Origin of the sequence: Xanthomonas sp. NCPPB 3569 (assembly GCF_041475645.2) — a bacterium.
GTDB lineage: Bacteria > Pseudomonadota > Gammaproteobacteria > Xanthomonadales > Xanthomonadaceae > Xanthomonas > Xanthomonas phaseoli.
In genome coordinates, this window is record NZ_CM192969.1 from 3,318,457 (window position 1) to 3,433,799 (window position 115,343).

A 115,343-nucleotide genomic window follows, 5' to 3' on the forward strand; every position below is an offset into this window, starting at 1 on the left:
GATGCCGGTTTGCCACCTCGTTTCGGGCCGTGGTCGATCAGGCCAGAACCGGCCCTGGCGAATGGGTCCTGGTACATGGCTGCGGCGGCGTCGGGCTTTCGGCAGTGATGATCGCAGCGGCACTGGGGGCGCAGGTGATTGCAGTGGACATCTTCGACGACAAGCTGGCGTTCGCCGTTGAATGCGGCGCGGTCGCAACGGTCAACGCGTCGAAAGCGGCCGACACGGTGGAGGCGATTCGCGAGATCACCAAGGGCGGCGCGCATGTTTCCATCGATGCGCTCGGCAGCCCCGCGACCTGTTTCAACTCCATCAGCAACCTGCGGCGGCGCGGCCGTCATGTCCAGGTGGGACTGATGCTGGGCGAACACGCCACGCCCAGGATCCCGATGGCGCAGGTGATCGGCCACGAACTGGAGATCTACGGCAGCCACGGGATGCAGGCGTGGCGGTACGATGCGATGTTGGAGATGATCCAGGCCGGGAAGATCGCACCACAACGGCTCATCGGCAAACGGGTGGACCTGGACGAGGCCATTGCGGTGCTGACCGGCATGGACGCCATGCGCGACCTCGGCATCAGCGTCATTGATCGCTTCTAGCGCAGATCGCCGCCGGCATCCTGCGCATATGGGCGCACGTTGATGGGCCGGGAGCGTAACGACCGCCTGCAAAACGAAAAACGCGGCGCAAGCGCCGCGTTCTGGTGTCGCGAAGCTGGCTGGGATCAGCCGGCCTTGGCGACAGTCTTCTTGGCGACGGCCTTCTTGGCCGGGGCCTTGACCACGCCCTTCTTGGCAACCGGGGCAGCTGCACCCACGACAACCTTGCTCACCGCGTGCGAACGCGAATTGCCGTAGCTGGCGTTGTAGCGCTTGCCCTTGGCGGTCTTACGGTCACCCTTACCCATTTCGTCGACTCCTGAATGTGAATACAAATTCCCGTGCTGGCACAGGTCTGGCGAGGTTTCACCGGCGGCGCCCTCGCGCAAGGCCGACAAGCCTATCACGGCGGCCCCCGGCGCGCGTAGCTGGGCAGCGCCTGGCCGCCCTGCCGAGCTGGCTGCCTGCGGCGCACCGCGTGCGTTGTGCGCGCCGCGCTGTGATCAGGCGAACGCCGTAGAGCGGCCCGAATGGACGAACGGCAGGTCTCGATTCTGCGTGCAGCCCTCGGCCCAAGGGCCATCGCTGCAGCGGTAGCGGTGCTTAGTGCGCGCAGCTGGCGTCGTGCACATGCCCATGCCCGTGATTCAGGCGCAGATTGACCAGATGGGCGATACCGACCAGGGCGCCGCCCAGGGTCATCACCACCGCATGCGGCACCACCGAATGATGGAGCGGGTCGTACAGCAGGCCCAGCCACAGCAACCCCAGACCGGGCAGCAGCAACGCCAGCGCATGCAGCGCTTTATGCCGGCGATACCCCAGCACCAGGCTGAACAGGCCCAGCAGCGTCACGAACACCACGATGGCCCGTTCCACCCCGTCGCCCAGCCAGACCGACAGGCCCAGCGACGGTGCCAGCACCAGCACCAGTGGCAATACCGCACAGTGCACGGCGCACAGCAGCGAGCCGGTTGCGCCGAAGCGGTCAAGAAGATGGCGAAGGGATGGTAGAGGCATGACGTCCAGCAGGGTACTCGCGGCGACGTGGAATAATATAACATCTTACTGTTCCAGCCCCGCATCAGTGCATCGCGCAGCCATGCGGGCTCGCCGCCGGCGCAGCAGGCAAGCTGCGCCTTACCACTGATACACAGTAACAATTACAGAGTCCGGCCCACCATGCCCCCATTTGCACCCTCGTTCCACCGTTCCGCGCTCTCGCTGGCCCTGGCCAGCCTGCTGACCCCTGCCCTGGCCATGGCCGAGGACGCTCCGGTCGCTGCCGATGGGCAGACCCCGCCCAATTCGGACACCCGCCACGATGCCAGCCCCTCCAGTGGGCGCCATATCAAGGATCTGGACAAGGTGGTGGTCACCGCCAGCCCGTTGCGCGATGCGGCCGGTGAATTGAGCCGCCCGGTGGAAGTGCTGGCCGGCGAGCGCCTGGACGAGGTGCGCAGTTCCAGCCTGGGCGAAACCGTGGCCAGCCTGCCGGGCGTGCAGAGCTCCAACTTCGGGCCCGGCGTGGGCCGTCCGATCATCCGCGGCCTGGACGGCCCGCGCGTTGCAGTGCTGCGCGACGGCCTGTCCACCCAGGACGTGTCCACCGTCAGCCAGGACCATTCCCCGGCGATCGAGCCGTTCCTGGCCAACCAAATCGAAGTGCTGAAGGGTCCGTCCACCCTGTTGTACGGCTCCGGCGCCATCGGCGGCGTGGTCAACGTGGTCGATGGGCGCATCGCCGAGACTCCCGTGGACGGCTTCAGCGGGCGCGCCGAAGCGCGCTTCGACGGCGGCGACAAGGACGGCAACACCGACATGTTCCGCGTCGATGCCGGTAATGGCAGCGGCCTGTCGATCCATGCCGATGGTGTGTATCGCAACCAGAACGACTACGACACGCCGAAGGGCCGCCAGCTCAACAGCTGGATCGATTCCAAGGTGGGCTCGATCGGTGCATCGCTGTCCGGCGACTGGGGTTTTGTCGGCCTGTCGGCATCGCGTTTCCGCGACAACTACGGCAACCCGGGCGAACCGGGCGACCCGTCCATCGGCGAGCGCGGCGTGTCGCTGAAACTGCAGCAGGACCGCTACGACCTCAAGGGCGGGCTGACCGATCCGTGGGGCGACGGCAGCGCACTGCGCTACAGCTTCGGCCATACCGATTACGCGCATACCGAATTCGAAGGCGCCGAAGTCGGCACCGTGTTCACCAAGCGGGCCAACGAAGGCCGCGTGGAAGCCTCGTTCACGTTTGGCAGCGGCTGGCAGACCGCATTCGGCCTGCAGGGCAGCGACAGCACCTTCCAGGCGATCGGCGAAGAATCCTTCGTGCCCAAGACCGATACCCGCTCGCTCGGCGCCTTCGCCGTCGCACGCAACAGTTGGGAGCGCGTCACCGCCGAAGTCGGCGCGCGCGTGGACAAGGTCAAGTACCAGACCGATATCGGCGTGGACCGCGATTTCACGCCGACCAGCTTCTCGGCCAGCGGCGGTTTCCGCTTCAACGAGCAGTGGCGCCTGACCGCCAACCTGGACCACGCCGAACGCGCGCCGGCCGAGGAAGAACTGTTCGCCAACGGCCCGCACATCGCCACCCTCGCCTTCGAGATCGGCGGCGCCGATCTGAAGACCGAGAAGGCCAACCAGGCCGAGCTGGGATTGAATTTCCAGAACGCATGGGTGGATGCCAAGGTGGCGGCGTACTACAACCGCTACAACGACTTCATCTACATCGTCGACACCGGCGGCCAGTGGTTCAACGAAGAAGACAACGACTTCCTGCCGATTCGCCAGTGGACGCAGGCCGACGCGATCTTCCACGGTTTCGAAGGCGAGGCCACCTTCCACCTGGTCAACAACCAGAACGGTGCGTGGGACCTGCGCGTGTTCGGCGATACCGTGCGTGCGCGCCTGAACGATGGCGGCAACCTGCCGCGGATTGCGCCGGGCCGCTTCGGTGCGCAGCTGCGCTGGGATGCGCAGCAGTGGCGCGCATCGGTCGGTGCCACACGCACCATGAAGCAGGACAAGGTGGCAGTGAACGAAACGCCGACCGACGGCTACACCTTCGTCGATGCACATCTGGCGTATCACGTGGACCACGGCAGCACGGCGTGGGAAGTGTTCCTGGACGGCAATAACCTCACCAACCAGGACGCACGCGTGCACACCTCCTTCCTCAAGGACGATGTGATGCTTCCTGGCCGCAGCGCCTCGTTCGGCGTGCGCCTGTTCTTCTGACAGCAGACTCTCTCCCCTGCTGACTGGAAGGAAGGCCGCCTTCGGGCGGCCTTTTTTATGGGCGTTGCCGACTGGTCGGCGTGTACGGCAGCGCGCTGCACCGGGGCTGCAGTCGCGTTCGCCATCGTGCGGAGCTGCATGGCGCACAGGACAGGGGCACCGTCCGCGCTGCAAGCAAGTACCGCCGTGTTCCCAACAGAAAACGCTGCCGCATGCTGCTGCGTCGCACAACAGGCTGCGGCGCATCTGGGGTTAAACTTCATTAGCACTGCGCTGACAGGGGGCGCACGCGACGCGATAGCGCGGGCGCGCGCGTGCACTGGCTGCCGATGCCTGCACACCGCCGCATGGCTCGGCAGCGTTCTCGCACCTACACAAGGAGCCTTGCGCATGCGTTTTTCATCGCCCCGCTACACCCTCTCGCTCGCCGTCGCTGCCGCGCTGTTGGCACCCGATGGCCGCACGCAAACCGCCACGCCCGCAGCAGCCAATCAAGAGGCCACGACGCTGGATGCGGTCATCGTCAGCGGCACCGCGCGCTTCAAGGGCCTGGCCAAGCGCGATGCCAGCTTTTCGATCACCACGGCCAGCCCGGAACAGATTCAGCAGGCGGTGCCGCAAAGCACCGCCGACCTGCTCAAGATCGTGCCCGGCGTGTGGGCAGAGCCCAGCGGTGGCGGCACCGGTGCCAACATCTTCGTGCGCGGCATGCCATCGGAAGGCGATGCGCCGTTCGTGACCATGCAACTGGATGGCTCACCGCTGTTTCCACCGCCGACCTTGTCGTTCCTGGAGAATTCCACGCTGTTCCGTGTCGATGACACTGTCGAACGCATGGAAGTGCTGCGCGGCGGCTCCAGTCCGATCTTCTCCAACGGCCAGCCCGGCCTGACCGTCAATTTCATCCAGAAAAAAGGCCAGGACGAACCCGAAGGCAGCGTGCGCCTGACCGGCGGCAACAACGCCTTGCGCCGCATCGATGTGTTCAACAGCGGGCCGATGGGCAATGGTTGGTACTACAGCGTGGGCGGCTTTTTTCGCGAAACCGACGGCGTGCGCGACCCGCAGTTCTCCGCCGACAAGGGCGGCCAGTTCAGCGCCACGTTGAGCAAGCGCTGGGACAGCGGCGAGCTGTCGTTCTACGCACGCCACACCGACGATAACAACGCGTTCTACACCGCGATTCCGTTGCTCTCGCGCAACAACGGCAACGATCTTTCCAGTTTCCCCGGCTTGAACGCGCAGACCGGCACCCTGCTCGGCCGCGACTTCCGCAATGTGGAGCTGTTGGTCGGGCCCGATGGCCAGACGTTGCGGCGCGATCTGGCCGACGGGCGCGGCGTCAACATCGACGTGTTCGGCGGCGAATGGAACTGGGAAAGCGGCGGCTGGACCGTTGCCGACCGCTTCAACGTGATCAGCGGCAGCGCGCCGACCTACGCGCTCTTTACCGGCGATGCGCCACAGCGCCTGGGCGATTTCATTGCCGGTTACGGCAGCGGCGGCAGCGCCAGCTACACCAATGGCGGGGGTACGGTGGATCCGAACCAGCAGGTGCTCGAAGCCGGTTGGTGGTCGGTGGACAAGCGCCTGAATTCCTTTACCAACGACCTGCGTCTGAGCCGCGAGCTGTTTGCCGGCAATACGCTCACCGTGGGCGCGTACTACACCAAGTATTCGTCTGCCGATACCTGGTACCTGGGCAACACCATGCTGCTCACCGCGCAAAACAACGCACGCCGCATCGATGTAACGTTGGACGATGGCCGCCAGGCCACGCGCCAGGGGTTCACCAGTACCGCGTTCTTGAACCTGCGCGCCAAGTACGACGGCGAAAACATCGCCGCCTTCGTGGCCGACGAATGGGAGCTGAGCGAACGCCTGCGCCTGGACCTGGGCGCACGCTACGAGCGCCAGAGCGTCACCGGCGATGTGCACGACACCACGACCGTGGATCTGGATGGCAACCCGGCCACGTTGTACGACAACGCCACCTCGCTGGCATTGGCGACCACCCGGCGCATCGATCAGGACGATGAAGCGTTCTCGTGGACAGCTGGCCTGAACTTCACGCTGGACCAGAACAACAGCCTGTTTGCGCGGGTCAACTCCGGGGTGAAGTTTCCCGGCTTCGACAACCTGCGCGATGGGCAGAACCGCGTGCAGGATGTGGATCAATACGAGCTGGGTTTGAAGTCCGGCACAAGCGTCTACGACCTGTATCTCACCGCGTTCTACAACACCTTCAAGAACTCGCCGTTCCAGGCATTCCTGGCCAATGGCGAGAACTTCACCGCTGTGGGCGATTCGCGCGCACGTGGCCTGGAAGTGGAGGGTGCGATCCGGCCGTTCGGCGGGTTCGAGCTGGCTGGCACCGGGGTATGGCTGGATGCGAAATATCGCAACTATCGCGAGTTCACCGGCAACCGGGTGATGCGCCAACCCAAGCGCCAGTTCCGCATCACGCCCAGCTATTACTGGATGCTGCCGTTCGGCGACCTCAAGGTGTTTGCCACCTATTCGTACATCGGCGAGCGCTTTGCAGACCTGGCCAACAGCCAGCGCCTGCCCGCGTACGACATGCTGGACATCGGCGCCCACCTGCATGTGGGCGAACATTGGGAAGTGACGGCCAGCGGCAGCAACTTCACCGACACGCTGGGCCTGACCGAAGGCAACGTGCGCGTGCCTGGCGCAGCCACCGGTGGTGTCTTCATGGGCCGCCCCATCGCCGGGCGGCAGTACCAACTCTCGGTGGCGTACCGCTGGTAGTCCGCCGCCACACCTGAGCCGCGCAGCAGCGGAGACTGCTGCGCGGGACCTCGCTAGCGCATGCCTCGATGCGCAGTCTCGCGACGCTGGCATGCCCGGACCAAAACCGGCGTTGCCAGGCGTTGCGGCACCCATGCGTTTTCCCACGCGCGACGGCCGCTGCAACCCGGTGATGACGGGGCGGAGGCGAACAGCTCGCATGCGAAGCACAACGACGCATCGTGATCGCTTATTTCGATCGAAATGACCGCCCCCGCCAAGTTTTTCTGCAAATTTCGTCGGCAGAACTTCGCATGCAACGCATCACCCGACACGCCCGTCGTAAATTGCGCGATGTGTCACGAAGATCTCGCCGTGTGCATGCCTTGCAGGCAATGCTGTCCCCCTTTGTAATCCAGGCGTTGTTGGTGCAGACGCATCGACAACATCGGCTGCGTCGACACGCACAGGGGAGCCGACGCAGGACCTGACAGCAGCTTTGCATCGGCGCAAATGCGCTTTTGTGACTCAACTGGGATAAACGCACATGGCGCTTGTCGCTGCTTCTTTGCATCGATGTCGCACCCCGGGCATCGACACGTGGCATCTGACTGCCTGCGGTGCAACTCCGCTTGCAGGTTACGTTGGCTGAGGGGCTTTCCGGACCCGGCTGGCATCTGCCGGTTCCTTCACTCGCATTCCTCCTTCCGGCTCCACCAACACCGGCTTCACAGGCGCGAGCTTTCGTGGAGTGGAGCAGTTGCAAGGGCCGATCGCGCGGTTGGCCTGACGGAGGACTGTGTCACTTCGACGGCGCCCACCCTTTGACTGGAATCAGACGGAATGAACTCTTTTCGCAGGCGACCTCTCACGCTGTTGATCGTTGCCCTCCTCGCCGGCAGCACACCACTGTCGGTACTTGCTGCCGCGCAGGCAGCGGCTGCCACCACCCCGGCCACTACCAGCGCCACGGCCAAGGCCAATGGCAACGACCCGTTGCTGCGGTACCAGTGGCATCTCTCCAATCAGGGGCAGGCCGTGATCGGCGACAGCCGTCCGGTCGCCGGCGTGGACATGGATGTCGACATCCTGCATGCCCTGGGCATTCGCGGACGCGGCGTGCGGGTCGGCGTAATAGACAATGGGCTCGAATTGGGCCATGAAGATCTGGCAGACAACATCCTGCCGAACGGGTCGCACAATTTCGGCGACGGCTCGCACGACACCACGCCGATCGACCCGCGCAACGGTCACGGCACGTCCGTCGCCGGCATCATCGGTGCGGTGGGTTGGAATGGCCGCGGCGGACGCGGCGTGGCGCCAGAAGTGCAACTGGCAGGATTCGACTTTCTTGCACGCGATTCTTCGAATACTGATGCCAGCATCCGGTATGCATGGGGCGATGGTCCGGAGGCGCGCAATATCGATGTCTTCAACAACAGCTGGGGGGCGACTGCCCCGTTCTATTTGGATTTTCCTCTGGAAGACCAGCGCACCTGGCAAGCATTGATGGGGTCGACACGTGGAGGCCTTGGCGGCATTTATGTCAAATCTGCAGGCAATAGCTTCCAGCGGTTCCTTGCGCCCGACGAGAACGGAAACCGCGTCAATATCTGCAGCGCACAATCGCGTGAATTGAAAGTCGGCTGCTCGCTGGCCAACATCGACCCGTTGGCAAATCTGCCCGGGACCATCGTCGTGGCCAGTCTGAATGCAAAGGGCACCCATGCCTCGTATTCGTCCACAGGCTCTGCGTTGTGGGTCTCCGGCCTTGGTGGCGAGTTCGGCTTTCAACGCAAGTTCTATCCCAACGCAGCGTCGACCTTTGCCCCGGATTCGGCGCCTTATGCCTACGACCCGGCGATCGTCACCACCGATCTCAGCGGCTGCGCAGCGGGCGAGAACGTCGAAGCTCCCGACGTGGTCTACAACGCATTGGATGGCAGCAACTCGAAGATCGATGCGTCGTGCAACTACAACGCGATCATGAATGGCACCTCGGCTGCAGCGCCCACCGTGTCTGGCGTGGCTGCGTTGATCCTCAGTGCCAATACGAGCCTGAGCGCACGCGACGTCAAATATATTCTTGCGACCACCGCGCGCCAGATCGATCCGTACCAGCCGCGGGTGGTCTACCAGGGCAGCGTGATCGATCCGGGTTGGATCACCAACGCAGCCGGGCACCGTTTCAGCAACTGGTACGGTTTCGGCCTGGCCGATGCCGCGGCCGCGGTCTACAAGGCGCGCTATTTCACGCCGCTGCCGCCCATGCGCGACACCCAGTGGGTCAGCTCCACCGACGTGGCCAGCCAGATCGGTGGCCCGGCGCGACCGGGCAAGCTGCGCATCCGGGTGCAGCAGGCCATGAAGGTGGAAGCGGTGCAGCTGTCGCTGCAGTCGGCGCACAAGACGCCGTCCAACCTGCGTGTGGTGCTGGTGTCGCCGAGCGGGACGCGCAGCGTGGTCGCCACGCCGTTTTCCGTCCTGGATCCGGCTGCTTATGCGCAGACGGGGTTCTACATCGACCTGACCTCCAGCAATGCGTTCCTGGACGAAAAATCGCGCGGCATCTGGACTCTGGAAGTCACCGACATGAGCGACCCCAGGAGCACTGTCGCACTCAACGCTTTCAAACTTCGCATCGTGGGGCACTGATATGAAACCGATCATTCTTGCTTGCGTGTTGACGCTGTCCATGGCCGCAACCGGTGCTGCCCAGGCAGTGCAATACATGGACGCCAATGCCCTGCGTGCGGCAGCGACCGGCGTGCGTTTCACCTCCGGAGCGGACACGTTCCGCATGCTGCCGGGCACAGTGGTGAGCGAGCACATGCCGCCACGGAACGCAGCATCAGCGCAGCGATCGGCAGCCAAAGCCGGCAGTACAGGTGCAGTGGCCCCCAACGACAAGGTCGCCGCGCGTATCGGGCCGTATGCGGTGGTACTGGATGCGCCTGCAGGTGCTGCGCGCAGTCTCGCCACCAACACCGAACGCCCCATCGCCGCTGCGGTCAATGAGCGCAACGGTCGTGTCGTGCTGGTCAACCCGCAGGTGAAACTCACCGGCACGACGCCGGCCACGGCGACATCGCTGGCGGCCAGCACCGGCGGGACCATTGCGTACACCTCGACGGTAGACGGCAGCGCAGTGATCACCTATGCATCGGTGGAAAGCGCCCAGCGTGCACTACCCGGCCTGCAGCGCAGCAGCGTTGTCGCGCATGCGGCGCTGGTGGTCATGCAGGCGGTCATGCAACCGATGTAAATACACCGGCCGCAGGCTGACCCCTGCGGCCGTTCCACGGCGGGCAGCAGGCCGGCCGGTCTGGCCGACACCTGCATCTGCGTACACCACCATGACCGATACCATGCCATGACAACCTATCTCCCGCGGCGATTGCCGCTGTCTTGCGCCTGCCTGCTGGCGCTGGGCCCCTTCTCGCTGACAGCCGCTGCTGCAGCAAACGGGGTCGATGCGCCGACCAGGACAACGCAGAACACAAACCAAACCAGCGACCCGTTGTTCCGCTACCAATGGCATCTGCTCAATCAAGGCCAGCCGGTGTTCGGCGACCAACGTCCACGGCCAGGAGTCGATCTGGATGTGGACATCCTGCATACGCTCGGCATCCGTGGCGCTGGAGTCAAGATGGCGGTCATCGATGGCGGGCTTGAGATTGCGCACGAGGATCTGGTCGACAACATCGTTGCCGGCGGCTCGCACAACTTCTTGAATGGTTCCAACGATCCGACGCCGCCTGCGGATGAAATCGACAATGACCACGGCACCGCGGTCGCCGGCATCATCGCCGCACGTGGATGGAATGGCCTGGGTGGACGTGGCGTCGCGCCGGAGGCGAATGTGGCTGGCTTCAACGCAATTTCCGAGAATGACGGCAGCAAGCAATACGTCGACATCCGCTACTCCTGGGGCGATGGCCCGGAAGCCCGTGCGATGGACGTGTTCAACAACAGCTTCGGCATCTCGACAGCGGTCTATCCATTCAGCGATCTCGACGAGCAGCGCTCCCTGGAAAAAATGATGCGTGCCCAGCGTGGCGGCAAGGGCGGCATCTACGTCAAGGCAGCTGGCAACGATTTCAATACGCTGCTCGATGTGGATGCACAGGGCACGCTGATCGATCGCTGCAGCGACCAGACCCGGCAGCTCGGTGTCGCCTGCAGCAGCGCCAATATCGACAACCTCAACAGCCTGACCACCATGATTGTGGTCGGTGCAGTCAATGCCAACGGCGTACGCGCGAGCTACTCATCGCCCGGATCGACATTGTGGGTGTCCGGGCTGTCCGGCGAATTTGGCTTCCAGCGTCGCTTCGATCCGCACCCTGAGACGTTCAGCCCGCTCTATACACTGCTCGCTGCGCAGGGTCCGCAGCCATTCTTCTCACCGGCGATCGTCACCACCGATCTGAGCGGTTGCGCGGCAGGCAATAATCGCGACCGCACGCGCGCGCCGCAGAACGCGCTGGATACCAGCCACTCGAAAATCGATGCCTCGTGCAACTACAGCGCACGCATGAATGGCACCTCTGCCTCCGCGCCGACAGTTGCAGGCGTCGCGGCGCTGATGCTGAGCGCCAACCCGCAGCTGACACTGCGCGATGTCAAATACATCCTGGCAACGACGGCGGTACAGGTCGATCCTCATCAAGCCAAGGCGTTCTACAAGGACGCCGTGATCGAGCCCGCCTGGATCACCAACGCGGCCGGCCACCATTTCAGCAATTGGTATGGCTTCGGCTTGGTGGATGCAGCCGCGGCGGTGGAGCGTGCGGTGCATTTCACTCCGCTGCCTGCAATGCAAGACACCGAGTGGACCGTCTATGACGGAAAAAGCAGCACCATCGGCGGTATCAGCTCGCCAGCGCGATTGGCGATCGACATCAAGCAGTCCTTCAAGGTGGAAGGCGTCCAGCTGTACTTCGCAGGGACGCACAAGAATCCTCGTCAGTTGCGCGCCGTGCTGGTCTCGCCCAGCGGCACCCGCAGCACCGTGATGACGCCGTTTTCCACGCTCGATCCGGGCGATGGCTTCGTGGTCTTCCTGACCTCCAGCAATGCGTTCCTGGACGAAGCGTCAGCCGGTCGCTGGACATTGGAGGTGGACGACATGCTCGCCGACAACGGCAAGGAACAACTGCAGGAATTCGAAATGCGCGTGGTGGGCCACTGACATGAAAACTTCTCTGATCGCACTGTTGTGCGTCGTTGCCGCCAGCATGTCTGCACCTGCCTCGGCACAGGTGTTCGATCGCGCCCGCCTGCGTGCTGCCGCAACCGGACAAACCGTTGTGGTGGACCGCGCCAGTTTCCGGCTGATGCCAGCAGCGGTGGTACAGCTGGCCGAGGCCACGCGCGGCACTGCGTCCACGCAATCGCCAAGAAGCACGCAAACCAGCACGAAGGCACCGGTTGCCCGCGTCGATCGCTACGCGATCTACCTCGACACCAGCGGCGCCGCGGACGCGGTTGCGCGCACCACGCGCAGCGCAGCATCGGCGAGCGTCGTTGCCGCGCTGGAAACGCGTAGCGGCCAGCCGGCATTGCTCGGTGCTTCGATCAAATTGTTCGATACCACGCCAGCCATCGCCCGCGCACTGGCTGCGCGTACGGGCGGCAGACTGATCTATGCCTCCGCTACCGACGGCAGCGCGATGATCGGCTACACCTCGGCGATGACGGCATTGGACAATTGCCGCCAGCTGCAAGGCAGCAACGGCGTGGGAGCGATCAAGCCGGAAGTGATCGTTCCGGCGGCACGGCCATTGTGATGCAACTTCACTAGCACTGCGGCAATCATGCGCGCCACCCTGCATTGGCTTGCCGCGTGGCGCGTTTGGCGCAGCCCGCCCTACAGCGGCAGCGGGCTGCGCTCTGCGAACTGCCCGCGCCAATAGGGGTAGTACAGGTACGGCGGCTCCACTGCGCTGGCCTGATCCAGGCGGGCACGCTGGTCGTGAGTCAACGACCAACCCACCGCACCGAGGTTTTCGCGCAGTTGCGCTTCGTTGCGTGCGCCGATCAGCACCGTGCTTACGGTCGGCCGCTGCAGCAGCCAGTTGATGGCGATCTGCGGCACGCTGCGGCCGGTCTCTGCGGCAACGGCATCGAGCGCATCGACGATGTCGAACAAGCGCGCATCGTCGATCGCCGGGCCGGCCGCGGCGGTGGCATGCAGACGGCTGTGTTGCGGCAATGGCTGGCCACGCCGCAGCTTGCCGGTCAGCCGCCCCCAACCGAGCGGGCTCCACACCACCGCCCCGATGCCTTGGTCGATACCCAGCGGCATCAGCTCCCACTCGTAGTCGCGCCCGGCCAGCGAGTAATACGTCTGGTTGGCGACGAAGCGGCTCCAGCCGTGCGCATCGGCGACCGCCTGCGACTTCATCAACTGCCACCCGGAATAATTGGACGCGCCCAGATAGCGCACCTTGCCCGCGCGCACCAGGCCATCCAGCGTGGACAGGGTCTCTTCCATCGGCGTCATGGCATCGAACGCATGCAGCTGCAGCAGATCGATGTAGTCGGTGCGCAAACGTCGCAACGATGCCTCCACCGCACGCAGCAAACGGAAGCGCGACGCGCCGGCATCGTTGGGGCCATCGCCCAGGCGCAGGCCGGTCTTGGTCGAAACAATCACCTGATCGCGGCGGCCTTGCAGCGCCTGGCCAAGGATGTCTTCGGACGCGCCATCGGAATACACATCGGCGGTATCGAACAGGTTGAGCCCTGCTTCCAAACACACCTCGACCATGCGCCGCGCCTGCGCCACATCGGTGTCGCCCCATGCAGAAAACAGCGGCCCCTTGCCGCCGAACGTGCCGGCACCCAGGCCAAGCACGGGCACCTTGAAACCTGAACGGCCGAGTAGACGGGTTTCCATTGAGAATTCCTTGTTCACGTTGAATGAGAGATGCGCTGGGTGACCGCTGGCCGTTTGCGCTTGTGGAGTGTTGGGCGCCAAACCAGTGTTTATGCGCCTCGAACGCCGCCTGGCGCGCAGTGCGCCAACGTGGCCAATGACCAGCGGGCAACCAGCTCAACCCATCTGCGTACAGGCCAGTGGCGCAGTCGCGCGGCGGCGTTGCAACTGCACGCTCCATCGCGCCAGGCCCAGCCCGATGGCACTCAACAGCGCGGCCACCCAGGGCGTTGCGACCAGGCCGGCCTGCGTGGCGATCACCACACCACCCAGCCACGCGCCCAGCGCATTGCCCAGGTTGAAGGCGGCGATGTTGAGGCTGGACGCCAGGTTCTGGCCGGCGCCGCGCGCATGTTCCAGCACCCGCAACTGCAGCGGCGCCACGGTAGCGAAGGCGGCCACGCCCAGCAGCCCCACAACAGCCACCATCGCGGCCTTGCTGTGCAGGGCAAACCCCAGTGCGCCCAGCACCACCACCAATGCCGCCAGACTGCCCAGCAACGCCGCAGTGGGGCGACGGTCCGCCAACCGCCCGCCCAACAGATTGCCGACGATCATGCCGACACCGAACACCAGCAGCACAGGCGACACTGCCGCTTGCGCAAAGCCGGTGACCTGCAGCAGCAGCGGCTGGATGTAGGTGAACACTGCGAACACGCCGGCATAGCCCACCACCGTGATCGCCAGCGCCAGCAGCACCTGCCCCCGCTGCAACACCGCCACTTCCTGCCGCCACGACGCCGGCGTGGCAGCACCCGCCGCGGCCGGCACCCACACCGCGACCGAGGCAGTGGCCAGCACACCGATCGCCGCCACCGCCCAGAAGGTCGCGCGCCAGCCCAGTTGCAGGCCCAGCCAGGCACCGGCCGGCACCCCGAGCAAGGTGGCCACGGTCAGCCCGGCAAACATCAGCGAGATGGCCGACGCGCGGCGTTCGGCCGGCACCAGCGATGTCGCCACCACCGCGCCGACGCCGAAAAACGTGCCGTGGGCCAGCGATGTCAGCACCCGCGCAACCATCAGGCTGGTGTAGTCCGGCGCCAGCGCGCAGGCCACGTTGCCGACGGTGAAGATCAGCATCAGCCCGACCAGCACCGCCTTGCGCGGCAGGCGTGCGCTGGCCAGGGTCAGCACCGGCGCACCGACGAACACGCCCAGCGCATAACCGCTGATCAACAGGCCCGCCGCGCTGAGCGAAACGCCCAGATCTGCGGCCACCTGCTGCAGCAGCCCCATGATCACGAACTCGGTCGTGCCAATGCCGAAGGCACCGATGGTCAGGGCCAGCAACGCCGGCGGAAAGCGCGGCGAACGCGCAAAGGTAATGTTGGACATGGGCATGGGCCAAGGGAGACTCCGCACAGCCTGCGCGCTGCGTTTACTTGCAAAAACCCCTGCTATCCTGATTCACTTTCAATCAATCGTTGACAATTGCATGGACCGTCTTGGCGACATTGCCCTGTTCCTGCGCGTGCTCGACCTGGGCTCGATCACCGCAGGCGCGCGCAGCCTGGATCTGTCGGTGGCGGTCGCCAGCCAGCGTCTCAAGCGCCTGGAACGCGAGCTGGGCGTGCGCCTGCTGCACCGGACCACGCGCCGCCTGCATCCCACTGCCGAAGGCCAGCGGCTGGCCGAACGCGGCCGCGTGCTGGTGGAAGACCTGGACGCACTGGCCGAGGACCTGCGCGAAAGCGCGCACGATGTGGGTGGCGTGCTGCGCATGACCCTGTCCGCCTCATTCGGGCGGCAATACAAGTCGCCGCTGCTGCCCGAATTCCAGGCCCGCCATCCGCGCCTGCGCATCAGCGCCCACCTGAGCGACGACCTGGTGGACCTGGTCAAACAGGGTTTCGATCTGGCGATCCGGATCGGACCACTGGAGGACTCCGGGCTGGTGGCCCGGCGGATTGCCGACAACCGCCGAACCCTGGCGGCCTCGCCCGCCTACCTGCAGCGTCACGGCACGCCACGCACGCCGGACGAACTTGCACAGCACGCCGGCGTGTTGCTGATGGGCCGTGACGGCCGCCAGGACGTGTGGACACTGCAAACGCCAGACGGTGGACCGGTGCGCGTGCGCATGCAGAGCCGCTTCGAAAGCAACTTCGGCGAGCTGATACGCGACGCCGTGGTCGCCGGCCAGGGCATCGCGGTTCATTCGTATTGGCACATCGCCGACGAATTGCGCAGCGGCCGCCTGGTCGAAGTGATGCGCGACTACCCCCCGCCCACCTCGCAGATCAGCGCAGTGATGCCGGCGCGCCAGCTGCAACCGCCGCGCGTGCGTGCGTTGGTGGAGTTCCTGCTGGAGCGGCTGGGCGAGCAGCCGCCTTGGGAGCTGTCGACATAGCGCCGCCGCGCGCATGGGGCCGGCCGGCATCGGCGCTTGCCGTGCGGATGGCGCCGTAGCGACACGCGAGCGCCGCGACCGCGAGCCGGCGGATGGCGCCGTCTGCGGCATGCCAGTCACCGTCGGAAACGACAGCATCGGTGAGCTCTACGCTGCGTCCCACGCGCGCCGACCGCATGAGTGACTGGCTGCCCGAACGCGCGGCGATCGGCCGCATGACGGGACTGGCAAGCTACCGCCCCTGCGGTCAGCATGACCGTGCACGACCGCACGCCTAGGCCGGCGGCGTGCGCAACCGCTGCGGCAATCGCTCCGGCAGATCAACGCCCGCCGCGCAGCAGGCGCTTGTGCAGGCGACGCCGCTGCGCATCGCTCAACAGATGTCCGTGCGTTCGCAACAGCCCCAGGATCTGCAGATGCGCCTGTGCGGTACGCCGCGCCAATTCGGCGGCGGCAGCGGCTTGGAGCCGCTTCCACTCGGCAGGGCTGGTCGGCGTTGGAAAGCTGGAACGTTTTGCGGGCATGGCAGCAGGTGGATGCAAGAGACCTCGCCATGATACGGCCGGCCCGTGATCGCCCTATCAGGGCCAACGCGCAGTTAAAGCGAAGGCGGCCACGACTGCGGCAGCGCTTGGCGGCGGGCGCACGCCCACAACCCGCGCAATGGACCTTGCCGCCCACACCACCTGCACTCTTGTACGATCGGTGCCCTCGCGGCTGGGCCGCATTGCATCGTCGACGGGTTTTCGCATGTCTTCGCTGACCGAGTTGAGCACGATATTGCTGCGTCATGCGCCTGGCGACGGCATGCATTCCACGCCGATCGCCGGGTTGCAGATCATGCGCAGCGCATCGCCGACAGTGGCCATGCCCACTGTGTATACACCCATGCTGTGTCTGGTGGCGCAAGGCCGCAAGCAGGCAATGCTGGGCGCGCAGGCGTACGTCTATCACCCGCAGATGTACCTGGTGGCGTCGGTGGATCTGCCCATCGTCGGCTCGGTCATCGAAGCCAGCAGCGCGCAACCGTATCTGTGTTTCTGCCTGGACCTGGACACCGCGGTGCTCAGCGAGCTTGCGATCAATCATCCGGAACTGGTGGACACCCAGCGCGACGCGGCATCGGCCGGGTTGCTGCTCAATCGCAGCACGCCGCAGTTGCAGGACGCTGCGCTACGGCTGGCGCGCCTGCTCGATCAACCGCATGAAATTGCCGCGCTCGCTCCACTGATCGTGCGCGAACTGTTGTACCGCCTGATGGCCGACCCGGCCAATGCGGCGGTGCGCCAGATGGCCATCGCCGACAGCCGGCTCAACCAGATTTCCAGGGCCATCGTGTGGTTGCGCGAGCACTATGCGCAGCGCTTCAGCATCGAGCAGATCGCCGATCTCTCGGCAATGAGCCGCTCCACCTTCCATGCGCATTTCAAGGCGGTGACCACGCTGACGCCGCTGGAATACCGCTCGCAGCTGCGCGTGCACGAAGCACGCCGCCTGATGGTGGCCGAGGCGCTGACCGCCGCCGATGCCGGCTTCCGGGTTGGCTATGAGAGCGCATCGCAGTTCAGTCGCGACTACGCACGCATTCTCGGCATCTCGCCTGCGCGCGATGCGCAACGGCTGCGTGCCAACGCGCAGGACGCCACCGAAGCGGCGTAAGCGCTGCTGTACGCGGCGCAGGCCGCACCGCGGCCCCGGCCATCCGCCGCAGCGTTCGCTTACGCCAAGGCGGCACCATCACCGCGCCAGTATCGGCATCCACATCCGTCTACTCCTGCGCGTATTGCGCCTCGCTCACCTGCTCCAGCCAGGTGACAGGAGTGCCGTCCTGCGATTCGGCAATGGCGATATGCGTCATCGCCACGTTGGCATTGGCGCCGTGCCAATGCTTGACGCCAGGCGGAATCCACACGATATCGCCCGGGCGAATTTGCTGCGCCGGCTTGCCCCACTCCTGCACGCGCCCCGCGCCAGCGGTCACGATCAGCGTCTGGCCCAGCGGATGGGTATGCCATGCAGTGCGCGCGCCCGGCTCGAAGGTGACGGTGGCGCCGCCGACGCGTGCCGGTGCGTCGGCCTGGAACGGTGCGTCGATGCGCACCTTGCCGGTGAAATACGCGGCCGACCCCACTGCCGACGGCGCCCCGCCCGCCTTGCTCACCTTGATCGGCTGCGCGGCCTCATCCGGTGTCACGGCGGCCAGCATGGAGACGGACATCGCGGTCGCGAACAGTTGCATTACAGTGCTCCTTCATTTGAGTCTGCGCACTGTAGCGCGCTCGTCCACTGGCATGACCTGGGCACGCACGCATGCTTCATCGCACCCCGGGCGGCCTAAAATCCGCGGGGCACCTCGCGCTTGCCGTCAGCCTCCGGCACCACCGCGCCCGGTCGATACGCCCGCAGGAACAACGCCACCGCACCGCTGACATACGCATCCGCATCCAGCTGTACCGATTGCGCGTCTGTCGCATCGTCGCGCGCGGCAGCGGTGGCCGGCCGCCCGGTCATCAATCCGAAGAAGTGCACCGATGCATCGGGCACGTTGTCGATCACCAAGGCGCCGCGTTGCACCTCGCGCGCCAACAGCGTGCGCATCATGGTGTCGTAGCGCCCGAAGCACAGCGTCCACATTTCCTCGCGCATCTGGCCAGGCAGCAGTGGCGGGCGCACCAGGCCATAGGCGGCATCATCGCGCATGCTGCTGGCAGACACGCGCAGCACTGCATCGGCCACCGCAGCCAGGCGCCGCTCCAACGGGCCCTGCAGCTCCAGCAAGGCCGTCCAGCGATTGGGCGAGGCCTGCGCCAGCGCTTCCAAAGTAGTGCGGAACAGCACCTCCTTGGACGCAAAATGCGCATACACCGTGGCCTTGGACACCATCGCGCGTTCGGCGATGGTGTCCATGCTGGTCCGGTCGAAACCGTGCTGCTGAAACAGCACGCCTGCCGCCGCCAGGATGGCGCCACGCTTTTCGTGTGGCGCACGCCTGGGCGCAACGGGTGGCGCATCGTCATCCACGCGACGGCTCCGCTGGCGGGGTCGCGGCGGCAGTGGGCGCAGCGGTTTGCAGCCAGCCTCCGCCCATGGCCTTGTAGAACGTCACCAGGTTGGTGAAGCGCGACAGCTGGGTGTTGATCAAGGTCTGCTGCGCGCTGTACAGCGAGCGCTGCGCATCCAGCGCCTGCAGATAGCTGTCGATGCCGCGTTCGAAACGCGCTTGCGACAGCTTGTAGCTATCGGCTGTGGCATCCACCAGCGCTTGCTGGGCCTGCAATTGCCTGCCCAGCGTGTCGCGCTGCGCCAACGCGTCGGAAACCTCGCGGAACGCGCTCTGGATCGATTTTTCGTAGCGCGCCACTTCGATATCGCGATTGGCCTTGGCCATGTCCAGATTGGCGCGATTGCGCCCGGCATTGAAGATCGGCAAGGTCAGCGTGGGCACGAAACTCCAGGCACGCGTGCCGGCATCGAACAGCCTGGACAGGCTGCTGCTGGACGAACCGGTAGATGCGGTCAGGCTGATGCTGGGGAAGAACGCTGCCCGCGCCGCACCGATATTGGCGTTGGCCGCACGCAAGTTGCGCTCGGCTTCCAGGATGTCCGGGCGACGTTGCAGCAACTGCGATGGCAGGCCGGCCGGCACGCTGGCCAACACATTGCCTTCCACGCTCGCGTTGTCGGGCAGTGCATGTGGCAGCAATTCCACCGGCACCGACCTGCCGACCAGCAGCACCAGGGCATTGCGATCCTGCGCCACCTGCGCGGTGTAGCGCTCCACATCCACACGTGCGGTTTCCACCGTGGTCTGCGCCTGACGCAAGGTCAGTTGCGAAGCCGCGCCCAGTTCGAAGCTGCGCTGCTGCAGACGATAACTGTCGCTCTGGCTGCTCAGGGTGGATTGCGCCAGCTGCAGCAACTGCTGGTCGGCCGCCAAGGTCAGGTAGGCGGTGGCCACTTCTGCCACCAGGCTGATATGCGTACTGCGGCGTGCCTCGGCGGTGGACAGGAATTGCTGCAACGCCTGTTCCTTCAGGCTGCGCACGCGCCCGAACAGGTCCAGCTCGTAGGCACTGATGCCGATGTTGGCGCTGTAGGTGCGGAACACCTGCGGCTGGCCGGGAATGGCTAGCTCCGAGGGCGTGCGCGCATTGTTGGCGGTGCCGGTGCCCTCGATGGCGGGCAGCAGCGCGGCGCGATCCACCCGGTATTGCGCGCGGGCGACCTCGATATTGAGCGCGGCCACGCGCAGGTCGCGATTATTGTCCAGTGCCAGCGCAATCACCTGCTGCAGCGCCGGATCGGTGAAGACCTCACGCCAGCCGATGTCGGCGATGTACGCCGTGTCGGTGGTGCTGCCGGTATCGGCAGCGGCAGCCGGAGGGGCTGCCGACACATCCGTGCCGGCAAATTGCGCGGGCACCGGTGCGTCGGGCCGCGTGTAGCGCGGCATCAGCGTGCAACCGGAAAGCACGCTGGCCACGCCAAGCGCGCAAAGAGTCATGCGAATCGCGGTCATGTCAGTGTCCTGTGGGTTGCGGTGCGGGCGAGGCAGGTTGTGCACGGCGCTGGAACAGGCCGCACACCAGCACGAAGAACAGCGGCACGAAGAAGATCGCCAGCACCGTGCCGGAGACCATGCCGCCGATCACGGCCGTGCCCAGCGCGTGCTGCGCGCCGGCGCCGGCACCGCTGGTCAATACCAGCGGCACCACGCCGAGGATGAAGGCCAACGAGGTCATCAGGATCGGCCGCAAGCGCATGCGCGCCGCTTCCAGTGCTGCGGCCACCAGGCTCTTGCCGCTCTCGTGCAATTCCCTTGCGAACTCCACGATCAAGATCGCGTTCTTCGATGCCAGGCCAATGGTGGTGAGCAAGCCCACCTGGAAGTACACATCGTTCATTTTCCAGGTCAGCATGGCCGCCAGCAGCGTGCCGAACACGCCCAGCGGCACCACCAGAATCACCGAGAATGGAATCGCCCAGCTTTCGTACAACGCGGCCAGGCACAGGAACACGATCAGGATCGAGACGCTGTACAACAGGCCGGTCTGACCGGACGAGGCTTTTTCCTGACGCGACAACCCGGTCCACTCGAAACCGATGCCCGGTGGCAGCTTGGCGGCTGCGGCTTCGACGATCTGCATTGCCTCGCCGCTGGAGGCCGCACCCGGCAACGCCATGCCCAGGATCTCCATCGACGGCACGCTGTTGTAACGCTCCAGCCGCGGCGACCCGGATTGCCAGCTTGCCGTGGCGAAGGCGTTGAACGGCACCATGGTGCCGGCGCTGTTGCGCACGAACCAGTGGTCGATGTCCTGCGGGTTCATGCGATATGGCGCATCGGCCTGCAGCATCACCTTCTTGACCCGGCCCTTGTCGATGAAGTCGTTGACGTAGGTGCTACCCCACGCGCTGGAGAAGGTGTCGTTGATGTCGGAGATCGACACGCCCATCGCCTGCGCTTTATGCGGGTCGATTTCCAGCTTGAACTCGGGCGTGTCTTCCTGGCCATTGGGGCGCACCGCCACCAGGCGCTTGTCTTGCGACAGTTCTGCCAGCAATTGATTACGCGCCTGCATCAACGCCGCGTGACCCAGATTGGCGCGGTCCTGCAGCATCAGATCGAAGCCGGTGGCATTACCCAACTCCGACACCGCAGGCGGTGCGAACGCAAACACCTTGGCATCGCGGATACCGGCAAAAAATGCCCCGGCCTTGGCCGCCACGTCGGTGACGCTCTGGCCCTTGCCGGTGCGCTCGTCCCACGGCCGCAACTTGACGAAGGCAAAGCCCACGTTCTGGCCGCTACCGGCAAAACTGAAACCGGTCACGGCGAAGACACCGGCAACCGAATCCTTCTGGTCGACCAGGAAATGATGCTCCACCTGCTTGAGCACATCGCTGGTGCGCGCATTGGTGGCACCGGGCGGCAACTGCACCAGCACGAACAAGGTGCCCTGGTCTTCGTCCGGCAGGAATCCCACCGGCAACTTCATGAATCCGAACACCACCAAGGCCAGCAACGCCGCGTAGGCGAGCATGTAGCGCCAGCCCTTGCCGAGCATGTGCCGCACCACGCCCTGGTAGCTGGTGTTGCCGCGATCGAACAGGCGGTTGAACCAACCGAAGAACCCGGTGGTGGCCAGGCCATGACCCTTGTGCACGGGCTTGAGCAAGGTGGCGCACAAGGCCGGGGTCAGGATCATCGCCACCAGTACCGACAAGGTCATCGCCGAGACGATCGTGATCGAGAACTGCCGGTAGATCACGCCGGTGGATCCGCTGAAAAACGCCATCGGCACGAACACCGCCGCCAGCACCAGCGCCACGCCGATCAATGCCCCGGAAATCTGGTCCATCGATTTACGCGTGGCGTCCTTGGGCGACAACTGCTCCTCGCTCATCACGCGCTCGACGTTTTCCACCACCACGATCGCATCGTCCACCAGCAAACCGATCGCCAGCACCATCGCGAACATGGTCAAGGTATTGATGGTGAAACCGAACGCCGCAAGCACACCGAAAGTGCCCAGCAGCACCACCGGCACCGCAATGGTCGGAATCAACGTGGCACGGAAGTTCTGCAGGAACAGGTACATCACCAGGAACACCAGCACCACCGCTTCCACCAGCGTGTGCACCACCTGCTCGATGGAGATGCGCACGAACGGGGTGGTGTCGTACGGCTTTTGCACCTTCATGCCGGGCGGGAAGAACTTTTCCTGCTCTTCCAGGCTTTTATCGATCGCGCGCACCGTATCCAGCGCATTGGCACCGGTGGCCAGTTTGATCGCCAGACCGGCAGCCGGCTTGCCGTTGTAACGGCCCACCGTGTTGTAGCTTTCGCTGCCCAGCTCGATGCGGGCCACATCGCGCAAGCGCACCTGCGCGCCATCGGATTGGGTGCGCAGCAGGATGCTTTCGAATTGCTCAGCGGTCTTCAGCCGGGTCTGCGCAGTGATGGTGGCATTGAGCTGCTGGTTGGCCACCGCCGGCAACGCGCCCAACTGGCCGGCGGAAATCTGCGCGTTCTGCGCCTGGATCGCGTTGCGCACATCCACGGGCGTGAGGTTGAAATTGCTCAGCTTGTTGGGGTCCATCCACACCCGCATCGCGTACTGCGAACCGAACAAGGTGGTGTCACCCACGCCTTCGACGCGGCTGATGGTTTCCTGCACATTGGCGGCCACGTAATCGGACAGGTCCGAATCGCTCATGCTGCCGTCTTCGGACGTAAACGCCAGCACGTTGAGGAAGTTGGTGGCCGACTTGGTCACCGTCACGCCCTGCTGCTGCACTTCCTGCGGCAACAACGGCGTGGCCAGCGACAACTTGTTCTGCACCTGCACCTGCGCGGTGTCCGGATCGGTGCCGTTTTCGAAGGTCAGGGTGATGGTCACCGCACCGCTGGATTCGCTGGTGGACGCCATGTAGCTGAGATGATCCAGCCCCTTCATCTTCTGCTCGATGACCTGGGTGACGGTGTCTTCCAGCGTCTGCGCCGAGGCGCCCGGGTAGTTGGCGGTGATGGCGACAGCCGGCGGTGCGATGCTGGGGTATTGCGCAATCGGCAAGGTGGCGATGGAGAGGATGCCGGCCAGCATCACGATGATGGCCAACACCCAGGCGAAGATCGGACGATCGATAAAGAAACGTGCCATGACGTGTGATCCCGCCTTCAGTTGGCCGCACGCGGTGCGGTCGGGGCAGCAGGACCGGCAGCATTGCCGGCGGCGGGCGTGGCCTTGGGCTGCCACGGCACGGTCTTGACCTCGATGCCATCGCGCGCGCGCGACGCGCCTTCGACGACCACTTGCTCGCCGGGCTTCAGGCCGCTGCGCACCAGCCACTGGTCGCCCACCGCGCGATCGGTTTCCAGCACGCGCAACTGCAGCTTGTGGTCGGCGCCGACGACGAAGGCGGTGGGTTTACCGGCGCCGTTGCGCGAGACCGCCTGTTGCGGCACCAGCATGCCCTGCTCCTTGACGCCTTCCTGCAGCACCGCGCGCACGTACATGCCCGGCAACAGCTCGGCGTTCGGGTTGGGGAACACTGCGCGCAGGGTGATCGAGCCGGTGTTCTGGTCGACGGTCACGTCGGAGAACGCCAGGTGCCCCTGCAGCGGGTAGGTGCTGCCGTCTTCCAGCAGCAGCGACACCTTGGCCGCGCCGTCGCCGGCCTGTTCCAGATCGCCGCGTGCCATCGCCTGCCGGAGACGCAACACCGCACTGCTGGGCTGGGTGACGTCGATGTAGATCGGGTCCAACTGCTGGATGGTGGTCAGCGCAGTGGCCTGGTTGGCGGTCACCAGCGCACCCGGGGTCACGCTAGAGCGGCCGATGCGTCCGGAGATCGGTGCATCGAGCCGGGCAAACGCCAGGTTGATACGCGCGGTCTCCACGCTGGCCTTGCCGGCTGCCACGTCGGCCTTGGCCTGACCTAGCGCGGCATCGGTGTCGTCACCTTCCTGCTGGCTGATCGCCTTGATCTGCGCCAGTTCCTTGTAGCGCTCGGCCTTGAGCTGCGCGGTGCGAAGGGTCGCCTCGGCCTTGGCCAGCGACGCCTGCGCGCTGGCATAGCTGGCGCGGTACTGGGCCGGGTCGATCTGGTACAGGGTCTGGCCAGCCTTGACGTCGCCGCCCTCGGTGAACTGGCGCGATTGGATGATGCCCCCCACTTGCGGGCGAATTTCGGAGATCAGGTACGGAACGGTGCGCCCCGGCAATTCGGTGGTCAGGGTCACCGGTTGCTGCTTGACGGTCAGCACACCCATTTCCGGGGTGCCTTCCTGCGGCGGCGGGCCTCCCGGCGGGCTGCCGCAGGCGCTCAGCAGGGCGGTGACGACGACGGCAACAGCAAGCAACGACGGGCGAAACGAGGCATGGGCACGCACGGGCAGGTCTCCGACGGAGGTGTAATGATTAAATCTAAACGGTACGGTTCGGTATCCTAATAAGCGCATCCGTAGCCGTCAAGCATTCCTGCCCAGTCGGTATACTTATGAATTATTGGGAGAACCCGATGCGGGTCAGAACCGAAGAAAAACGCGAGGCCATCGTCCAGGCGGCCAGCGAGGTCTTCCTCGAGCTGGGCTTCGAAGGCGCGTCGATGTCGCAGATCGCCGCCCGCGTGGGCGGCTCCAAGCGCACGCTGTACGGCTACTTTCCGTCAAAGGAAGAGCTGTTCGTGGCCGTTGCCAAGGACATGTCGGACCGCTATTTCGATCCGTTGCTGCATGCGCTTTCGCAAAGCAGCGGCCCGGTCGATGAGGCACTGCAGCGCTTCGGCGAGGATGTGCTGCGGTTCCTGTGCGCCCCGCCCAATATCACCAGTTGGCAGACCATCATCGGGGTATCCGGCAGATCGGCGGTCGGCGCGCTGTATTTCAGCGCCGGGCAGGAGGAAGGCATCCAGCGCTTTGCCGAATACCTGCAGGCACAGGTGGATTGCGGCCTGCTCCATTGCGAAGACACCCTGCTTGCCGCCCACCAGTACGCTGCCTTGCTGGAATCGGAAACCTTGATGCCCTGCCTGTTTGGCGCACTCAAAGACCCCGCGCCCGAGTTCCTGCACGACGCGACGCGACGTGCGGTGCAGACGTTTCTGGCCGCGTATGGCGGCAAGGCCGGCAAAGCGGCGTGACGCCCCTTGCGAGGTCACTGCATTGCACTGCGCGAGGACGCGCAGTGCACGTACAGACGCCAAGCCTGCAGCCACTTAGACGTCTAAACCACGCCGCCGCCCCGCTGGCTAGAAGGCAGCGTCGTCATCACCGCATGATTCGACCAGGCAGCGATGCTACATTGTTGGCGCAAGCATGCCGCTGCGGCGATTGAGCGGGGTTGCGATTGACGGTATTGCGATTGCGCTTCAACACGCTGCCATCGCAAGCAGGCTGCCACCCGGGCATCGCGCCACCAGCGCCTTGGAACAGGCCGCGTGTACGCGCGACCTAGGCGCTGATCACTCGGCCACTGCGCATTTCGCGCACAGGCCGTGCACTTCCAGCGTCTGTGCCTGCGGCTGGAACCCGAGCGCCTTGGCGCGGGCTTCCAGTTGCGACACCACGTCGCGATCTTCCAGCTCCACCGCGCTGTGGCAGCGGTCGCAGATCAGGAACGGCACCGAGTGTTGGGCGCTGTTGGGGTGGTGGCAGGCGACGAACGCATTGACCGATTCGAGCTTGTGCACGAAGCCGTTGGCCATCAGGAAATCGAGCGCGCGGTACACCGTGGGCGGGGCGTCGGCGCCCACGCCCTTGCCTTCGCGCACCCAGTCCAGCAGTTCGTAGGCCTTGACCGGCTTGCCGGCGTCGGCGATCAGCCGCAGCACGTTGGCGCGGATCGGCGTCAGCCGCAGGCCGCGTTCGCTGCAGGCACGCTCCACCGCGCGCACGAAACCGTTGGCGTCGTCGACGTGGTGATGCGGTGCGGTACAGGCGAGGTCTTGGGCGTGGGTATGCTTGGTCATACAGGCTCCGGCGTCAGGCCGCTCCAATCTTGATGAGTGCCGCATCGATGCGTTTCAAGGCACCCTCGCGTCCGGCCAAGTACACCGTTTGCGAAATGTCCGGGCTGACCTGGGTGCCGGTGATGGCCACGCGCAGCGGCTGGGCGATCTTGCCCATGCCCAGTTCCAACGCGGCAGCAGCGTCGTGCAGCGCCGCCGAGACGCTCTCCACGCTCCACGTCTCCACCGCAGCCAGCAACTCGCGCGCCTTGCCCAGCGGCACCTCGGCGCCCAGCTTGAGGTGTTTCATCACCGCCGCTTCGTCATAGGTTTCCAGCGGCCGGTACCAGACCACGGCTTTTTCGGCCATTTCCTTCAAGGTCTGCACGCGCTCGCGCAACGCCACCACCACATCGGCGGCGGCCGGGCCGGCAGCGATGTCCACCCCGAGCTTGGCAAGCTGGTACTCCAACTGCGGGGCGATGCTGGCCGGGTCGTCGGTCTTCAGATAATGCTGATTGACCCAGCCGAGCTTGGCCATGTCCAGGCGCGCGGCCTTGGAATTGACGTCCTTGACGTCGAACAGGTCCAGCAATTCCTGCTGGGTGAACAGCTCCTGGTCGCCATGCGACCAGCCCAGGCGCGCCAGATAATTGATCAATGCATGCGGCAGATAGCCGGCGTCCTTGTACTGCATGACGTCGGCCGCGCCGGTGCGCTTGGACAGCTTGGCGCCCTGCTCGTCCAGGATCATCGGCATGTGCGCGAACTTGGGTACCGGTGCGCCCAGTGCCTCATAGATATTGATCTGGCGCGGAGTGTTGTTGATATGGTCGTCGCCGCGGATGACCTCGGTGATGCCCATGTCCCAGTCGTCCACCACCACTGCAAAGTTGTAGGTGGGAAACCCGTCCGGGCGGAAGATCACCATGTCGTCGAGCTCGCTGTTGGCGATCTCGATGCGCCCCTTGATCAGGTCGTCGAACACCACCGTGCCGCCGACGGGATTCTTGAAACGGATGACGCGATTGGGGTCGTCGCGATACGGCAGGTTCTGCTCGCGGGCGGCGCCGTTGTAGCGCGGCTTTTCCTGCCTGGCCATGGCGGCCTCGCGCATGGCGTCGAGTTCTTCGCGGGTTTCGTAGGCGTAATACGCCTTGCCCTGCGCGAGCAACTGCTCGGCAACCTCTTGATAGCGGGCAATGCGCTGGGTCTGGTAGATCGGACCTTTGTCGTAACCCAGGCCCAGCCACTCCATCGCTTCCAGGATGGCGTCGATGGCCGCCTGGGTGCTGCGCTCGCGGTCGGTGTCTTCGATGCGCAGCACGAACTGCCCGCCGCGGTGGCGTGCCTCCAGCCAGCAATACAGGGCGGTGCGGGCGCCGCCGATGTGCAGGTAACCGGTGGGGCTGGGAGCGAAACGGGTGCGGCAGGTCATGGAGCGCTCGGCAAAACGGGAGTCGCCCGATTTTACCTTGCGCAGCGTGGCCCTGCCCGGCCCCTGGCTCAGCGGTTGCGCAGCAGGTCGCCGTACACCACGCACTCGCCGTCGCTGCGGGCCGTGCCCGGCGCGTCGTACAGCACCAGCCAGGTGGGAATCTTGCCCGCCAGTTGCCTGGGCAGGTTGCAGATGGCCTCGGCGCGGTCGCAGTCCTTGCCATGCGGCAGCACTGCCGATTCCAGCAGGTCGTGCTGGAAGCGCACCGGTGCGCGGTTGGCGGCCAGCACGGTGCGCGCATCCGGCCATTTGAACAGGCGGATTTCGCCGTTCAAGACCATCGTCGGCCCGGCCAGCAGGTACAGATCGTCGCCGGAATAATGCAGGTCGCGGATGCCCAGCCCACCCAACTGCAGGAAATGCTTGCGCAGCAGGGTGCCGTCTTCGTCCAGCGGGGCCAGGCGCAAGTGGTCGCCGTGGGCTTCCACCTGGATCTCCAGCAATGCCGTCCAGCCACGCAGCACCGGCCCGCGCAGGCCCAGCAGCAAACGCTGGCCATCGACCACGATGCCTTCGATATCGAAGCCGTTGTCCTTGCCGGGAATCTTCAGGAACGGACCAAAATGCGGGTCGTCGGCAAGCAGGTCGGTGAGCTGGTTGTGCTTGGCATCGCCCTTGAGCCGCAGCGCCCGGCGGCCGTCGGCCGCTTCGCGCACCAGCTGCGGGGTGCCGTCTTGCGCATATTCGATCGGCAGGCAGGCCAGCAGGCGGCGATTGGCATCGAGCTTCAACTTGGTCAGGCGTTTGGCGTTTTCGGCGTCGTCGCGGCCGCGCTTGGCGTTCTTGCGTTTGCTGCCGTGCGAGCCGACGACCCACAAGAATCCATCCGACAGCCCCATGCCTTCCAGGTCGGCCTCCTCGCCGTCTTCGCCCGGCAGATCCAGCAGGTCCGCCAGCGGGAAGCTCTGCCCTTCGCCGAAGCGCAGCGTCTGCCGCTGTGCGGGGTCGAGCTTGCGCAGCCGGTCCACCGCGCAGGCTTCGTCGCCGGCCACCCACAGCCAATCGTCGGTGAAGGCGGCGCCGGACAGATTGCTGTGCACCAGCGCACCGGGCGCGAACTCGAGCCGGACGCTATGCGGAATCAGGGTTTTCTTGGCCATGGGCACCTGCGGCAAGGGATCAACCGAACGCAGCCAGCTTGGCACGCGTCACATCGGGCGCCAACTGCCCCGGCCAATCGCGGTCGTTGGCCACCTGCGCCTGCGTGCGGCTGGCCTCGAACGCGGCGAAGTCCAACTCGGCCAGTGCCCACACGGCCTGGCCCTGGGTCTGCGCCAGCACGCCATCGGCGGGGAAGCCGACATCCATCGGCGCAAACACCGCCGCCTCGCCGGTATTGATGTCCAACGCCGGGCTCCACGGCGCTTGGCCTGCGGTCACCGACTGCGCCACGAACACGCGATTTTCCAGCGCGCGCGCCAGGCATCCGATGCGCACGCGCATGGCGCCGGCAGCGGTGTCGGTGCAGCTGGGCACGATCAACAAGCGCGCACCGGCCTCGTATTGCGCACGTACCGGCAGCGGGAACTCGCTGTCGTAGCAGATCGCAATCGCGGCGCGCATGCCGTCCAGCTCGAACACCTTCAGTTCGTCGCCCGGCTCGATCAGCCCGGTGGCCTTTTCGAAGCCGGTGAGCTGCAGCTTGTCCTGCCAGCCGTGCAGGCCCTCCGGCGTAAACCAGTCGCTGCGATTGCGGTAGCGGCCGTGGCCCAGATCCAGCAGGAAACTGCCGGCAATCAGATGCAGCCGATGTTCCCGCGCCAACCGCGCAAACAGTTCCAGCCATGGCCCACGCAGCGCCTGGATCGCCACCAGCGATTCGGGCAGGCCGGCAGAAATCTGCGTGTCGAACGTTGCGCCCAGCTCCAGCGACAGATATTCGGGCAGCACCACCACCCGCGCACCGGCGTTGGCGGCTTCGGCGATCAGGGTCGATTGGCGCGCCGCAAATGCAGCGAAATCGACAGGCTTGCCGATGGGGTATTTGGCAACGGCAATTTTCATCTGGTGGCCTTTGGGTTGTTGGATCGACGCGGCGAAGCAATCAGAGCGCCTGGCGAGGCAGCGTGCAGCGAGCTTGTACACCGCCGGCGACGCTTGTCAGTCGCTGTAGGGCGGTAGCCGCTCACTGCGGCAACGCACGTGTCCACACAGACAAGCTGTGGTCGATCTCGCCATGTTGCAACTCCGCCCAGTGCAGGTGCACCCGCATGCCCGGCTGCGGGGCGTAACCGCGCTTGCGCCAGAACGCATCGTTAGGGCGGTAATCGGCTGGTTGGCGCGGGTCGTCGGGCGCCCGTTCCACCGAGCAGAACGCGGTCAATCCAAAGCGGCCCAGCGCGCGTGCATGCGCTTCGCGCCGGTCGAAAAATGCATGGCCGATCCCCTGCCCTCGATACGCCGGCAGCAGCACCGATTCGCCGAAATAGAACACGCCGGCCGGATCGATGCCTGCCGCACGGAACGGTGCGTGGAACGCGTCGCTGTCGTCGAGCAGCGGCAGGCCAGTGGAGGCGCCGACCACCGCATCACCATCGCGGACGAGCACGAACACGCTGTCCGGCGAGGCCGCGTAGGCGGCCAGATAACCGTGCTCGTAATCCGCATCGCCTTCGTACAGATACGGCCATGCACGGAAGACGGCGACGCGCAGCCGCGCCAACGCATCCAGATGCGCCAACACCGCCTCGCCACGCACCGTGTCGACGGTGAGGGACATGTCAGTCATGCATGGCATGATAAGCCAGCCTGACGGCGATGGCTCGACGTGGCCATGCGCTCCGCGCGGCGGTTGCCCGACTGCTGGCAGGCAAGCGCCCTCTGCGGTTGTGCGAACACCGAAAGCGGCAAGACGCGCTCGCAATTTGCAACGCACGGCCCCTGCACGATTCCGTTATGCATGCATTTCTTCGCATCGCGGCGCCTTTGTCGGCGCCAACACATCGACTATCTGTACGTGGCGTCGGCAGCCGCTCCATGCAAACACGATGCAGCCGCAACGCTGGCCACCGGGTTCAACGGGCCGAGGACCACGGCGAGCACCACTTCAGACCCCTTTACCGCGGCTCCGCGCGGGGACTCGGCGCACTCCGATGCCGAGTGCATGCCCCGCGCCTCACTTTGGAATCACTACATGATCCTGCAGCGCACGCTTACCCTCAGCATCATCGGGCTCCTGGGATTGTCCGCTACGGCGCATGCACAGCCGACGCCCCATGGAATGGGCCTGATTCCATCGCCCCAGATCCAACCCGCCCTGCCGATGATGGTGGAGCAGGGAATGACCGAGGAGGCGACGATCGCAGCGCTTCCCGCCAGAGTCGATCTGACCCGCTGGGCGATCGAACCCGGCGATCAGAAAGAAGTCAACTCCTGCGTCGGATGGGCGGTCGGCTATACGTTGGCGGGTTGGTACGCCAACGCCTACCAGCAGAAGACGACCAAGTTCGCCCCCATGTACGTCTACTCCCAAATCAATCTCGGTGGCTCCCAGTACGACGGCGGAGCGGCATCGGCGAGCGACGCGCTACGGCTGGCCATCGCGCAAGGCATCGACACACAGCCCCACTATTTCCAGGGAGCCTACGACTGGAAGGACAAGCCCACCAAGGACGAATACGTCAACGCCGGCAAATACAAACCGCCTTATAAGTCGTATACCGCGCTGTTCGCCGATTTTCAGGCAATGGCGGACGCAAGTTGATCAATGCGATCAAGCAATCGCTTTCCAATAGCACCCCGGTGGCGATCGGCCTCTGGGTCCGCAGCGGCTTCTTTTATCTCGACCAAACCAATAATGTTGACTACGATACCAAAACCCCCATCGAAGGCGGCCACGAAGTGATTGCGCTGGGCTACGACCAAGAAGGCTTGCTGATCGAAAACAGCTGGGGCAAAGGCTGGGGCAACAAAGGATTCGCCAAGCTATCCTGGTCGGTGGTGGCCAAGGACGTGATCGAGGCGCATATCGCCAACTGAGGGCCGCATCGGCCCTGTCGATCCCGGCGGGTGGCGCATGCCGCCGCCGGGATCGACACGACAGGCAATGCCGGCCTCAACGCAGGCTGTTGCCAAGCTCGTACCAATCGAGCTTGCGGGTGACCCACATGATGCTGGCCAGGATGCCGAACAGCAGCAACGACCCCATCAGCAGCGCGTTGTCCTCGGAGATCAACAGGCTGTAGAGCACCGCATACAAGGCGGTGAGCATCACCGAGAAGCCAGCCGCGCGGACCCAACTGCGCAACACGCCGGACAGGTAGAAGAACTGCAGGCCGATGCATGCCGCCGCCGACACCAGGTAGGCCTGCCAGAACGCGATGTGTTCGGAAAGGCTGAGCAGCAGCAGGAAGAAGATCGCCAGCGCCAGGCCCACCAGCAGGTATTGCAACGGATGGATGGGCAAACGCTTGATCAGCTCGAACAGCACGAAGGCCACGAAGGTCAGCACCACGAACAGGATGCCGTACTTGCTGGCGCGGTCGGCCTGGGTATACACGTCCACCGGATCGACCAGGCGCACTTCCAGCATATCCAGCGCCGCATGGCTGGACTGCAACTGCGTCTGCGCACCGGTGGCCAGCGACGACAGCGACCAGCTCGCATCGAAGCCCTTCGGCCCGATGCTCGGCGCATTCGGCAGGAAGCGGCCACCGAAGGACGGGTGCTGCCAGTCCGAGCGCAGGGCGATGTCGTTGTTGTCGGCGATCGGCGCGATGGCCAGCCGGCGCGTGCCGTCCAGCACGAACTGCATGTCCACCACGTTGCCGTCCTGCAGCCGGCCGGCGAGCGGGTCGGCCAGCGGACCCAGTTGGGCATGGATGCCCGCCGAACGGTCGGCCAGTGCGCCTGCGCCGCTCTCCAGCGCCAGCGTGCGGCCATCGACCTGCAGGCGTGGCGTGCCGACCAACCCACGCACGTCGGAAATCCCGATTGCCAGATACGGCTGGCCATACACACGGGTCGGCGCAGCCGCATAGTCGAAGGGGTCGTATTCGGCATGCAAGGTGGCCTTCCAGGAATACACCTGCACGCGGTATAAGCCCACCTCGCGCACCGAGGGCAGCATTTCGCCGCCGAGTTTCAGGCGACGCGGCGTTTGCAGCAGCGTACCTTCGCGCTTGCGCCAGACCTTGCGCTGGTTGCCCTGCTCGTCCGGCTCGGTGACCTGCACGTCTTCGGTATACGGCAGCACCCGCACCGGCGCGATGAACTGCTGCTCGCCGGCCTTGCTTTGCGCCACCCGCTCCACCGCCTCGTCGCGGTAACGCGCGCGGTCCTGCACCGCGCCACGGATCAGCAGCAGCGGAACCAACAACAGCAGGATCAGCCCGCCGATGGTGGCGAACCGCAACAACAGTTTCAGGGATTTCATCAGCCGTCCTCAGCTTGGGAGGCGGCCAGGGTGCGCGACGCCGGTGTTGGCGGTTTGAGGCGAATTTGAAGCGAATGTGAAGTGGGCGCCCCGGACAGTTGGCGACCGGCACTGTGACGCATTGACGAAATACGGTTTTCACCGCGGCAAAGTGCCACCCGTACCCAGCACAGGCTTCTGTTTGATCGGCAGCACTTCGCCTTGCCGCCGCACGCCTCGCCTTCACGCGTAACGATGCACGGGCAGGTGCGCAGCCTCCGATCCCTCGTTCTTGTTTGGTCGCGGCTTCCAGTTCGCTGTTGTTCGATGCGGTCCTGAGCCGCATGCGCTGCATCAGCGCTGCCATGGCCGCACGCCCACTCGGCAGTGATTCGGCAACTGCGCACGACTGCATTCATCTCTCAACCTGGAGCCGTCTTCCATGAACTCGCACCGTTCGCTCGCCCTTTGCCTGCTCGCCGCCCTGAGCCTGACCGCCGCCGCCGCGCAGGCGGCAGTGCATGGCATGGGCCTGAAGCCTTCGTCGTTGATGCAGCCTGTCACTCCGCTGTTCGGTACCGAGAGCGTGAGCACACCGCTGCCTGCCAGTGTCGACCTGACTGCATGGGCGATCACGCCGGGCGACCAAGGGCAGGTCGATGCCTGCGCGTCATGGGCGACCGCTCATACACTGACCGGTTGGTATGCCAATGCCAACAAACAGGCCCAGACGCGCTTTGCCCCGATGTACCTGTACAGCCAGGTCAACGGCGGCGTGGATGAAGGCTCCACCCTGGAAGCGCCGCTGCAGATCGCGCTTGCGCAGGGCATCGACACCGAGCAGCACTATTCGTGGGGCAACTACGACTGGAAACACCAACCCACTGCCGCCGACAAGGCCAACGCTGCAAAGAACCCGACGCCGTATCGCCACTACACCGTGCTGTATTCGGGCAGGGGGAATGGGGGAAGCGCCCTGATCCAACAGATCAAGCTCGCCCTTGCCTCTTCCACGCCGGTGGCGATCGGCTTCTACGTGCGCCAGGGCTTTGAAGACCTGACAGCCAAGAATCAGGTCGATTACGACATCACAACGCCGATCCTGGGCGGGCATGCGGTCATCGCGCTGGGCTACGACAGCGAAGGACTGATCGTGGAAAACAGCTGGGGCACCGCATGGGGCAACAAGGGCTTCGGCAAACTGTCCTGGTCGGTGGTCGCCAAGGATGTGATCGTCGCGGACGTGGCGTACTAGCACAGCACGAACATCATCACCCCTTCCAGTGCAGCTTCATAGAGCTGCGAGGGATGGCGGGCGAACTGGTTCAGCACGGCCACGCGCCGCACGCTGATCGACGCAGGCGCGGCATGTGCTCTGGCGCATGCCGTCGCCTTGAACGCGCAGCTGCCACCGGCGCCGGCCCACCGTGACAACTGCCTGCAGCGACTCAACCGATCGGCAGGCGCAACACCGCACGCGCACCGCCACCGTGGCGATTGCCCAGCATCACGTCCCCGCCATGCAGGCGCGCAACCTCGCGCACGAACGGCAAGCCAAGCCCGGAGCTGCGCTGGCCGGTCTGCGGACGTGCCAACGAATAGAACCGCTCGAAGACGCGCTCGAGCGCGTAATCGGGCACGCCGCTGCCACGGTCTTCGACCACCAACTCCCAGCGCCCATCGCGCAGCCGCGCATGCAGGCGCACATGGCTGTCTTGCTTCGAAAACGCGATGGCGTTTTCGAGCAGATTGATCAGTGCCTGTCTCAGCAGAAAACCATCGCCCAGTACGTCGTGATCGCCTGACGCCCCGGCCCCTGCATCCACTTGCACGGTGACGCCAGCGGCCGCCGCGCGCAGCGCCACCGCGTCCGCCGCAGCCTGCAGCAGCCCATCGATACCGATGCGCTCGCGCTTCTGCAGCCAGCCGTGCTGCTCCACCTCGGCCAGGGCCAGCAGCTTGTCGATGGTTTCGGTGAGCCGGTGTTCCTGCGCGCGGATCGTGGCAACGAAGTGCTGGCGGTCGGCCTCCGGCAGTGGCTCGGTCAACAGCTCCGAAGCACCGCGAATGGCCGCCAGCGGGCTTTTCATCTCGTGCGTCAGCGACTGCACGTACTGCTCCACGTACGCCTTGCCTTCCAGCTTGCGGCGCATGCTCTCCAGCGCGTGGCCCAGATCGCCGATTTCATCGCCACGCGGTTTGGGCGGCGGTACCGGGATGCCGGCGCTCACCGCCTGCGCATAGCGATTGAGCCGGCCGATGCCGCGCATCAACCACCAGGTCATCAAGATGCCGATCAACGCGGAAATGCCGATCAACCAGGCGCCGCGCTGCAGGATGTTGCGCTGGCTGGCTTCGATAAACGGGTCGATGCTGCGATTGGGCTGCGCCAGGGTCAGCACGCCGATCAGTTTGCCGCGGTCGTCCGGTGCATAGATCGGCGCGGCCACATGCATCACCGTGGCGGTAGGGTCGCCATCGATCTCCGGGCTGGAACGCGCGCCGTATTCGCCGCGCAAGGTGCGGTAGACATCGTTCCAGCGCGAGTTGTCGCGGCCCACGTCGCGGCCCAGCGAATCGAACATCACCACGCCGCGCGCATCGGTGACGGTCACGCGGTAATCCACCGTGCTCTTGCGAAAGCGCCATACCCATGCCTTGGGATCGCGCTGCTGCGCCCTGGCCACGTTGCGCGCGAAACTGCCATCGGCAAGCGTGCCGGCGGCCAGTTCGCTGCTGGCGATTTCCGCCAGCACATTGGCCGCATCCACCAGCGTGGATTCCATTGCCTGGCGCACGCCCGGCTTGACCTCGTTGACGAACACCCGCATCACGAAGAACGCGGCCAGGCCCACGATCAGGAAGAAACCCAGAAACAGCTTGAGACCGAGCCGCATGTCAGCGCGCAGCCTCGCTCAGGTCGCCACGTGCGTGCCGGCGCATGCCTACACTTCCAACGCGTAGCCAAGGCCACGGTGGGTGCGGATCGGGTCGACCGGCACGCCGGCCAGGCGCAGCTTGCCGCGCAGCGTCTTGATGTGGGTGTCGACGGTGCGGTCGGCACTGTCGGCGCTGGCATCCCAGCCACGGTCCATCAGTTGCGCACGGCTCAGGATCGCACCGGGGCGCTGCAGCAACGCAGCCAGCAGCGCGTATTCGTAGCGCGTCAGCGGCAGCAGGGTCTGGCCGTAGCGGATGCGGCTGCCCTCGCGGTCGATCGCAAACGCGCCGTGCGGTTGCCAGCCCGATTCGGCCGCCGCGCCGGCATGGCGTCGGCGCAGGCGCGCACGCACGCGCGCCACCAACTCGCGCGGCGAGAACGGCTTGGCCATGTAATCGTCGGCGCCCAGCTCCAGGCCGAGCACGCGGTCGATCTCGTCGTTGCGCGCGGTCAGGAAGATCACCGGCACCTCGCTGAAACTGCGCAAGGTGCGGCACACCTCGAACCCGTTGATGTCCGGCAGGCCCACGTCGAGGATCACCACATCGGCCGGATCGGCGCGCAGGCGCGTCAGCGCATCGCGGCCCAGCAGGCAATGCTCGGGCGCATAGCCCTCGCTGCGCAGCGCGTAGAGCACGGTATCGGCAATGGCGGCTTCGTCTTCGACGACGAGCACACGGGCAGCAGACTCGGACATGCCGCGCAGCATACCGGCATGCGGGCACGGCCTACAGGTGGAGGCGGTCCACGCAGGGCGTGGCAGGACAGGACGCATACCCCATGCTGCTTGCGGCATCGCGCAGCCTCTGGAGGTCGCCACCGTGCGCTTGCACCGCGTCGGCCGCAATGGGCGGCAACAAATCGCGCCGCAGCCTCTACACTGCCGCGATGAACTATCGCCACGCCTTCCATGCCGGCAACCATGCCGACGTGCTCAAGCACATCGCCCTGCTTGCCCTGATCGACACCCTCAAGCGCAAGGACACTCCGTTCTTCGTGCTCGACACGCACGCCGGGCGCGGCCGCTACCAACTCGGGGGTGAAGAGAGCCGCAAGACCAACGAGGCCGATGCCGGCGTGATGCGGCTGATGGCAGAGGCCAGCTTGCCCGAGGTGGTCGAGCGCTATCTGCGCGCGGTGCAGGCCGACAACCAATCCGTTGCCCGCCCGGCCATGCCCGGCCAGAAGCCCACCCGCCCGACCGCCGGCATCCAGCTCAATTACTACCCCGGTTCGCCGCTGCTGGCTGCGCAAGCACTGCGCGAGCAGGACCGCATGGCCTTCTGCGAACTGCAGCCCGACGAAGCCGAGGCGCTCAAGTCCCTGTTCGCCAGGGACAGCAGGGTACGCGTGCACGCCGGCGACGGCTATGCGGCGATCCGCGCCTTCCTGCCGCCGCGCGCTGGCGACACCAAGATCGGCCGCGGGCTGGTGCTGATCGACCCGCCCTACGAAGCGCAGGACGCCGAATACCCGCAGATCATCCACAGCGTGCGCGAGGCGCTGGCGCGCTGGCCGCAGGCGATCTGCATGGTGTGGTACCCGATCAAGCTGCGCCGCAGCCTGCAGCCGTTCATGCGCAAGGCCGCCGCGCTGCCGGCCAAGTCGGTGCTGGTCGCCGAGCTGCAGGTGCGCCCGGACGACTCGCCGCTGCGCCTGACCGGCAGCGGGCTATTGATCGTCAACGCGCCCTGGCAGTTCGACCAGCTGCTGGCGCCGGCGTTGCCGGTGCTCAAGCAGCATCTCGGCGAGCCCGGCGCCTCGACCCGGCTGGAGTGGCTGCGCCAGGACGGCTGAGCCGGCAGGCGCGGGCGCCTGCCCATCGCGGTGGGTATGCAGGCGTTGTCGTTGCACCGCTGCAATGGCCCGCACCATGCGCGCCGCGTGTAATGCCTGCTGCGCCGCCCGCAGATCGCGTGCATGCTGCCGGGCACCGGGATGTGCGTTGCCATGGGCTTGCTGTCCTCGGCGACACAGCAGCTGCCGCGAACACCTCAGCGCAGCGCAGACGAGCGGTTGCTGCACCGGATACACCTATCCCAGGAAGGCCAGGCCGGGTGACAACCGCCTTCCGGCGGCTCCGTTGCTTTCACTCGGCTGCCACAGTGCGCGCCCCATCACGCTCACGACCGGCTCACGGCTCCGCTCGTTACAGTTGTGTGAGAAGCACTGCCACCTCCTGTCGGCCCCCGGCGGCACACCGGATTCATTCACGGTTGCGCGCCGGGCTGGTGCCAGAATCTTCCGATCTTTAAGGAACACCGGTCATGGCCATTCGCAATCGCATGCCTCCCTGGCATGAAAACTTCAGCCTGCCCAATGGCCGCACTCTTCTGCTTCGCCCGATCCGTCCCGAGGATGGTCCGCCGCTGCAGGGAGCTTTCAGCCTGTTGGGACCGGAGGAAATTCGCGCGCGCTTTGTGCGCTCCTCCACCGAAATCACCCCGGAGATGGTGCAACGCCTGACTCATCCCAACCCCAAGAGCGAGATCGTGCTGGTTGCCGCCGAGCAATTGCCGCCCGGCGAAGCACTGGTGGGTGCGGTCGCGCGCGCCGCGTTGGTACCGGGCACACGCCAGGCCGAATACACCATCCTGGTCAGCAGCTTCGTCGCCGGCCAGGGGCTGGGGCGGCAGCTGATGCGCAAGCTGGTCAAGTGGGCACGGCGCAAATACCTGGACTGCCTGTTCGGCGATGTGCTGCAAAGCAATGTGCCGATGCTGCAGTTGGCAGAATCGCTGGGCTTCAAGCCGCAGGCGCACCCGGAATCGCCTGAACTGGTGCGGATGGTGTTGGAGCTGGATGCTTGAGTTGCCGGGATTCGGGATTCGGGATTCGGGATGCGGGATTTGGGATTCGTCAAAGCAGATCGCGGCTGCTTTGCGTGATCGGGGCTTGGGGCTTGCTTCATCACGGAGAGACCCCATTGCGCGGCGGCCTGATGTTCCTCGACGGTAAGCTGCAAGCCCCCGAAAGGATCGGCACGCTGGCTGACACCGAAGGCCACCTACGGGTCCTTCCCCTCGCCGCGTGCAGGATCCTGGGGTGGCATGGATGCCACGCTTCATCCGCGCACGCCGCTCCCCGGAGGGAGACAGCCCGACGTTTCGCCACAGAGAGCTCACAACCGTCGAGAGTGTTGCCGTGATGACGGGAGCGCTGTGTCTGGCTCATACCCAGGCGCCATGTAAAACCGACTGCTGTGATGTCCTCGCCGCGTGCGGAACCTGCGGCGGCATGGATGCCGCCACCGAGCCTGCAGGGACGGATTCATGGCGTGTCCCGCAAGCGGTGAGGGCACCGCGCACTCGAGCGAGTGGGTCTTTGCCTCGCGAGCGTGCGCATGACTTGCACCCGCGTACCCAATGCCATGACCCGCCGTGCACATCCGGTCAGGTAGCCCACCGCCAGCTTTCACGCCGGATGGACCGGGCACTGCGGGGGCTCTGATAAAATCGCCGGCTGATGCCGTCGCCTACCTTCCCCTCCCCGCCGCTGCCCAAGTCCGGCCAGCTCCGCGCCTACTGGCGCGCCCCGTCCTCTCCGACTGCGCTGGCGTGGTCGATTGCGCGGGCAGCCGAAGCGCATGCCGGCCCCCTGCTGGTGATCGCCCGCGATAACCAGAGCGCGCATCAGATCGAAGCCGATCTGCATGCCTTGCTCGGCGAACATGCGGCGCTGCCGGTGGTGCCATTCCCCGATTGGGAAACCCTGCCCTACGACCAGTTCAGCCCGCACCCGGAAATCATCAGCCAGCGGCTGGCCGCCCTGCACCGCCTGCCTGGGCTGACCCGCGGCGTGGTGATCGTGCCGGTGCAGACCTTGCTGCAGCAGTTGGCGCCGCTGAGCTACATCGTCGGCGGCAGCTTCGATCTCACCGTTGGCCAGCGCCTGGATCTGGATGCGGAAAAGCGCCGCCTGGAAAGCGCCGGCTACCGCAACGTGCCGCAGGTGATGGACCCGGGCGATTTCGCGGTCCGCGGCGGCCTGCTGGACGTGTTTCCGATGGGCGCGGACACGCCATTGCGCGTCGAATTGCTGGATGAGGACATCGATTCGATCCGCGTGTTCGACCCGGAATCGCAGCGCTCGCTGGACAAGGTGGACGCGGTCAAGATGCTGCCGGGCCGCGAAGTGCCGATGGACGATGCCAGCGTGGAGCGCGTGCTGGCCTGCCTGCGCGAACGCTTCGACGTGGATACCCGGCGCAGCGCGCTGTACCAGGACCTGAAATCCGGGCTGGCGCCATCGGGCATCGAGTATTACCTGCCGATGTTCTTCGCCAAGACCGCAACGCTATTCGATTACCTGGACAAGCGCGTGTTGCCGGTGATTGCCACCGGCGTGTCCAATGCCGCCGACGCATTCTGGACGCAGGCGCAGAACCGCTACGAACAGCGCCGACACGATGTGGAACGCCCGCTGCTGCCGCCGGACGAGCTGTACCAATCGCCGGATGCGCTGCGCGAGCGGCTCAACAAGCTGGCGCGTATCGAAGTGTGGGCCGGCGACCATGCGCGCATCGATGAAGCCGCCCCGCTCGGCGACCAACCGTTGCCGCCGCTGCCGGTGGCCGCAAAAGACGCGCCGGCCGGTCAGGCGCTGGCGACGTTCCTGAGCCATTATCCGGGCCGCGTGCTGGTTGCTGCAGATTCGGCCGGCCGCCGCGAAGCCTTGATGGAAGTGCTGGCCGCCGCGCAGTTGAAGCCGGAGCTGGTCGCCGATGTGCCGGCGTTCCTGGCGGGCACGCTGCGTTTTGGCATCACCGTGGCGCCGCTGGAAGACGGCTTTGCGCTGGATCAGCCGCAGGTTGCGCTGCTGACCGAACGCCAGCTGTTCCCGGAACGGGCCAACCAGCCGCGCCGCGCGCGCCGGGTCGGACGCGAGCCGGAAGCGATCATCCGCGATCTGGGCGAGCTGTCCGAAGGCGCGCCGATCGTGCACGAGGATCACGGCGTGGGCCGCTACCGCGGCCTGATCGTGCTCGATGCCGGTGGCATGCCTGGCGAATTCCTGGAAATCGAATACGCCAAGGGCGACCGGCTGTATGTGCCGGTGGCGCAGCTGCACCTGATCAGCCGCTACTCCGGCGCCTCGGCGGAAACCGCACCGCTGCATTCGCTGGGCGGCGAGCAATGGACCAAGGCCAAGCGCAAGGCCGCCGAAAAGGTCCGCGACGTCGCCGCCGAACTGCTGGAGATCCAGGCGCGACGACGCGCACGCGCCGGCCTGGCCTTGCAGGTGGACCGCGCGATGTACGAGCCGTTCGCGGCTGGATTTCCCTTCGAGGAAACTGGCGACCAGTTGGCCGCCATCGATGCGACGCTGCGCGATCTGGGCAGCAGCCAACCGATGGACCGCGTGGTCTGCGGCGACGTGGGCTTCGGCAAGACCGAAGTCGCGGTACGTGCGGCATTCGCCGCCGCCAGCGCCGGCAAGCAGGTCGCCGTGCTGGTACCGACCACATTGCTGGCCGAACAGCACTACCGCAATTTCCGCGACCGCTTCGCCGATTACCCGATGAAGGTGGAAGTGCTGTCGCGCTTCAAGAGCACCAAGGAAATCAAGGCAGAACTGGAAAAGGTCGCCAGCGGCGAGATCGACGTCATCATCGGCACGCACCGCTTGTTGCAGCCGGATGTGAAGTTCAAGGATCTCGGCCTGGTCGTGGTCGACGAAGAACAGCGCTTCGGCGTGCGGCAGAAAGAAGCGCTCAAGGCGATGCGAGCCAACGTGCACCTGCTCACGCTCACCGCCACGCCCATCCCGCGCACGCTCAACATGGCCATGGCCGGCCTGCGCGACCTGTCGATCATCGCCACCCCGCCGCCGAACCGCCTGGCGGTGCAGACCTTCATCACCGCGTGGGACAACACGCTGCTGCGCGAGGCCTTCCAGCGCGAACTCAGTCGCGGTGGTCAGCTGTATTTCCTGCATAACGACGTGGAAAGCATCGTGCGCATGCAGCGCGATCTGTCCGAACTGGTGCCGGAAGCGCGCATCGGTATCGCGCATGGACAGATGCCCGAGCGCGAGCTGGAACGGGTGATGCTGGATTTCCAGAAGCAGCGCTTCAACGTGTTGCTGTCGACCACGATCATCGAATCGGGCATCGACATTCCCAATGCCAACACCATCATCATCAACCGCGCCGACCGCTTCGGCCTGGCGCAGTTGCATCAGTTGCGCGGCCGCGTGGGTCGCTCGCATCACCGCGCCTATGCGTACCTGGTGGTGCCGGATCGCCGCTCGATGACTTCCGATGCAGAAAAGCGCCTGGAAGCGATTGCCTCGATGGACGAGCTCGGTGCCGGCTTCACCCTGGCCACGCACGACCTGGAAATCCGCGGCGCCGGTGAGTTGCTCGGCGAAGACCAAAGCGGCCAGATGGCCGAGGTCGGCTTCAGCCTGTATACCGAACTGCTCGAGCGCGCGGTGCGCAGCATCCGCCAGGGCAAGCTGCCCGACCTGGATGCCGGCGAGGAAGTGCGCGGCGCCGACGTCGAACTGCACGTGGCCTCGCTGATTCCCGAGGATTATCTGCCCGACGTGCATACGCGGCTGACCTTGTACAAGCGCATTTCCAGCGCCCGCGATGCCGATGCGCTGCGCGAACTGCAGGTGGAGATGATCGACCGCTTCGGCCTGCTGCCGGACCCGGTCAAGCACCTGTTCGCCATTGCCGAGCTCAAGCTGCAGGCCAATGCGCTGGGCGTGCGCAAGCTGGATCTGGGCGAAAACGGTGGGCGGCTGGTGTTCGAGGCCAAGCCGGCGATCGACCCGATGACCATCATCCAGATGATCCAGAAACAGCCGAAGATCTACACGATGGATGGCCCGGACAAATTGCGCATCAAGCTGCCGATGCCCGAAGGCGCCGACCGCTTCAATGCGGCACGCGGCCTGTTGGCGGCGTTGTCGCCGGGCTGAAGCACTGCGGCGCGGGCAAGCGACGACCGCACCCAGCTCGACCATCACGCGTGACGAGCGACCAGGCCGGCGAACAAGCCCCGGCCTGGTCGCATTCGCCCGTCAGCTAACGCGCCGCGCATCCTGTGTGGATGAACCGCCTGCCGGTGCTTTACGGGCGCGAGCAGGCCGGGCTCCGCCCGCCACGCCGTGCCGAAACTGTGGCGAACTGTCCAACAGGACAGACCCGGATAGTCCCCCTGAGCCTGCTTGCGACAAAGCTGAGCAATTAATCCACAGGCGGTGACGGATTTCGCAAATCCGTCATCGCACTGAATTTTGCCTAAATATTTCCAAAAGGCGCCGATACCTGCATAGACCGGCATGGTCCGTGTGCAGCGCTGCTCACACCCGTCCAGGCCGTCGCGACCTTCCCAGGCCATGGCACGCACCCGTGCGCCATCGCACCGCTTGAGGCACCGATGAACACGCCACTGTCCGATCTACCCGCGCCGCTGACCCTTGCCCTGGAGGGCGAGATGACCATTCGTCGCGCGGCCGAGCTCAAGCCGTTGCTGCAGCCGGCCTTGCTGCATCCGGGTGGACTGCATCTGGACCTGGCCGCCGTCAGCGAGATCGATACCACCGGCCTGCAATTGTTGCTGGCCACCAAGCAGGCGATCCAGGCCGATGGCCGGCCGTTTTCGCTGACCGATTCCAGCCGTGCGGTGGTCGATGTCATCGAGCTGCTTGGCCTGCTCGAGGCCCTGTACCCGCATGCGGTGGCAGGCTTGGGCGAACGAATTCACTAACGGACTGGTGACGCGCGCATGGACATGAACCAGCTGATGCAGACCTTCTTGGCCGAGAGCCGGGACCTGCTCGAAGACATGGAACGGCATCTGCTCGAAGCCGAGCGCGGCGAACCGTCGCCGGATGCGGTCAATGCCATCTTCCGCGCCGCGCACACCATCAAGGGCTCCGGCGGCCTGTTCGACCTGCCGCAGCTGGTCGGCTTCACCCATGTGGTGGAAAGCGTGCTGGATCTGGTCCGCGACGAAGCGCTGAGCTTGAGTTCGGAACTGATCGGGCTGCTGCTGGTGTGCTGCGACCATATCCATGCCTTGGTGGAAACCGCCGCAGACCCGAGCCACGCCGACCCGGTCGCGCTGGCCGCCGAAGCCGAGCCGCTGCTGGCGCAACTGCAGACGTATCTGCAACGCAGCGGCAGCGGCGTCACCGCGGCCGCCGCTGCGCAAGGCGCACCGGAAAAGCAGAGCGGTTACTGGCGCATCACCCTGAAACTGTTTGCCGACGCACTGCGCTTCGGCAATTCGCCGCTCAAGCTGATTCGCAACCTGCGCAGCCTGGGCTCGGTCGAATCGATCAACACCGACATCAGCCAGCTGCCGGCATTCGACGACCTCGATCCGGAAGCCAATTACCTGGGCTTCCAGATCCTGCTACGCAGCGATGCCGACCGCGCCGCCATCGAGGAGGTGTTCGAATTCGTCCGCGAAGATTGCGACCTGGAAATCGTGTCGGTTCCGGCGCCATCCGATGCCGCTGAATTGCTGGCCGCCGAAACAGCAGCCAGCCCGGCGCCGAACAAGCCCCTTGCTGCAGTCCCCAGCGCCGCTCCGGCCCCAGGCCGTGCCGCGCCCGACGCTGCCGCGCGCAGCGCCGACGCACGTTCCATCCGCGTGGATGCCGACAAGCTCGATCGCATGATCGATCTGGTCGGCGAACTCATCATCGCCGTGTCCAGCACCAGTGCCAATGCGCAACGCACCGGCGATGCGCAATTGCTGGAATCGGCCTCGATCCTGGCCGGCCTGGTCGAAGACGTGCGCGAAAGCGCGTTGCAGCTGCGCATGGTCAAGATCGGCGGCACCTTCAGCCGCTTCCAGCGCGTGGTGCACGACGTGGCCCGCGAACTGGGCAAGGACATCGCGCTGGTGGTGGCCGGCGAAGACACCGAACTGGACAAGTCGGTGGTGGAAAAGATCGGCGACCCGCTCACCCATCTGGTGCGCAATGCGATGGACCACGGCATCGAGCCGGCAGACGTGCGCGTGGCGCGCGGCAAGCCCGCACGCGGCACCGTCGGGCTCAACGCATATCACGACTCCGGCAGCATCGTCATCCAGATCACCGACGACGGTGGCGGCTTGAACCGCGACCGCATCCTGGCCAAGGCGCTCGAACGTGGCCTGATCGAACCAGGCCGCCAACTCAGCGACCGCGACGTCTTCGCGATGATCTTCGAACCGGGGTTTTCCACGGCGGAAAAGGTCACCAATCTGTCCGGGCGCGGCGTGGGAATGGACGTGGTCAAGCGCAACATCACCGCACTGCGCGGCACGGTCGAGATCGACAGCGCCGCCGGCATGGGCACCACCATCTCGGTGCGCCTGCCGCTGACGCTGGCCATCATCAACGGCTTCCAGGTCGGCGTGGGCAAATCGGTCTTCGTGGTGCCGCTGGATGTGGTCGAAGAGTGCGTGGAGTTCACCCCCGACTACGCCAGCGACTACATCGACCTGCGCGGCAGCGTGTTGCCGTACGTGCGCCTGCGCGAACTGTTCGCGCTGGGCGGCAAGACGCCGGCACGCGAAAGCATCGTGGTGATCCGCCAGGGCGCGCAGCGCTTCGGCCTGGTGGTGGACACCCTGCTCGGCGAATGGCAGACGGTGATCAAGCCGCTGTCCAAGGTGTTCGCGCAGGTCAAAGGCATCAGCGGCTCGAGCATTCTGGGAAGCGGCGATGTCGCACTGATTCTGGATGTGCCCAGCCTGATTCAGCAGTTGCATCCCAACCAGGACACGTTGGCGGCCTGAACGCCCGCGCCATCTCCGGTCCGAACCGTCGTTTGTCGTTACCTGACTCCAGGAAGCTACCGTCATGTCACACCGTCTCCCGATCGCCAAGCAGTTGTGGTTCACCGCCGCGCTTGCAATCGCCCTGCCCGTTGTCGTGGTTGTCGCCGGCGTGGCGCTGACGCTCTCGCACGCGGTCTTGCTGGGCACCAGCATCGTTGCAGCATTGATCAGCGGCGCCTTGCTGGCCTGGGCAATCCGTATCGCCAGCGCGTCGCTGGAGATGGCCACCACCACGCTGGACGCGTTCTCGCGCGGTAACTTCGACGTGGCGCTGCCGCAAGTGCGCGACGACCAGGCCAGCGATGTCCTGCGCGGGCTGCGCAAGGTGCAGAGCGGCATCCGCCACGTCAACGAGGAAATCGATCGCGTTTGCCGCGAACACGACGCCGGCGAGATCGACGCGCGCATCGATGTGGCGCGCTGCGACGGCGATTTCCGCACCATGGGCGATGGCATCACCCGCCTGGTGGCCAGCCATATCGCGGTGAAAAAGCAGGCGATGGCATGCGTGGCCGAGTTCGGCCGCGGCAATTTTTCCGCCGAACTCGAGCGCCTGCCGGGCAAGAAGGCCTTCATCAACGAGGTGGTGGACCAGATCCGCGGCAACCTCATCGGCATGGTCGCCGAGGTCAATCGCATGTCCGCCGAACACGATGCCGGCGATATCGACGTGGTCATCGATACCCAGCGCTTCACCGGCGATTTCCGTCGCATGGCCGAAAGCATCAACGCGATGGTGGCCAGCCATATCGCGGTCAAGAAGCAAGCCATTGCCTGCGTGGGCGAATTCGGCCGCGGCAACTTCACCGCACAGCTGCCGTTGCTGCCGGGCAAGAAGCGCTTCATCAACGACACCATCGAACAGGTGCGCGGCAACCTCACCGGCCTGATCGCCGAGATCAACCACATGTCGGCCGAACATGAAGCCGGCGACATCGACGTGGTCATCGACAGCACCCGCTTCGACGGCGACTTTCGCAGCATGGCGCTGGGCATCAACCAGATGGTGGGCGCGCACATCGCGGTCAAGAAACTGGCGATGGACGTGGTGGCCGAATTCGGCCGTGGCAACTTCGATGCGCCGCTGGCGCAGCTGCCGGGCAAGAAGGCCTTCATCAACGACACCGTGGAGCGCGCGCGCGGCAACCTGCGCAGTATTTCCGAAGTGATCCAGGTCATGGGCGCGATGGCCGAAGGCGACCTCACCCACACCGTGGAAGGCCGCTACGAAGGCGCCTTCGCCGACATGCAGCGCTACGTCAACACCACCATGAGCCGGCTGACCGAGATCGTCGATGAGGTCAACCGCAACGCCGAAAACCTGGCCAGTGCGTCGGAAGAAGTCAGCGCCACCGCGCAGGCGCTTGCGCAGGCCGCCAGCGAACAGGCGGCCGGCGTGGAAGAAACCAGCGCCTCGCTGGAGCAGATGACCGCCTCCATCGCGCAGAACACCGAGAACGCGCGTGTCACCGACAGCATGGCGGCCAAGGCGGCCAGCGAAGCGGCCGACGGTGGCGACACCGTGCGCGCCACCGTGGTGGCAATGAAGGACATCGCCAAGAAGATCGGCATCATCGACGACATCGCGTATCAGACCAATCTGCTGGCGCTCAATGCCGCCATCGAAGCCGCGCGCGCCGGCGAACACGGCAAGGGCTTTGCGGTGGTCGCCGCCGAAGTGCGCAAGCTGGCCGAGCGCAGCCAGATCGCTGCGCAGGAAATCGGCGAAGTGGCCGGCTCCAGCGTGGAACTGGCCGAAAGCGCCGGCCGCGTGCTCGGCGAGATGGTGCCTTCGATCCGCCGCACCTCCGACCTGGTGCAGGAAATCGCCGCCGCGTCCGAAGAACAGACCGCCGGTGTCAGCCAGATCAATACCGCCGTGGGCCAGTTGAACCAGACCACCCAATCGGCCGCCGCCAATGCCGAAGAACTGGCCGCCACCTCGGAAGAAATGAGCGCGCAGGCCGAACAGCTGCAGCAGCTGATGGGCTTCTTCCGGCTGGGCAATGGCGGCCGCGGCGCCGCGTCGGGCAGCAGCAGGCAGGGGCCGCGCAGGATCGCAGCGCATGCGCCTGCCACGGTCAGCAGCGCGCAGCCGCGACGCACCAACGTGCGCCAGCTCAGTGCGGTGGCCGCCACCGCCGATGCGATCGACGAATCGCAATTCGCCAGCTTCTGAGGAGCCGACGATGCAAGCGCTTCCTGCAACCGACCACCAGGTGCCGTCCGCGACGGCACCGCAGCAATACCTGACCTTCCTGCTGGGCCGGGAGATGTTCGGCCTGGGCATCCTGGGCATCAAGGAAATCATCGAATACCGCGTGCCGACCGATGTGCCGATGATGCCGCCAGCGCTGCGCGGGGTGATCAACCTGCGCGGTGCGGTGGTGCCGGTAGTCGACCTGCAGCAACGCTTCGGCCGCAACGCCAGCGCGATCACCAAGCGCAGCTGCATCGTGATCGTGGAGATCGCGCATGGTGGGCTGCATCAGGTGCTCGGGCTCTTGGTGGATGCAGTCAGCGAAGTGCTGGAAATCGCGCCGGCCGACATCGTCGACACGCCCAGCTTCGGCGCCGGCATCGCGCGCGATTTCATCCACGCCATGGGCAAGATCGGCGAGCGCTTTGTGATCCTGCTCGATGCCGACGCCGTGCTGGGCCACGACACGCTCGCCCAGCTGCCGGCCGCCGAGCTGGCGGCCTGACCTCACGCATGCACTCAAGGACTCCCATGCGCCCCGCTCTTCTCTCCTGCAACTGCACGCTGGCCGGCCCGGTCCTGGTCGTGGACGACAGCGTGGTCCAGCGCGAACACGCCATGGCGCTGTGTCGCCAGCTCGGCGCAAGCGTGGTCGACGGTGCCGTCGACGGAAACGCGGCCCTGGAGTGGCTGACGCGCGCCCAGGCGCCATCGTTGTTGCTGGTGGACCTGGAAATGCCGGGCATGGACGGGGTGCAGCTTCTCGACGCCCTGGCGCGCGGCAAATACAGCGTGCCGGTGGTGGTGGTATCGCAACGCGGCGGTGCCTTGATCGATGCGGTGATGCAACTCAGCCGCAGTGCCGGCGTGCGCGTGCTCGGCGGCATCGAAAAGCCGATGAACCTGCAAGATCTGGCCACCGTGCTGGATTGCGAACCGGAACCGGCTGCCGACGCACCTGCATTTGCGCCGGTGGCGATTTCGCCGCTGATGTCCAGCGGTGGCGCCGCCGCCTCGCGGCTGGACCGTGCCATGCGGCGCGGCGAGATCCGCGTGGCCTACCAACCCAAGCTCGATCTGAAGGACGGCCGCCTGCGGGGCGTGGAAGCGCTCGCGCGTTGGCGCCGCCCGCAAGGCGACATGATCGGCCCGGACCGGTTCATTCCGCTGGCCGAACGCGAAGGCTTGATCCACGCGTTGACGCAGCAGGTCATCGACAAGGCCATCGCGCAATTGGTGGACTGGCGCGCCGAAGGCTTCGACCTGAGCCTGGCCTTGAACCTGTCGCCCCGGCTGTTGGGCGAAGACCATTTTCTCGAAGAACTGTGCGCCAAGCTGGGCGAGAACGGCTTGAGCCCGGCCGACCTGGTGCTGGAGCTCACCGAAAGCGCCATCGTCGAGCCGGCCAATGCGCTGAGCATGCTGGCGCGTTTGCGCCTGCACGGGTTCGGCCTGTCCATCGACGACTACGGCACCGGCTTCTCCTCGCTGCAGCGTCTGGCCAGCATCCCCTTTACCGAACTCAAGCTCGATCGCAGCTTCGTGCATGCGGCGCATCGCAGCCGCAGCCAGCGCACCGTGCTCGAATCCACGCTGGAACTGGCGCATCGGCTCGAACTCACCACCGTGGCGGAAGGCGTGGAAACGCCCGACGACTGGCGGCTGTTGCGCGAACTTGGCTGCGACCTGGCCCAAGGCTATCTGATGGCCTCGCCGATGCCCGGGCCGATGCTGTCGGAGTGGTGGCGCGAACACGCCGGGCGCATCGCGCGCCTGAGCGACAGCACGTTCCACAGCGATGCGGACGTGGCCTGAGCCGATGAGCACCGCGACCGCCATCACCGAACAGGAGTTCGGCCGTTTCCAGCGCTTCATCTTCGAAGCGGCCGGCATCACCATTTCCTCCGGCAAGAAGGCGATGCTGTGCGGCCGCCTGGGCAAGCGCCTGCGCGAACATCAGTTCAGCAGCTACACGCAGTATCTGCAGCTGTTGGAAAGCCGGCAGGACCGCCGGGAAATCCAGACTGCGATCGACCTGCTCACCACCAACGAAACCTACTTCTTTCGCGAGCCCAAGCATTTCGAGCTGCTGCGCAAGCTGGCCGGCGAACACCGTGGCGGGCTGCCGTTCCGCTGTTGGAGCGCTGCCAGTTCCAGCGGCGAAGAAGCCTACAGCATGGCGATGGTGCTGGACGACACCTTGCAGGGCCGCCCGTTCGAAGTGGTGGGCAGCGACATCAGCACCCGCGTCCTGGCCAAGGCACGCACCGGCCATTACGCGCTGCAACGTATCGACGGGATCCCGCAGGCCTATCTCAAACGCTACTGCCTGCGTGGCCAGGGCGAGTACGACGGCACCTTGCTGGTGGAGCGGCGGCTGCGCGAACGCGTGCAGTTCGTGCACGCCAATCTCAATGCCGCGTTGCCGGCGCTGGGCAGCTTCGATGCGATCTTCCTGCGCAATGTCATGATCTATTTCAATGGTCAGACCAAGCGCGAAGTGATCCTGCGCGTGCTGTCCAACCTCAAGTCGGGCGGGCACTTCTGCATCGGCCATTCGGAAAGCCTGTGCGAACTCGACATCGATCTGGTCCAGGTGGCACCCTCGATTTTCCGCAAGGCATGACCCAAGGATTTACCGTGTCCACAGCGCTCCATCGCCCGGCCACCAACCCCACGACCATCAAGGCCATGGTGGTCGACGATTCGGCAGTGGTGCGCCAGGTGCTGGTGGGCGTGCTCAACGATGCGCCGGGCATCGACGTCATCGCCACTGCTGCCGACCCGCTGCTGGCGATCGAAAAAATGCGCCAGCACTGGCCGGATGTCATCGTGCTGGACGTGGAAATGCCGCGCATGGACGGCATCACCTTTCTGCGCAAGATCATGAGCGAACGGCCCACGCCGGTGGTGATCTGCTCCACGCTCACCGAAAAAGGCGCGCGCGTCACCATGGATGCGCTGGCCGCCGGCGCGGTGGCGGTGGTGACCAAACCCCGCCTGGGTCTGAAGCAATTTCTCACCGACTCTGCCGACGAACTGGTGGCGACCGTGCGCAGCGCCGCGCGCGCCAACGTCAAACGGCTGGCCGCGCGCGTGACTGCCGCGCCGCTGGAAGCGGAGGTCAAGCACACTGCCGATGTCATCCTGCCGGCGCAAAGCGGGCGTGCGCTGGCGCAGACCACCGAACGCATCGTCGCCATCGGCACCTCCACCGGCGGCACCCAGGCCCTGGAAGAAGTGCTCACGGCGCTGCCGCGCGTCTGCCCGGGCATCGTGATCGTGCAGCACATGCCGGAGAAATTCACCGCCGCCTTCGCCGCCCGTCTGAACGGCCTGTGCCAGATCGCGGTCAAGGAAGCCGCCAACAACGACCGCGTGATGCCGGGCCGTGCATTGATCGCACCCGGCGGCAAACATCTGCTGCTGCGTCGCAGTGGCGCGCAGTATTTCGTCGAAGTACTGGAAGGCCCACCGGTCAACCGGCATCGCCCGTCGGTCGATGTGCTGTTCCGCTCGGCCGCGCGCGCGGCCGGCAGCAATGCGCTGGGCATCATCATGACCGGCATGGGCGACGACGGCGCCGCCGGCCTGCTGGAAATGCGCCAGGCCGGCGCACGCACGGTGGCGCAGGACGAACACACCAGCATCGTGTTCGGCATGCCCAAGGAAGCGATCAAGCGCGGCGGCGCAGACCGTATCCTCCCGCTGGGCGCGATGGCACGCGAGATCGTGACGCAGCTGCAATAACGCGACCGACGTTCACGCCGCGCGCCAAATAAATCCGACAGAACCGGCGCGTCTACCCCCTCTTACGCGTCTTCCGCGCAACACACCCGCTGCACCTGCTCACAGAGCCTGTGCATCTGCTGGACACAGCCATTGCCTCTGCTCCAATGCAGCCATTGCCCCTGCTCCAATGCAGCCATCGCGTCTGCTCCAAAGCAGCCACTGCCTCTTCGCCGCACCGACGCGCGCATTCTCCCCTCCATGAAAAACCGCCACCCGTCCTTCTCCCGCTGGCGGGAGATCTACCCTTCTCCCGCCGGCGGGAGAAGGTGCCCGAAGGGCGGATGAGGGCAGCACGCCAAGCAGCCAGCTACAACTGCGACTCCAGCGGCAACCAGCCCATCACCGCGGCTGCACCGCGTCGCCACACGCTCGCGGCCGGCTCGCGCGACCACACCTCGGGCGGCTGCGCGGCATCGTCGTGCCAACGCAGTTCGCCCTGCTCCAGGGTCACGCGGTAACTCACCGGCACACTGACCTTGTGGTTGTAGAGCCGCTCCAGTTCTGCGGTGACCACGCGGTCATTGAACAGCAGGCCCATTTCGGTATTGAGGTTCATCGAGCGCGGGTCCAGATTGAACGAGCCGATGAAACCGCTGCTGTCGTCCACGACAAATGCCTTGGTATGCAGGCTCGCACCGCTGGAACCGAACAGGCTGCCGTCCGGCTTGCCCATCGGCTTGAGCTCATGCAGGCGCACACCCTGCTGCAGGAGCGGCACCCGATAGCCGGCGTAGCCGCTGTGCACTGCCACCACGTCGTTGGCGGCCAGCGAATTGGTCAGGATGCTCACGCGCACATTGCGCTGGCGCAGATTGCCGATCCAGCGCATGCCCTCCTCGCCCGGCACGAAATACGGCGAAATCACTTTCAGCTCGCGCCGGGCGTGCGCCATTTCGCCGATCAGCACCGGCGTCATCCAGTCGGCTTGTGGCGGCGCACCTTCGGCTTTTTCCGGCGGATCGGAAACGATGCGCGCCTGCGACACCCAGTGCACCGGGCGGTCGCCCTGCATCAGTTCGCGCACGCTTGGCGAGCGCTTGAGCCGCTCCACATACGGATGCGCGCGCGCCGATGCCATGCCCGCGTCCAGGCTGCCACGCAAGGCCTCCAGCGCCTGCGGCTTTGCGGTGACCAGCGCAGACAGCGGTAAGGCATTGGGACTATTCCAGTACGCGTCGAATACCCGCTCGGCCTGGCCCACCGCCGGCCCCATCAGCGCCGCATCCATATCCATGAAATTGGTGTCGCGCGCCGCGTCGAAGTATTCGTCGCCAACGTTGCGCCCGCCCACCACTGCGATGCGGCCATCGGCAATCCAGGCCTTGTTGTGCATGCGGCGATTGATGCTGAACATGCGTAGCACCATCTCCACGCCGCGCATCAAGGTGCCTTCGCGCGCGCGCGTGGGGTTGAACAGGCGAATCTCGATCAACGGATGGCTATCCAGGGCAGCCAGTACCGAATCGCTGCCATGGATATTCATGTCGTCCAGCAGCAAGCGCACGCGTACCCCGCGATCGGCCGCGCGCAGCAATTCGTTATGCAGCAGGTTGCCGGTGAAATCGGCATGCCAGATGTAGTACTGCAGATCCAGGCTGCGCCCGGCCGCACGCGCGGTGAGCGCACATACCGCAAACGCATCGACGTTGTCCGGCAGGATCACCATGCCGGTCTGGTCGGCGTGCGCCTGTTGCAATGGCGCCACCACCTTGTCGATGGGCGTCGCCACCGCCGCGGCAGGCAGCACGTGACTGACCGGCCCGCGTTGGCGGTCGGCAAAGCGCCCGTAGCCGTAGAGCGATAACGCGCTGGCCAGCACCAGCACCAGCAGCGCAATGCCGAACCATTTGAAGAATTTCCGCTTCGTCACTGCCGATTCCGCGATTCGCAGCGCGGCAGTGTAGAGCCCACGCGGGCAGGCCGGTGTGCAGACGCTGCCACAAGCAACCTCGACAATTGCAGCAAAAACGGACGGGTGTCGTGGACACGAGGACACGAGGACTCGCAGCACCGCGTGCGGCACGGGGCCAACGCGGTGGTTTACGCGACATCAGCGGTGTGGCGCGCGAGTTGCCGAAGCACCAGTGCGCGCCCACGTCGCTTACCAGATGGTCACCCGCTGCTGGTCGCCACGCACCATCGCATCGCCGGGCTTGCACTGGAACGCCTGCGCAAACGCCGGCATGTTCGACGGTGCACCGTTGGCACGGAAATTCGCCGGTGCGTGCGGGTCGGTGTTCAGGCGCACGCGCAATTCGCCATCGGTGAAGTTGCGGCGCCAGACCGTGGCCCAGTTCATGAAGAACCGCTGGTCCTGCGAATAGCCGTCGATCTGCGTGTTGGCGGCCGGCTGCTCCTGCAACGCCATTTGCAAGGCATCGTACGCCACGGTCAAGCCGCCCAGATCGCCGATGTTCTCGCCCAGCGTCAGCTTGCCTTTGACGTGCACGCCCTTGATCGCTTCATAGCCATCGAACTGCGCCACCAGCTGGTCGGTGCGCTCGGTGAACAGCTTGCGGTCTGCATCGGTCCACCAGCTATCGAAGTTGCCCTTGGCATCGAACTGGCTGCCGGAATCGTCGTAGCCATGCATCATTTCGTGCCCGATCACCGCACCGATGCCCCCGTAGTTCAAGGCCGGATCGGCCTTGGGGTCGAAGAACGGCGGCTGCAGGATCGCGGCCGGAAACACGATCTCGTTGCGCGTGGCGTTGTAGTACGCATTCACCGTCTGCGGAGTCATGTGCCATTCGCGCTTGTCGACCGGCTTGCCGATCTTGTCCAGCATGTAGCGGTAGTTGAATGCCTGCGCGGCCTGCATGTTGGCAAGGAAGCCATCGCCACGCGTCTGGAGGCCCGACCAATCGCGCCACTGGTCCGGGTAACCGATCTTTGGAGTGAAGCTGGCCCATTTTTCCAATGCGCGCTGTTTGGTGTCCGCGCTCATCCAATCGAGCTTTTCCAGCCGCGCCTTGAGCGCCGCCGACAGGTTCTGCACCAGTTGCTGCATCTGCTCCTTCGATTCGGCCGGGAATGCAGATTGCACGTACAGCTGGCCCAGGGCCTCGCCCATCGCCTCGTTGACCGCGTTCAAGGTGCGCTTCCAGCGCGGCAGCATGTCCTGCTGCCCGCGCAGGGTCTTGGCGTAGAAATCGAAATTGGCCTGCTCGAACGGCTTGGCCAGATACGGCGCCGCTTCGTCCACCGTATGGAAGCGCAAGTACGCCTTCCAGGTATCGACCGGCGTATCGGCCAGCATCGCATCGAGCTCGGCGAAATAGCCCGGCTGGCTCAGCGAGAAGGTGCCGGCCGGCACCTTGAGCGTGGCGAAGAACGCCTTCCAGTCGAAGTGCGGCGTGATGGCGTTGGCGCCGGCCACATCGACCGGGTTGTAGCGCTTGGCCGGGTCGCGCAGTTCGATACGCGACAACGACGCATTGGCCAGGCGCGTCTCGAACGCCATCACCGCCTTGGCCTGTGCGGCCGCCTGCGGTGCCGGGAGACCCGACAGCTCCAGCATCCGCGCGATGTAGGCCACGTACTGCTCGCGGATCTTTGCCTGCGCCGGATCGGTGTAATAGCCCTCTTCGGGCAAGCCCAGACCGCCCTGCCCTGCGTAGGCGATCATCTGCTCGGAATTCTTGTAGTCGGCATTGGCACCGAACGAAAACACCAAGCCCTGACCTTGCGCATACCTGTCGCGCAACCAGGCGGCGATGGCCGGCGCATCGGTCAATGCATCGATGTCCTTCAGCTGCGGCTGCAGCGGCGTGATGCCGGCTTTGTCGATCGCCGCTTCATCCGAACCGGTCCGCCATAGGTCGGCGATCTTGGCATCCACCGACCCGGCCGACAGATTGCCGCGCGCCAGTTGCTCCACCAACGCGTGCTGGATGGTCAGCGAACGCTCGGCCAGCACTTCAAAGCTGCCCCAGCTGGTGCGATCGGAGGGCACTGGGTTGGCCTTGAGCCACTTGGCGTTGACGAACCCATTGAGGTCCTGACATGCAGCGATGCTCGGGTCCAGATCGCCGCTGCTGAACGCCACGATCGGTGCATCGAGCTTGGACACGTCCACCTTGGTCGGTACCGCCTGCGGCGCGGCAGGCGCCACCTTGGCAGCGTCGTCGGAGGCGCCGCACGCAGACAGCGCGACCACCATGGCAACCGCGAGCGACAGCGGGGCTAACTTGCGCAACTTCATTGAATTCTCCAGGGCATGACCGCGCAGGCGCGATCGAAAAAAGTCGACATCCGCTCGGCAAGCGCGGGCGAAGGACCGCGCAGCGCAGGCGCTTGTCTCTTCGTCCGTCGCTCGGCAACCGGCCAGACCACATCGGTGCAGCGGCACCGCCACATGAGGTCCGATGCCGTGCGGTATGAAAGTCCATTGCATCTGTACAGCACGTGCGCGTCCTTGATCGGCACGCGACGCGCCATTTCCACCCACCTGCACGCCGGCGCACCTTGCGCCATCGCATGCGCTCAACGCCGCGCGTAAAACGGCGCCATCAACAGATACAACGGATACGCCATCACCATCAGCACCAGGGCAACCTCGTGCCCCGACGTCGCATCGGCCCACGCTTCCATCTGTCGCGCCGGCCCAGCCACGCCAAACCCCAGCAACAGCACCCCCATCGCGCAGATCAGCAGCGCCAGCGCCAGCCCCGCGCCGGAGATGTCGCCAGCAGCCAGGGCAACAAAGGCCGCGCCCCCGGCCACCAGCATGCCGAGCGTCACCAGATACGCGCGGCAGTAAACGGCAGTCATCTGCCGGGTTTTGCGTTTGCCGGACATCGTGTTTCGCCTGCACCTCGGTGCGGAGCGCGCAGCGCACCGTCGTACCGCTTCCATTCACCACCGCACGCATTCCATTCACCACCGCACGCAGCCTCCTTTGCAGCCGCGTGCACACAAGAACACGCGCTGCACGCACCGCGCGCCGCGCTGCAACCGCCAACGGCGATTATTTCGCCTTGCCCTGGTTGGCCACCGCTTCGGCAGCGCGCTTGGCCGCTTCCGGATCGCCAAGGTAGCGGTAGCTCTGCACCCGCAAGGCTTCGTCCAGCTCGAACAACAACGGAATGCCGGTGGGGATGTTGAGCTCGAGGATCTGCTCGTTGGAGACATCGTTGAGGTACTTGTACAGCGCGCGCAGCGAATTGCCGTGCGCAGTCACCAGCACGGTCTGCCCGGCCTTCAACTGCGGCGCGATCGCGTCGTGCCAGTACGGCAACACGCGCACCAGCGTGGTTGCCAGCGACTCGGTCCCCGGCAACGCATTGCGGTCCAGGGTGGCGTAGCGACGATCGTGGCACGGGTGGCCCGGGTCGTTGACGTCCATCGCCGGCGGCGGGATGTCGTACGAACGGCGCCAGATCTTGACCTGCTCCTCGCCGTGCTTGGCCGCGGTTTCGGCCTTGTCCAGGCCCTGCAGGCCACCATAGTGGCGCTCGTTGAGGCGCCAGCTCTTGGACACCGGCAGCCAGTCCTGGTCGAGTTCCTTCAACGCGCCCTGCAGCGTGTGGATGGCGCGCTTGAGCACCGAGGTGTGGGCGACATCGAACTGCAGCCCTTCGTCTTTCATCAGCTTGCCGGCCGCCGCAGCTTCCTGGCGGCCCTGCTCGGTGAGGTCCACATCCACCCAGCCGGTGAAACGGTTGTCCAGATTCCATTGGCTCTGGCCATGGCGCAGCAGTACGAGTTTGCGGGTCACTACGGTTCTCCGATTGGGGCCGATCAGCCTGCGATTGTAGCGGCAGCGCGTGCATCGCAGGCGTGCACGAGATCGCCACATGCAGCGCGCGATGCTGTGGCGATGCAGACCAACGACCCCGTCTTCGCCGGTTGGGACGGCAGCGTGATTCAGGCGCGACAGTTGCAGCAGCAACTGGCACGGCGCGTGGTGCTCGACGACGCGGTAGGCGCAACGCCGCAGTTGCTTGCAGGGTTCGATGTCGGTTTCGAAGACGATGGCCAGACCACCCGTGCGGCCGTCGTGTTGCTGGATGCGCAGACGCTGCTGCCGCTGGAAACGCACGTCGCGCGCGTGCCGACCTCGATGCCCTATGTCCCCGGCCTGCTCAGTTTTCGCGAATTGCCGGCCTTGCTGCAGGCCCTGGCGCGGCTGTCGCGTACGCCGGATCTGGTGTTCATCGATGGCCAGGGCATCGCACACCCGCGCAGGCTTGGAATTGCGGCGCACTTCGGCGTGGTCACCGGCCTGCCGTGCATCGGCATCGCCAAGCAACGCCTGGCCGGCAGCTTCGCCGAGCCTGGGCCGGCACGCGGCGACCACACGCCGATCCTGCTGGGCGGTGCGCAGATCGGCTGGGCACTGCGCAGCAAACCGCGCTGCAATCCCTTGATTGTCTCGCCCGGCCATCGTGTGTCGATGCAAGGCGCACTCGACTGGACCCTGCGCACCTTGCGCGCCTATCGCCTGCCCGAGCCCACGCGCCTGGCCGACCGGCTGGCCTCGCACCGCGGCGAGGTGACGGTACCGGCCACCTACCCCGCTCAGCTGCTGTGAGCAGGCGTCGCATCAGTGGCCACGGCCACGAGCGGCAGCGCCGGCCGCACTGGCACGGCGCTGCAGCGACCAATCAGTTGTAGGTGATGACGATGCCACCGGAACTATTGATCCGGAAGAAAATCATTTGCTTGTCTAACGGAGGCCGGTAATTCACCGAAGCCCCCACTGCATAGGGCTGATCGCCGCACGAGGACGCGGACGAAACGACCTGATAGGTGGTCGCCGTGCTGAGCGTCGGCCCTGCAACACTCCTGCCGGAGTAGACCGCATAGCAGGCGGCCGCGCTTCCATTGATCAAAAATGCCAGCGAGCGGACATTGGCGGACGCACTGATGATGCGACTGGGGACAGCCCGGGCGCTCTGCGCACTACCAAGGCAGGGCGCCAGCGCTGCCATCACCAAGAAGAGCAGCGATGTTGACTTCCTTCCTGAGATCGATAACGACATAACGTATTCCTCGGATTGGGAGTAGGAATCTGAAACGCATCGAGTAAAACGCTAAAGCGCGAGCGAGTTGCCGCCACGTGTGCAGCGCAGACGATGCACGGCAAGTGACCGTTGCCGATCTGGAACCTGAAACACGCAATGAAGGCCAAGGCGCTCGCAGAGCGTGCAACGCCGCCATTATTCATGGCGCAATGACCCACGCAGCTTGGCAAAACGCAGCTGGGGTGCGCCGGTACGTTTCCCGCAACGCAACTTCGTTCGTGTTGCAACACGCCGCTGCCAGCGCCTCGTCGACCGATGCTCGGCAGCGCAACGGCGACCTCTGTCGACGGCCGCTCGCGTTGGAAGATCAGGCCAACCATGGTGGCCGCAAGCGCCCCAGGCCTTACCACTTGCAGACATGCGGACGGGAATGGCGCCTGCGCCTACGCCTCGACGTTGCGGCCTGCATCGTCGCGGACCGCAGCGCTGGATGAGTCGTCTGCGCGGCCAACGATGTCCACGTTGGCAACGCATCTGCCTGCAAAGGACCAGGGCTTTGTCGCCATGAACTGCTGTCGCGCCGCGTCCGCGTGGCGTTCGCGATGCGGCGCCAGCCGCTGCGCCGATGACGCATTCTTCCGATGCGCATGAAGCGCCATGACTCGGACACTGCGTTTTACGCCACGCGCCCGCCTCGGCCACCGCGCATGCGAAGCTCGTGCCCACATCATCAACTCCGCGAGATCGCGCATGACCACCCTGATCGCTCCACGCGTCCACGACATCGGCGGACTGGAAGTGCGCCGCGCCGTGCCCACCCTGCAGGCGCGCAGCGTCGGCCCGTTCGTGTTCGTCGACCACATGGGCCCAGCCGTGCTGGAGCCGGATCACGGCATCGATGTACGCCCACATCCGCACATCGGCCTGGCCACGGTCACGTTCTTGTGGGCCGGCGAAATCGGCCACCGCGATACGCTCGGCTCGGACCAGGTGATCCGCCCGGGCGACGTCAACTGGATGACCGCCGGCCGCGGCATCGCCCATTCCGAGCGCACGCCCGGCCCGGAGCGCGCACGCGAACACGCCTTGCACGGCATGCAAACCTGGATCGCCTTGCCGCGCTCGGCCGAAGACACCGCGCCCGCGTTCCATCACCACGCGGCGGCAAGCTTGCCGCAGCAGCGCCGCGATGGCGTGTGGCTGCGCGTGATCGCCGGCCGCGCATATGGCGAGGAATCGCCGGTACAGGTGTTCAGCGGGACGCTGAACGTGGCGCTGGACCTGGCGCCCGACGCCGAACTCGATCTGGACACCGGGCACGCCGAGCGCGCGCTGTACATCCTGGAAGGCGAGGCGCAGCTGGATGGTGCCGATGTGCCAGCCCGCCACTTGATCGTGCCCTCGCCCGGCGCCCGCGGCCGCTTGCGCGCCAAGACCCCGCTCAAGGCGATGTTGCTCGGCGGCGAGCCGCTGGATGGGCCGCGTCATCTTTGGTGGAACTTCGTGTCCAGCTCCAAGGAGCGCATCGAGCAGGCCAAGGACGACTGGCAGGCAGGCCGCTTCGGCAGCATTCCTGGCGACGACAAGGAGTTCATTCCGCTGCCCGAAACACCGGCCCCAAAACCGGTTAATTACCCTTGAAACCGTGCGCTGCGCGCGTGGACCGGCACGCGCAATCACCAGGTCTCGGAACGGAAGTGCCGCGCTGCGCATGCGATGCCAGGCGCATGTGCGACACCACTTGAGCCGATTCGCAAAACTGTGGTAGTGATTGCTTTGTAGACGGAGCGCGCTGCGTAGACGGCAGTCCTCGAGCGGGGAGTTCGAGGCACTGCAACGGCACGAAATCGGCGCGCCCGCATCGTCATCCAATGCCGGGGAATCGTGTATGAAGTCTGCATCCTGCCTTGTTGGCCTGAGCTTGCTGCTGGCCGCTGCCACCGCCCATGCCCAGACCTCGCCGGTCTGCCCGCCGTTGCCACCGGCCTCCGGCCTGCAGTGGAACGAGCTCGCCGGTGCCGATTACCTGGTCTGCAAGGCCATGACTGCCGATGGTCGGCAGGTGGTCGGCGTGATGCTCACCACCCGCGACCCGGCGATGACACTGTCACGCGACCGCCGCGCCGAAAAGGGCCAGATCCAGCAGGAAGATTTCTACTGGTACAAGCTCGACCTCGGCGGCAGCAACGTGCCGGGCATGGAATCGCGCCGCGTCACCGTGGTCGAACTGGGCAAGAAGCGCTACGCGCAGCTGTGGATTGATGGTGCCAGCACCGAAGAACTCGCCTCGATGCAGTCGATGGTGCAGAACATGGATCTGCAACCGGCCAGCCTGGCGCTGCAGCGCTGACGCAACGCGCGTTACAGCGCTGCGCGCCGCTGCTGTAACGGCCTTGCAGCGCGCGGGCTTGCCGGCGCGCTGCACACATTGCCTGACGATATCCGCCGCTAGCGCGTGGCCGCAGATCGCCATTGCGCGCGGATGCTGGTGCCTCAGGCGTGTCGCGCCGACGCGCGTGAGGCAACGTTCAAGCGGCGTGCAGATGCACCACGCGCGCCGGATGCGTCCAGCCGCTCAACGATTTCGAATCCGCCGGCCATCACGTGCGGCGACCCGTTGGAGATCGCGCACGGTTGCGAACGTTGCAGCAGTAGCGCAGGTCGTGGCACGCCCGGAAGCGGTGTGGACCGATCGCCCGGTCCGATTCCGATCTCGCATTCACCGAACCCGAAGACCGCCGGCAAGCGTCTGTCAGTCGCATTGAATCGCCGTGTCTCCACCGCCGCCAGCGGCCTGCAACTGACTGTCGATGCGCACCTCGCCGGTAAGCAGGCGATGGATCGGGCATTTGTCGGCCACCTCCATCAACCGTGCGCGTTGCTCGTCGTCGAGCGCCCCGTCGAGCACCACCTCGCGGGCGATCGCCGTGCCGGCAGCGCCGCGCTGCGTGTAATGCAGATGCACGTGCACCGCCGTCAGCGGCCACTGCTTGCGCGCGGCCACCATCGACACCGTGATGGCGGTGCACGCGCCCAGTGCGCCCAATACCTGCGATTCGGGATCCGGCCCGACGTCGCTGCCACCATTGGCCAGCTGCGTATCGCCGCTCCAGGTGTGCAGCCCGTCGTGGATGCTGACCGTGTACGGCACCGTGCCGGTGCGCACGCTGACGGGGCGGTCACTCATCGCCGGCTCCCGCTCTTGCACGCGGGCCGGTTCAAAACCGGCCTTCCTGGAAATCGACGAACGCCTGCATCAGCTCCTGCTTGGTGTTCATCACGAACGGGCCGTGCCGCATCACCGGCTCGTTGAGCGGGCGGCCGGCGACCAGGATCAGTGCGCACCGTCGGCACCGGCGTGCAGGCGCAGGCGCTGTCCACCGCCCAACACGGCCAGTTGCTGCGCCGGCAACGCGCGCGCGGTGTCGCTCTCGCCCACCGTCAGCGCGCCCTCGAAGGCATACGCGAACGCGTTATGCCCGCTGGGCAGCTGGTACTCCCATTCCACGTTCGGTTCCAGTGCGATATCCAGGTACACCGGGCTGGTGGCGGGCTGCACGATCGGCCCGACCACCTCGCCCACCGCACCGGCAATCACCTTGACCGTCACGCCGGGCGCCGGGTGCGCCACCGGAATGTGGTCGGGTGCGTACTCCTGGTACTTGGGATCGGTCATCTTGTCGCGCGCCGGCAGGTTCACCCACAACTGAAAGCCGCGCATGCGTCCGGATTCCTGCTCCGGCATTTCCGAATGGATCAGCCCGCGCCCGGCAGTCATCCACTGCACGCTGCCCGGGGTCAGCAGGCCTTCGTTGCCGTGGTTGTCCTTGTGGCGCATGCGTCCGTCGAGCATGTAAGTCACGGTCTCGAAACCGCGATGCGGGTGGCTGGGGAAACCGGCCAGGTAGTCTTCGGCCTTGTCGGTGCCGAATTCATCCAGCATCAGGAACGGGTCCAGTTCCGGCAGCTGCTGCGTACCGATGACGCGGGTCAGCTTGACCCCGGCCCCGTCGGAAGTCGGCATGCCGCGAATGGTGCGCAGTACATGCGCTGCTGTGGTGGTCGTGGTGCTCATCGCTTGTCCCTGTGCCCTGTGGCGAAGCGCCAATGATGGGTGCGCGCGGGCCGCCGCCCAACCGCGACCATTGCAACCGATCGTTCCAAACGCCGCCAGCGCCAGCGCCCCTAACCGATCCGTGACCGCAGCACTCTACGACCAAAGTTCTAACCCGTTGCGCCCGCCTGGCATTGACCGCGGCCGGGCGTGGGTGGACCCTTGAACGAATCGTTCCTGAGGGGCATGCATGAAAGGGTTCTCGAAGCTGGCCTGGGGCGCGTTGGCGCTGCTGGCCGCGTTCTGCCTGGGCACCGTCGCGCTGCGGCGTGGCGAGCATATCAACGCGTTATGGATCGTGGTGGCGGCGGTGTCGATCTACCTGATCGCCTACCGGTTCTACAGCCTGTTCATCGCCGACAAGGTGATGCAGCTGGACATCACCCGCGCCACCCCGGCGGTCGCCAACAACGACGGCCTGGATTACGTGCCCACCAACAAGCACGTGCTGTTCGGCCATCACTTTGCTGCCATCGCCGGCGCCGGGCCCCTGGTCGGCCCGGTGCTCGCCGCGCAGATGGGCTACCTGCCCGGGCTGCTGTGGCTGGTGGTCGGCGTGGTGTTCGCCGGTGCGGTGCAGGACTTCGTGGTGCTGTTCCTGTCCAGCCGTCGCAACGGCCGCTCGCTGGGCGATCTGGTGCGCGAGGAGATGGGCCAGGTGCCCGGCACCATCGCCCTGTTCGGCGCCTTCCTGATCATGATCATCATCCTGGCGGTGCTGGCGATGGTGGTGGTCAAGGCGCTGGCGGAAAGCCCGTGGGGCATGTTCACCGTCATCGCCACCATGCCCATCGCGATCATGATGGGCGTGTACATGCGCTACATCCGCGTCGGCAAGATCGGCGAGATCTCGGTGGTGGGGTTGATCCTGCTGCTGGGCGCGATCTGGCTGGGCGGCAAGGTGGCGGCGGACCCGACCTGGGGCCCGGCCTTCACCTTCACCGCCAAGCAGATCACCTGGATGCTGATCGGCTACGGCTTCGTCGCCTCGGTGCTGCCGGTGTGGCTGCTACTGGCGCCGCGCGACTACCTGTCCACCTTCCTCAAGATCGGCACCATCCTGGCGCTGGCGATCGGCATCCTGGTCGTGATGCCGGACCTGAAGATGCCGGCGCTCACGCAATTTGCCTCCACCGGCGACGGCCCGGTGTGGAAGGGCGGCATCTTCCCGTTCCTGTTTATCACCATTGCCTGCGGCGCGGTCTCCGGTTTCCATGCGCTGATCGCCTCCGGCACCACGCCCAAGCTGCTCGCCAACGAAGGCCACATGCGCTACATCGGCTACGGCGGCATGCTGATGGAATCGTTCGTGGCGATCATGGCGCTGGTGGCCGCGTCGATCATCGAGCCGGGCATCTATTTCGCCATGAACAGCCCGGCTTCGCTGGTCGGCACCGACACCGTGGCGGTGGCCGCCAAGATCAGCGAGTGGGGCTTTTCGATCACCCCGCAGGTGCTCGAGGCCACCGCACGCGATATCGGCGAGCACAGCATCCTGGCGCGCGCCGGCGGTGCACCGACGCTGGCGGTGGGCATCGCGCAGATCCTGCACCAGTTGCTGCCGGGCGAAGACACCATGGCGTTCTGGTACCACTTCGCCATCCTGTTCGAAGCACTGTTCATCCTGACCGCAGTGGATGCCGGTACGCGCGCCGGCCGCTTCATGCTGCAGGACCTGCTGGGCAACTTCGTCCCGGCGTTGAAGAAGACCGAGTCGTGGACCGCCAACATCATCGCCACCGCCGGTTGCGTGGCGCTGTGGGGCTACCTGCTCTACACCGGCGTGATCGATCCGTTCGGCGGCATCCAGACCTTGTGGCCGTTGTTCGGCATCTCCAACCAGATGCTGGCCGGGATCGCGTTGATGCTGGGCACGGTGGTGCTGTTCAAGATGAAGCGCGAGCGTTATGCCTGGGTCACCATCGTGCCGGCGCTGTGGCTGCTGCTGTGCACGACCTACGCGGGGCTGATCAAGATCTTCGACAGCAACCCGGCGCAGGGCTTTTTAGCGCAGGCGCACAAGTTCCAGGCCGCCATCGCCAGCAATACCATCACCGCGCCAGCCAAGACGGTGCCGCAGATGCAGCAGATCGTCACCAATGCCTACGTCAACACCGGGCTGACGGTGCTGTTCCTGTTCGTGGTCGGCTCGATCCTGATCTATTCGATCAAGACCATCGTGGCGGCACGCCGCAACCCGCAACGCACCGACCGCGAAACCCCGTACGTGGCGTTGCAGCCGCACCAGATGGCAGACCTGTAATGGGCACGCAACTCGTCCTGGCCAGTCACTATCAGGCGCATCGCCGCATCTGGCGGCGCCTGATCCAGACTGCGCGGCTGTGCTGCGGCATTCCCGACTACGACAACTACGTGCGCCACATGCTGGAAAAGCATCCCGATAAACCGGTGATGGACTATCCCGCCTTTTTCCGCGAACGCCAGGATGCGCGCTATGGCGGCAAGAGTGGGTTCCGGTGTTGTTGACGTGGCCGGCTGGTGAATAATTAGTCGGCGAATCAAGAAGTAGACCCGCAACAGGGCGCAATGCGAATCGCGCCCTGTTGCGTTGGCTCGACCGAGCGCACTGGAAGGGCTAGGGGCGACTGATGAAACGTGTCTTGCCGTGATCAAGCACTGCGATAGATCAGTTGCAGAGGAGCTGAACTGGGCGTGCTGCAGGGCCCTTGTCCGCCCGCTATCGCGAGACACGCCGTGAAGCCATCCATGGAAGCTCTTGCGCGGCACCTATGCCGCCTACGGTAGGCGGGCAAGAACCAGTCGAGCTGGTCGGTGTGCGCGGTACGAGCAGCGCATTGTGAGACTCGATAAAACGAATCGCGTATTGGCTCATGCGCTTTCGTCGCGATGCCTGTCGGATGTCATGGCCAATCAATCCGCAGCAAAAAACCCCATCGACACGTGTAGGAACCTGTTCGCGGCAGTGCGCTGCCTTCGTCAGCCGCCAGTCGACTGTCCAGTGCGGTGTCCTCGCCGCTTGCGGGACGGGCTCGCTGCGTGTCGCAGACACCGCACGCCCCTCACCAAGCTGCCGTCTTAACCAGCCCGCTTTCGCGTCAGCCGCGCAAACAACGCAGGCAAATCCCGCATATCGTCGAATACCTCGAGCACACCGATGCGGCGCAAGGTGTCGCCATGCCCCGGTGGAATGTGGCTTGCTCCGGTAAACCCGAGCACCTGCATGCCGGCCGTCACGGCCGCCGTTGCACCGGTGGGGCTGTCTTCGATGACCAGGCAACGCTCCGGCGCTACGCCGGCGGTGCGTGCCGCCAGCAGATACACGTCTGGCGCCGGCTTGGGCCGCTCCACCATGTCGGCGCTGAAAATACGTCCCGCCGCACGCGCGGCGAGCCCGGCCCGTTCCACCGAGGCAAGCACATTGTGGCGCCGGCTATTGGAGGCCACCGCCAACGGCAGCGGAATCTGTTCCAGCGCCTCGCGCACGCCCGCGATCGGCTGCACCTGCGCCTGGATCAAGGCCTCGCTGCGCGCCTGGATCTGCGCGAGCAGAGTCTGCGGCAACTGCAGCGCAAAGCGCTCTTCCACCCGCCGCAACACCTCGCGTGTGGTCTGCCCGAAGGTGGTTTCCAGCAGCTGTTCCAGCGGCTCGCTTGGCACGAAAGACCCCAGCGTCTCACGCATTACCCGGTCGGCCAGTATCTCGCTGTCGACAAGAACGCCATCACAGTCACTGATCAGTAGCTCGTACGCCATTGCACCCATCTGCTCGCAAAGCGCCATTATGCCGGTCTGGGTGTGACCGTCGGCTGTGGGGCAGCAGGCTGGCGTCATGAATACCTTCGCCGCTTGCAGCATGCAGCATGCGCACTACCGGGACAGGCGGCCCCGAGCATGCGGCCCGCCACACCGTCATTTCACAAAAAGCCATGTCACGAAATCTTACCGCAAGCGTTTTTTGCAGCTGCTAGGATCTGCCCCGCTGCGGCGGGACTTGCCGCAGCGTCATCAGGAATGCGATCAGGAGAAGGAGATTTCGATGCAACCGCGATTCCCTGCCCTGCTCGTTCTTGCGACCTCGTTTTTCGCGGTCTCATGCACCGCCTCAGCCGGTGCCAAGGAGCAAACCACCATGTCAGCTACGCTGCAGGACCACACCGTCGCCTTCCGCGACCCCGCCCTGACCGATATCGCCAAGGCCATTGCGCACGGTGATGTTGCCCAGATCAAGGCACTCGCCCCCACTGTCGATCTCGCCGCGCATGGCGACCAAAACGTCACCTTGCTCGAATGGGCAATCTGGAACGAACAACCGCGTTCCTTGGCCGCATTGCTCGATGCAGGCGCAGATCCGTCGTTGCCTGGCATGGACCAGGAAACGGTCGTGCACATGGCCGCCATGGCCCAAGACCTGGAATATCTGCAAATCTTGTTGCAGCACAAGGCGCCTATCGATGTGGTGAGCAAGCGTGCGGGCTGGACACCGCTGTTCCGCGCGGTGCAGAGCAAGCGCGATGCGCAGATCGATTTGCTGATCAAGGCCGGTGCGGATGTACAGCGCGTCGACCATACCGGCAACAGCCTGCTGCACCTTGCAGCGCAAAGTGGTGCAGCTAGCCCTGCAGTGCTCGCCCTGCTCAAGGCCGGTGTCGATCCCTCCGTGCGCAATGCCCAGCAGAAGACTTTCCAGGCGTATTTCTTCACCACGCCGGACCGCCTGCTCAATGCCAGCGGGCAGCAGGTGAGGTCGGAAGTGCGCGCGTGGTTGAACGCCCACAACATTCCCGTGGAAAGCAGCCGCTAAGCGCGCTTTTCGCATGACGAACGCAAGGAGCCGCGCATGAGCCCGTCAGTATCTTCTTCTTCCACCCCGTTCGCAGAATCGATGCGCGGGCAACAACCGCACCCGGAGGACCGCCAGTTCCCCGCGATGCTGCAAGACCTCTACGCCACCGCCGCCCAACGGCGCGAAGGCGGCGCCGAAACCTTTGCCGCCTTGCCCAACGGCTGGTCGCGCATGGACGACCACGCGCTGCAGCAAGCAGGCATCGACCCTGCCCTGCTGCACGACGCCAAGAGCGGCTTCGATGCCGCGTTCTATCGCAATGATCAGGGGCAGGTGGTGCTGGGCTTCTGCGGCACCGACGAAGGCAAGGACTGGAAGCACAACATCGGCCAGGGCCTGGGCTTGGACGATGCGCAATACGCTTCGGCGATCCAGCTCGGCAGCCAGGCCAAACAGGCGTTCGGCGACCAGGTGGTGATCAGCGGGCATTCGCTAGGTGGCGGCCTGGCCGCGGCATCGGCAATGGTCAACGACATTCCGGCGGTGACCTATAACGCCGCCGGCGTCAACGACCGCACGCTGGAGCGCCAAGGTCTGGATGCATCGGCGGCCAAGGACTACGCCAATAGCGAATTGATCCGCGGCTACCACGTCAAGAACGAAATCCTGACCCATCTGCAGGAAGACAGCATCCCGCTCAAATGGGCCATGCCCAATGCGGCCGGTCATCAGATCGAACTGCCGGAGCCGGACCCGTTGTCCTTCGGCCAGCGCCTGGTGCCGGGCATGATGCTCAAGCACCGGCTGGATCTGCACGGCATCGATTCGGTGATGAAGGCGCAGGACATGCAGTTGCAGGACCGGGCGCGCGGCAACGCATTGCAGCCCGGCAGCCAGCTGTTCAACGACGCGGTAGTGAAACTGGATGGACAACGCGACCGCCTGGGGCTGCGCGACGACACCGCGTTTCTCAATACCGCCGCCAGCGTGGCCGCGCGTGCAGGCAACGATGGCCTGCAGCGCATCGATCACCTGGTGCCCAACCGTGATGGCGACAGCCTGATTGCGGTACAGGGGCGCATGGACGACCCGGCCCATCTGCGCAGCCATGTGCAGACAGCGTCCGCGGCCAACGAGCCGGCACAGACCAACGTCAGCCAGTTGCAACAGCACAATCAGCAACACACCCAACAGCCGCCGCAACAGCAGGAAGAACAGCGCCGGGTGATTCAGCAGTAAGGCTCCGGTGGCCCGCGCAATGTGCGGGCCACTCTTTGCCTTGCCCGTGGCTGGCAGCAGCGCGTCCAGGTCGGGCGCAATCGCTGTCGGCTTCGCGCAGTGAAGCGTGTCTTTGAGAATCGCGCGCGTCTTCGAACCGTAGCGCGACGCAACTGACGCCGTGTCACAGGAGTCGTCAGCCAATCGCGCACGGTGCGCAGAAGCGCCATGCCGGCGCGGCACGTGGCGCAACGCCGAGCATCGCCCCGCCGCTCTGGCGATTGCACGGCAGCGTAATACCGCACCCAGTCGCGGAGTCGTGGCGTTGCGGGTTGCAGCGCGCGTTATCCAGCGCCCGCCATCGCCCGCAAGGTGATACCGACCAGATAAGCCAGATAGGTGCCCGTGGCGTAGCCCATCGTGCCCAGCAACACGCCGACCGGCGCCAATGCCGGGTGAAACGCCGCGGCCACCACCGGCGCGGAGGCGGGGCCACCGATATTGGATTGCGAGCCGATCGCAAAATAGAAGAACGGCACCCGCAACAACCGGCCAAGCCCCCATAACACCGCGATATGCACGGCAATCCAGATCAGGCCGAGCAGGAACAACCATGGCCGGTCCAGCAGCGCCAGCAGATCCATCTGCATGCCGATGCAGGCGATCAGGAAATACAGCAGCACGGTGCCGATCTTGGACGCGCCCGCGCCCTCCAGCGTGCGCGCATGGGTGAAGCTCAGCAGCAGGCCCAGGCTGGTCGCCAGCACCACCACCCACACGAATGGCGTGTCCAGACTGAACTGGCTGGCCCAATGCAACTGCGCCTTGCACCACGCGGCAAGAGGATTGGCCAGGGCATGCGCAACGCCGACGCCACCGAACGCCACCGCCACGATCACCATCAGGTCGGCCAAGCTGGGAATGCGCGCATGCTCGGCCTGGAAGCGCGCCATGCGCTCCCGCAAGGCGTCCAGCGCCTGGGTGTCGGCACCGCTGCGTGCGTCGATCTTGCGCGCGCGGCCGGCCAGGAAGATCAGCGCCGCCATCCACACATAGCCCACCCCGACATCGACTACGGCGAACTGCCCGAACGTGGTTGCGTCCACATCGAACACTTCGCGCATCGCCAGCATGTTGGCGCCGCCGCCGATCCAGCTGCCCGCCAGCGCTGCCATGCCGGCCCAGGTATCGCCGGCCACCGTGGCCGGATGCAGCCAGCCCATCGCCCAGAACGCCACCACTGCACCCAGCATGATGCTCAGCGATGCGCCCAGATACATGGCCACCAGCTTGGGACCGAGCCGCAGGATCGCACGCAGGTCGATGCTCAAGGTCAGCAGGATCAACGCGGCAGGCAGCAGCACGTCGCGGGCGATCGGGTTGTACAACCGTGTGTTGACACCGTCGATCAAACCGGCCGTGTTGTAGATGCCCGGCAGCATATAACACAGCAACAAGGCCGGCACCCATGCGTAGAAGCGCCGCCAGAATCCTTGCTCACGCGCGGACGTCCAGAACACCGCGCCCAGGGTGGCGGCGATCAGGCCGAACACGACAATATCGTTTTGAATCAGCGCAGCACCGGCAGCATTCACGACAGGCGGACATCCAGAAAGGTAGCCGCCAGAGTGCGGACCGGACCAAGGCGGCCGATCCCTCGAATCTAGCCGACCCGGACGTCTGCGCAAACCCGGCACGGCTGCGGATAGACGCCACCGTCGGCAAGGACTTACCTGCAGCAAGCGGTCCGGTTTTCTACGGCCTCAGCCGTAGCGCCGCACCACCCGGTCGCCGCCGCCGGTGTTGACCACCACGCCGCTGGGCTGGCCAGTGGTCAGGCAGTGCAGCTTGGCCACCAGTTCGGCAAAGTCCAGCGCGCCCTGTTCGCGCAGATACCGCAACGGCAACCAGTGCGGGCGGGTTACCCACCAGCCGCCCTGTGCGGGGTGGATACGTACGACATAACGAGACTCGTCCATCAGGCCTCCGGCCAGTGCGTATAGCGGTCGAGCGAGGCGCACGGGGCGTAGGGCCGCAATGCGCGAGGAATGGGAATGCTTTCTCCCGTCCGGTATGCCGGCGCGCCCTTACTCAAGGGGCCGCGGGAGAGTAGCCAATGGCCCCGCGTCCGGCATAGCCAGGATGTTCTTTTACGCATGCCGATGCCGTCGGGCTGACACTGGCAGGGCGGTAGGAAAATTCTTACGTGACACACATCACGTCCAGCGCTACATTCGGTCAGGACTGGTGAACGCCGCGTCATCAGTAACCGTCAGACGAGCGCGGACGGTGCGTAGTGGGTGATCAGTCGCTCTTGAAGACTGCCTCTGGGGAGGGGTTGCATGCATCTGCTTAGGAAATTCCAGTTTTCGGTCAAGACCGCCATGGTGATTGGCTATGTGTTGGTGATCAGGGAAGCGGTCGTGCTGTGGTCGTAAGGCTGATGCACGGTTGAACGCGTCGGCCGGGCACGTCGGTTGATAGGCGAAAAGGATAGGTAACGCACCTGGACCGGTGTCGGTGATCGGTACCGGTCGCGCCAGCGTTCGTGCGTGTAGCGACAGTGCTTGCCGTTTACGCGCGGCCGCCGCGCCTGTCGTGTCAGGGCACAGGCTGCCAGAGATCTGGGTGCATACCCGTCATGGCGTCTCAGTCCGCATCGACCCAGCCGCGCTGCTGCGCGGCGGCCAGATCGGCAGGGGTATCGATATCCAGCGCCAACGCCGGGGCGCTGACGCACCCCAGGCTCTGCAGGTCGAGGCTGGCGAACAGGCCGCGCAGGCCGCTATCGGCCTGCAACGGAACATCCGCCCAGGCCGCATGCGTGACCACCGCGGGAATGCCGCGCACGCCGCTGTAGCCACTGGTTGCACACCCGGAGACGGCGCGATCGGCTTCTTCCAGCAGGGAGCGCAAATGCGGGGCATCCAGCGCAGGCTGATCGCACCCCAGGATCAGGCTGCGTCGCAACGCCTGGTCGCCCTGCACGTGCCGGCGCAGTGCGGCCAGGCTGGAACCCATGCCCTCGGCCCAGTCGGGATGCCGGAGTATTTCGACATCCAGATCCTGCAACAGCTCGCTCAACGTATCGGCATCGGCACCCAGCGCGACCACGCAGCGGCGCGGCGCAGTCAGTAATGCGATGCGTGCGGCGCGGCGCAGCAGCGGCTCGCCGTCGCGCATCAACAATTGCTTCGAGCGGCCAAGCCGGCGCCCTGCCCCGGCGCCCAGCACCAGTGCCGCGTGATCACCACTCATGGGCAACACGCTGCTGCCGCGGCGGCGACCAAGAGAGGTGTCGCTTGCGAGACGGCGAGAGTACCGAGATTTTCGCCGACCTCACCACGCGCGAAACGAATGGCGGCGAGAGAACTGACGCGAACGGCATCACGCGAGACGTCGACGTGGCGATCCGGAACAAGGGTCATGGCGACGTGCTACTTGATTGGAAGACAGCTGCAGCCTAGAGCGCGGGCTGTGCGTGCGAGGTGACCACACCTTGCGCGTGCCACCGTTGTAGAAGCGAAGTCTTTCCAATTGCGATGAAGATTGCTGCGTGCTGTCGGAAGCCAGTCACGATACTGCTCGAAGGTAGCCGTCTTTCACTCAACCGGCTGCAATGCGCCTTGATGACTCACGCCCGCGGAAGAAGCAGCCAGCGACTAGCGGCCTGCCGTGACGACCTGCACGTCCGCCACCGCCTGCGTGGCTTCGGCGATGATGCCGAGCGCGATGGTATGTGGCAACGAGCGCCCCATGCGCCAACCCGCCGGCAAACGCAGACGTGCGAACGAGGCGTCGCTGTATCCAAGCGCGCGCAACGCCTGTAAACGACCTTCGCGCTTCTGCCGGCTGCCGAGGATGCCGATGCAGGCGACGGGGGATGTCAAGCCGCGCCGCGCAACCTGCAGATCGATCTCGGCATTGTGGGCCAGGCTATACAGCGCAGTATCGGCATCCAGATGCAGGTCCTGCAGCGCATCGCCCAGCGCGCGCCGGTCGTAGTGCTCGGACGCCAAGCCCGGCGGGGGTTCGCCAGGGCCATGCGGCCGCAACACGCGCACTTCGATGCCCATCTGGCTGGACAACGACACCAGCGCCAGTAGCGATGGGTCGGCCCCCACCAGCACCAGCCGTAACGGCGGGCGATGGGTGCGCACGAATTCGCCCGCATGTGCGTCCTGTGCATTTGCCAGGTAACGCACCGTGCCGGACGCACGATCCAAGGCCACATGAAATGCGCGCCGATGCTGGCGCGCGTTACGCCAACGTGCGAGGTGTTCACCCAGATCAGGCACCGGCCACACCAGCACGCCGATACGCCCGCCGCAGCTGAGCTGGATGTCCAGCACTTGGCTGCCTTCGCCATAATCCAGCCAACGCGGCTGACCATCGCGCAGCGCTTCCATGGCCTCATGCGCCACCGCCGCCTCGACGCAGCCGCCTGAGACGTAGCCTGCCACGCTCCCATCGGCGCAGATGGCCATTTCGCTCCCCAGCGGGCGCGGAGAGGAGCCTTGCACATCGATCAAAGTCGCCATCGCCACGCGCTGCCCTGCACGGTGCCAGGCGCTCAGCGTTGGCAACAAATCGTCGAGCAACGCGTAGCCCGGCCATGCAGGCCATGCCGACGGCACATGCGTGACCGGGGCAACCACCGCGCTCACGCGCGCAGCATCTCGGGCAGGTGCGGCAGCAGTTTGTCCAGGGTCACCGGGTAGTCGCGCACCCGCACGCCGGTTGCGTTGTAGACCGCGTTGGCGATCGCCGCTGCCACGCCGCAGATGCCCAGCTCACCCACGCCCTTGGCCTTCATCGGCGACGACAATGGGTCGCTTTCTTCCAGGAACACCACGTCCTGATGCGGGATGTCCGCATGCACCGGCACTTCATAACCGGCCAGGTCGTGGTTGACGAAGAAGCCCAGGCGCTTGTCCACTGCCAGCTCTTCCATCAGTGCCGCGCCGGCGCCCATGGTCATGCCGCCGATGACCTGGCTGCGCGCAGATTTGGGATTGAGGATGCGCCCCGCGGCGCACACGGCAAGCATGCGCCGGATGCGCACTTCGGCGGTGGCCACCTCCACGCCCACCTCGACGAAATGCGCGCCGAAGGTGGAGAGTTGATGCGTCTTGCTGAGGTCGCCGAATTCGATCTTGTCTTCCACCACCAGCGCGCCGTTGGCCGCGGCATCGCCGAGTGCGATGCGCTTGCCGCCGGCACGCACATGGCCATCGGCAAATTCGGCAGCGGCCGGATTCAGGCCCAGTTGCTTGGCTACCGCTTCGCGCAATTTGACTGCGGCTGCATAGACGCCTGCGGTGGAGCTGTTCGCGCCCCATTGCCCACCGGAGCCCGCAGAAGCCGGGAAGCTCGAATCGCCCAGGCGCACGTCCACCCAGTTGAGCGGGACGCCGAGCATTTCCGCGGCGGTCTGAGCAATGATGGTGTAGGAGCCGGTTCCGATATCGGTCATGTCGGTTTCCACCACCACGCGCCCGCCCTGCTCCAGACGCATGCGTGCGCCGGAGGTCATGACCGGCGCATTGCGAAACGCCGTGGCAACGCCCATGCCGACCAGCCAACGACCGTCGCGCATGCTGGCCGGCTTGGCCTTGCGCTTGGACCATTCGAATCGCTTTGCACCATCTTCCAGGCACTTGATCAGCTGACGCTGCGAGAACGGACGCTGCGGATTTTCCGGGTCCACCTGGGTGTCGTTGACGATGCGGAACTTGACCGGATCCATGTCGAGCTTTTCGGCCATCTCGTCCATCGCGATCTCCAGCGCCATCAATCCCGGCGCCTCGCCCGGCGCGCGCATCGCGTTGCCCTCGGGCAGATCGAGCACGGCCAGGCGCGTGGTAATCAGGCGGTTGGCACCGGCGTACAGCAACTGCGTCTGTGCCGCGGCAATTTCCGGGCTGCCGTCGGGCAGGTCGCCCGACCAGCTTTCATGTGCAATCGCGGTCAGCTTGCCGTCGCGCCCGGCACCAAGCCGGATACGTTGCACCGTGGCCGGGCGATGGGTGGTGTTATTGGCGATCAGCGGCCGCGGCAGCATGACCTTGACCGGATGTCCGACCTGACGGGCCGCCAGCGATGCCAGCACTGCATCGGCACGCAGAAAAAGCTTGCCGCCGAAACCGCCGCCGACGTACGGCGACATGATCCGCACGTTTTCGCGCGGGATGCCCAGCGTCCTGGCCAGATCGCCGGCACCCCAGTTGATCATCTGATTGGAGGTCCACACGCTGAGCTTGTCGCCCTCCCACATGGCGATCGATGCGTGCGGCTCCATCATCGCGTGGGAATGATCGGGTGTGGTGTATTCGGCATCCAGCTGCACTGGCGCCGACGCGAAGGCAGCGTCGAAGTTGCCGACATTGCTGTTGGGCGCGTCGCCCTTCTTGGTCACCTTGGCGCCGGCACGGGCCTTTTCCAGATCGTAGGCGCCAACGTGACGACCGTAATCGACCTTGATCAACTGGCCGGCCGCACGTGCTTGCTCGAAGGTTTCCGCCACCACCACGGCAATGGCCTGGTGGTAATGCGCGATCTCGGGGCCGCCCAACAACTTGGCGGTGTTGAACTTGCCCTTTTGCAGCTTGCCTGCGTTCTGCGCAGTCACGATGCCCAGCACGCCGGGCGCCTTGCGCGCCGCGCTCAGATCGATGCTGCGGATGGTGCCCTTGGCGACGCCTGCACCCACCACGTGCCCGTAGGCGGGTTGGCCCGGCAAGTCGTGATGTTCGTACGCATACGGGGCCTGCCCGGTGGTCTTGAGTGGCCCATCGATACGGTCGACGGGCTTGCCGACGACAGTGAGCTGATCGATGGGGTTGGTGCCGGCGGGAGTATCGAATTTCATATCAGGCCCTCGTGTCGGCCAAGATCGCGGCCAAGGTGCGCTCGACCAGCGGCAGCTTGAATGCGTTGTGTTCGGTGGGCTGTGCGCCGTCGAGCAGCACGGACGCAATGGCGCGGGCACCCTCTTTCGATCGGGTTTCGGCCGCTTCGCTGCGCCATGGCTTGTGCGCGACGCCGCCGACTGCGACGCGTGCACTGCCATCGCGCTGCACGACGGTCGCCACCGACACCAGGGCGAACGCATACGAGGCACGGTCGCGCACCTTGCGATACACATGCATGCCACCGAGCGGCTTGGGCAAGGTAACGGCGGTGATCAATTCGCCGCGCTCCAGCACGGTTTCCAGATGCGGCGTCGTTCCCGGTGCCCGGTAGAACTCGGACAGGGCCACCGCGCGTGTCTGCCCATCCGGGCGTACCGTCTCCACCACGGCATCGAGCAGGCGCATGGCGATGGCCATATCGCTGGGATGTGTGGCGATGCACGCCTCGCTGGCACCGATCACTGCCAGCTGACGGTTATAGCCGCCGATGGCCGCGCAGCCGCTGCCAGGCAGTCGCTTGTTGCACGGCTGATTGGTGTCGTAGAAATAGGGACAACGCGTCCGTTGCAGCAGATTACCTGCCGTGGTGGCGCGATTGCGCAGCTGTCCCGAGGCACCGGCCAACAATGCGCGCGACAGCACGGCGTAATCGCGGCGCACGCGTTGGTCGGCCGCGAGGTCGGTGTTGCGCACCAATGCACCGATGCGCAGGCCGCCGTCGGGCGTGGCCTCGATGGTATCCAGGCGCAGGCCGTTGACATCGATCAGATGCGACGGCGTTTCGATCTGCAGCTTCATCAGATCGAGCAAGTTGGTCCCGCCTGCGATGAACTTGGCACCGGGCTGACGCGCGGCCTTGGCTGCAGCATCGGCTGGCGAGGTGGCGCGCTCGTAGCTAAAGGCCTTCATGCGCGGCCTCCGGCAACATCGTTGATGGCTTCAACGATGTTGGAATAGGCACCGCAGCGGCAAATATTGCCGCTCATGCGCTCCTGCAACTCGGGCGTGGTGAGTCTGGTCTTGCCGGTGAGGTCTTCGGTGACATGGCTGGGAATGCCACGCTTCACCTCGTCCAGCACCGCCACTGCCGAACAGATCTGCCCGGGCGTGCAATACCCGCATTGGTAGCCATCGTGCTTGACGAACGCCGCCTGCATCGGATGTAGCTTGTCCGGCGTGCCCAACCCTTCGATGGTGGTGACCTTGGCGCCCTCGTGCATCACTGCCAGCGACAGGCACGCGTTCATGCGTTGGCCGTCGACGATGACCGTACAGGCGCCGCACTGGCCATGATCGCAGCCCTTCTTGGTGCCGGTGAGATGCAGATGTTCGCGCAGCGCATCCAGCAAGGTGGTGCGGTTATCCAATGTCAGCGTGACCGGCTTGCCGTTCACCTCGAAAGCAACCTGGCTGGATGCATTGGCAGGCTCGGCTGCCGGCCGCTGCGACATCGCAGTGGCCGCAGTGGCCGCCCTCGATTGGGTTGCGGCAACGCTGGCTGCGGATGCCGTTCCTGCGATCAATACCTCGCGACGGGTCATCTTGATGTCTCTCATGGCTGGCATCTCCAACAATGCTGGCTTTTACAGTTCTCAACAAATGTGCAGCGCTGCCGGTCACAAGCGCGTGAGTGCGCGGCCGCGGGGGTGGGCGTGAAGCGGCGTATGGCCGGATCCTAATGCCCGCCTTTACCGGCATTGGCGATGGTTGCTGCGTGCGCCTATGAACACTGCGAGGACCGGCCCATGCGCCGATGACGTTGGAGTCGGACGGGCCAGCCAAGCAGTTTCCTGGAATAGTGCGCGTGCACGCGTACTGGTCACGGCGAGCAGCGAACGAACCCGAGGAGCATTGGTTGTGCTCGCCAGCAGCGCCATGCAGGCGGCAGCCCTTGCACACGTCGATGAGTGAATTGGCGCGTCGGCGGTGCGAATGCTTCGCCGACGCGCGGTGCAGCAGGCTGGATCAGAACTCCAGCGTGATCTTGCCCAGATGCCTACCGGCCTTCTGCAGTGCGAAGGCGTCACCGATCTCATCCAGCGCAAAACTGCGATCGATCACCGGCCGCAGCGGCAAGCTGTCGAGTGCACGCACCAGGTCCTGTTGATGCCTGCGGCTGCCAACGACCAGTCCTTGCAAGCGTTGCTGGCGCCCCATCATTTCGGCAGTCGGAACCGGCCCAGCGGCACCGGTCAAAACGCCGATCAAGGCGATGTGCGCGCCCACGCGCGCTGCACGGATCGATTGCGTCAACGTGCCCGGACCGCCGACCTCGACCACATGGTCCACCCCGCGCCCGTCGGTGATGTCCAAGACCTGCGCCGACCATTCGGGATGCTGCCGATAGTTGATGAGATGGTCGGCACCGAGCGCTCGCACCTTCTCCAGTTTCTCATCGGATGAGGATGTGGCGATCACGCGCGCTCCCATCGCCTTGGCAAATTGCAGCGCGAAGATCGACACGCCGCCGGTGCCCAGAACCAGCACGCTGTCGCCGGCCTTGAGCCGGCCATTGACCGCAAGCGCCCGCCATGCGGTGACACCGGCAGTGGTCAGCGTCGCAGCCTCGGCGTGGCTGTAACCGCGGGGTGCATGGGTGAATGCCTGCGCATCGGCGACGACCGCCGAGCGCGCATAGCCGTCGACGCCGTCGCCCGGGGTGGTGGCAAAACCGGCATGCAACGGCTCGCCGTCCAGCCACTGCGGGAAGAAGGTAGAGACCACATGATCGCCCACCGCGAACTCGTCCACCTCCGGCCCCACCGCTTCCACCACACCTGCGCCATCGGACATCGGAATACGCCCGTCTGCGGTCGGCATCTGCCCGAGCGCAACGCCTAGATCATGAAAATTGAGCGAACTGGCATGCAGGCGCACGCGGATCTGACCGCGTGCAGGTTGCCCCGGATCGGGCAATGCAACCGACTGCAGCGATGCGATGGCGGCCGGATGGCGAAGACGAATGGCTTGCATGGGCAACTCCTGAGCGTGATTCAGTGCCTGCAATAGCATGCTGTCCGTTACGCAAACGCAGTCGAGCTGGCTCTGACATCTGTCGCCGTGCGCGCTGATGCGCTGCAGCGGCTGCCGCGCGTGGCGACGCGGGAAGCGGGCTGTTGCATGCAAGGCGAGGCAGCAATCACAGATCTGTCATTGCACGTGTTGATCCATCGAGGTGCGGGTGCCGCCACGCGTAGGCTGGCACGGCGGTTGCATCGCCCTGGTATCCAGACAGGTAGCCACAGTGACGTCAACAAGCAAGCGGCGGCGGCAACGTGCTCAGCGCATCGCGCTGCATTTCGTGCTGACTGCCTCGTGGATGCTACTGCTCGGTTCGGAATACTGGTCCATCCATGAAGAGCGCGCGACCGCGCTGCGCAGCGCCCAGGCGCAGTCGTTGAATCTGGCCAATTCGCTGGCGCAGCATGCCAGCGACACCTTGTCCATTGCCGACGCAGTGCTGTCCGGGCTGGTGTCGCGGGTCGAACACGACCAGGGCTCCAGCGCCGCGCGTTCTGCGACGCATGAGTTTCTGGTGCGCGAAGCGCGCCGCTCCGATCGCCTGCATGGCATCTTCATCTATGCCGCGGACGGCAGTTGGGTGAGCTCGTCGCTGGACAGCACCCCCAGGACGCACAACAACGCCGACCGTGCCTATTTCAAATACCACCGCGACCATCGCGACGCCTTGTCGCTGGTCGGCCCGCCCGTGCAGAGCCGCTCGGACGGCTCCTGGGTGATGACCTTGAGCCGCCGTCTCAATACCCCCCGTGGCGAGTTCGCCGGCGTGGTGCTGGTCACCCTGCAGCTGAAGTATTTCCAGAACTACTACAGCACCTTCGAAGTCGGCCCGCACGGCACCATCGGCATGACCAACGACGATGGCATCGTGATGGTGCGCCGGCCCGACAAACAGGGCGTGATCGGCACCTCGATCGCGGGGACGTCGATCTACGTGACCATGCGCGCACGCAGGCACGGCACCGCCACCTATCGCTCGCCGATCGACGGCGTGGAGCGCATCTCCAGCTTTGCGCCTGCGCGACCCTATCCGCTGACCGTGCTGACCGGCGTTTCGGTGGACGATGCGTTGGCGAACTGGCGGCAAGCCGCGCGCCAACGCATCGTGGTGGCCGCACTGGGCTGCACCCTGCTGCTGGGCGTGGGGATCTGGCTGGACCTGCAACTGCGCCGCATGCATCGCAACGAGGCCAAGCTGAGCACCGAAGCCTGGGTAGACGCATTGACCGGCATCGCCAATCGTCGCGCCTTCGACCACCGATTATCGCGTGCATTGCAGGACGCGGTTCGCCTGGAGGCGCCGTTGTCGGTGCTGATGATCGATGTCGATCACTTCAAGCTCTACAACGACACCTATGGCCACGTGAACGGCGATGCCTGCCTACGCCTGATCGCAGGCGCCATTGCCGGATGCTCGCGCCGCAGCGAAGACCTCGCCGCGCGTTACGGCGGTGAAGAGTTCGGCATGATCCTGCCGCACACCGATGCCGCCGGCGCGCTGCGCCTGGCCGACGCCGTGCGCAATGCGGTTGCCGAGCTCGGCCTGATGCACCTGTCTAGCCCCACCAGCGCGCACGTCACCGTCAGCATCGGCGCAGCCACGTTCGAACCGGGCGAAGCGCCGCTGAGCCCCAACGGCATCGTGCAGGACGCCGATTCGGCGCTGTATCGCGCCAAGCAGAAGGGACGCAATCGCACGTCGGCCTAGACCTGCAGGGACGCCGAACCTGCCGTAGAGATCAGGCGGCTGTCGCGAGGTGGATGTCGCGAGCTTGAGCAACGCATCGACGGCGCACCCACCGCGTGCGTTGCGCGCAAGCCTGCGATGGATGGGCGCTGCACGCACACCGCGCGCGCCTCCGAGCACGCGCGACACCCGCCAGGCTCTTGCCAACATCCTGCCCAAACCGGCCGCTGTCTGCGCGTACTTCCCATCACGCAGAAGGCCCGCGCAATGCGGGCCTTCCTGGATGACGCAACGACGAACGGTCCTCAGAACGGGATATCGTCGTCGGCGAAATCGTCCATCGGCGGTGCCGACTGTTGCTGGGCCGGCTGCTGACGGCGCGGCGCATAGTCCTGCCCACCGCCACCGTATCCACCGCCCTGCCCACCGCCGCCGCCCTGCTGACGCGGTGCCGAGCGCTGCGGGCGATCGCCGCCCATCCCGCCACCGCCGCCTTCACCACGGCCGCCGAGCATCTGCATCTCGTTGGCGACGATGTCGGTGCTGTACTTCTCCACGCCGTCCTGGCCGGTGTACTTGTCGTAGCGCAGTTCGCCTTCGACATAGACCTGCGACCCCTTGCGCAGGTATTCGCCGGCAATTTCGCCCAGCTTTCCGAAAAACACCACGCGGTGCCACTCGGTACGTTCCTGGTTATTGCCGTCGCGGTCCTTGCGCATGCTGGTGGTAGCCAGGCTCACGCGCGTGATTGCCATGCCGGCCTGGGTGTATTTGGTATCGGGATCGTTGCCGAGGTTGCCGACGAGGATGACTTTGTTGATGCCGCGGGCCATAGGTGCTTCCGAGATGATGCGCTGGCGCCGGGAGCGCGCAACGATGAATGTCTGTGCGGCAATGTTACCGCACCTGCCGCTCGGCGGTCCTGGCAGGTTGCCGCGCGGCGCTGCCCGGCAAGTGCCCTGCCAAGGGTCGGAAATCCAGCCCGCACGGACCTTTGCGGGTAACGTCCCAACTGCGCAGGGCGGCAAATGTGAAGATGCCGGGCGTGCCTGGCGGGACGGATCCGGCCGGGGCACCTATAATCGGCCCACATCACGAACGCCTGCGCATGACCATCGCCGAAGACCTCCCCACCGTGCTGGGCCTGCCCCAGATCCAGTCCCTCGCCGCGCCCGACATGGCCGCGGTCGACGCACTGATCCGCCGCCGTCTGGCCTCGGACGTCGTGCTGATCAACCAGATTGCCGACCACATCATCTCTGCCGGCGGCAAGCGCCTGCGCCCGATGCTGGTGATGCTGGCCGGCCACGCCGCTGGCGGCTCCGGCCCGGAGCATCACCAACTGGCGGCGATCATCGAATTCATCCATACCTCCACGCTACTGCACGACGACGTGGTGGACGAGTCGGACCTGCGCCGCGGACGCAGCACCGCCAATGCGTTATGGGGCAATGCGCCCAGCGTACTGGTGGGCGACTTCCTGTATTCGCGCAGCTTCCAGCTGATGGTCGAACTGGACCGCATGCAAGTCATGCAGATCCTGGCCGACACCACCAACCGCATCGCCGAAGGCGAGGTGCTGCAGCTGTTGCACGTGCACAACCCGGACACCGACGAAGCCGCCTACCTGCGCGTGATCGAGCGCAAGACCGCGGTGCTGTTCGCCGCCGGCACGCGTCTGGGTGCGCTTGCCTCCGGCGCAAGTGCGCAGGTGCAGCAGCACCTGTACGACTACGGCATGCAGCTGGGCTTTGCCTTCCAGATCGCCGACGACGTGCTCGACTATGCCGCCGAGGCCGCGGACCTGGGCAAGAACCTGGGCGACGACCTGGCCGAAGGCAAGGCAACCCTGCCGCTGATCCACGCGATGGCGCATTCGGATGCGAGCACCCGAGAGCGCCTGCGACAGATCGTCGAGCAAGGCGATGCAGCGGCCATGCCGGAAGTGCTGGCAGCCATCCATGCCACCGGCGGGCTGGACTACAGCCGTCAACGCGCGGCCGAATACGCCGCTGCCGCCGAACAGGCGCTGGAAACCCTGCCGCCCAGCCCTGCCGTGGCGGCACTGCGCGGCCTGGCGCGCTACGCGGTCGAGCGCACGCACTGATCCGGCGCGCTGGGCGCGCCGGACGGGATTTGTGATTGGAGATTCGCAAAGGCGGCTTGATCGCGGTTTTGCGAGTCCCGACATCGGTTAGCCGAATGGTTGATCAGCGCAACCCCCGAGCAAAAACTCAGGGGTTTGATTCGCTGAAAGACGGGACTTCGCTCTTGCGAGTCCCGACTCCCCAATCCCCAATCCCGGCTTATCGCCCAAACCGCTCGTCGAAGAAATCGCCCAGCATGCGATACGCCCGCTTGGCCGCGCGCGGGTTGTACAGGCAGCCCGGCGGGCTGTTGGCATCTGCCTCGGCAAAGCAATGCACCGCGCCGCTGAAATTGACGAATTGCCAATCCGCGCCGGCGGCATTCATTTCGGTTTCGAACGCGGCGATATCCGCCTTGCTCACGCTCTTGTCGTCGGCACCGTTGAGCACCAGCAGCGGCGTCCTGGCCGAGCCGGCGGCGGCCGGGCTGGGAGTCGCGATGCCGCCATGCAGGCTGACCACACCGGCCAGCTGCGCGCCTGAGCGCACCAGTTCCAGCACCGTGGTACCGCCGAAGCAGAAGCCCACCGCACCGATGCGCGCTGCGTCCAACGGCGCCTTGCCGGCCTGCGCCTTGAGCACCTCTACCGCTTTGAGCGCGCGTGCGCGCAGCTCCGGCGGATCCTTTTTCAGGGCGCCAGCGAATTGCCCAGCCTCGCTGTCATTGGCCGGGCGCTTGCCCTTGCCGTACACGTCGGCCACCAGCACCACGTAATCGTCGCCGGCCAGCTGCTTGGCCTTGGTCACCGCCGAGTCGTTGACACCGCGCCAGTTGGGCACCATCACCAGGCCCGGGCGCTTGACATCGCCGGCATCGTCGTACACCAGCACGCCGCTGTAGGTGTCCTTGCCGATCTTCCATTCCAGCGGCTTGGCCTGCATCGCCGCTGCTGCGGGGAAGGCCAGCGAAGCCAGGACACCGATCAACCCAACGCCACGCCATGTCCGTTGCTTGTACATGTGCTTGCTCCCAGGATGGTGTGGCGAGTGTAGGCGCTGGCACCGTGCAGGAGGGGTCATCATCGGCGCGGCCGGCAGCGGCGCGGCCAGTTGGCTGGGCCAAGCGCACCGGGCGTATCCGCATCCGCATCCGTGGCGAGCTACGGTTTTCGGGGCGACCCGGGCAACGCCTTGGCCTCGGAACTGGGCCAGGCAGCAACACGTAGCGGACAGCCCTCAGGTGAACCTTGGACAGCGCTCAGGAGCGGCGCTATCGGGGTGAGACATCACGGCCGCGCCTGCCTGGAGGTGAACCGCGCCGGTTCCTGTCGGCGGCTTCTAGTGGATACCCAATCCGTCAATCGCGCTGATCGCTGCCGGATCGAACCCTGCCAGCTGGGCGAAATGCCGGCCGCGGGCTACGTAGTCGCTGTAGGCGCCGAAGCTGGGCGCCCCCGGCGAGAGCAGCACCACGCCGCCCTGCTCGCCCAGCGCAGCGCGCGCCAGTCCCATGGCGTGTTCGAGATCGTTGGCCGCATGCAAGCCGAAGCGCCCCGCCTCGGCCAGCGGCGCCAGCAATGCATGGATGCGTGGGCCGTTGGCGCCCATGGTCACGATTTCCAGCGGCGCCCGCTGCGCCATCTGCTGGGCGAAATCGTGCCAATCCAGCCCGCGATCATGGCCACCAACCAGTAGCGCCACGCGTCGCTGCGCAAAGCACGCCAGTGCCGCCAGCGAGGCATGAGGGGTGGTGCTGATCGAATCGTTGACGTAGCCGATGCCATCCACGCTTCCCAGCCACTGCAAGCGGTTCGGCAATGGACGAAAGCTCGCTGCCGCCGGCGCAAGTGCCGCCGCATCCAGGCCCAAGGCCTCTACCGCCGCCAGCACCGCGCACAGGTTGCGGCGGTTGTGCTCGCCCGGCAGCGGCACATCGGCGGTATCGAAAATGGCCTGCTCGCCGCGGTACACCACGTCGCCACGCAGATGCCAGCCGGCGGAATGATTGAACCAACGCACCTGGCTATCGGGTAACTGCAACCCGGCAAGCAGCGGGTCGGCAGCGTTGAGCAAGACAATCCGCGGCCGGCCTTCGGTTACCAGCGACAGCTTGTCGCGCACATAGCGCGCTTCGTCGCCATGCCAGTCCAGATGCTCGGGAAACAGATTCAACACCAGCGCCAGCTCGGGGCGCGCGCCGCTGCGCCCGACATCGCCGGTCTGGTAGCTGGACAACTCGATCGCCCAATACGCCGGTGGCGGCTGCGGTGCCAGCACTTCCAGCAAGGGCTGGCCGATATTGCCGACCAATGCGGTGCGATGCCCGGCCGCGCGCAGCAGGTGCGCCAGCAGCGCGGTGGTGGTGCTCTTGCCCTTGGTGCCGGTCACGCAAATGACGCCAGGCACGCTGCCGTCCGCCTGCGCGTGTTCGGCAAACCACAACGCGGTGCCGCCGATGAAGCACGTACCCTGCGCGGTAGCTGCCAGTGCCTCGGCGCGATACGGGCTGATGCCGGGCGACTTCACCACGATCTCGAATCGCCCAAGCGCCTGCGCGCTGGCATCGGTTTCCACCTGCAAGGCCGCATCTGCCAGCGCCTCGATCTCGCGCGCCTCTTCGGCGTTGCAGAACACCGTCAGCGCTTGCGTCGGCAGCTGCGCGCGCAGCGCACGATACGCTGCGCGTCCTTCGCGCCCCCAGCCCCACAACGCAACGGTCTTGCCTTCAAGCTGCGAAATTCGCACGCACGCGCTCCCACAGCGTCGACGGAACCCGGTGCTCGCCATCGATGGCCATGAGTGGCTCGACCTGCAGATCACTTGGGTCGAGTTGCGGCTGGATGTCACGGATGAAGCGCTTCACCAACGCGTCCTCCTTCCACTCGGCGCGGCTGGCCAGCACCGCCATCGCCGCGCGCGATTCGCGGCCTTCGCCCACGCATTCGAACGGCTTGTGGTCCTGGAATTCCAGCAGCGCGTCGTAGCCGCCGACCTGGGTCGCATCGTCGAGCAGATTGCGTCCGAAGATGTTGACCAACCGCGTCTTGGGCATGAACGGCGCCAGCGCCAGGAACACGAAATGGCATTTCGGGCACACGCCGCACCAGCGATGCACCGGGCGCTCGCCCATGATGTGGAAGTTGCGGTTGCAGCTGGAAAAGTGCGCGTCGTAGTGATCGGTCTTGGCGAATTGCCGCGCCACCGCCAACTCGGACAGCGGCCGCAGCAACGAGTAATAGCGCAGATCGGCCGCCACATGCCGCTGCACGTAATCGCCGAATGCCTGCTCGAACGCCCAGCCCTTGGACCACTGGTGATTGACCTCGCCGGTGCCGGGAATCTGGCTGCCATAGCTGGCCGAACGTTCGTTGGAGAACACCACCTGGTCCACCCCGTTGAGCAGCGCCGCCAGCACCAGGATGGCCGAGTTCACCGCGGTCACCGGGATATGCCCGTTCCACGCGCCCTGGCGATTGAGTTCGAATAATTCCGGTGCCAGCACGCGGCCGATGTTGAGGACCGGCAAACCGGTGCGTTCTGCACAGGCACGGATCAGTTGCGAACCGCCGATCCAGCTGACGGTCTGCGCCACGCCGGCCTGGCGCAGCGCCTCGATGCTGACCAGCGAATCCTTGCCGCCACCGATCGCCACCAGCGCATGCTCGCGCAACCCCACTGCCGGCGCGGCGGCAGAGGCCTGCGCCGCCACCGCCACCGGGAAGTGGATCTTGCCGTGCAGATGCAAGCCATTTCGGTAGGCAAATTCGCCCAGGCCGTGCAGATACACGCTTTCCACCAGCGCGGCCGTCTCGGCATCGATGGCGTAGCTGTCGATGGCGATGTTCGGCGGCACAGCAGCCTTGAAATAACTGACCCCTGCAATGAGATGCAGCAGCCGCAACGCCTGTTGCACGGCAGTCGCCTGCGCGCCTTCCAGCACAAAAGGGGCGCCCGGCACTGCCACGGTCTCGACCAGCTCCGGGCCTTGATCGAAGGCATACACCAGCGTGGCCACGCCGGTCTGCGCGTCGAGTGCGCAACGCACGAAACGGAAGGTGGACATCTGATGTTTGTCGAAAGCACTCATGGACTACCTGCAGAAACACGTACACGACGCAGATAACGTCGGCACAGGACATATTCAATCATGGAAAACGGCACCGCCGCCCATAGCAGCGGCAGGCAACCGATCACGAACAGCAGCAGCATCACGTCCGAGCGAATCACCGTTGCGTCGCCGGTGATGGCCAACGCGACCAGCAGATACAGCAGCAGCGCCGGCAGATAGCCAAGCGCACCCAGCACCACGGTGCGCAATGCCATGCCGCCGGCGTGCTGCGCTCGTGCCCGCTGGGCACGCCGACGCTGCCAGAGCGCTGCGCTCCACGCGCCGATGCCGGCAGCGACCAACGCGGGGATTGCCCACTTCAAGCTATCGGTCCACGGGGCCGGTTGCCCGGCGATGTCGATGGCGGTGGAAAACACCATCGCCACGCCACCGGCCAACGTGCTGAGTGCGACGAACTCAGCCAGTGGGCGCATCGATCACCTCTTCGCGCGGCAATTCGCGCTGATTGTAGGTGCTGGCCATCGAGTAGCCGTAGGCACCGGCATCGGCGACCAGCACCACATCGCCCGGCGCGGTGGTCGCAGGCAGCCGGCGACGCTTGCCGAACACGTCCGACGATTCGCAGATCGGCCCGACGATATCGAACGTACCATCGGCCGGCGCGTCGAGTTGGCTGAGGTTTTCGATGTCGTGCCAGGCGTCGTACAACGCCGGGCGAATCAAAGTGTTCATGCCCGCATCCAGGCCCACGCGGTGCACGCCGTCCTTCTCGATCACCTGGGTGACGCTAGCCAGCAATACGCCGGCTTCTGCCACCAGATAGCGGCCCGGCTCGATCGCCAGGCGGTAGCCCGGATGCACGGCCTTGACCTCGGCCAGGCCCTTGGCCCACACCTCCAGATCGAACGGCTCGTCTTCGGCGCTGTACGGAATCGGCAGGCCGCCACCGATATCGATGGTTTCCACCGTGCCGATACGGCGCGCGAAGCCGGCCAACTCGTCGTACATCATCCGCCAGTGCTCGCCGGTCTCCACGCCACTGCCCAGATGCGCATGCACGCCGGTGATGGTGAGTTCGAGCGTGCGCGCCACCTCGACAAATTCATCCACGCGCGTGGACGACAGGCCGAACTTGGACGCTTTGCCGCCGGTGTTGACCTTCTCGTGGTGCCCGTCGCCGTGCCCCAGATCGATGCGCAGCCAGATATTGCGGCCACGGAACACCTCGGGCCAGTTGCGCAGCGCTTCGACGTTGTCCACGGTCACCGTCACGCCCAGCGCGAAGGCCGCTTCGTATTCGGCCTTGAGCGCAAAGCTCGGCGTGAACAGCACGCGCCGCGGCGACAGTTCCGGCAGCGCCTGGAATACGCGGCGCAATTCGCCGTGCGAGACGCATTCCAGCCCGAAGCCGGCCTGTTCCAGCGCCATCAAGATGGCCGGATGCGCATTGGCCTTGATCGCGTAATAGCGCTGATCCACCGCGGCAATCTGCGCCAGCGCATGCGCACGCGCGCGCACCGTGGGCAGGTGGTACGCGTAACGCGGCGTGCCGGCCTTGGACAGCGACAGCAGATGCGCGCGCTCGGCATGCCACCACGGCGTGGGACGCGGACGTACCGAGCCGATGATCTGCCGCCAGCGCGGGCCGAATACCTCGCCCTCGCTGACCGGCATCGCGCCGCTGTCGATCAGTTCCGCGTGCAGGATCGGCAGCAAACCGTCGGCATCGGCTTCATCGATGACGAAAGTCAGGTTCAAGTCGTTGGACGACTGCGAAATCATGTGCACGCGTTCCTGCCCGAACGTGGCCCACACATCGGAGAGCTTGTGCAGCAGCGAACGCATGCCGCGCCCGACCAGCGTGATGGCCGCGCACGGCACGATGATCTTGACCTTGCAGATCTGCGACAGATCCGCCGACAACGCCGCCAGCACATCGGTGTTGACCAGGTTTTCCGAAGGATCCAGCGACACGGTGACGTTGGTCTCGGCCGAACCGATCAGATCCACCGACAGGCCATGCTTCTTGAACAGCGTGAACACATCGGCCAGGAAGCCGACCTGCTGCCACATGCCGATACCTTCCATCGACACCAGCACGATGCCGTTGCGGCGGCTGATCGCCTTGACGCCCAACACCGGCTCGGCATTGCCATCGATGCTGGTGCCCGGCAGATCCGGGCGTTCGGTGTCCAGGATCGCCATCGGCACGCCGGAATCGCGGCACGGCTTGATCGAACGCGGATGCAGCACCTTGGCGCCGGTGGTGGCGATCTCCTGCGCTTCGTAGTAATCCAGCCGGGTCAGCAGGCGTGCGTCGGGCACTTCCTTCGGGTTGGCGCTGAACATGCCGGGCACGTCGGTCCAGATTTCCACCCGGCTGGCGCCGAGCAGCGCACCGAAGTACGCCGCCGAGGTATCCGAACCGCCACGTCCCAGAATCGCTGTGCCGCCATCGGCATGCCGCGAAATGAAACCTTGCGTGATCAGCAAGCGTGTCGGCTGCGCGGCGAAACGCGTGCGCCACTCCGCATCGGACTGCCACTGGCACGACACCGACAGGCGCTTGGACCATTCGCTCTGATTGGGCTGCGGCGGCAGCGCCGACAGCCACTGGCGCGCATCCAGCCAGCCCATGTCCAGGCCGCTGGCATGCAGATACGCCGCACCGATGGTGGAGGACAGCAACTCGCCCTGCCCCAACACCTCGGCCTGCCACTCCAGCGTGCGCGTTGCAGCGCGCGCGTCGCCCAGCAAAGCATGCAGCGCGGCCAGTCGTTCGCCCAGCACCGCATCGGCGTCCAGTTCGAGCTCGGCCAGGAAGTCGCGATGGCGTTGGTCCAGTGCCGCCACGCGCTGTGCGCTATCGGCGGCGCCGTCGGCAATGGCGGTGAGCTCGTTGGTCACGCCCGACAATGCGGACACCACCACCAGCACGCGACCGCCGGTCTCGTTCGCCCGTTTGCTCGCCAGTTTTCCAATCGTGTCCCAGCGATGACGACGCGACACCGAAGTGCCGCCGAACTTGAGGACGATCCAACGATCGGTAGAGTGGGGAGCTGACATTGAGATAGGCGTTTAGGATGGGGGGAAGATGCCCAGGATGCCGAGCGGAACCTCCGATTCTACTGCCAATGCCGCTCGCATGACCCCGAGTGCGATCACAGCGTTCCGTCGCACGTCCACTGCCGTATCGGTTTGCACTGCAACCATCGCCGCGCTCCCTTCGATCGAGATTTCCCCAGCATGAGCAAGCACCGCTATCTGCAACTGGATGTTTTCGCCGCCCGGGCCGGCAGCGGCAACCCGCTGGGCGTGGTCTTCAATGCAGAGACGTTGTCGTCTGCGCAGATGCAGCAGATCGCCGCGTGGCTGGATCTGTCCGAGACCATCTTCTTCCTGCCGGTCAGCGTGCCCGATGCCGACTACCACATCCGCATCTTCACCCCGCGTGCCGAGCTGCCATTTGCCGGCCACCCCAGCGTCGGCGCAGCGTGGGCGGCGGTGACCCACGGCGTGACCGCGTACAAGCCCGACGGCCGGCTGCGCCAGCAATGTGCGGCCGGCGTGCTGCCGGTCGAGGTATTCGACCGGCACGGCGCCTTGCTGGTACGACTGCGCGCACCGCGCGCACGCACCATCGACACGGGCGACACGTACGCCCAGGCGCTTCGTGCCGCCTGCACTGGCCTGCGCGCGAGTGCGCAGCCTGCCGCGCTCTGGAACAACGGCCCGAACTGGTGGCTGCAGGAATTGGCCGACGCGCAGGCGGTACGGCAGGCAGCCCCGGACCTTGCCGCCATCGCGCGCCTGACCCAGGCCAGCGCCGCCGTTGGCCTGGCCATCTACGCGCCCGTGCACGATGGCGATGCCGACCTGGTCGTCCGCGCGTTCTGCCCGGGCGATGGCATTGCGGAAGACCCGGTCACCGGCAGCGCCAATGCCTGTATTGCCGCACGCTTGCACGGCGAAGGCCGCCTGCCCGGGGCGGGATCGCGCTACCTCGCCAGCCAGGGCCGCGAGGTTGGCCGCGACGGCCGTGTCCATGTGGAGGTGGACGCGCAAGGCGAAGTCTGGATTGGCGGAGCGACGCAGCAGGTGATCGACGGCCGCATCGATTGGTAAGCTGCCGCGCCCTCACCGCGGATCGACGCTCATGACCACTCGCCGTTTCCTGCAATTGGATGTGTTCTCCGCACGCCCCGGCAGCGGCAATCCGCTGGCGGTGGTGCTGGATGCGCAGGGCCTGGACGATGCGGCGATGCAGGCCATCGCACGCTGGACCAAGCTGCCGGAAACCACCTTCGTCTTTCCCGCCGAAGGCGCACACAGCAGCTACCGGCTGCGCATGTTTTCGCCGCAAAAAGAGGTGCCGTTTGCCGGCCATCCCAGCGTGGGCACTGCACATGCCGTGCTCGAAGCCGGCCTGGCCGCACCACAGGACGGCGTCCTGGTGCAGGACGGCATCGCGGGTCGGTTGCCGCTGCGCGTCGAGCAGCGCGGCAGCCACCGCAGCATCGCGATCCGCACGCCACGCGCGCGCGTGGCCGAGCAGGTGAATGCCGACGATCCGCGCCTGCGCGATGCCTTGCAGGGCTGGCCGCTGGGCACGCTACCGCCTGCGCTGATGGACGGCGGCCGCACCTGGTGGGTGGTCGAACTCGCCAGCGAAGCGGCGTTGCGCGGCCTGCAGCCGGACTGGGACGCGATTGCCGGATTGGCAGAATCCACCGGCAGCATGGGCGTGTTTGCGTATGCACGCGCCAACGCGCCAGGCACCTACGATCTGGCGGTACGTGCCTTCGTCGGCAATGGCCGGCGTTTCGAGGATGCGGCGTCCGGCGCGGCCAATGCGGTCCTCGCCGCATGGCTGGACAGCCGTGACGCATTGCCCGGCACCGACCGTCGTTATGTCGTCAGCCAGGGCCGCGAAATCGGCTTCGATGCCCTGTTGGAACTGAACATCGACGCCGATGGTGACGTGTGGTCGGGTGGCCAGGTGCAGACGGTGATTCGCGGCACGTTGGACTGGGCTTAGAGCGGCAGCAACGCTGCTGCGCACGGATCCAACGCAGCGGGATGGCCTGCAGGTGCTGCCAATTTCTGATCAAGGCCGGTGCACCGGGCATCAACGCTTGCGTGAAACAGCAAGGCGCCCGGCATCGATCAGCGCCGAAGCATTGTTGAGGCGCTATTGCAGGCCGCAATCACCGCGCAAAACGCAAGAACGCTGCGGTTGCCCGCAGCGTTCTTTTTCAGCCAGATGCCGGAACCAGCGGCACCGCATGCATCTGGCACCGATCAGTCAGGGCGAACGTCCACGCGCACCCGGATACGGTCGCCCGGGTTGTAGTCGCTACGCGTGTGGTAAGTGCGGCCGGCGTATTCGTAGGTGACGTCATATCCATCCACACGGTCGCGCTCGCGACGGTAGGACACCGGCTCGCACACCCTCACATTGCCCTGATACGTGCGGTGATTGGCCTCGTAGATCGAGCGTCCCGCCGCGACGCCCGCCATGGTGCCCACGGCGGTGCCGACCAGACGACCATTGCCGCCGCCGACCTGGCTGCCGAGAACGGCGCCCGCAATGCCGCCGATGACGCTGGCAACGCCGCGATTGGACACACCGGCCTGAGCATAGCCACCGTCGCGGTAGTACCCGTCATTGCTGGTGTAGTAACCGTCGGCGGGACGATCGTAGCAACGTTCGCTGGTGCGTTCGTTGTACGAGTCGGCAACGATGATCGGATCCACGCGCACGACGCGCGCGTATTCGTAGCGGCCATCCTCGTAGCCGCTGTCATAGCGCTGTGCCGTGGCATTGCCCGCCACGACCAGACCCATCACCAGAGCACCAAGCACGAGAGTTTTCATTGCGGCAGCTTCATAGGGAGGACACGCTGCCGATGCTCGGCCTGCGCCAGTGAAACCGCACTGAACCAACCCGGCCACGAAAAGCCCTATTCAGGTTGCCGCCAGCTGCGCGCGCCGGGCGTCTACGCCGACGCGTCGCAGCGGTATCGGCACTAGTTGGAAAACTCGCTTTCCAGGCTGATCGGCACGGCGCTCAGCGCCTTGGACACCGGGCAATTTTTCTTGGCGCTGTCGGCCAGCTCGCGGAACTTGGCCTCGTCGATGCCCGGCACCACGGCCTTGAGCTTGAGGCGAATCTGCGACAACTGCGGGCCGCCTTCCATCGATAGATCCACATCGGCGCGCGTATCCAGCGAGGCCGGCGGAAAACCGGCTTCGGTCAACTGCGCAGACAACGCCATGGTGAAACAGCCGGCATGCGCAGCGGCGATGAGCTCTTCCGGATTGGTGCCCTTCTCGTCGCCGAAGCGGCTGCTGAAGGCATAACGGGTGTTGTCCATCAGGCCGCTCTGTGGCGTGCTGAGCTGGCCCTTGCCGGTCTTGAGGTCGCCTTCCCAGTGGGCGGTGGCGTGACGTGAAATACCCATTGCAATCTCCTGCGCTGAAAGGAGCGCTCACGATAGGTGAGTGGGTGTTAGCTGGTGGTGCTGGGATTCGGGATTCGGGATTCGCAAGAGCAGACCGCCGGGCACGTTAGGCAGCAAGCGACTGTTTGTCTGCACGCATGACGTTGCGCATCGAACGTCACCGCGCAACGGGCCACGATGTACGTTCGGGGAGAAGCGGCTGTCTCTTCGCAATCACCGATGCATGGATCAAAGGCCACCGCGCGTTGGTTGCGAGGTGGCATTGCCGCTCGTGGAGCGGCTAACAAGAGGCATGCGCAGCCGTGCTCAGCCGAGCAGGGTTTCCAGCACGGCCATGCGCACGGCGACGCCGTTGGCGACCTGCCGTAGCACGCAGGATTGCGCGCCGTCGGCCACTTCATCGGTGATTTCCACGCCGCGGTTGATCGGGCCCGGGTGCAGCACCGCGGCGTCGCGGCCGGCACGCGCCAGGCGCTCGCGGGTCAGACCGTATTCGGCGTGGTACTGCTCCAGCGAGGGCACCAGGCCTTCTTCCATGCGCTCGCGCTGCAGGCGCAGCATCATCAGCGCATCGGCACCTTCGAGCATCGCATCGAAATCCTGGCCGACCACGCAGCCCTCCAGTATGCCGTCATCGGGCAGCAGGCTGGCCGGGCCGCAGACGCGGATCTCGCCGGCGCCCAGCGTGCGCAAGGCATGCAGGTCCGAGCGCGCCACGCGCGAGTGCTTGACGTCGCCGACGATGACGACCTTGAGCTTGGAAAAATCGGTGCCCTTGGCCTGGCGCAGGGTGAGCATGTCGAGCAGACCCTGGGTGGGATGCGCGCTACGCCCGTCGCCGGCATTGATCAACGCGGTGCCCTCGCCCGCGGCTGCGGCCAGCGCTTCCACCGCGCCGTCGTCGGGGTGACGCACCACGAAGCCGCGCACGCCCATCGCTTCGAGATTCTTCAAGGTGTCGCGTGCGGTTTCGCCCTTGCGGGTGGAGGAGGTGGATGCATCGAAATTGAGCACGTCCGCGCCCAGCCGCTGCGCCGCCAGATGGAAGGAGCTGCGCGTGCGCGTGGAGGGTTCGAAGAACAGCGTGCACACCGCCGTGCCCGCCAGCACGCTGCGCTTGCCCACACGCCCGACCGCCGCATCGCGGATCTGGCCGGCGCGGTCGAGCAATTGCAGCAGGGTGGTGCGCGGCAGTCCTTCCAGGGTGAGCAGGTGGCGCGGGCGTCCGTCCGAATCGAGTTGCATGGTGGTCATCGCAGGTCGGGAGTCAAGGAAGAAAGGTGGCTTGGTCGGGCGCGGCCAACCAGCGTTCGACGATCACCGCGGCGGCCATCGCATCGAGCGCTTCGGCATCGCGGCGGCGCTTGCGCCCATCGGCACGCTCGCGCGCGAAACGCTGCGCAGCCTCAACCGAACTGGAGCGCTCGTCGATCAGCACAACCGGTCGCGCGTAGCGCTCGCGCAGCTGGCGGGCGAACGCGTGTGCGCGTTTGCGGGCGGGTTGGTCCTTGTCGTCCAGCGTGAGCGGGTCGCCGACCACCAGACCATCCGGTTGCCATTGCTTGTAGACGCGGTCCAGCGCAACCCAGTCCGGGCCGTTGGCATGCACATTGATGACGGCCACCGCGCGCGCGCCGGCACCGAGCGCGGTTCCGACTGCCACGCCGATCCGGCGCGACCCCACGTCGAAGCCCAGCACCGTGCCATCGGGGCGAATCGCGCCCGCCTCAGGCATGCCCGGAATAATCCGTGAGCCGGAACAGGTCCACGCCGATGCGCCCGGCAGCGGTCTGCCAGCGATCTTCCAGCGCGGTCGCAAACAGCACATTGGCATCCGACGGCGCGGTGAGCCAGCTGTTCTCGCCCAGCTCGAATTCCAGCTGGCCGGCGCCCCAACCCGCGCAGCCCAAGGCGACCAGCGCATTACGCGGGCCGTTGCCGGCCGCCATCGCTTCGAGGATGTCGCGCGAGGTGGTCAGGAACACGCCCTGCCCCACTTCCAGGCTGGAATCCCATTCGCGCGCATCGTCATGGATCACGAAACCGCGCTCGGGATGCACCGGCCCGCCGCTGAGCACGACCTGCTCGCGCAGCGGCTCGTCGTCGGTGTCGATGCCCATCTGCGACAACACTTCGCCCAGGGTGTATTCGGAGGGCCGGTTGACCAGCACGCCCATGGCGCCGTTCTCGTCGTGCTGACAGATCAGCGCGACGCTGCGCGAAAAGGTGGGGTCGGACAGCGCCGGAAGCGCAATCAGCAGTTGGTTGGCCAGAGGCGTAGGCAAAACGGACATGGCCGCATTCTAGCCGTTCGCTTCGCCGCGCGCAGAGCCGCTGCCATACTTGGCGCCTGACGCCGCCAAGGACCGACGATGCCGACCATACCCGCCGCCGCACTTGCCGATACGCCACTGCCCCGCCAGACCCGCGCCTGCATCGTACTTGTCGCGCTGCTGCAGGGCTGCCTGCTGTATCTGGCCGCATGGGGTGAACAACAGGGCGTGCGGCCGTTCAACGATCTGGGGGTTCGGATCTGCTGGTACACCATGGTGTTGACCGTACCCAGCCTGGTGCTGCTGAGTCTGCAGCATCTGAGCGATTGGCGCCTGTGGCAGCACGTGGCCGTCAGCACCCTGGTGCTGGCCGCCCTGGCCAGCTGGGCGGCGTGGAGCGCCACAGGCGCGCCAGCCCTGCAGACTGGCGAGGTGCTGTGGTCGTTCACTTTTACCGTCACGGTCGGGTGGTTCGTCGCCCTGCCCTGGCTGCAGCACCGGCAACGGCACGGCCATTGGCGGGCCGGCTACCACGATCTGTTTGAATTCGCCTGGCAGAACGCGCTGACCCTGGCACTGGCGCTGCTGTTCGTCTGGGTGTGCTGGATGGTGCTGTGGTTGTGGGCCAGCCTGTTTGCACTGGTCAAGATCATGGTTTTCCGGGAACTGTTCCGCGAACAGGCCTTCATCTATCTGGCGACCGGCATCATCGCCGGGCTGGGCATCCTGATCGGGCGCACCCAGCACCGCGCGGTGCAGGTGATGCGGCAGATCCTGTTCTCGCTGTGCACCGGCCTGCTGCCGTTGCTAGCAGGCATCGCGCTGCTGTTCCTGCTGGTGTTGCCGTTCACTGGGTTGCAGGCGCTGTGGCAGACCCGTTCGGCGGCGTCGATCCTGCTGAGCCTGGTGTTCGGGCTGGTGCTGTTCACCAATGCGGTGTACCGCGATGGCAGTGTGCAGCCGCCGTATCCGCGCTGGCTGCGTCGGGTGGTTGAGGCCGGCCTGGTCATCCTGCCGCTGCATGCGGGGCTGGCGGCCTATGCGGTGGCGTTGCGTATTGCGCAGCACGGCTGGACCAGCGAGCGTCTCTGCGCCGCGTTGCTGGCCGTGTTGGCGCTGGGGTACGCCCTGGCCTACGCGTTTGCGGTGCTGCGGCCACGCGCCCACCGTTGGCTGCCGCATCTGGCCAGCGGCAACAAGACGCTGTCGTGGGTGGTGATCGGCCTGGCGATCCTGGTCAACACCCCGTTGCTGGACCCGTACCGCATCACTGTGCGCAGCCAGATGCAGCGGCTGGCCAACGCCACGCCCGACGCCGTGAACAAGAACCTGGAGTTTCTGCGCTTCGAGAACGGTCGCCGCGGCTATCTAGCGGTGCAGTCGCTACGCCAGGACCCCACCTTTGCCGGCGACGCGGTGCGCAAACAGAAGCTGGAGCGGCTGCTGGCACGCACCACACGCTGGAGCGACGATGAGGACCCCGAGCATCCGCAGACCAAAGAACTGACCGACCTGGCCCAGGTCCGTACGCATGTGACCGTGGCGGCGGGCAAGGCAGAGCCGCCTGCGGATTGGTGGAACTATCTGATGACCTCGACACCGCGCCTGCAGGATCGCGGGGAGTGCACGCAGAACGACAGCAACTGCGTGGTCAGCAGCGACGACCTCGACGGCGATAGCAAACCCGACGTGCTGTTGTGCAATGTCAAAGGCGAGTATGCGATCGACTGCGTGCTGCATGCACGCAACCAGCAGGGCTGGTACCAGGCAGGCACGACCCGGCTCTATTCCGGCAGCGTCAATGCCCAGAATGCATTGCGCGAGGCCCTGCGCAACGGCCAGATCCAGACACGGCCACCCCGCTGGCCGGACCTGGTGCTTCCGGGCGACCGCCGCATCAGCATCAAACCGACAGAAGAAGGCATCAGGTAGATCCGTTGCCATGAGCGGCTATTGCACCATCGCCCCAGGCCATCCGGTCCATGGCCACTACCACGATCACGAGTACGGCTTTCCGCAGCGCGACGAACGCGAGTTGTTCGAGCGGCTGGTGCTGGAGATCAACCAGGCCGGACTGAGCTGGGAAACCATCCTGCGCAAGCGCGTCAATTTCCAGAAGGCCTACGACGGCTTCGACGTGGACACTGTTGCGGCATATGCCGACCAGGACATCAGCAGGTTGATGGGCGATGCCGGCATCATCCGCAACCGTCTCAAGGTGCTGGCGGCCATCCACAACGCGCAGGTCATCCAGGCGCTACGCACCACGCACGGCGGCTTCGCGCAGTGGCTGGACGCCCACCACCCGCTCGACAAACCGGCCTGGGTCAAGCTGTTCAAGAAGACCTTCCGTTTCACCGGCGGCGAAATCACCGGCGAGTTCCTGATGAGCCTGGGCTACCTGCCCGGCGCACATCACGCCCGGTGCCCGGTGTTTGCGCAGATCCGGGCACTGGCGCCGCCCTGGTTGCAGGCGCAGAAGCCGGCGAAAACGCGCACGGTCCAGCGCGGCTAGACACCTCTTGCACGGCGCACGCGAAATGCTCGGGCGCATGGCTATTCGCATCGGCATTTCCGGTTGGCGTTATGCACGCTGGCGCGGCACGTTTTATCCGGTTGGCCTGGCCCAGCGGCGTGAGCTCGAATACGCCGCGGGTTGCTTTCCCAGCGTGGAAATCAATGGCTCCTTTTATTCGCTGCAGCGCCCGGACAGCTTCCAGCGCTGGCATGACGAAACGCCCGAGGACTTCGTGTTTTCGGTCAAGGGCCCGCGCTTCATCACCCATATGAAGCGCCTGCGCGATTGCGAGCAGGCGCTGGCCAACTTCTTCGCTTCCGGAATATTGCGGCTGGGCGCCAAACTGGGCCCGATCCTGTGGCAGCTACCGCCGACACTCCGGTTCGATGCCGCGCTGCTGGACGCATTTCTAGGCAGCCTGCCGCGCGATAGCAAGGCCGCGTTGGCGCGGGCGCGCCAGCGCGATACCGCGCTGATGCAGGGGCGCAGCGCCCTGGCGATCGATCGCCAGCGGCCGATCCGTCACGCATTGGAAGTGCGTCACGACAGCTTCTGCGATCCAGCCTGCATGCGCCTGCTGCGGCGTCACAATGTCGCGGTGGTGGTCGCCGACACCGCAGGGAAATTCCCGTACCTGGAGGACGTCAGCGCCGATTTCGTCTATGTGCGCCTGCATGGCGATGCGCAGTTGTACGCCAGCGGCTACAGCGACACCGCACTGGATCGCTGGGCAGCACGCATCGCCGCGTGGGCCGACGGAGCCGAACCGCACGATGCAGCCCGTGTCGGTGCACGCGCCCGCAAACGCGCAATGCGCGATGTGTACTGTTATTTCGACAACGACATGAAGGTGCATGCGCCGTTCGATGCGCGCGGATTGATGCAACGGCTGCAGTTGCCTACCGATTGCCCGGCACGCGAAAACATCGAGAACCGCTGACAAACGACGGCACGTGGCGCCAGGCGGGCCTGGCCGGCGCGCGGAAAGCGGCATGCATCGCTGGCACGCTGCGCCTGCGGGGGAGCCAGCCGCGCCCGCTGACCGCTGCCTGCGACGTCGTGTTCGCCGCTCCCGGACGTGCCATGCCAGCGATCTTCGGCCCGCGTCACACGCCCATATACCGGTGCGGGCGGTGATTGAACATCAGCACCAGACTTAGCATCAGGGCACCGATGGCCGAATACAGCACCTTGTCCGGGGTCAGCACGAAGAAGGCGACCAGCATCAGCATCGCATCGAAGCTCATTTGCACCTTGCCCGCGCTCCAGCCACGCTCGCGCTGCAGGTACACCGCCAGGATGCCGATGCCGCCAAGGCTGCCGCGGTGGCGAATGAAGAACAAGATCCCCAGGCCAGACAGCGCACCGCCGACGATCGCCGAAAAGGCCGTGCTCATGTGCGCATAGTCGGCCCAGCGCGGCAGCAGGTTGGTCAGCACGCCGCACGCGCCGACTGCCGCGAAGGTCTTCAGGGTGAATTCCCACCCCATCCGGCGCACGCTGAGCCAGTAGAACGGCAAATTGACCAGTACGAACACCAGGCCGAAATTCCAGTGCAGCGCGTAGTGCAACAGGAAGGCCACGCCGGCCATGCCGCCGATCATCAGCCCCCCCTTGGCGAAGATGGCCAGACCGAGCGATGCCACCAGGGTCGCCAGCACCATGCCTTGCGCATCCTCAGCCACCGAATGATGGAAGGCGTGATCGTCGGCGGCAGTCCCGGCCGAATCCGGCGGAGGCGTGAGCGGACCGGCGGTGACCACGGCACCATCGTCGGGCAAGGGTTCTTGCTCCGGTCGCAGATCGGAATCGGGAAGGCTCACGGGCTTGGGCACTGCAGTGGGGTGCGATATTAGACACTATCGACCCATCCGGTTACATCTGAAACCGGGCCGACGCCTCGCCGGCGCGCTGCGTGACCGGGGCACCTGGGCAGGCGGTCGTCCGCCGGTGGCGCGGCAAAGGTAGGGCCGGGCTCCTCGATCGTCGGCAGATGCGCGCACGACGCGAGCCGGACCGTCATTTTCCTCGGTGCGCCCAGGCGCTCCCTCCGCTCGGCGGACAGGGCCGCGTGGTCGGTGCGATCCTGGCGCAACGCTGGCCGCCACACCGGGCATGAATTGGCAGCCACGCGCGGACGCGCTGGCGCCGCCGTGGGGCCAGCAGGTCAGCGCCGTGTATATCTGGTCATATCCCCGCGCTTGTGACCCGTCGGCACAGGCACCCCGTGCACGCGGACGCCGAGACGCGCAGCCCTCAGCGCACTTCGGAAATTTCCACCCCGTCCAGGCCCTGCGACAAGGTCTTGGCATCGCCGCCCTGCGAGAGCTTGATGCGCAGACGCACTTCGTTCTGCGAGTCGGCGTAGCGCAACGCGTCTTCGTAGCTGATTTCGCCGGCCTGGTAGAGCTCGAACAGGCTCTGGTCGAAGGTGCGCATGCCCAGGTTGGTGGACTCCTTCATGATCTCCTTGAGCTTGTGGATCTCGCCGTCGCGGATGTAGTCCTGCACCAGCGGCGTGCCCAGCATGATTTCCATCGCCACGCGGCGGCCGCGGCCGTCCGGGGTCGGAATCAGCTGCTGCGCGACCACGCCCTTGAGGTTGAGCGACAGGTCCATCAACAGCTGGTTGCGCCGATCCTCGGGGAAGAAGTTGATGATGCGGTCCATCGCCTGGTTGGCGTTGTTGGCGTGCAGCGTGCACAGCACCAGGTGGCCGGTTTCGGCGAAGGCGATCGCATGGTCCATGCCTTCGCGGGTGCGCACCTCGCCGATCATGATCACGTCCGGCGCCTGGCGCAGGGTGTTCTTCAGCGCGTTTTCCCAGCTGTCGGTATCGATGCCGACCTCGCGCTGGGTAATGATGCAGCCCTCGTGCTTGTGCACGAATTCGATCGGGTCTTCGATGGTGATGATGTGCCCGGTCGAGTTCTGGTTGCGGTAGCCGATCATCGCCGCCAGCGAGGTCGACTTACCGGTCCCGGTGGCGCCGACGAAGATGATGATGCCGCGCTTGGTCATCGACAGCGTCTTGATCACCGGCGGCAAGCTCAGCTCGTCCACGGTGGGGATGCGCGTTTCGATCCGGCGCAGCACCATGCCCACCTGGTTACGCTGGTAGAAACAGCTCACACGAAAACGCCCGACCCCGGACACGCCGATGGCGAAATTGCACTCGTGGGTCTTTTCGAATTCCTCGCGCTGCGACGGCGTCATCACGTTCAACACCAGGTCGCGGCTCTGCTGCGCGGTCAACGGCGTCTGCGTGATCGGGCTGATCTTGCCGTGCACCTTGATCGCCGGCGGCATCCCCGAGGTGATGAACAGATCCGACGCCTTCTGATGCGCCATCAGCTTGAGGAAGGAGGTGAAGTCGATGGTGCTCATGGCGTGCTCCCTCGGAGCCGGGAATGGGGAATCGAGAAACGGGAATTGGAGAAGCCGGGCAACGGACTCGGTGACGGGAACGCGCTTTTGCGATTCCCCATTCCCGATTCCCTATTCCCGAATCACTCGAATATCCGCTTGTCCTTGGCGTACTCGCGGGCCTGGTTGCGCGTGATCAGGCTGCGCTTGACCAGGTCCTGCAGATGCTGATCCAGCGTCTGCATGCCGTATTGCTGGCCGGTCTGGATCGAGGAATACATCTGCGCCACCTTGTCCTCGCGGATCAGGTTGCGGATGGCCGGGGTGCCGACCATGATTTCCCACGCCGCCGTACGGCCGCCGCCGACCTTCTTCAACAGCGCCTGCGAAATCACCGCGCGCAGCGATTCGGACAGCATCGAGCGCACCATCGGCTTTTCGCCGGCCGGGAACACGTCGATGATGCGGTCGATGGTCTTGGCCGCCGAGCTGGTGTGCAGGGTGCCGAACACCAGGTGGCCGGTTTCCGCCGCGGTGAGCGCCAGGCGGATGGTTTCCAGGTCGCGCAATTCGCCGACCAGGATGATGTCCGGGTCTTCGCGCAGTGCCGAGCGCAGCGCCTCGTTGAAACCGTGGGTGTCGCGGTGCACCTCGCGCTGGTTGATCAAGCACTTCTGCGAGGTGTGGACGAATTCGATCGGGTCCTCGACGGTGAGGATATGCCCGTACTCATTCTTGTTGATGTAGTCGATCATGCCGGCCAGCGTGGTCGACTTGCCCGAACCGGTCGGGCCGGTCACCAGGATCAGGCCCTGCGGCTGGTCGATCAGCTGACGGAAGATCGGCGGGCAGCCCAGGTCTTCCAGCGTCAACACTTCGGAGGGAATGGTACGGAACACCGCACCGGCACCGCGGTTCTGGTTGAACGCGTTGACGCGAAAACGCGCCAGCGACGGAATCTCGAACGAAAAGTCGACCTCGAGGAATTCCTCGTAATCGCGCCGCTGCTTGTCCGACATGATGTCGTACACCAGCGCATGCACCTGCTTATGGTCCAGCGCCGGAATATTGATGCGACGGACATCGCCATCGACACGGATCATCGGCGGCAGCCCTGCAGACAGGTGCAGGTCCGATGCCTTGTTCTTGACAGAAAACGCCAATAGTTCAGCGATATCCATGCGCTGCTTTTCCCCTAGGCTGCGATTGGAAGGTACTCCCCGGCCGGCAGTATAGCGTTCTGGCTGCCGGCGGGAAGCAGCCCCGTCGCCGGTTCAGGTCGGCCGCGACGCGCCTGGCTGAAGCCTTTGCCTTTCGCCCGGCTGCGGAACTGCCCAAGGCCGAACGGCTGGTGCGCGGTGGCATCAACGAATGCTGGCGAGCGCAGCGCTGGCCCGAGCGTAGCCGGTCGCGCTGCCGTCAGTGCGTGTCGCGCCGGGCCCCGGCCGGACGTGGGGACGGTCGCCCACCTTGCTTTCAAACACTCCTCTAAATACGCGCAGCGCCGACGCCTCGATACAGGCACGCGGCAGCCCCCAACTGGATGGAAGCGTCCGCGGACGGCACTATAGCGCTCCCGCCTTTCTCCGGAATGCCACGTGCCGGCTTCGTCGCTGCAGCAGATTCTCGATGCCATCCACGCCGCAGCGGCCGCACGCGCGCGGGCCGACGTGCGGCTACTGGCAGTCTCCAAGACCAAGCCGGCTGACGCCGTCGCCGCCCTGGCCGCGCAGGGCCAGCGCGCCTTCGGCGAAAACTACGTGCAGGAAGCCGATGCCAAGATTGCCCAGTTGCGTGCGTTGGGTTTGGAATGGCATTTGATCGGCCACCTGCAATCCAACAAGGCCGAACTGGCGAGCCAGTGCTTCGATTGGGTGCAGACGGTGGACCGCGCCAAATTGATTCCACTGCTGGCGCGCCACCGCCCGGACGACCGCGCGCCGTTGAATGTGTTGATCCAGGTCAACATCGACGACGAGGACAGCAAGCATGGCTGCGCACCCGAAGCGATCGACAGCCTGGCCGACGCGATCGCCCTGCAACCGCGTCTGCAGCTACGCGGACTGATGGCGATCCCTGCTCCGTTTCCCGATCAGGCACGACGCCAGGCCGCGTTCACGCGCATGCAGGCGCTGTTCCAGCAGCTGCAAGTCCGTTATCGGCAGGTGGACACCTTGTCGATGGGCATGAGCGCGGATTTCGCCGAAGCGATCGCGGCCGGCGCCACCATGGTGCGGGTGGGTACGGCGTTGTTCGGTGCGCGCGATCAGGCGCCGGCCGCCTCTGCCTGATCGCATCGCCTCCCACATCGATCCGTCTTATTAAGGTGCCGCAATGAACACACCTGCTTCGTCTTCGTCCTCGTCTTCCGCTGCGACGTCCATCGCCTTTGTCGGTGGCGGCAATATGGCGCGCAGCCTGATTGCCGGGCTGATCCGGCAAGGCACGCCGGCTGCCAGCATCTGCGTGGCCGAGCCGGTGGCCGATCTGCGGGACGCATTGGCGCGCGACTTCGGCGTGCAGGTCGTCGAAGATGCGCGCGCCGCCGTCGATGCGGCCACGACCTGGGTCTTGGCGGTCAAGCCGCAGGTCTTGCCAATGGTGTGCGCGCAACTGGCCGACCTTGCGCAGGCACAACAACCGCTGCTGGTTTCCATCGCGGCCGGCATCACCGCCACGCAGCTGCAGCGCTGGTCGGGCGGCGACATCGCGGTGGTTCGTGCGATGCCCAACACACCCGCCCTGCTCGGCGCCGGTGTCACCGGGCTGTACGCCAACGCGCGCGCGTCCGCGGCGCAACGGCAACAGGCCACCCAACTGCTGGGTAGCGCCGGCGTCACCGTCTGGATCGACGACGAAGCGCAGATGGATGCGGTGACCGCGGTCTCCGGCAGCGGACCGGCCTATGTCTTCCTGTTGGCAGAAGCGATGGAAGCTGCCGCGCAAGCGCAGGGCCTGCCCGCCGCAACCGCGCGCACCCTGGTGCTGCAAACGCTGCTCGGCGCCGCACGCATGCTCACCGAATCGGGCGAACCACCGGAGGTCCTGCGTCGCCGCGTGACCTCGCCAAACGGTACGACCCACGCCGCCATCGAGACGTTCCGGGCCGGCGGCTTTGAAGCCCTCACCGCCCAGGCCATTGCCGCAGCGACCGAACGCGGCCGCAGTTTGTCCGCTGCCAATGACTGATTGAAACGCGGCGGCGTCTGTATCTAGCGCATCGCGTGGCACCTTCGCGCGGCGCGCATGGCAAGACGACCACGATTCGAACATCTGCGCAAAGCGCCGCGCCAGCGCCTGGATCGCCGGAATGTGGATGCAGGGCGATACGGCGCCGAAGGCTGCATCGCGCCCAAAAACCGCTCCATTTGCCGTACATGCAACGCGCGTCCACGTCTGCAATCGATGGCAGCCATCTCGTCGGCGCGTGGCCCCCGTTACGTGCATCCCCCAAAACGGCTGGCCTTATCGGCTGGTTGCATCGTCCTCACGGATGCGCGTTGCGGCCTTTGCTCGCGCAAACGATCTGCTGCTGTGCGTCAGACCCGCAGCGAACGTGCGCATGGCACGGGCAAGCCGATGCGTTTTGTCCGCTTTTTCTGCCGCTGGTGAACGAATCCCCGTCGAAAGATGCTTTTTTCGTGCTGTTTCATCGTTTGCCTATTGGCGGCGCGCAGCAGTTGCCCTACATTTCGCGTTGCCGACTGGGTCGGCAGACCCAACACCACCAACGAATACGGAACACATCACTCATGGCAAAAACCGCCGCTAAGAAGGCTGCCCCCAAGAAGGCAGTGAAAAAGGTCGCCGCGACCAAGACCGCAAAGCCGGCCAAGGCCGCTGCTGCCAAGTCCGCTGCGCCCAAGCCGATCAAGGAAGCACTGAGCAAGACCGGCCTGGTCGCGCACATTGCCGAAAGCACCCAGTTGGCTCCGAAGGACGTCCGCTCCGTGCTGGCGTCGCTGGAAGCCACCGCACACGCCTCGCTGAGCAAGAAGGGCGTCGGCAGCTTCACCATCCCGGGCATGCTCAAGCTGACCACCGTGCACGTGCCGGCCAAGCCGAAGCGCAAGGGCATCAACCCGTTCACCAAGGAAGAGCAGATCTTCGCCGCCAAGCCGGCGACCACCAAGCTCAAGTCACGTCCACTGAAGAAGTTGAAGGACGCGGCGCTCTAATCGAGCACGCATCCGGTATCACGAAGACGGCCTGCGGGCCGTCTTTTTTTATCGTCCCAAAAAGTGCAGCACATACCGCTCATCGGTAGTGCCCTACCCTGCATGCTGATTCGCCATCTGCAGGTGCACGTGAGCGGTCCGTCGAACACCCTGCCATCGTCGCCACGCCGAGCGTCCACACCTAGCCCCGCACGTCGGCTGCGCAGCATTGTTGTCTCCATTGCGCTGTTGTGCGTGCTGGCGGTGGCCGCGCGTTGGGCCTGGCAGCTGCCAATCGCCCATGAGCTCCGTACCAGTTGGGAGCTGTCGCAAATGCCGCCGCCTGCGCAGTTGCATGTGCCGGTGGAAGGCGTGCGTGCGCGACAGATTGCCGACACCTTTGGCGCACCCCGCGGCCGCGACCGCACGCATGCGGGCGTGGATATCTTCGCGCCACGCGGTACGCCTGTGGTGGCCGCGACGCGCGGCGTGGTCAGCGCCATCCGCGACCAGGGCCTGGGCGGAAAGCAGGTCTGGCTGCTGGGTCCGGCGATGGAACGGCATTACTACGCACATCTTGACGATTGGGCTGCCGGCCTAGCGGTAGGCGATGTGGTCGAGCCCGGCACCCTGCTCGGCAAGGTCGGCACCACCGGCAATGCGCGCGGCACGCCGCCGCACCTGCACTATGGTGTCTATGGACGCAACGGTGCGTACGATCCGCTGCCACTCCTGCGCAAACCTGCCGCTCGGCCAGCAAACTGAGCACGTTGGAACACTGCGTCATGAGCCGCCCTATCGAGACGATTGCGTCCTACGCCTATGGTGAGCACAGCCCAGAACGACGCGACCCATATGTCCCGCAAACGCTATCGCATCACGGTCACGCCGATCGAAAACGACGGCCGCCCCTGTGACGACCGCTGCACCATCGAATTCGAACAACGTTCGCGCGCCGATTGGATGCGGCTACTGGAAGAACTGCACCTGCGCCGCGACCTGAGCAGCGACGAATGCGCGGCACTGACCGTAGGCTCGCAGTTGCTGGAAGACCTGGCGGCCCGCCCACGCGCCCAGCCCAGCGATGCGCTGGACGCATTGCGTCCCAAACTGCAGCTGCTGCTGGAACGCCTGCAGCGCGTGCACCCCGCCACCGGCGCCTGAAGACGCATCGCCGCACGTACCCGCTACACTGCGCACCTCGGGGATGGGGACGCGCCATGCGCTTGATGGGGATGCTCGTTGTCGCAGCCGCACTTTCCGGTTGCAGCTGTCATCGCACTGGCGATCCGCAGGCAAATGACGCGTCGGCGACGCACGTTGCGAGCGCACCGCGCCCGCGCGATGACGCCGCTGCCGACACCACCGCCGCATCACCTAACCCTGCAACTGATCCCACCGATCCCATGACGCTGGCCAACTACGCGCAAGCAAGCGCCACCGTTCAACGCTACCTCGGTGCATTGCCGGGAGCGGCGCGCGCGCAGGCCGATGCCTTATGGACCGGCGGTCGCCCTCCCCCGGTGCCGGACGATGCGGCCTTGCGTGCCATCGCCAATATCCAGTCGATGCGCATCAACAACGACCCGCCCTTTGCACTGGATCAGGCGCAGCCACCACAGCGTATCGAAGTGCCGGTTCAATTGACGGTACGCACCACCACCGGCACCCAACGCCTGGTCGGCGCATACCGACTGCAGCCTCGTGCCGGCAGCAATAGCTGGGAAATCTATTCGGCCACGCTGCAGCCGGTATTGCGCTAACCCGTGGTTCACCGGCGCCGACTAAGGTGATGTCACCTGTTGCCGGAGTCACTCGATGAAACTGCGTTCGCTTGCCGGATCCATGCTCGCCCTCGCCTTGGCAATGCCCATCACCGGCGCCTGGGCTGCGCCGCAGATCCAGGGAAAACAGATCAGCGTGCAGGCCAGCGACCTGCAGCAGTATCTGGGTGGCCGCTTCCCGCAGACACACGACACGCTGGGCGGGCTGATCGCCATGACGGTCAGTAACCCGGCGCTATCGTTGCCGCCAGGCGATCGGCTGAAGATGGCGTTCGATCTCGCCGTAGCGACCGCAGGCGGCGCTCCCGCACCGGTCGGCAACGTCACCTTGACCAGCGCACTGCGCTATGACGTGGCCAAGCAGGGCTTTTATCTCGACCAACCCAGCATCGACGACTTCCGCCCCGCCCACGCCGGCGCAAAGCTCGACCACAGCACGCGGCAGCTGCTCAATACCTGGCTGGCCGACTACGCGCGCAAGGAGCCGATCTACCGGATCGATCCGGCCATTGCGTCCATGATGGGTGCGGTGCAGGTGGAATCGGTCGGCATCCAGAACGGGCGGGTTGCGGTCAACTTCAACCAGAACATCGAGCAGCTGGTGCCCGCGGCAGCGCTGTCCGGGAAGTAGGCCTGCTTGGTATTCGCGTCGGTGACGCTATCCGTGCAACGCTCCACACTGGAAGACCCGACGCATCCGCGCCGGGTCTTTTCTTGTCTCAAGCTGATACGGGCCCGTGAGGAACCTATGCAGCCAGGGCCTTGGCCACGGCTGCGGCGAATGCAGGAATGTCGTCCGGCTTGCGGCTGGTGATCAATTGGCCATCGACCACCACTTCGGCATCCTGCCAGCGCGCACCGGCGTTGATCAGGTCCGTCCTGACCGACGGCCATGAGGTGACCTTGCGGTCGCGGACCAAATCGCTTTCGAGCAACAACCACGGTCCATGGCAGATCGCTGCCACCGGTTTTTGCGCGGTCGAAAACGCACGAATGAACGCGATTGCCTGTTCGTCGGTCCGCAGCGTGTCCGGATTGAGCACACCGCCAGGCAACACCAGTGCGTCGTAGGATTCGGCCGTTGCCTGAGCGAGCTGCCGATCGACCGTTACCGAATCGCCCCAGTCTGTGTGATTCCAGCCGCGAATCTGCGCGCCATCTCCGGGCGCGATCACCTCGACCTTGGCGCCCCAGCTTTCCAGCAGGCGCTTGGGTTCGGTCAGTTCGGATTGCTCGAAGCCATCGGTGGCCAGCACGGCGACGGTCTTGCCAGAGAGCGAATAAGACATGAGGGGCTCCTCGAAAAGAAGCCCAAACCCTAGGAATCACGCCGTTGCGCAGTTGTGAACCGATGTGTGCGTGGCGTCAGTGCGCGCCACGCTCCACGTGCTCAGCGCTTGGGTTGCAACATCGTTCCGGTGCAATTCTTCGAGCCGCACCGGCATTCCCAAATTTTCTTCAGGCGCGGCGTATGACGCTCGGCGAGGGTGATGCCGTAGTTGTAGGTGAGCTCTTCGCCGGGTTTGATGTCGCGCTTGGCCTCGATGAAGATCTTGTCCTTGCGGCGGTCGTCGCCCTCAGCTTCTTCGATCACCGCCTCGCAATTGGGATCGCAGCTATGGTTGATCCAGCGCGCGACATTGCCTTCGTAATTGGCGTCCAGCACGTAGTCGTCGCTGAGCGTGAACAAAAAGGTATGTCCGCTCTCCACATCGCCCGTGTCGTCGGCATCCACCTCGGCATGCGTGCGCAGCCGCCCCTTGTATTGAATGATGCGCTCGCCCTTGCGGAGCGGGGCGAGGGCGAACATGCCATTGCCGTGGATACGAGACTTGCGGGCGGCAACTTTGCGCGACATGTAGGGGTCCAGTGATGGGGCCGCTCATTGTGACCGCAGCGCGCCAATGCGCCAAGCACAAGCGCAGCATGCGCCGCAACGGGCCACGCTTGCCGGCGGCTGAACCACGCCGTTGGCCCCGCCCTGCTGGAAAGAGTACAATTTCGGTCCGCTTTAGAATTCCGCCTTCCCCATGCTGCGCGTCACCAAACTCACCGATTACGCCACCGTGGTGCTGACCGTCCTGGCGGCACGCTGCGATCAGGTGCTCAGCGCAAGCGAATTGGCCGAACAGGCTGGCCTGGAAGCACCGACTGTCAGCAAGATTCTCAAGCCGTTGTCGCAGGCAGGCCTGGTTGAAGGCTTGCGCGGTGTGCACGGCGGTTACCGGCTCGCGCGCGCCGCCAGCGACATCACCCTGGTGGAGATCGTCGAAGCGATGGAAGGTCCGCTGGCGATCACCGAATGCAGCCAGGACCACAGCCAGTGCGGTATTGCGCAGCGCTGCGGCGTGCGATCGAACTGGCGCCTGATCAACGACGTGGTCGGCGATGCCTTGCGTCGCGTCACGCTCGCGCAGATGTTGCAGCCCCTCTCTCTCCCTGGCGACACCCGACGGCGTTCCATCGCCGCACGCGTCGCGACCACCTGACCTGTAGGCAGCCCAATGGCCACCGAACTTGCTCCTCCGCAGAATGCGCAGATCCTCGAACGGCTGGGTCGACGTTACGACGCCGGCTTCATCACCGAAATCGAATCGGACTCACTCCCGCCCGGCCTGGACGAAGACATCATCCGTGCGTTGTCGGCCAAGAAGGACGAGCCGGAATGGATGACCGACTGGCGTCTTGAGGCCTATCGCCACTGGCTGAAGATGCCGATGCCGGAGTGGGCAAAATTGCAGATCGCGCCGATCGACTTCCAGGCGCTGAGCTATTACTCCGCACCCAAGGGCCCGAAATATGCCTCGTTGGACGAGGTGCCCAAGGAATTGCTGGACACCTACGACAAGCTGGGCGTGCCGCTGCACGAGCGCGCCAAGCTCGCCGGGGTCGCCGTGGATGCGGTGTTCGATTCGGTCTCGGTCGGCACCACCTTCCGCAAGGAGCTGGCCGAAAAGGGCGTGATCTTCTGTTCGATGTCCGAGGCCATCAAGGAGCACCCGGAGATCGTCAGGCAGTACCTGGGCAGCGTGGTACCGGTGGGCGACAACTACTTTGCCGCGCTCAACTCGGCCGTGTTCTCCGATGGCAGTTTCGTGTTCATCCCCAAGGGCGTGCGTTGCCCGATGGAATTGAGCACTTACTTCCGCATCAATGCCGGCCATACCGGCCAGTTCGAGCGCACCCTGATCGTGTGCGAAGACAAGGCCTACGTCTCGTATCTGGAAGGCTGCACGGCGCCGATGCGCGACGAGAACCAGCTGCATGCAGCGGTCGTCGAGCTGGTGACGCTGGAAGATGCAGAAATCAAGTATTCGACCGTGCAGAACTGGTACCCGGGCGACGAGGAAGGCCGCGGCGGCATCTACAACTTCGTCACCAAGCGTGCCGAATGCCGTGGCGCGCGCAGCAAGGTGACCTGGACCCAGGTCGAAACCGGCTCGGCGATCACCTGGAAGTATCCGTCCTGCGTGCTGATTGGCGACGATTCGGTGGGCGAATTCCATTCGGTCGCGTTGACCCACCACCGTCAGCAGGCCGACACCGGCACCAAGATGATCCACATCGGCAAGCGCACCAAGAGCAAGATCGTCAGCAAGGGCATCAGTGCTGGACGTGGTCAGAACACCTATCGCGGCCAGGTCAAGGTGGACCGCAATGCCGACGGTGCACGCAACTACACGCAGTGCGATTCGCTGTTGATCGGCAAGCAATGCGGCGCCCACACCTTTCCCTATATCGAGGTGAAGAACCCGGGCGCCACCGTCGAACACGAGGCCACCACCTCCAAGATCAGCGACGACCAACTCTTCTATTGCCGCGCGCGTGGCATCAGCCAGGAAGATGCGGTGTCATTGATCGTCGACGGCTTCTGCAAGCAGGTGTTCCGCGAACTGCCGATGGAGTTCGCGGTGGAAGCCAAGAAGCTGCTGGAAGTCTCGCTGGAAGGCAGCGTCGGCTGACGCTGCCTTAGAGATTCGGCATTAGGGATCGGGGATTCGCAGAACCCCACACCGATGCCGACCGGCTGACTCGCGTTTACCAATCCCAAATTTCGAATCCCCAATCCCATGCTCAAGATCACCAACCTCCACGCCAGCATCGCCGGCAAAGACATCCTCAAGGGCCTGTCGCTGGACATCCAGCCCGGCCAGGTGCACGCCATCATGGGTCCCAACGGCGCGGGTAAATCCACGCTGGGCAATGTACTGGCCGGTCGCGATGGCTATGAGGTCAGCGCAGGCAGCGTGCAGTTCGACGGCAAGGATCTTCTCGACCTGCCGCCGGAAGAACGCGCCGCAGCCGGCCTGTTCCTGGCCTTCCAGTACCCGGTGGAAATCCCCGGCGTCAACAACACCTATTTCCTGCGCGCCGCGCTCAATGCGCAGCGAAAGGCGCGCGGCGAAGACGAGCTGGATTCGATGCAGTTCCTCAAGCTGGTGCGGCAGAAGCTGGCCGTGCTGCACCTGAAGGACGAGCTGCTGCATCGCGGCGTCAACGAAGGCTTCTCCGGCGGCGAAAAGAAGCGCAACGAGATCTTCCAGCTGGCGGTGCTCGAGCCCAAGCTCGCCATCCTGGACGAGACCGATTCCGGCCTGGACATCGATGCGCTCAAGAGCGTGGCCGACGGCGTCAACGCGTTGCGTTCGCCCGAGCGTTCGTTCCTGGTCATCACCCACTATCAGCGCCTGCTCGACTACATCAAACCGGACGTGGTGCATGTGCTGGCCGAGGGCCGCATCGTGCAGAGCGGCGGCCCGGAACTGGCGCTGGAGCTGGAAAAGCATGGCTACCACTTCCTGAAGGACCGCGTGGTGCCTGAGGTTGCCGCCTGATGAGCGCCCTGCTCGATTCCCTGGCGCGCGGTTTCTGCGGTGGTGACGCACGCCGCGCCGAGCTCGATGCCGCCCTGCAGACCGGCCTGCCCGGCCCACGTGCCGAGGCCTGGAAATACACCTCGTTGCGGCAGCTAGAGCGGCGCAGCTTCCAGCCTGCCCCGTTGGTGCCGACGCTGGTGGATGCGGCCGCGCTGGACGACATCCCGTCGCCGCGCCTGATCTTCGTCAACGGCCGCCCGTCCGAAGCGCTCAGCGATCTGTCCACGTTGCCGGAAGGCGTGCAGCTGGACACCTTGTCTGCATCGCTGGCTGCGAGCGACGAGGCGCAGCAGTTGCTGGGCCGCCGTTTCGACGGCAGCGATGAAGTCTTTGCGCGCCTGAATGCCGCGCTTGCCGACGAAGGCGTGCTGGTGCGCGTGCATGCCGGCGCGCAGATCGCACTGCCGCTGCAGTTGGTGTTCGTCGGCGTGGCCGGCGAGCAGGATCTGTCGTGGCATCACCGCCACCTGATCGAATTGCGTGCCGGCGCCGCATTGCAGGTCGTCGAGCATCACCTGCATGTCGGCGATGCGGCGCATCTGGACAACAGCGTGATGCATGTGCATCTGGCCCAGGGTGCAGCGTTGTCGCACGCGCGCGTGCAGGCCGGCAGCGCACATGCGACGTCGCTGCTGCGCACCGACGCGGTGCTGGCGCGCGAGGCGCGCTACCAGCGTGTGGACCTGGAGCTGGGTGCCGGCCTGTCGCGGCACGAGCTCAACGTGCGCCTGGAAGGCAACAACGCCCGGCTGACCGCCAATGGCGTGCTGCTCGGCAACGGCCGCCGGCATGTGGACACGCGCCTGGGCATCGAGCACATCGCGCGCGACACCGCCTGCGAACTGTTATGGCGCGGCGTGGGCGCAGACCGCAGCCGCGTGGTGTTCCATGGGGGCATCCGCATCCGCACAGGTGCCGACGGCACCGATGCACGGTTGTCCAACAAGAATCTGCTGCTGTCGTCCAACGCCGAAATCGACACCCAGCCGGTGCTGGTGATCGATGCCGATGAAGTACAGGCCGCGCATGGTGCCACGGTGGGCCAGCTCGACGACAACGCCTTGTTCTACCTGCGCTCGCGCGGCTTGCCGCAAGAAGAGGCGCAGCGCCTGCTGAGTGCCGCGTTCTGTCATGAGCCCTTGCGCGTGCTGCCGGCCGCCTTGAGTGCCGTGCTGGCGTTGCAACTGGACCGTGCATTGAATTCGGCGGGCGTGGCATGAACATGCCTGCCGTTTCGCCCAGCGCAGCGCCCGACTGGGACCGTGTGCGCCTGGATTTCCCGCTGCTGATGCGGCAGGTGCATGGCAAGCCGCTGATCTATTTCGACAACGCCAACACCGGCCAGAAGCCGCTGCAGGTGATTGCCGCCACCGACGAGTTCTACCGGCGCCAGAACGCCAACGTGAGCCGTGCGGTGCATGCGCTCGGCAGCGAAGCGACCGACGCCTTCGAGGGCGCGCGCAGCAAACTGGCGCGTTTTCTCAACGTCCGCGCCGATGAGCTGGTGCTGTGCAGCGGCACCACCTTTGCGATCAATCTAGTGGCGTATTCGTGGGCATTGCCGCGGCTGGGCGCCGGCGATGTGATCCTGATTTCGCGCATGGAGCACCATGCCAACATCGTGCCGTGGCAGTTGGTGGCCCAGCGTACCGGCGCCACCATTCGCGTGGCCGAAATCACGCCCGACGGCGCGCTGGATCTGGATGCCTTGCGCAAGGCGATGACCCCGGACGTCAAACTGCTGGCGATCACCCACGTGTCCAACGTGCTGGGCACGGTCAACCCGGTACGCGAGATCTGCCGCGAAGCGCGCAAGCGCGGCATCGTCACCCTGGTGGACGGCTCGCAGGCGGCACCGCATCGGCGCATCGACGTGGCCAGCATCGGCTGCGATTTCTACGCCATCACCGGGCACAAGATGTGCGGCCCTACCGGTACCGGCGCACTGTGGGCACGTCGCGAGCATCTGCAGGCGATGCCGCCGTTTTTGGGCGGCGGCGAGATGATCAAGGAAGTCAGCTTCGAGAACACCGTCTTCAACGATGCGCCGCACAAGTTCGAAGCCGGCACGCCCAACATCGCCGGTTTCGTCGGCCTGGGCGCGGCAGTCGATTACCTGGGATCGCTCGGGCTGGCGCATGTGGAAGCACGCGAAGCCGAGCTGCTCGCCCATTTCACCGAAGAGCTGCAACGCATCGATGGTCTGCGCATCTTCGGCACCACGCCCGACAAGGCCGCGGTGGTGTCGTTCCTGATCGAAGGTGCGCATTCGCACGACCTGGCCACCCTGCTCGACCTGGAAGGCGTCGCGGTGCGCTCGGGCCAGCACTGTGCGCATCCGCTGCTGCAGTACTACGGTGTCGCCGCCACCTGCCGCGCGTCACTGGCGTTCTACAACACGCACGACGAAATCGAACGCTTCGTCGCCGCGTTGGTGAAGGTGCGTCGACTGTTGGGCTGATGAGAATCGGGAATCGGGAATGGAGAATCGAAAGAGCGGTTCTCCCGAACGCCGGTGACATGCGATGCATGGAACACGGCTCATCGGGCAGCGCAGCGCTTCCCCCCATTCCGCATTCCCCATTCCCGATTAAACTGTGTCCATGCAGACCACCACTTTCCGCACCGCCACCGTCGCTGACATCGACGCCCTTGTCCTGCTGGTGACCTCGGCCTATCGCGGCGACAGCAGCCGCGTGGGCTGGACCACCGAGGCCGATATTCTCGAGGGTGCGCGTATCGATCCGGCCGTGCTGCGCGACGATATCCTGCGCGAACGCAGCCTGGTGCTGGTGGTCGAACAGGATGGGCGTCCGGTGGCCTGTGCGCATATCGCCGACGACCACGGCGCCGGGTACTTCGGGATGTTTGCGGTGGATCCTTCGTTGCAGGGCAGCGGGCTCGGCAAGACGCTGTTGGCCGAAGCCGAGCGCCTTGCACATCGCCAATGGCAGGTGCCGGTGATGCGCATGAGCGTCATCGATGTGCGCGATGAACTCATCGCCTTCTACGAACGCCGCGGCTATCGCCGCACCGGCATCGTCAAACCCTTCCCGTATGGCGACGAGCGCTTCGGCATTCCGCTGCGCCAGGATCTGCGTTTTGAGGTGCTGGAAAAGCAGTTGCACGAGCCGACCCCGTG

The 115,343-nt window shown here is 65.4% G+C and carries 99 protein-coding genes and 2 pseudogenes (3 of these 101 cut by a window edge); 50 read left to right on the forward strand and 51 right to left on the reverse strand.

The genetic code is table 11. The annotated features are described in order from the left end of the window. A protein-coding gene (locus tag ACCQ03_RS14465) for a zinc-dependent alcohol dehydrogenase family protein (protein WP_209225991.1) crosses the window boundary here: on the forward strand, window positions 1-602 show its 3' portion. The gene continues 439 nt to the left of window position 1, outside the view; 602 of the gene's 1,041 nt are visible here — the last part of the coding sequence; the start codon falls outside the window, past its left edge; it ends in the stop codon at window positions 600-602. Between the two features lie 125 nt (window positions 603-727). On the opposite strand, the gene ACCQ03_RS14470 is transcribed toward ACCQ03_RS14465, so the two are convergent. Both ACCQ03_RS14470 and ACCQ03_RS14475 read right to left on the reverse strand, forming a co-directional pair. Then, complete coding sequence (locus ACCQ03_RS14470; RefSeq protein WP_008571876.1) at window positions 728-910, reverse strand: 30S ribosomal protein THX; 183 nt, start codon at window positions 908-910, stop codon at window positions 728-730. 295 nt (window positions 911-1,205) lie between these two features. Beyond that, window positions 1,206-1,622 carry a MerC domain-containing protein gene (locus ACCQ03_RS14475; protein WP_209225989.1) on the reverse strand — a complete coding sequence of 139 codons (417 nt, stop codon included), beginning with the start codon at window positions 1,620-1,622 and terminating at the stop codon, window positions 1,206-1,208. A gap of 162 nt (window positions 1,623-1,784) precedes the next feature. On the opposite strand from ACCQ03_RS14475, the gene ACCQ03_RS14480 reads away from it, so the two are divergent. From ACCQ03_RS14480 to ACCQ03_RS14505, 6 genes are all read left to right on the forward strand, one after another. Further along, window positions 1,785-3,848 carry a TonB-dependent receptor gene (locus ACCQ03_RS14480; protein WP_057678357.1) on the forward strand — a complete coding sequence of 688 codons (2,064 nt, stop codon included), beginning with the start codon at window positions 1,785-1,787 and terminating at the stop codon, window positions 3,846-3,848. A gap of 390 nt (window positions 3,849-4,238) precedes the next feature. Continuing rightward, the gene (locus ACCQ03_RS14485) at window positions 4,239-6,620 is read left to right on the forward strand and encodes a TonB-dependent receptor (RefSeq protein WP_209225987.1); all 2,382 of its coding nucleotides are present in this window, start codon (window positions 4,239-4,241) and stop codon (window positions 6,618-6,620) included. Between the two features lie 855 nt (window positions 6,621-7,475). Beyond that, window positions 7,476-9,254, forward strand: coding sequence for a S8 family peptidase (locus ACCQ03_RS14490; RefSeq protein ID WP_209226032.1), 1,779 nt, complete (start codon window positions 7,476-7,478; stop codon window positions 9,252-9,254). A 1-nt stretch (window position 9,255) separates the two neighbouring features. Further along, window positions 9,256-9,864, forward strand: a complete 609-nt coding sequence (locus tag ACCQ03_RS14495) for a hypothetical protein (RefSeq protein ID WP_209225984.1) — start codon at window positions 9,256-9,258, stop codon at window positions 9,862-9,864. A 108-nt stretch (window positions 9,865-9,972) separates the two neighbouring features. After that, window positions 9,973-11,793, forward strand: coding sequence for a S8 family serine peptidase (locus ACCQ03_RS14500; RefSeq protein WP_209225981.1), 1,821 nt, complete (start codon window positions 9,973-9,975; stop codon window positions 11,791-11,793). 1 nt (window position 11,794) lies between these two features. Next, window positions 11,795-12,391, forward strand: a complete 597-nt coding sequence (locus ACCQ03_RS14505; RefSeq protein ID WP_057678361.1) for a hypothetical protein — start codon at window positions 11,795-11,797, stop codon at window positions 12,389-12,391. An 80-nt stretch (window positions 12,392-12,471) separates the two neighbouring features. Here the strand turns inward: ACCQ03_RS14505 and ACCQ03_RS14510 are convergent, their stop codons facing one another. Both ACCQ03_RS14510 and ACCQ03_RS14515 read right to left on the reverse strand, forming a co-directional pair. After that, the gene (locus ACCQ03_RS14510; RefSeq protein ID WP_209225979.1) at window positions 12,472-13,503 is read right to left on the reverse strand and encodes an aldo/keto reductase; all 1,032 of its coding nucleotides are present in this window, start codon (window positions 13,501-13,503) and stop codon (window positions 12,472-12,474) included. A 156-nt stretch (window positions 13,504-13,659) separates the two neighbouring features. Further along, the gene (locus tag ACCQ03_RS14515) at window positions 13,660-14,877 is read right to left on the reverse strand and encodes an MFS transporter (RefSeq protein ID WP_057678362.1); all 1,218 of its coding nucleotides are present in this window, start codon (window positions 14,875-14,877) and stop codon (window positions 13,660-13,662) included. 100 nt (window positions 14,878-14,977) lie between these two features. Between ACCQ03_RS14515 and ACCQ03_RS14520 the strand changes: the two genes are divergently transcribed. Next, window positions 14,978-15,892, forward strand: coding sequence for a LysR family transcriptional regulator (locus ACCQ03_RS14520; protein ID WP_209225976.1), 915 nt, complete (start codon window positions 14,978-14,980; stop codon window positions 15,890-15,892). A 320-nt stretch (window positions 15,893-16,212) separates the two neighbouring features. Here ACCQ03_RS14520 and ACCQ03_RS14525 read toward each other — a convergent pair whose 3' ends face one another. Beyond that, complete coding sequence (locus tag ACCQ03_RS14525) at window positions 16,213-16,416, reverse strand: hypothetical protein (RefSeq protein ID WP_057678364.1); 204 nt, start codon at window positions 16,414-16,416, stop codon at window positions 16,213-16,215. 226 nt (window positions 16,417-16,642) lie between these two features. On the opposite strand from ACCQ03_RS14525, the gene ACCQ03_RS14530 reads away from it, so the two are divergent. Next, on the forward strand, window positions 16,643-17,551 hold the full coding sequence (locus ACCQ03_RS14530) for an AraC family transcriptional regulator (protein ID WP_039570576.1): 909 nt from the start codon (window positions 16,643-16,645) through the stop codon (window positions 17,549-17,551). Window positions 17,552-17,660: 109 nt separating this feature from the next. On the opposite strand, the gene ACCQ03_RS14535 is transcribed toward ACCQ03_RS14530, so the two are convergent. From ACCQ03_RS14535 to ACCQ03_RS14555, 5 genes are all read right to left on the reverse strand, one after another. Beyond that, entirely contained in the window at window positions 17,661-18,131 is a 471-nt protein-coding gene (locus ACCQ03_RS14535; protein ID WP_057678366.1) for a (R)-mandelonitrile lyase, read from the reverse strand. A 95-nt stretch (window positions 18,132-18,226) separates the two neighbouring features. Next, complete coding sequence (locus ACCQ03_RS14540) at window positions 18,227-18,913, reverse strand: TetR/AcrR family transcriptional regulator (RefSeq protein WP_057678367.1); 687 nt, start codon at window positions 18,911-18,913, stop codon at window positions 18,227-18,229. Beyond that, entirely contained in the window at window positions 18,906-20,411 is a 1,506-nt protein-coding gene (locus tag ACCQ03_RS14545; protein ID WP_057678368.1) for an efflux transporter outer membrane subunit, read from the reverse strand. Before ACCQ03_RS14545 ends, ACCQ03_RS14540 begins: the two co-directional genes overlap by 8 nt. 1 nt (window position 20,412) lies before the next feature. Beyond that, complete coding sequence (locus ACCQ03_RS14550) at window positions 20,413-23,556, reverse strand: efflux RND transporter permease subunit (RefSeq protein WP_209225974.1); 3,144 nt, start codon at window positions 23,554-23,556, stop codon at window positions 20,413-20,415. Between the two features lie 17 nt (window positions 23,557-23,573). After that, window positions 23,574-24,788 carry an efflux RND transporter periplasmic adaptor subunit gene (locus ACCQ03_RS14555; RefSeq protein ID WP_057678370.1) on the reverse strand — a complete coding sequence of 405 codons (1,215 nt, stop codon included), beginning with the start codon at window positions 24,786-24,788 and terminating at the stop codon, window positions 23,574-23,576. Window positions 24,789-24,895: 107 nt separating this feature from the next. Between ACCQ03_RS14555 and ACCQ03_RS14560 the strand changes: the two genes are divergently transcribed. Beyond that, a complete protein-coding gene (locus tag ACCQ03_RS14560; protein ID WP_057678371.1) occupies window positions 24,896-25,537 on the forward strand; it encodes a TetR/AcrR family transcriptional regulator in 642 nt (213 codons plus the stop codon). Window positions 25,538-25,858: 321 nt separating this feature from the next. Here ACCQ03_RS14560 and ACCQ03_RS14565 read toward each other — a convergent pair whose 3' ends face one another. The 5 genes from ACCQ03_RS14565 to ACCQ03_RS14585 form a co-directional block, all read right to left on the reverse strand. Further along, complete coding sequence (locus tag ACCQ03_RS14565; RefSeq protein ID WP_017157169.1) at window positions 25,859-26,365, reverse strand: transcriptional repressor; 507 nt, start codon at window positions 26,363-26,365, stop codon at window positions 25,859-25,861. A gap of 13 nt (window positions 26,366-26,378) precedes the next feature. Next, entirely contained in the window at window positions 26,379-27,782 is a 1,404-nt protein-coding gene (gltX, locus tag ACCQ03_RS14570; protein ID WP_209225972.1) for a glutamate--tRNA ligase, read from the reverse strand. Window positions 27,783-27,850: 68 nt separating this feature from the next. Next, window positions 27,851-28,942, reverse strand: coding sequence for a DUF3616 domain-containing protein (locus ACCQ03_RS14575; RefSeq protein ID WP_150146631.1), 1,092 nt, complete (start codon window positions 28,940-28,942; stop codon window positions 27,851-27,853). A 19-nt stretch (window positions 28,943-28,961) separates the two neighbouring features. Next, on the reverse strand, window positions 28,962-29,846 hold the full coding sequence (locus ACCQ03_RS14580) for a carbon-nitrogen hydrolase family protein (RefSeq protein WP_057678372.1): 885 nt from the start codon (window positions 29,844-29,846) through the stop codon (window positions 28,962-28,964). 121 nt (window positions 29,847-29,967) lie between these two features. Continuing rightward, window positions 29,968-30,579 carry a GNAT family N-acetyltransferase gene (locus ACCQ03_RS14585; RefSeq protein WP_057678373.1) on the reverse strand — a complete coding sequence of 204 codons (612 nt, stop codon included), beginning with the start codon at window positions 30,577-30,579 and terminating at the stop codon, window positions 29,968-29,970. Between the two features lie 396 nt (window positions 30,580-30,975). Between ACCQ03_RS14585 and ACCQ03_RS14590 the strand changes: the two are divergent. Beyond that, a pseudogene (locus tag ACCQ03_RS14590) lies at window positions 30,976-31,820 on the forward strand (C1 family peptidase). Window positions 31,821-31,896: 76 nt separating this feature from the next. Here ACCQ03_RS14590 and creD read toward each other — a convergent pair. Then, complete coding sequence (creD, locus tag ACCQ03_RS14595; protein WP_039570552.1) at window positions 31,897-33,216, reverse strand: cell envelope integrity protein CreD; 1,320 nt, start codon at window positions 33,214-33,216, stop codon at window positions 31,897-31,899. Between the two features lie 421 nt (window positions 33,217-33,637). On the opposite strand from creD, the gene ACCQ03_RS14600 reads away from it, so the two are divergent. Then, on the forward strand, window positions 33,638-34,450 hold the full coding sequence (locus ACCQ03_RS14600; protein WP_209225970.1) for a C1 family peptidase: 813 nt from the start codon (window positions 33,638-33,640) through the stop codon (window positions 34,448-34,450). Here the strand turns inward: ACCQ03_RS14600 and ACCQ03_RS14605 are convergent. From ACCQ03_RS14605 to creB, 3 genes are read right to left on the reverse strand one after another with little or no spacing between them, the layout of a single operon-like run. Continuing rightward, window positions 34,447-34,629, reverse strand: coding sequence for a hypothetical protein (locus ACCQ03_RS14605; RefSeq protein ID WP_057678375.1), 183 nt, complete (start codon window positions 34,627-34,629; stop codon window positions 34,447-34,449). The two genes, ACCQ03_RS14600 and ACCQ03_RS14605, sit on opposite strands and share 4 nt — an antisense overlap. A 14-nt stretch (window positions 34,630-34,643) precedes the next feature. Then, a complete protein-coding gene (gene creC, locus ACCQ03_RS14610; RefSeq protein ID WP_057686973.1) occupies window positions 34,644-36,092 on the reverse strand; it encodes a two-component system sensor histidine kinase CreC in 1,449 nt (482 codons plus the stop codon). Between the two features lie 48 nt (window positions 36,093-36,140). Further along, entirely contained in the window at window positions 36,141-36,845 is a 705-nt protein-coding gene (gene creB / locus ACCQ03_RS14615; RefSeq protein ID WP_170922399.1) for a two-component system response regulator CreB, read from the reverse strand. A gap of 179 nt (window positions 36,846-37,024) precedes the next feature. On the opposite strand from creB, the gene ACCQ03_RS14620 reads away from it, so the two are divergent. The 10 genes from ACCQ03_RS14620 (at window position 37,025) to ACCQ03_RS14665 (ending at window position 51,877) form a co-directional block, all read left to right on the forward strand. Then, a complete protein-coding gene (locus tag ACCQ03_RS14620; RefSeq protein ID WP_057680112.1) occupies window positions 37,025-37,933 on the forward strand; it encodes a 23S rRNA (adenine(2030)-N(6))-methyltransferase RlmJ in 909 nt (302 codons plus the stop codon). Window positions 37,934-38,403: 470 nt separating this feature from the next. Next, window positions 38,404-38,946 carry a GNAT family N-acetyltransferase gene (locus ACCQ03_RS14625; protein ID WP_003488532.1) on the forward strand — a complete coding sequence of 181 codons (543 nt, stop codon included), beginning with the start codon at window positions 38,404-38,406 and terminating at the stop codon, window positions 38,944-38,946. A gap of 655 nt (window positions 38,947-39,601) precedes the next feature. Next, on the forward strand, window positions 39,602-43,066 hold the full coding sequence (gene mfd, locus ACCQ03_RS14630) for a transcription-repair coupling factor (protein WP_057680109.1): 3,465 nt from the start codon (window positions 39,602-39,604) through the stop codon (window positions 43,064-43,066). Between the two features lie 461 nt (window positions 43,067-43,527). Then, window positions 43,528-43,857 (forward strand): STAS domain-containing protein, encoded by a 330-nt coding sequence (locus tag ACCQ03_RS14635; protein WP_003488096.1) that lies wholly within the window; start codon window positions 43,528-43,530, stop codon window positions 43,855-43,857. Window positions 43,858-43,875: 18 nt separating this feature from the next. Beyond that, window positions 43,876-45,885, forward strand: a complete 2,010-nt coding sequence (locus ACCQ03_RS14640) for a chemotaxis protein CheA (protein ID WP_209225967.1) — start codon at window positions 43,876-43,878, stop codon at window positions 45,883-45,885. Between the two features lie 64 nt (window positions 45,886-45,949). Next, on the forward strand, window positions 45,950-48,106 hold the full coding sequence (locus ACCQ03_RS14645; protein WP_209225965.1) for a methyl-accepting chemotaxis protein: 2,157 nt from the start codon (window positions 45,950-45,952) through the stop codon (window positions 48,104-48,106). A 10-nt stretch (window positions 48,107-48,116) separates the two neighbouring features. Next, entirely contained in the window at window positions 48,117-48,632 is a 516-nt protein-coding gene (locus ACCQ03_RS14650) for a chemotaxis protein CheW (protein WP_209225962.1), read from the forward strand. A gap of 26 nt (window positions 48,633-48,658) precedes the next feature. Further along, complete coding sequence (locus tag ACCQ03_RS14655; protein ID WP_209225959.1) at window positions 48,659-49,942, forward strand: EAL domain-containing response regulator; 1,284 nt, start codon at window positions 48,659-48,661, stop codon at window positions 49,940-49,942. Between the two features lie 4 nt (window positions 49,943-49,946). Then, window positions 49,947-50,753, forward strand: coding sequence for a CheR family methyltransferase (locus tag ACCQ03_RS14660; RefSeq protein WP_057679889.1), 807 nt, complete (start codon window positions 49,947-49,949; stop codon window positions 50,751-50,753). Next, window positions 50,750-51,877 (forward strand): protein-glutamate methylesterase/protein-glutamine glutaminase, encoded by a 1,128-nt coding sequence (locus tag ACCQ03_RS14665; RefSeq protein WP_057679888.1) that lies wholly within the window; start codon window positions 50,750-50,752, stop codon window positions 51,875-51,877. The genes ACCQ03_RS14660 and ACCQ03_RS14665 overlap by 4 nt, the downstream gene beginning before the upstream one ends. A gap of 349 nt (window positions 51,878-52,226) precedes the next feature. Here ACCQ03_RS14665 and ACCQ03_RS14670 read toward each other — a convergent pair whose 3' ends face one another. The 4 genes from ACCQ03_RS14670 to gpmA all read right to left on the reverse strand — a co-directional run bounded on the left by ACCQ03_RS14670 (window position 52,227) and on the right by gpmA (window position 57,638). Further along, the gene (locus ACCQ03_RS14670) at window positions 52,227-53,789 is read right to left on the reverse strand and encodes a phospholipase D family protein (RefSeq protein ID WP_209225957.1); all 1,563 of its coding nucleotides are present in this window, start codon (window positions 53,787-53,789) and stop codon (window positions 52,227-52,229) included. A 231-nt stretch (window positions 53,790-54,020) separates the two neighbouring features. Further along, window positions 54,021-56,123 (reverse strand): M13 family metallopeptidase, encoded by a 2,103-nt coding sequence (locus ACCQ03_RS14675; protein ID WP_057677944.1) that lies wholly within the window; start codon window positions 56,121-56,123, stop codon window positions 54,021-54,023. A gap of 281 nt (window positions 56,124-56,404) precedes the next feature. Then, the gene (locus ACCQ03_RS14680; protein ID WP_057677943.1) at window positions 56,405-56,719 is read right to left on the reverse strand and encodes a hypothetical protein; all 315 of its coding nucleotides are present in this window, start codon (window positions 56,717-56,719) and stop codon (window positions 56,405-56,407) included. Window positions 56,720-56,888: 169 nt separating this feature from the next. Beyond that, entirely contained in the window at window positions 56,889-57,638 is a 750-nt protein-coding gene (gene gpmA, locus ACCQ03_RS14685) for a 2,3-diphosphoglycerate-dependent phosphoglycerate mutase (protein ID WP_057677942.1), read from the reverse strand. A gap of 102 nt (window positions 57,639-57,740) precedes the next feature. Here gpmA and nfi point away from each other — a divergent pair, with 102 nt between their 5' ends. Continuing rightward, window positions 57,741-58,454 (forward strand): deoxyribonuclease V, encoded by a 714-nt coding sequence (gene nfi / locus ACCQ03_RS14690; protein WP_057677947.1) that lies wholly within the window; start codon window positions 57,741-57,743, stop codon window positions 58,452-58,454. A 73-nt stretch (window positions 58,455-58,527) separates the two neighbouring features. On the opposite strand, the gene ACCQ03_RS14695 is transcribed toward nfi, so the two are convergent. After that, on the reverse strand, window positions 58,528-58,905 hold the full coding sequence (locus tag ACCQ03_RS14695; protein ID WP_057677941.1) for a hypothetical protein: 378 nt from the start codon (window positions 58,903-58,905) through the stop codon (window positions 58,528-58,530). Between the two features lie 732 nt (window positions 58,906-59,637). Between ACCQ03_RS14695 and ACCQ03_RS14700 the strand changes: the two genes are divergently transcribed. Together ACCQ03_RS14700 and ACCQ03_RS14705 are read left to right on the forward strand one after the other, a co-directional pair. Beyond that, a complete protein-coding gene (locus tag ACCQ03_RS14700; RefSeq protein WP_209225954.1) occupies window positions 59,638-60,528 on the forward strand; it encodes a pirin family protein in 891 nt (296 codons plus the stop codon). A 247-nt stretch (window positions 60,529-60,775) separates the two neighbouring features. Continuing rightward, window positions 60,776-61,237 carry a hypothetical protein gene (locus ACCQ03_RS14705; RefSeq protein ID WP_039570517.1) on the forward strand — a complete coding sequence of 154 codons (462 nt, stop codon included), beginning with the start codon at window positions 60,776-60,778 and terminating at the stop codon, window positions 61,235-61,237. 402 nt (window positions 61,238-61,639) lie between these two features. Here the strand turns inward: ACCQ03_RS14705 and ACCQ03_RS14710 are convergent, their stop codons facing one another. Both ACCQ03_RS14710 and ACCQ03_RS14715 read right to left on the reverse strand, forming a co-directional pair. Next, entirely contained in the window at window positions 61,640-62,074 is a 435-nt protein-coding gene (locus ACCQ03_RS14710; RefSeq protein WP_057677939.1) for an OsmC family protein, read from the reverse strand. A gap of 31 nt (window positions 62,075-62,105) precedes the next feature. Next, window positions 62,106-62,962 (reverse strand): annotated as a pseudogene (locus ACCQ03_RS14715) (pirin family protein). Window positions 62,963-63,191: 229 nt separating this feature from the next. On the opposite strand from ACCQ03_RS14715, the gene ACCQ03_RS14720 reads away from it, so the two are divergent. Together ACCQ03_RS14720 and ACCQ03_RS14725 are read left to right on the forward strand one after the other, a co-directional pair. Next, a complete protein-coding gene (locus tag ACCQ03_RS14720) occupies window positions 63,192-65,264 on the forward strand; it encodes a carbon starvation CstA family protein (RefSeq protein WP_057677938.1) in 2,073 nt (690 codons plus the stop codon). After that, window positions 65,264-65,488, forward strand: a complete 225-nt coding sequence (locus tag ACCQ03_RS14725) for a YbdD/YjiX family protein (RefSeq protein WP_003488133.1) — start codon at window positions 65,264-65,266, stop codon at window positions 65,486-65,488. The genes ACCQ03_RS14720 and ACCQ03_RS14725 overlap by 1 nt, the downstream gene beginning before the upstream one ends. A gap of 570 nt (window positions 65,489-66,058) precedes the next feature. On the opposite strand, the gene ACCQ03_RS14730 is transcribed toward ACCQ03_RS14725, so the two are convergent. Continuing rightward, window positions 66,059-66,763 (reverse strand): HAD family hydrolase, encoded by a 705-nt coding sequence (locus ACCQ03_RS14730; protein WP_057677937.1) that lies wholly within the window; start codon window positions 66,761-66,763, stop codon window positions 66,059-66,061. 211 nt (window positions 66,764-66,974) lie between these two features. Between ACCQ03_RS14730 and ACCQ03_RS14735 the strand changes: the two genes are divergently transcribed. Further along, a complete protein-coding gene (locus ACCQ03_RS14735; protein WP_162267533.1) occupies window positions 66,975-67,784 on the forward strand; it encodes an ankyrin repeat domain-containing protein in 810 nt (269 codons plus the stop codon). Window positions 67,785-67,820: 36 nt separating this feature from the next. Continuing rightward, window positions 67,821-69,005 carry a Tle-like phospholipase domain-containing protein gene (locus ACCQ03_RS14740; protein ID WP_209225951.1) on the forward strand — a complete coding sequence of 395 codons (1,185 nt, stop codon included), beginning with the start codon at window positions 67,821-67,823 and terminating at the stop codon, window positions 69,003-69,005. A gap of 323 nt (window positions 69,006-69,328) precedes the next feature. Here ACCQ03_RS14740 and ACCQ03_RS14745 read toward each other — a convergent pair whose 3' ends face one another. The 8 genes from ACCQ03_RS14745 to ACCQ03_RS14780 form a co-directional block, all read right to left on the reverse strand. After that, window positions 69,329-70,579 (reverse strand): DUF819 family protein, encoded by a 1,251-nt coding sequence (locus ACCQ03_RS14745; RefSeq protein WP_209225949.1) that lies wholly within the window; start codon window positions 70,577-70,579, stop codon window positions 69,329-69,331. A 168-nt stretch (window positions 70,580-70,747) separates the two neighbouring features. After that, on the reverse strand, window positions 70,748-70,963 hold the full coding sequence (locus tag ACCQ03_RS14750) for a hypothetical protein (RefSeq protein WP_057677934.1): 216 nt from the start codon (window positions 70,961-70,963) through the stop codon (window positions 70,748-70,750). A 670-nt stretch (window positions 70,964-71,633) separates the two neighbouring features. Continuing rightward, a complete protein-coding gene (locus tag ACCQ03_RS14755) occupies window positions 71,634-72,242 on the reverse strand; it encodes a nucleotidyltransferase family protein (RefSeq protein WP_057686970.1) in 609 nt (202 codons plus the stop codon). Window positions 72,243-72,646: 404 nt separating this feature from the next. Beyond that, a complete protein-coding gene (locus ACCQ03_RS14760) occupies window positions 72,647-73,651 on the reverse strand; it encodes an XdhC family protein (RefSeq protein ID WP_209225947.1) in 1,005 nt (334 codons plus the stop codon). Next, the gene (paoC, locus tag ACCQ03_RS14765; RefSeq protein ID WP_057677931.1) at window positions 73,648-75,855 is read right to left on the reverse strand and encodes an aldehyde oxidoreductase molybdenum-binding subunit PaoC; all 2,208 of its coding nucleotides are present in this window, start codon (window positions 75,853-75,855) and stop codon (window positions 73,648-73,650) included. Before paoC ends, ACCQ03_RS14760 begins: the two co-directional genes overlap by 4 nt. Window position 75,856: 1 nt before the next feature. After that, window positions 75,857-76,807, reverse strand: a complete 951-nt coding sequence (locus tag ACCQ03_RS14770; protein ID WP_057677930.1) for an FAD binding domain-containing protein — start codon at window positions 76,805-76,807, stop codon at window positions 75,857-75,859. Next, complete coding sequence (gene paoA / locus ACCQ03_RS14775) at window positions 76,804-77,454, reverse strand: aldehyde dehydrogenase iron-sulfur subunit PaoA (protein ID WP_057677929.1); 651 nt, start codon at window positions 77,452-77,454, stop codon at window positions 76,804-76,806. The genes ACCQ03_RS14770 and paoA overlap by 4 nt, the downstream gene beginning before the upstream one ends. 409 nt (window positions 77,455-77,863) lie before the next feature. Next, window positions 77,864-78,871 (reverse strand): zinc-dependent alcohol dehydrogenase family protein, encoded by a 1,008-nt coding sequence (locus tag ACCQ03_RS14780; RefSeq protein WP_209225945.1) that lies wholly within the window; start codon window positions 78,869-78,871, stop codon window positions 77,864-77,866. Window positions 78,872-79,079: 208 nt separating this feature from the next. Between ACCQ03_RS14780 and ACCQ03_RS14785 the strand changes: the two genes are divergently transcribed. Next, window positions 79,080-80,627 (forward strand): sensor domain-containing diguanylate cyclase, encoded by a 1,548-nt coding sequence (locus ACCQ03_RS14785; RefSeq protein WP_170922401.1) that lies wholly within the window; start codon window positions 79,080-79,082, stop codon window positions 80,625-80,627. Window positions 80,628-80,911: 284 nt separating this feature from the next. Here ACCQ03_RS14785 and ACCQ03_RS14790 read toward each other — a convergent pair whose 3' ends face one another. Beyond that, on the reverse strand, window positions 80,912-81,439 hold the full coding sequence (locus ACCQ03_RS14790) for a single-stranded DNA-binding protein (protein ID WP_017157214.1): 528 nt from the start codon (window positions 81,437-81,439) through the stop codon (window positions 80,912-80,914). Between the two features lie 275 nt (window positions 81,440-81,714). On the opposite strand from ACCQ03_RS14790, the gene ACCQ03_RS14795 reads away from it, so the two are divergent. Next, on the forward strand, window positions 81,715-82,713 hold the full coding sequence (locus ACCQ03_RS14795) for a polyprenyl synthetase family protein (RefSeq protein WP_057662341.1): 999 nt from the start codon (window positions 81,715-81,717) through the stop codon (window positions 82,711-82,713). 199 nt (window positions 82,714-82,912) lie between these two features. On the opposite strand, the gene ACCQ03_RS14800 is transcribed toward ACCQ03_RS14795, so the two are convergent. From ACCQ03_RS14800 to ACCQ03_RS14820, 5 genes are all read right to left on the reverse strand, one after another. Next, entirely contained in the window at window positions 82,913-83,713 is an 801-nt protein-coding gene (locus tag ACCQ03_RS14800; RefSeq protein ID WP_209225942.1) for a dienelactone hydrolase family protein, read from the reverse strand. Between the two features lie 318 nt (window positions 83,714-84,031). Next, a complete protein-coding gene (murD, locus tag ACCQ03_RS14805; protein WP_057677926.1) occupies window positions 84,032-85,438 on the reverse strand; it encodes a UDP-N-acetylmuramoyl-L-alanine--D-glutamate ligase in 1,407 nt (468 codons plus the stop codon). After that, window positions 85,419-86,780: a UDP-N-acetyl-alpha-D-muramoyl-L-alanyl-L-glutamate epimerase gene (gene murL / locus ACCQ03_RS14810; protein ID WP_209225940.1), complete on the reverse strand. Its 1,362-nt coding sequence runs from the start codon at window positions 86,778-86,780 to the stop codon at window positions 85,419-85,421. Before murL ends, murD begins: the two co-directional genes overlap by 20 nt. Further along, entirely contained in the window at window positions 86,777-87,235 is a 459-nt protein-coding gene (locus tag ACCQ03_RS14815; RefSeq protein ID WP_017157219.1) for a hypothetical protein, read from the reverse strand. Before ACCQ03_RS14815 ends, murL begins: the two co-directional genes overlap by 4 nt. Then, window positions 87,219-89,828 carry a bifunctional aspartate kinase/diaminopimelate decarboxylase gene (locus tag ACCQ03_RS14820; protein WP_057686969.1) on the reverse strand — a complete coding sequence of 870 codons (2,610 nt, stop codon included), beginning with the start codon at window positions 89,826-89,828 and terminating at the stop codon, window positions 87,219-87,221. Before ACCQ03_RS14820 ends, ACCQ03_RS14815 begins: the two co-directional genes overlap by 17 nt. A 180-nt stretch (window positions 89,829-90,008) precedes the next feature. On the opposite strand from ACCQ03_RS14820, the gene ACCQ03_RS14825 reads away from it, so the two are divergent. Together ACCQ03_RS14825 and ACCQ03_RS14830 are read left to right on the forward strand one after the other, a co-directional pair. After that, window positions 90,009-90,887, forward strand: a complete 879-nt coding sequence (locus tag ACCQ03_RS14825; protein WP_057679635.1) for a PhzF family phenazine biosynthesis protein — start codon at window positions 90,009-90,011, stop codon at window positions 90,885-90,887. A 31-nt stretch (window positions 90,888-90,918) separates the two neighbouring features. Beyond that, a complete protein-coding gene (locus tag ACCQ03_RS14830) occupies window positions 90,919-91,800 on the forward strand; it encodes a PhzF family phenazine biosynthesis protein (protein WP_057679634.1) in 882 nt (293 codons plus the stop codon). 263 nt (window positions 91,801-92,063) lie between these two features. Here ACCQ03_RS14830 and ACCQ03_RS14835 read toward each other — a convergent pair whose 3' ends face one another. The 5 genes from ACCQ03_RS14835 to ACCQ03_RS14855 form a co-directional block, all read right to left on the reverse strand. Continuing rightward, window positions 92,064-92,639, reverse strand: a complete 576-nt coding sequence (locus ACCQ03_RS14835) for a glycine zipper 2TM domain-containing protein (protein ID WP_017157223.1) — start codon at window positions 92,637-92,639, stop codon at window positions 92,064-92,066. Window positions 92,640-92,791: 152 nt separating this feature from the next. Further along, entirely contained in the window at window positions 92,792-93,226 is a 435-nt protein-coding gene (locus ACCQ03_RS14840) for an OsmC family protein (RefSeq protein ID WP_057679633.1), read from the reverse strand. A 306-nt stretch (window positions 93,227-93,532) separates the two neighbouring features. After that, window positions 93,533-94,480 (reverse strand): aspartate carbamoyltransferase catalytic subunit, encoded by a 948-nt coding sequence (locus ACCQ03_RS14845; RefSeq protein WP_057679632.1) that lies wholly within the window; start codon window positions 94,478-94,480, stop codon window positions 93,533-93,535. Window positions 94,481-94,493: 13 nt separating this feature from the next. After that, the gene (gene ruvX / locus ACCQ03_RS14850; protein WP_057679631.1) at window positions 94,494-94,961 is read right to left on the reverse strand and encodes a Holliday junction resolvase RuvX; all 468 of its coding nucleotides are present in this window, start codon (window positions 94,959-94,961) and stop codon (window positions 94,494-94,496) included. After that, on the reverse strand, window positions 94,954-95,520 hold the full coding sequence (locus ACCQ03_RS14855) for a YqgE/AlgH family protein (RefSeq protein ID WP_003489930.1): 567 nt from the start codon (window positions 95,518-95,520) through the stop codon (window positions 94,954-94,956). The genes ruvX and ACCQ03_RS14855 overlap by 8 nt, the downstream gene beginning before the upstream one ends. Window positions 95,521-95,598: 78 nt before the next feature. Here ACCQ03_RS14855 and ACCQ03_RS14860 point away from each other — a divergent pair, with 78 nt between their 5' ends. The 3 genes from ACCQ03_RS14860 to ACCQ03_RS14870 are packed head-to-tail and all read left to right on the forward strand — an operon-like array spanning window position 95,599 to window position 98,957. Then, window positions 95,599-97,431, forward strand: coding sequence for a DUF4153 domain-containing protein (locus ACCQ03_RS14860; RefSeq protein WP_057679630.1), 1,833 nt, complete (start codon window positions 95,599-95,601; stop codon window positions 97,429-97,431). Window positions 97,432-97,441: 10 nt separating this feature from the next. Beyond that, window positions 97,442-98,014, forward strand: coding sequence for a DNA-3-methyladenine glycosylase I (locus tag ACCQ03_RS14865; protein ID WP_057679629.1), 573 nt, complete (start codon window positions 97,442-97,444; stop codon window positions 98,012-98,014). Window positions 98,015-98,021: 7 nt separating this feature from the next. Further along, window positions 98,022-98,957: a DUF72 domain-containing protein gene (locus tag ACCQ03_RS14870; RefSeq protein ID WP_170922402.1), complete on the forward strand. Its 936-nt coding sequence runs from the start codon at window positions 98,022-98,024 to the stop codon at window positions 98,955-98,957. A 166-nt stretch (window positions 98,958-99,123) separates the two neighbouring features. On the opposite strand, the gene ACCQ03_RS14875 is transcribed toward ACCQ03_RS14870, so the two are convergent. The 3 genes from ACCQ03_RS14875 to ACCQ03_RS14885 all read right to left on the reverse strand — a co-directional run bounded on the left by ACCQ03_RS14875 (window position 99,124) and on the right by ACCQ03_RS14885 (window position 102,564). Further along, on the reverse strand, window positions 99,124-99,798 hold the full coding sequence (locus ACCQ03_RS14875) for a YitT family protein (RefSeq protein ID WP_016851096.1): 675 nt from the start codon (window positions 99,796-99,798) through the stop codon (window positions 99,124-99,126). A gap of 475 nt (window positions 99,799-100,273) precedes the next feature. Beyond that, window positions 100,274-101,404 (reverse strand): PilT/PilU family type 4a pilus ATPase, encoded by a 1,131-nt coding sequence (locus ACCQ03_RS14880; protein ID WP_008571827.1) that lies wholly within the window; start codon window positions 101,402-101,404, stop codon window positions 100,274-100,276. Window positions 101,405-101,526: 122 nt separating this feature from the next. Beyond that, complete coding sequence (locus ACCQ03_RS14885; protein ID WP_003489919.1) at window positions 101,527-102,564, reverse strand: type IV pilus twitching motility protein PilT; 1,038 nt, start codon at window positions 102,562-102,564, stop codon at window positions 101,527-101,529. A 417-nt stretch (window positions 102,565-102,981) separates the two neighbouring features. Here ACCQ03_RS14885 and ACCQ03_RS14890 point away from each other — a divergent pair, with 417 nt between their 5' ends. The 7 genes from ACCQ03_RS14890 to ACCQ03_RS14920 all read left to right on the forward strand — a co-directional run bounded on the left by ACCQ03_RS14890 (window position 102,982) and on the right by ACCQ03_RS14920 (window position 107,955). Continuing rightward, entirely contained in the window at window positions 102,982-103,674 is a 693-nt protein-coding gene (locus tag ACCQ03_RS14890) for a YggS family pyridoxal phosphate-dependent enzyme (RefSeq protein WP_057679627.1), read from the forward strand. A 43-nt stretch (window positions 103,675-103,717) separates the two neighbouring features. Continuing rightward, window positions 103,718-104,572 (forward strand): pyrroline-5-carboxylate reductase, encoded by an 855-nt coding sequence (proC, locus tag ACCQ03_RS14895; protein ID WP_057679626.1) that lies wholly within the window; start codon window positions 103,718-103,720, stop codon window positions 104,570-104,572. A 563-nt stretch (window positions 104,573-105,135) separates the two neighbouring features. Then, window positions 105,136-105,561, forward strand: coding sequence for an HU family DNA-binding protein (locus tag ACCQ03_RS14900; RefSeq protein ID WP_017159922.1), 426 nt, complete (start codon window positions 105,136-105,138; stop codon window positions 105,559-105,561). Window positions 105,562-105,663: 102 nt separating this feature from the next. Then, on the forward strand, window positions 105,664-106,305 hold the full coding sequence (locus ACCQ03_RS14905; RefSeq protein WP_057679625.1) for a M23 family metallopeptidase: 642 nt from the start codon (window positions 105,664-105,666) through the stop codon (window positions 106,303-106,305). 57 nt (window positions 106,306-106,362) lie between these two features. Continuing rightward, window positions 106,363-106,704, forward strand: a complete 342-nt coding sequence (locus tag ACCQ03_RS14910; protein ID WP_003489901.1) for a DUF3861 family protein — start codon at window positions 106,363-106,365, stop codon at window positions 106,702-106,704. 242 nt (window positions 106,705-106,946) lie between these two features. Then, entirely contained in the window at window positions 106,947-107,303 is a 357-nt protein-coding gene (locus ACCQ03_RS14915; RefSeq protein WP_081022750.1) for a hypothetical protein, read from the forward strand. 55 nt (window positions 107,304-107,358) lie between these two features. Further along, a complete protein-coding gene (locus ACCQ03_RS14920; RefSeq protein ID WP_017157677.1) occupies window positions 107,359-107,955 on the forward strand; it encodes a YceB family lipoprotein in 597 nt (198 codons plus the stop codon). Between the two features lie 115 nt (window positions 107,956-108,070). Here ACCQ03_RS14920 and ACCQ03_RS14925 read toward each other — a convergent pair whose 3' ends face one another. Then, on the reverse strand, window positions 108,071-108,613 hold the full coding sequence (locus ACCQ03_RS14925; RefSeq protein ID WP_057679623.1) for a type 1 glutamine amidotransferase domain-containing protein: 543 nt from the start codon (window positions 108,611-108,613) through the stop codon (window positions 108,071-108,073). Between the two features lie 101 nt (window positions 108,614-108,714). Continuing rightward, window positions 108,715-109,182, reverse strand: a complete 468-nt coding sequence (locus ACCQ03_RS14930) for an SET domain-containing protein (protein ID WP_003487757.1) — start codon at window positions 109,180-109,182, stop codon at window positions 108,715-108,717. Between the two features lie 172 nt (window positions 109,183-109,354). Between ACCQ03_RS14930 and ACCQ03_RS14935 the strand changes: the two genes are divergently transcribed. Beyond that, a complete protein-coding gene (locus tag ACCQ03_RS14935; RefSeq protein WP_003487759.1) occupies window positions 109,355-109,813 on the forward strand; it encodes an SUF system Fe-S cluster assembly regulator in 459 nt (152 codons plus the stop codon). A 15-nt stretch (window positions 109,814-109,828) separates the two neighbouring features. After that, complete coding sequence (gene sufB, locus ACCQ03_RS14940) at window positions 109,829-111,286, forward strand: Fe-S cluster assembly protein SufB (RefSeq protein WP_057679621.1); 1,458 nt, start codon at window positions 109,829-109,831, stop codon at window positions 111,284-111,286. A gap of 108 nt (window positions 111,287-111,394) precedes the next feature. Then, window positions 111,395-112,159 carry a Fe-S cluster assembly ATPase SufC gene (sufC, locus tag ACCQ03_RS14945; RefSeq protein WP_017158996.1) on the forward strand — a complete coding sequence of 255 codons (765 nt, stop codon included), beginning with the start codon at window positions 111,395-111,397 and terminating at the stop codon, window positions 112,157-112,159. Beyond that, complete coding sequence (sufD, locus tag ACCQ03_RS14950; RefSeq protein WP_057679620.1) at window positions 112,159-113,421, forward strand: Fe-S cluster assembly protein SufD; 1,263 nt, start codon at window positions 112,159-112,161, stop codon at window positions 113,419-113,421. The genes sufC and sufD overlap by 1 nt, the downstream gene beginning before the upstream one ends. After that, window positions 113,418-114,662, forward strand: a complete 1,245-nt coding sequence (locus ACCQ03_RS14955; RefSeq protein WP_057679619.1) for a cysteine desulfurase — start codon at window positions 113,418-113,420, stop codon at window positions 114,660-114,662. Before sufD ends, ACCQ03_RS14955 begins: the two co-directional genes overlap by 4 nt. 142 nt (window positions 114,663-114,804) lie before the next feature. After that, a protein-coding gene (locus ACCQ03_RS14960) for a GNAT family N-acetyltransferase (protein WP_057679618.1) crosses the window boundary here: on the forward strand, window positions 114,805-115,343 show its 5' portion. 1 nt of this gene lie beyond the right edge of the window; the window shows 539 of its 540 coding nt (coding positions 1-539); the start codon lies at window positions 114,805-114,807; only part of the stop codon is in view: it crosses the right edge, with 2 bases visible at window positions 115,342-115,343. Then, a protein-coding gene (locus ACCQ03_RS14965) for a non-heme iron oxygenase ferredoxin subunit (RefSeq protein WP_057679617.1) crosses the window boundary here: on the forward strand, window positions 115,341-115,343 show its beginning. The gene runs 327 nt beyond the window's last position; 3 of the gene's 330 nt are visible here — the first part of the coding sequence; its start codon is at window positions 115,341-115,343; its stop codon lies beyond the right edge, outside the window. The genes ACCQ03_RS14960 and ACCQ03_RS14965 overlap by 4 nt, the downstream gene beginning before the upstream one ends.

Excerpts from the sequence above, each read along its gene's own strand:
- ACCQ03_RS14695 (WP_057677941.1), bottom strand. The coding sequence starts at position 58,905 with ATGTCGTTATCGATCTCAGGAAGGAAGTCAACATCGCTGCTCTTCTTG.
- ACCQ03_RS14665 (WP_057679888.1), top strand. The coding sequence starts at position 50,750 with ATGACCCAAGGATTTACCGTGTCCACAGCGCTCCATCGCCCGGCCACC.
- ACCQ03_RS14535 (WP_057678366.1), bottom strand. The coding sequence starts at position 18,131 with ATGCAACTGTTCGCGACCGCGATGTCCGTCTCCATGCTGGCCGCCGTG.
- ACCQ03_RS14650 (WP_209225962.1), top strand. The coding sequence starts at position 48,117 with ATGCAAGCGCTTCCTGCAACCGACCACCAGGTGCCGTCCGCGACGGCA.
- ACCQ03_RS14860 (WP_057679630.1), top strand. The coding sequence starts at position 95,599 with ATGCCGACCATACCCGCCGCCGCACTTGCCGATACGCCACTGCCCCGC.
- ACCQ03_RS14495 (WP_209225984.1), top strand. The coding sequence starts at position 9,256 with ATGAAACCGATCATTCTTGCTTGCGTGTTGACGCTGTCCATGGCCGCA.
- ACCQ03_RS14660 (WP_057679889.1), top strand. The coding sequence starts at position 49,947 with ATGAGCACCGCGACCGCCATCACCGAACAGGAGTTCGGCCGTTTCCAG.
- ACCQ03_RS14780 (WP_209225945.1), bottom strand. The coding sequence starts at position 78,871 with ATGCAAGCCATTCGTCTTCGCCATCCGGCCGCCATCGCATCGCTGCAG.
- ACCQ03_RS14800 (WP_209225942.1), bottom strand. The coding sequence starts at position 83,713 with ATGTACAAGCAACGGACATGGCGTGGCGTTGGGTTGATCGGTGTCCTG.
- ACCQ03_RS14840 (WP_057679633.1), bottom strand. The coding sequence starts at position 93,226 with ATGGGTATTTCACGTCACGCCACCGCCCACTGGGAAGGCGACCTCAAG.
- ACCQ03_RS14755 (WP_057686970.1), bottom strand. The coding sequence starts at position 72,242 with ATGAGTGGTGATCACGCGGCACTGGTGCTGGGCGCCGGGGCAGGGCGC.
- ACCQ03_RS14530 (WP_039570576.1), top strand. The coding sequence starts at position 16,643 with ATGTCTTCGCTGACCGAGTTGAGCACGATATTGCTGCGTCATGCGCCT.
- ACCQ03_RS14750 (WP_057677934.1), bottom strand. The coding sequence starts at position 70,963 with ATGGACGAGTCTCGTTATGTCGTACGTATCCACCCCGCACAGGGCGGC.
- ACCQ03_RS14520 (WP_209225976.1), top strand. The coding sequence starts at position 14,978 with ATGGACCGTCTTGGCGACATTGCCCTGTTCCTGCGCGTGCTCGACCTG.
- ACCQ03_RS14575 (WP_150146631.1), bottom strand. The coding sequence starts at position 28,942 with ATGGCCAAGAAAACCCTGATTCCGCATAGCGTCCGGCTCGAGTTCGCG.
- ACCQ03_RS14820 (WP_057686969.1), bottom strand. The coding sequence starts at position 89,828 with ATGTCAGCTCCCCACTCTACCGATCGTTGGATCGTCCTCAAGTTCGGC.
- ACCQ03_RS14625 (WP_003488532.1), top strand. The coding sequence starts at position 38,404 with ATGGCCATTCGCAATCGCATGCCTCCCTGGCATGAAAACTTCAGCCTG.
- ACCQ03_RS14815 (WP_017157219.1), bottom strand. The coding sequence starts at position 87,235 with ATGCGCCCACTGGCTGAGTTCGTCGCACTCAGCACGTTGGCCGGTGGC.
- creD (WP_039570552.1), bottom strand. The coding sequence starts at position 33,216 with ATGAAATCCCTGAAACTGTTGTTGCGGTTCGCCACCATCGGCGGGCTG.
- ACCQ03_RS14655 (WP_209225959.1), top strand. The coding sequence starts at position 48,659 with ATGCGCCCCGCTCTTCTCTCCTGCAACTGCACGCTGGCCGGCCCGGTC.
- ACCQ03_RS14885 (WP_003489919.1), bottom strand. The coding sequence starts at position 102,564 with ATGGATATCGCTGAACTATTGGCGTTTTCTGTCAAGAACAAGGCATCG.
- proC (WP_057679626.1), top strand. The coding sequence starts at position 103,718 with ATGAACACACCTGCTTCGTCTTCGTCCTCGTCTTCCGCTGCGACGTCC.
- creC (WP_057686973.1), bottom strand. The coding sequence starts at position 36,092 with ATGCGGCTCGGTCTCAAGCTGTTTCTGGGTTTCTTCCTGATCGTGGGC.
- ACCQ03_RS14485 (WP_209225987.1), top strand. The coding sequence starts at position 4,239 with ATGCGTTTTTCATCGCCCCGCTACACCCTCTCGCTCGCCGTCGCTGCC.
- ACCQ03_RS14835 (WP_017157223.1), bottom strand. The coding sequence starts at position 92,639 with ATGAAAACTCTCGTGCTTGGTGCTCTGGTGATGGGTCTGGTCGTGGCG.
- ACCQ03_RS14920 (WP_017157677.1), top strand. The coding sequence starts at position 107,359 with ATGAAACTGCGTTCGCTTGCCGGATCCATGCTCGCCCTCGCCTTGGCA.
- ACCQ03_RS14905 (WP_057679625.1), top strand. The coding sequence starts at position 105,664 with ATGCTGATTCGCCATCTGCAGGTGCACGTGAGCGGTCCGTCGAACACC.
- ACCQ03_RS14550 (WP_209225974.1), bottom strand. The coding sequence starts at position 23,556 with ATGGCACGTTTCTTTATCGATCGTCCGATCTTCGCCTGGGTGTTGGCC.
- ACCQ03_RS14955 (WP_057679619.1), top strand. The coding sequence starts at position 113,418 with ATGAACATGCCTGCCGTTTCGCCCAGCGCAGCGCCCGACTGGGACCGT.
- ACCQ03_RS14740 (WP_209225951.1), top strand. The coding sequence starts at position 67,821 with ATGAGCCCGTCAGTATCTTCTTCTTCCACCCCGTTCGCAGAATCGATG.
- ruvX (WP_057679631.1), bottom strand. The coding sequence starts at position 94,961 with ATGCCTGAGGCGGGCGCGATTCGCCCCGATGGCACGGTGCTGGGCTTC.
- ACCQ03_RS14640 (WP_209225967.1), top strand. The coding sequence starts at position 43,876 with ATGGACATGAACCAGCTGATGCAGACCTTCTTGGCCGAGAGCCGGGAC.
- ACCQ03_RS14580 (WP_057678372.1), bottom strand. The coding sequence starts at position 29,846 with ATGAAAATTGCCGTTGCCAAATACCCCATCGGCAAGCCTGTCGATTTC.
- ACCQ03_RS14880 (WP_008571827.1), bottom strand. The coding sequence starts at position 101,404 with ATGAGCACCATCGACTTCACCTCCTTCCTCAAGCTGATGGCGCATCAG.
- ACCQ03_RS14915 (WP_081022750.1), top strand. The coding sequence starts at position 106,947 with ATGACGCTGGCCAACTACGCGCAAGCAAGCGCCACCGTTCAACGCTAC.
- ACCQ03_RS14845 (WP_057679632.1), bottom strand. The coding sequence starts at position 94,480 with ATGACCACCATGCAACTCGATTCGGACGGACGCCCGCGCCACCTGCTC.
- ACCQ03_RS14705 (WP_039570517.1), top strand. The coding sequence starts at position 60,776 with ATGAAGTCTGCATCCTGCCTTGTTGGCCTGAGCTTGCTGCTGGCCGCT.
- ACCQ03_RS14910 (WP_003489901.1), top strand. The coding sequence starts at position 106,363 with ATGGTGAGCACAGCCCAGAACGACGCGACCCATATGTCCCGCAAACGC.
- paoA (WP_057677929.1), bottom strand. The coding sequence starts at position 77,454 with ATGAGAGACATCAAGATGACCCGTCGCGAGGTATTGATCGCAGGAACG.
- murL (WP_209225940.1), bottom strand. The coding sequence starts at position 86,780 with ATGAGTGCTTTCGACAAACATCAGATGTCCACCTTCCGTTTCGTGCGT.
- ACCQ03_RS14635 (WP_003488096.1), top strand. The coding sequence starts at position 43,528 with ATGAACACGCCACTGTCCGATCTACCCGCGCCGCTGACCCTTGCCCTG.
- sufD (WP_057679620.1), top strand. The coding sequence starts at position 112,159 with ATGAGCGCCCTGCTCGATTCCCTGGCGCGCGGTTTCTGCGGTGGTGAC.
- ACCQ03_RS14470 (WP_008571876.1), bottom strand. The coding sequence starts at position 910 with ATGGGTAAGGGTGACCGTAAGACCGCCAAGGGCAAGCGCTACAACGCC.
- ACCQ03_RS14830 (WP_057679634.1), top strand. The coding sequence starts at position 90,919 with ATGACCACTCGCCGTTTCCTGCAATTGGATGTGTTCTCCGCACGCCCC.
- ACCQ03_RS14855 (WP_003489930.1), bottom strand. The coding sequence starts at position 95,520 with ATGTCCGTTTTGCCTACGCCTCTGGCCAACCAACTGCTGATTGCGCTT.
- ACCQ03_RS14770 (WP_057677930.1), bottom strand. The coding sequence starts at position 76,807 with ATGAAGGCCTTTAGCTACGAGCGCGCCACCTCGCCAGCCGATGCTGCA.
- ACCQ03_RS14825 (WP_057679635.1), top strand. The coding sequence starts at position 90,009 with ATGAGCAAGCACCGCTATCTGCAACTGGATGTTTTCGCCGCCCGGGCC.
- ACCQ03_RS14935 (WP_003487759.1), top strand. The coding sequence starts at position 109,355 with ATGCTGCGCGTCACCAAACTCACCGATTACGCCACCGTGGTGCTGACC.
- ACCQ03_RS14700 (WP_209225954.1), top strand. The coding sequence starts at position 59,638 with ATGACCACCCTGATCGCTCCACGCGTCCACGACATCGGCGGACTGGAA.
- ACCQ03_RS14560 (WP_057678371.1), top strand. The coding sequence starts at position 24,896 with ATGAATTATTGGGAGAACCCGATGCGGGTCAGAACCGAAGAAAAACGC.
- ACCQ03_RS14730 (WP_057677937.1), bottom strand. The coding sequence starts at position 66,763 with ATGGCGCTTTGCGAGCAGATGGGTGCAATGGCGTACGAGCTACTGATC.
- ACCQ03_RS14475 (WP_209225989.1), bottom strand. The coding sequence starts at position 1,622 with ATGCCTCTACCATCCCTTCGCCATCTTCTTGACCGCTTCGGCGCAACC.
- ACCQ03_RS14900 (WP_017159922.1), top strand. The coding sequence starts at position 105,136 with ATGGCAAAAACCGCCGCTAAGAAGGCTGCCCCCAAGAAGGCAGTGAAA.
- ACCQ03_RS14515 (WP_057678362.1), bottom strand. The coding sequence starts at position 14,877 with ATGTCCAACATTACCTTTGCGCGTTCGCCGCGCTTTCCGCCGGCGTTG.
- ACCQ03_RS14710 (WP_057677939.1), bottom strand. The coding sequence starts at position 62,074 with ATGAGTGACCGCCCCGTCAGCGTGCGCACCGGCACGGTGCCGTACACG.
- gltX (WP_209225972.1), bottom strand. The coding sequence starts at position 27,782 with ATGACCTGCCGCACCCGTTTCGCTCCCAGCCCCACCGGTTACCTGCAC.
- ACCQ03_RS14600 (WP_209225970.1), top strand. The coding sequence starts at position 33,638 with ATGAACTCGCACCGTTCGCTCGCCCTTTGCCTGCTCGCCGCCCTGAGC.
- ACCQ03_RS14480 (WP_057678357.1), top strand. The coding sequence starts at position 1,785 with ATGCCCCCATTTGCACCCTCGTTCCACCGTTCCGCGCTCTCGCTGGCC.
- ACCQ03_RS14720 (WP_057677938.1), top strand. The coding sequence starts at position 63,192 with ATGAAAGGGTTCTCGAAGCTGGCCTGGGGCGCGTTGGCGCTGCTGGCC.
- nfi (WP_057677947.1), top strand. The coding sequence starts at position 57,741 with ATGCAGACCAACGACCCCGTCTTCGCCGGTTGGGACGGCAGCGTGATT.
- sufC (WP_017158996.1), top strand. The coding sequence starts at position 111,395 with ATGCTCAAGATCACCAACCTCCACGCCAGCATCGCCGGCAAAGACATC.
- sufB (WP_057679621.1), top strand. The coding sequence starts at position 109,829 with ATGGCCACCGAACTTGCTCCTCCGCAGAATGCGCAGATCCTCGAACGG.
- ACCQ03_RS14865 (WP_057679629.1), top strand. The coding sequence starts at position 97,442 with ATGAGCGGCTATTGCACCATCGCCCCAGGCCATCCGGTCCATGGCCAC.
- paoC (WP_057677931.1), bottom strand. The coding sequence starts at position 75,855 with ATGAAATTCGATACTCCCGCCGGCACCAACCCCATCGATCAGCTCACT.
- ACCQ03_RS14525 (WP_057678364.1), bottom strand. The coding sequence starts at position 16,416 with ATGCCCGCAAAACGTTCCAGCTTTCCAACGCCGACCAGCCCTGCCGAG.
- mfd (WP_057680109.1), top strand. The coding sequence starts at position 39,602 with ATGCCGTCGCCTACCTTCCCCTCCCCGCCGCTGCCCAAGTCCGGCCAG.
- ACCQ03_RS14585 (WP_057678373.1), bottom strand. The coding sequence starts at position 30,579 with ATGCCATGCATGACTGACATGTCCCTCACCGTCGACACGGTGCGTGGC.
- ACCQ03_RS14505 (WP_057678361.1), top strand. The coding sequence starts at position 11,795 with ATGAAAACTTCTCTGATCGCACTGTTGTGCGTCGTTGCCGCCAGCATG.
- ACCQ03_RS14675 (WP_057677944.1), bottom strand. The coding sequence starts at position 56,123 with ATGAAGTTGCGCAAGTTAGCCCCGCTGTCGCTCGCGGTTGCCATGGTG.
- ACCQ03_RS14680 (WP_057677943.1), bottom strand. The coding sequence starts at position 56,719 with ATGTCCGGCAAACGCAAAACCCGGCAGATGACTGCCGTTTACTGCCGC.
- ACCQ03_RS14725 (WP_003488133.1), top strand. The coding sequence starts at position 65,264 with ATGGGCACGCAACTCGTCCTGGCCAGTCACTATCAGGCGCATCGCCGC.
- ACCQ03_RS14795 (WP_057662341.1), top strand. The coding sequence starts at position 81,715 with ATGACCATCGCCGAAGACCTCCCCACCGTGCTGGGCCTGCCCCAGATC.
- ACCQ03_RS14925 (WP_057679623.1), bottom strand. The coding sequence starts at position 108,613 with ATGTCTTATTCGCTCTCTGGCAAGACCGTCGCCGTGCTGGCCACCGAT.
- ACCQ03_RS14510 (WP_209225979.1), bottom strand. The coding sequence starts at position 13,503 with ATGGAAACCCGTCTACTCGGCCGTTCAGGTTTCAAGGTGCCCGTGCTT.
- ACCQ03_RS14620 (WP_057680112.1), top strand. The coding sequence starts at position 37,025 with ATGAACTATCGCCACGCCTTCCATGCCGGCAACCATGCCGACGTGCTC.
- ACCQ03_RS14790 (WP_017157214.1), bottom strand. The coding sequence starts at position 81,439 with ATGGCCCGCGGCATCAACAAAGTCATCCTCGTCGGCAACCTCGGCAAC.
- ACCQ03_RS14930 (WP_003487757.1), bottom strand. The coding sequence starts at position 109,182 with ATGTCGCGCAAAGTTGCCGCCCGCAAGTCTCGTATCCACGGCAATGGC.
- ACCQ03_RS14500 (WP_209225981.1), top strand. The coding sequence starts at position 9,973 with ATGACAACCTATCTCCCGCGGCGATTGCCGCTGTCTTGCGCCTGCCTG.
- ACCQ03_RS14565 (WP_017157169.1), bottom strand. The coding sequence starts at position 26,365 with ATGACCAAGCATACCCACGCCCAAGACCTCGCCTGTACCGCACCGCAT.
- creB (WP_170922399.1), bottom strand. The coding sequence starts at position 36,845 with ATGCTGCGCGGCATGTCCGAGTCTGCTGCCCGTGTGCTCGTCGTCGAA.
- ACCQ03_RS14645 (WP_209225965.1), top strand. The coding sequence starts at position 45,950 with ATGTCACACCGTCTCCCGATCGCCAAGCAGTTGTGGTTCACCGCCGCG.
- ACCQ03_RS14545 (WP_057678368.1), bottom strand. The coding sequence starts at position 20,411 with ATGACCGCGATTCGCATGACTCTTTGCGCGCTTGGCGTGGCCAGCGTG.